Source organism: Micromonospora sp. CPCC 205539, assembly GCF_036906815.1.
GTDB lineage: Bacteria > Actinomycetota > Actinomycetes > Mycobacteriales > Micromonosporaceae > Micromonospora.
On sequence record NZ_JBAKHW010000022.1, the window covers coordinates 1 to 115,343 of the forward strand.

At 71.1% G+C, this 115,343-nt stretch carries 90 protein-coding genes, 2 tRNA genes and 1 pseudogene (1 of these 93 running past the window's edge); 47 read left to right on the forward strand and 46 right to left on the reverse strand.

From position 1 onward, the window contains the following. Positions 1-114: 114 nt before the first annotated feature. The 4 genes from V6V47_RS20150 to V6V47_RS20165 form a co-directional block, all read right to left on the reverse strand. Positions 115-1,164 (reverse strand): aldo/keto reductase, encoded by a 1,050-nt coding sequence (locus tag V6V47_RS20150; protein ID WP_334629843.1) that lies wholly within the window; start codon positions 1,162-1,164, stop codon positions 115-117. 128 nt (positions 1,165-1,292) lie between these two features. Further along, on the reverse strand, positions 1,293-2,801 hold the full coding sequence (locus V6V47_RS20155; RefSeq protein ID WP_334629844.1) for a phosphoesterase: 1,509 nt from the start codon (positions 2,799-2,801) through the stop codon (positions 1,293-1,295). Between the two features lie 114 nt (positions 2,802-2,915). Beyond that, a complete protein-coding gene (locus tag V6V47_RS20160) occupies positions 2,916-4,880 on the reverse strand; it encodes a Xaa-Pro dipeptidyl-peptidase (RefSeq protein WP_334629845.1) in 1,965 nt (654 codons plus the stop codon). Positions 4,881-4,965: 85 nt separating this feature from the next. Then, positions 4,966-5,628, reverse strand: a complete 663-nt coding sequence (locus V6V47_RS20165) for a hypothetical protein (protein ID WP_334629846.1) — start codon at positions 5,626-5,628, stop codon at positions 4,966-4,968. 400 nt (positions 5,629-6,028) lie between these two features. Between V6V47_RS20165 and V6V47_RS20170 the strand changes: the two genes are divergently transcribed. Then, complete coding sequence (locus V6V47_RS20170; protein ID WP_334629847.1) at positions 6,029-6,991, forward strand: helix-turn-helix transcriptional regulator; 963 nt, start codon at positions 6,029-6,031, stop codon at positions 6,989-6,991. A gap of 51 nt (positions 6,992-7,042) precedes the next feature. Next, the gene (locus tag V6V47_RS20175; protein WP_334629848.1) at positions 7,043-7,696 is read left to right on the forward strand and encodes a DUF6624 domain-containing protein; all 654 of its coding nucleotides are present in this window, start codon (positions 7,043-7,045) and stop codon (positions 7,694-7,696) included. A gap of 25 nt (positions 7,697-7,721) precedes the next feature. On the opposite strand, the gene V6V47_RS20180 is transcribed toward V6V47_RS20175, so the two are convergent. After that, positions 7,722-8,114 (reverse strand): winged helix-turn-helix transcriptional regulator, encoded by a 393-nt coding sequence (locus V6V47_RS20180; protein ID WP_334629946.1) that lies wholly within the window; start codon positions 8,112-8,114, stop codon positions 7,722-7,724. 96 nt (positions 8,115-8,210) lie between these two features. Between V6V47_RS20180 and V6V47_RS20185 the strand changes: the two genes are divergently transcribed. Continuing rightward, positions 8,211-9,068: an SDR family oxidoreductase gene (locus V6V47_RS20185; protein WP_334629849.1), complete on the forward strand. Its 858-nt coding sequence runs from the start codon at positions 8,211-8,213 to the stop codon at positions 9,066-9,068. A gap of 67 nt (positions 9,069-9,135) precedes the next feature. On the opposite strand, the gene V6V47_RS20190 is transcribed toward V6V47_RS20185, so the two are convergent. Both V6V47_RS20190 and V6V47_RS20195 read right to left on the reverse strand, forming a co-directional pair. Beyond that, positions 9,136-9,492: a hypothetical protein gene (locus tag V6V47_RS20190; protein WP_334629850.1), complete on the reverse strand. Its 357-nt coding sequence runs from the start codon at positions 9,490-9,492 to the stop codon at positions 9,136-9,138. An 82-nt stretch (positions 9,493-9,574) separates the two neighbouring features. Beyond that, entirely contained in the window at positions 9,575-10,273 is a 699-nt protein-coding gene (locus V6V47_RS20195) for a TetR/AcrR family transcriptional regulator (protein ID WP_334629851.1), read from the reverse strand. Positions 10,274-10,335: 62 nt separating this feature from the next. On the opposite strand from V6V47_RS20195, the gene V6V47_RS20200 reads away from it, so the two are divergent. From V6V47_RS20200 to V6V47_RS20220, 5 genes are all read left to right on the forward strand, one after another. Continuing rightward, positions 10,336-11,172 carry an alpha/beta fold hydrolase gene (locus tag V6V47_RS20200; RefSeq protein WP_334629852.1) on the forward strand — a complete coding sequence of 279 codons (837 nt, stop codon included), beginning with the start codon at positions 10,336-10,338 and terminating at the stop codon, positions 11,170-11,172. Positions 11,173-11,313: 141 nt separating this feature from the next. Further along, positions 11,314-12,201 carry an ion transporter gene (locus V6V47_RS20205; protein WP_334629853.1) on the forward strand — a complete coding sequence of 296 codons (888 nt, stop codon included), beginning with the start codon at positions 11,314-11,316 and terminating at the stop codon, positions 12,199-12,201. Between the two features lie 86 nt (positions 12,202-12,287). After that, positions 12,288-13,457, forward strand: coding sequence for an acyl-CoA dehydrogenase family protein (locus V6V47_RS20210; protein ID WP_334629854.1), 1,170 nt, complete (start codon positions 12,288-12,290; stop codon positions 13,455-13,457). Further along, the gene (locus V6V47_RS20215; RefSeq protein ID WP_334629855.1) at positions 13,457-14,302 is read left to right on the forward strand and encodes a phosphate/phosphite/phosphonate ABC transporter substrate-binding protein; all 846 of its coding nucleotides are present in this window, start codon (positions 13,457-13,459) and stop codon (positions 14,300-14,302) included. Before V6V47_RS20210 ends, V6V47_RS20215 begins: the two co-directional genes overlap by 1 nt. Next, positions 14,299-15,516 carry a ferritin-like domain-containing protein gene (locus tag V6V47_RS20220; RefSeq protein WP_334629856.1) on the forward strand — a complete coding sequence of 406 codons (1,218 nt, stop codon included), beginning with the start codon at positions 14,299-14,301 and terminating at the stop codon, positions 15,514-15,516. The genes V6V47_RS20215 and V6V47_RS20220 overlap by 4 nt, the downstream gene beginning before the upstream one ends. A gap of 22 nt (positions 15,517-15,538) precedes the next feature. Here V6V47_RS20220 and V6V47_RS20225 read toward each other — a convergent pair whose 3' ends face one another. Then, positions 15,539-16,036 carry a GNAT family N-acetyltransferase gene (locus tag V6V47_RS20225; RefSeq protein WP_334629857.1) on the reverse strand — a complete coding sequence of 166 codons (498 nt, stop codon included), beginning with the start codon at positions 16,034-16,036 and terminating at the stop codon, positions 15,539-15,541. Positions 16,037-16,152: 116 nt separating this feature from the next. Here V6V47_RS20225 and arsB point away from each other — a divergent pair, with 116 nt between their 5' ends. The 3 genes from arsB to V6V47_RS20240 all read left to right on the forward strand — a co-directional run bounded on the left by arsB (position 16,153) and on the right by V6V47_RS20240 (position 19,214). Then, entirely contained in the window at positions 16,153-17,241 is a 1,089-nt protein-coding gene (gene arsB / locus V6V47_RS20230) for an ACR3 family arsenite efflux transporter (RefSeq protein WP_334629858.1), read from the forward strand. Positions 17,242-17,252: 11 nt separating this feature from the next. Next, the gene (locus V6V47_RS20235; protein WP_334629859.1) at positions 17,253-17,651 is read left to right on the forward strand and encodes an arsenate reductase ArsC; all 399 of its coding nucleotides are present in this window, start codon (positions 17,253-17,255) and stop codon (positions 17,649-17,651) included. 102 nt (positions 17,652-17,753) lie between these two features. Then, positions 17,754-19,214, forward strand: a complete 1,461-nt coding sequence (locus tag V6V47_RS20240) for an SDR family NAD(P)-dependent oxidoreductase (RefSeq protein WP_334629861.1) — start codon at positions 17,754-17,756, stop codon at positions 19,212-19,214. Positions 19,215-19,229: 15 nt separating this feature from the next. Here V6V47_RS20240 and V6V47_RS20245 read toward each other — a convergent pair whose 3' ends face one another. Next, positions 19,230-20,018, reverse strand: coding sequence for an aminoglycoside adenylyltransferase domain-containing protein (locus V6V47_RS20245; RefSeq protein ID WP_334629863.1), 789 nt, complete (start codon positions 20,016-20,018; stop codon positions 19,230-19,232). Positions 20,019-20,020: 2 nt separating this feature from the next. Beyond that, entirely contained in the window at positions 20,021-20,206 is a 186-nt protein-coding gene (locus tag V6V47_RS20250) for a hypothetical protein (protein WP_334629864.1), read from the reverse strand. A 175-nt stretch (positions 20,207-20,381) separates the two neighbouring features. Here V6V47_RS20250 and V6V47_RS20255 point away from each other — a divergent pair, with 175 nt between their 5' ends. The 4 genes from V6V47_RS20255 to V6V47_RS20270 all read left to right on the forward strand — a co-directional run bounded on the left by V6V47_RS20255 (position 20,382) and on the right by V6V47_RS20270 (position 23,160). Next, positions 20,382-21,794, forward strand: a complete 1,413-nt coding sequence (locus tag V6V47_RS20255; protein WP_334629866.1) for a hypothetical protein — start codon at positions 20,382-20,384, stop codon at positions 21,792-21,794. Between the two features lie 19 nt (positions 21,795-21,813). Then, positions 21,814-21,888: transfer RNA gene (locus V6V47_RS20260), tRNA-Lys, on the forward strand. A gap of 9 nt (positions 21,889-21,897) precedes the next feature. Continuing rightward, positions 21,898-21,969, forward strand: a tRNA-Pro gene (locus tag V6V47_RS20265). A 240-nt stretch (positions 21,970-22,209) separates the two neighbouring features. Then, positions 22,210-23,160, forward strand: coding sequence for an alpha/beta fold hydrolase (locus tag V6V47_RS20270; protein WP_334629868.1), 951 nt, complete (start codon positions 22,210-22,212; stop codon positions 23,158-23,160). Here the strand turns inward: V6V47_RS20270 and fxsT are convergent. The 7 genes from fxsT to V6V47_RS20305 all read right to left on the reverse strand — a co-directional run bounded on the left by fxsT (position 23,154) and on the right by V6V47_RS20305 (position 33,616). Further along, entirely contained in the window at positions 23,154-27,062 is a 3,909-nt protein-coding gene (gene fxsT, locus V6V47_RS20275) for an FxSxx-COOH system tetratricopeptide repeat protein (protein ID WP_334629870.1), read from the reverse strand. The genes V6V47_RS20270 and fxsT overlap by 7 nt on opposite strands. After that, a complete protein-coding gene (locus V6V47_RS20280) occupies positions 27,059-28,225 on the reverse strand; it encodes a TIR-like protein FxsC (RefSeq protein ID WP_334629871.1) in 1,167 nt (388 codons plus the stop codon). The genes fxsT and V6V47_RS20280 overlap by 4 nt, the downstream gene beginning before the upstream one ends. Next, positions 28,212-28,892: a TIR-like protein FxsC gene (locus V6V47_RS20285; protein ID WP_334629872.1), complete on the reverse strand. Its 681-nt coding sequence runs from the start codon at positions 28,890-28,892 to the stop codon at positions 28,212-28,214. The genes V6V47_RS20280 and V6V47_RS20285 overlap by 14 nt, the downstream gene beginning before the upstream one ends. 74 nt (positions 28,893-28,966) lie before the next feature. Continuing rightward, positions 28,967-29,755, reverse strand: coding sequence for an aminoglycoside N(3)-acetyltransferase (locus V6V47_RS20290; protein ID WP_442934272.1), 789 nt, complete (start codon positions 29,753-29,755; stop codon positions 28,967-28,969). Further along, the gene (locus tag V6V47_RS20295; protein ID WP_334629874.1) at positions 29,752-32,058 is read right to left on the reverse strand and encodes an FxsB family cyclophane-forming radical SAM/SPASM peptide maturase; all 2,307 of its coding nucleotides are present in this window, start codon (positions 32,056-32,058) and stop codon (positions 29,752-29,754) included. Before V6V47_RS20295 ends, V6V47_RS20290 begins: the two co-directional genes overlap by 4 nt. Beyond that, positions 32,030-32,203: a hypothetical protein gene (locus V6V47_RS20300; RefSeq protein WP_334629875.1), complete on the reverse strand. Its 174-nt coding sequence runs from the start codon at positions 32,201-32,203 to the stop codon at positions 32,030-32,032. The genes V6V47_RS20295 and V6V47_RS20300 overlap by 29 nt, the downstream gene beginning before the upstream one ends. Positions 32,204-32,362: 159 nt before the next feature. Then, entirely contained in the window at positions 32,363-33,616 is a 1,254-nt protein-coding gene (locus V6V47_RS20305) for a YncE family protein (RefSeq protein ID WP_334629876.1), read from the reverse strand. Between the two features lie 202 nt (positions 33,617-33,818). On the opposite strand from V6V47_RS20305, the gene V6V47_RS20310 reads away from it, so the two are divergent. From V6V47_RS20310 to trxA, 6 genes are all read left to right on the forward strand, one after another. Next, positions 33,819-34,274 carry an RNA polymerase sigma factor gene (locus V6V47_RS20310; protein WP_334629877.1) on the forward strand — a complete coding sequence of 152 codons (456 nt, stop codon included), beginning with the start codon at positions 33,819-33,821 and terminating at the stop codon, positions 34,272-34,274. Continuing rightward, positions 34,267-34,986 (forward strand): hypothetical protein, encoded by a 720-nt coding sequence (locus V6V47_RS20315; RefSeq protein ID WP_334629878.1) that lies wholly within the window; start codon positions 34,267-34,269, stop codon positions 34,984-34,986. Before V6V47_RS20310 ends, V6V47_RS20315 begins: the two co-directional genes overlap by 8 nt. Before the next feature lie 82 nt (positions 34,987-35,068). Then, positions 35,069-36,394 carry an alpha/beta fold hydrolase gene (locus V6V47_RS20320; protein WP_334629879.1) on the forward strand — a complete coding sequence of 442 codons (1,326 nt, stop codon included), beginning with the start codon at positions 35,069-35,071 and terminating at the stop codon, positions 36,392-36,394. A gap of 526 nt (positions 36,395-36,920) precedes the next feature. Then, positions 36,921-37,481, forward strand: coding sequence for an NADAR family protein (locus tag V6V47_RS20325; RefSeq protein ID WP_334629880.1), 561 nt, complete (start codon positions 36,921-36,923; stop codon positions 37,479-37,481). 89 nt (positions 37,482-37,570) lie between these two features. Beyond that, positions 37,571-37,963: a MerR family transcriptional regulator gene (locus tag V6V47_RS20330; protein ID WP_334629881.1), complete on the forward strand. Its 393-nt coding sequence runs from the start codon at positions 37,571-37,573 to the stop codon at positions 37,961-37,963. After that, positions 37,933-38,280: a thioredoxin gene (gene trxA, locus V6V47_RS20335; RefSeq protein WP_334629882.1), complete on the forward strand. Its 348-nt coding sequence runs from the start codon at positions 37,933-37,935 to the stop codon at positions 38,278-38,280. Before V6V47_RS20330 ends, trxA begins: the two co-directional genes overlap by 31 nt. Before the next feature lie 118 nt (positions 38,281-38,398). Here the strand turns inward: trxA and V6V47_RS20340 are convergent, their stop codons facing one another. From V6V47_RS20340 to V6V47_RS20355, 4 genes are all read right to left on the reverse strand, one after another. Next, entirely contained in the window at positions 38,399-39,175 is a 777-nt protein-coding gene (locus V6V47_RS20340) for a SigB/SigF/SigG family RNA polymerase sigma factor (protein WP_334629883.1), read from the reverse strand. Between the two features lie 142 nt (positions 39,176-39,317). Further along, complete coding sequence (locus V6V47_RS20345) at positions 39,318-40,022, reverse strand: GAF and ANTAR domain-containing protein (protein ID WP_334629884.1); 705 nt, start codon at positions 40,020-40,022, stop codon at positions 39,318-39,320. 154 nt (positions 40,023-40,176) lie between these two features. Beyond that, complete coding sequence (locus tag V6V47_RS20350; RefSeq protein WP_334629885.1) at positions 40,177-40,566, reverse strand: hypothetical protein; 390 nt, start codon at positions 40,564-40,566, stop codon at positions 40,177-40,179. A 9-nt stretch (positions 40,567-40,575) separates the two neighbouring features. Then, a complete protein-coding gene (locus tag V6V47_RS20355) occupies positions 40,576-41,214 on the reverse strand; it encodes a hypothetical protein (protein WP_334629886.1) in 639 nt (212 codons plus the stop codon). Between the two features lie 342 nt (positions 41,215-41,556). Here V6V47_RS20355 and V6V47_RS20360 point away from each other — a divergent pair, with 342 nt between their 5' ends. Further along, on the forward strand, positions 41,557-42,633 hold the full coding sequence (locus V6V47_RS20360) for a hypothetical protein (protein ID WP_334629887.1): 1,077 nt from the start codon (positions 41,557-41,559) through the stop codon (positions 42,631-42,633). 68 nt (positions 42,634-42,701) lie between these two features. On the opposite strand, the gene V6V47_RS20365 is transcribed toward V6V47_RS20360, so the two are convergent. The 6 genes from V6V47_RS20365 to V6V47_RS20390 all read right to left on the reverse strand — a co-directional run bounded on the left by V6V47_RS20365 (position 42,702) and on the right by V6V47_RS20390 (position 47,969). Next, positions 42,702-43,058 (reverse strand): SH3 domain-containing protein, encoded by a 357-nt coding sequence (locus tag V6V47_RS20365; RefSeq protein ID WP_334629888.1) that lies wholly within the window; start codon positions 43,056-43,058, stop codon positions 42,702-42,704. A gap of 162 nt (positions 43,059-43,220) precedes the next feature. After that, the gene (locus V6V47_RS20370; protein WP_334629890.1) at positions 43,221-44,021 is read right to left on the reverse strand and encodes an ABC transporter ATP-binding protein; all 801 of its coding nucleotides are present in this window, start codon (positions 44,019-44,021) and stop codon (positions 43,221-43,223) included. Beyond that, positions 44,018-45,073 (reverse strand): FecCD family ABC transporter permease, encoded by a 1,056-nt coding sequence (locus tag V6V47_RS20375; RefSeq protein WP_334629891.1) that lies wholly within the window; start codon positions 45,071-45,073, stop codon positions 44,018-44,020. The genes V6V47_RS20370 and V6V47_RS20375 overlap by 4 nt, the downstream gene beginning before the upstream one ends. Next, a complete protein-coding gene (locus V6V47_RS20380; RefSeq protein ID WP_442934273.1) occupies positions 45,070-46,074 on the reverse strand; it encodes a FecCD family ABC transporter permease in 1,005 nt (334 codons plus the stop codon). The genes V6V47_RS20375 and V6V47_RS20380 overlap by 4 nt, the downstream gene beginning before the upstream one ends. 37 nt (positions 46,075-46,111) lie before the next feature. Further along, positions 46,112-46,927 carry a siderophore-interacting protein gene (locus V6V47_RS20385; protein WP_334629893.1) on the reverse strand — a complete coding sequence of 272 codons (816 nt, stop codon included), beginning with the start codon at positions 46,925-46,927 and terminating at the stop codon, positions 46,112-46,114. 1 nt (position 46,928) lies between these two features. After that, entirely contained in the window at positions 46,929-47,969 is a 1,041-nt protein-coding gene (locus tag V6V47_RS20390) for an ABC transporter substrate-binding protein (RefSeq protein ID WP_334629894.1), read from the reverse strand. A 285-nt stretch (positions 47,970-48,254) separates the two neighbouring features. Between V6V47_RS20390 and V6V47_RS20395 the strand changes: the two genes are divergently transcribed. Next, the gene (locus V6V47_RS20395) at positions 48,255-48,797 is read left to right on the forward strand and encodes a hypothetical protein (protein ID WP_334629895.1); all 543 of its coding nucleotides are present in this window, start codon (positions 48,255-48,257) and stop codon (positions 48,795-48,797) included. A gap of 7 nt (positions 48,798-48,804) precedes the next feature. On the opposite strand, the gene V6V47_RS20400 is transcribed toward V6V47_RS20395, so the two are convergent. From V6V47_RS20400 to V6V47_RS20420, 5 genes are all read right to left on the reverse strand, one after another. Beyond that, positions 48,805-49,491, reverse strand: a complete 687-nt coding sequence (locus tag V6V47_RS20400) for a hypothetical protein (protein ID WP_334629896.1) — start codon at positions 49,489-49,491, stop codon at positions 48,805-48,807. A 16-nt stretch (positions 49,492-49,507) separates the two neighbouring features. After that, complete coding sequence (locus V6V47_RS20405) at positions 49,508-61,114, reverse strand: DUF7927 domain-containing protein (protein ID WP_334629897.1); 11,607 nt, start codon at positions 61,112-61,114, stop codon at positions 49,508-49,510. 313 nt (positions 61,115-61,427) lie between these two features. Continuing rightward, on the reverse strand, positions 61,428-62,390 hold the full coding sequence (locus V6V47_RS20410; RefSeq protein ID WP_334629898.1) for a hypothetical protein: 963 nt from the start codon (positions 62,388-62,390) through the stop codon (positions 61,428-61,430). Between the two features lie 166 nt (positions 62,391-62,556). Beyond that, entirely contained in the window at positions 62,557-63,948 is a 1,392-nt protein-coding gene (locus V6V47_RS20415; protein WP_334629899.1) for a serine hydrolase domain-containing protein, read from the reverse strand. A gap of 12 nt (positions 63,949-63,960) precedes the next feature. After that, positions 63,961-65,463 carry a hypothetical protein gene (locus V6V47_RS20420; RefSeq protein ID WP_334629900.1) on the reverse strand — a complete coding sequence of 501 codons (1,503 nt, stop codon included), beginning with the start codon at positions 65,461-65,463 and terminating at the stop codon, positions 63,961-63,963. Positions 65,464-65,592: 129 nt separating this feature from the next. Between V6V47_RS20420 and V6V47_RS20425 the strand changes: the two genes are divergently transcribed. From V6V47_RS20425 to V6V47_RS20440, 4 genes are all read left to right on the forward strand, one after another. Next, positions 65,593-65,997 (forward strand): GNAT family N-acetyltransferase, encoded by a 405-nt coding sequence (locus V6V47_RS20425; protein ID WP_334629901.1) that lies wholly within the window; start codon positions 65,593-65,595, stop codon positions 65,995-65,997. A gap of 84 nt (positions 65,998-66,081) precedes the next feature. Then, complete coding sequence (locus tag V6V47_RS20430) at positions 66,082-66,390, forward strand: ArsR/SmtB family transcription factor (protein WP_334629902.1); 309 nt, start codon at positions 66,082-66,084, stop codon at positions 66,388-66,390. Next, a complete protein-coding gene (locus V6V47_RS20435; RefSeq protein ID WP_334629903.1) occupies positions 66,387-66,920 on the forward strand; it encodes an SRPBCC family protein in 534 nt (177 codons plus the stop codon). Before V6V47_RS20430 ends, V6V47_RS20435 begins: the two co-directional genes overlap by 4 nt. Positions 66,921-66,946: 26 nt before the next feature. Next, positions 66,947-67,477: a DUF6817 domain-containing protein gene (locus tag V6V47_RS20440; RefSeq protein WP_334629904.1), complete on the forward strand. Its 531-nt coding sequence runs from the start codon at positions 66,947-66,949 to the stop codon at positions 67,475-67,477. Here the strand turns inward: V6V47_RS20440 and V6V47_RS20445 are convergent. Next, a complete protein-coding gene (locus V6V47_RS20445) occupies positions 67,436-70,459 on the reverse strand; it encodes an MXAN_6230/SCO0854 family RING domain-containing protein (protein ID WP_334629905.1) in 3,024 nt (1,007 codons plus the stop codon). The genes V6V47_RS20440 and V6V47_RS20445 overlap by 42 nt on opposite strands. 206 nt (positions 70,460-70,665) lie before the next feature. Between V6V47_RS20445 and V6V47_RS20450 the strand changes: the two genes are divergently transcribed. The 5 genes and pseudogenes from V6V47_RS20450 (at position 70,666) to V6V47_RS20470 (ending at position 78,866) form a co-directional block, all read left to right on the forward strand. After that, a complete protein-coding gene (locus V6V47_RS20450) occupies positions 70,666-74,748 on the forward strand; it encodes a CHAT domain-containing protein (RefSeq protein WP_334629906.1) in 4,083 nt (1,360 codons plus the stop codon). A 287-nt stretch (positions 74,749-75,035) separates the two neighbouring features. Continuing rightward, positions 75,036-76,019, forward strand: coding sequence for an aliphatic sulfonate ABC transporter substrate-binding protein (locus V6V47_RS20455; RefSeq protein WP_334629908.1), 984 nt, complete (start codon positions 75,036-75,038; stop codon positions 76,017-76,019). Beyond that, entirely contained in the window at positions 76,016-76,852 is an 837-nt protein-coding gene (locus tag V6V47_RS20460; RefSeq protein ID WP_334629910.1) for an ABC transporter permease, read from the forward strand. Before V6V47_RS20455 ends, V6V47_RS20460 begins: the two co-directional genes overlap by 4 nt. Then, positions 76,825-77,554, forward strand: a pseudogene (locus tag V6V47_RS20465) (ABC transporter ATP-binding protein). Before V6V47_RS20460 ends, V6V47_RS20465 begins: the two are co-directional and overlap by 28 nt. Positions 77,555-77,720: 166 nt before the next feature. Further along, complete coding sequence (locus V6V47_RS20470; RefSeq protein WP_334629911.1) at positions 77,721-78,866, forward strand: sulfite oxidase; 1,146 nt, start codon at positions 77,721-77,723, stop codon at positions 78,864-78,866. 75 nt (positions 78,867-78,941) lie between these two features. On the opposite strand, the gene V6V47_RS20475 is transcribed toward V6V47_RS20470, so the two are convergent. Further along, positions 78,942-79,475, reverse strand: coding sequence for a flavin reductase family protein (locus V6V47_RS20475; protein WP_334629912.1), 534 nt, complete (start codon positions 79,473-79,475; stop codon positions 78,942-78,944). 129 nt (positions 79,476-79,604) lie between these two features. Next, on the reverse strand, positions 79,605-80,279 hold the full coding sequence (locus V6V47_RS20480; protein ID WP_334629913.1) for a TetR/AcrR family transcriptional regulator: 675 nt from the start codon (positions 80,277-80,279) through the stop codon (positions 79,605-79,607). Positions 80,280-80,386: 107 nt separating this feature from the next. On the opposite strand from V6V47_RS20480, the gene V6V47_RS20485 reads away from it, so the two are divergent. From V6V47_RS20485 to V6V47_RS20495, 3 genes are all read left to right on the forward strand, one after another. Further along, the gene (locus V6V47_RS20485; RefSeq protein WP_334629914.1) at positions 80,387-81,286 is read left to right on the forward strand and encodes a shikimate dehydrogenase; all 900 of its coding nucleotides are present in this window, start codon (positions 80,387-80,389) and stop codon (positions 81,284-81,286) included. After that, entirely contained in the window at positions 81,276-84,017 is a 2,742-nt protein-coding gene (locus V6V47_RS20490) for a TIM barrel protein (protein ID WP_334629915.1), read from the forward strand. The genes V6V47_RS20485 and V6V47_RS20490 overlap by 11 nt, the downstream gene beginning before the upstream one ends. 133 nt (positions 84,018-84,150) lie before the next feature. Next, positions 84,151-84,735 (forward strand): DUF4760 domain-containing protein, encoded by a 585-nt coding sequence (locus V6V47_RS20495; protein WP_334629916.1) that lies wholly within the window; start codon positions 84,151-84,153, stop codon positions 84,733-84,735. Between the two features lie 100 nt (positions 84,736-84,835). Here V6V47_RS20495 and V6V47_RS20500 read toward each other — a convergent pair whose 3' ends face one another. Both V6V47_RS20500 and V6V47_RS20505 read right to left on the reverse strand, forming a co-directional pair. After that, positions 84,836-85,777, reverse strand: a complete 942-nt coding sequence (locus V6V47_RS20500) for an expansin EXLX1 family cellulose-binding protein (RefSeq protein ID WP_334629917.1) — start codon at positions 85,775-85,777, stop codon at positions 84,836-84,838. A gap of 62 nt (positions 85,778-85,839) precedes the next feature. Beyond that, entirely contained in the window at positions 85,840-86,679 is an 840-nt protein-coding gene (locus tag V6V47_RS20505; protein WP_334629918.1) for an MOSC domain-containing protein, read from the reverse strand. A 147-nt stretch (positions 86,680-86,826) separates the two neighbouring features. Between V6V47_RS20505 and V6V47_RS20510 the strand changes: the two genes are divergently transcribed. Further along, on the forward strand, positions 86,827-91,155 hold the full coding sequence (locus V6V47_RS20510) for an nSTAND1 domain-containing NTPase (protein WP_334629919.1): 4,329 nt from the start codon (positions 86,827-86,829) through the stop codon (positions 91,153-91,155). 81 nt (positions 91,156-91,236) lie between these two features. Here V6V47_RS20510 and V6V47_RS20515 read toward each other — a convergent pair whose 3' ends face one another. Genes V6V47_RS20515 through V6V47_RS20545 form a run of 7 tightly spaced genes read right to left on the reverse strand, consistent with a single transcriptional unit; the run spans position 91,237 to position 101,294 of the window. Beyond that, a complete protein-coding gene (locus V6V47_RS20515) occupies positions 91,237-93,318 on the reverse strand; it encodes an outer membrane protein assembly factor BamB family protein (protein WP_334629920.1) in 2,082 nt (693 codons plus the stop codon). A gap of 55 nt (positions 93,319-93,373) precedes the next feature. Next, entirely contained in the window at positions 93,374-94,114 is a 741-nt protein-coding gene (locus V6V47_RS20520) for an ABC transporter ATP-binding protein (RefSeq protein ID WP_334629921.1), read from the reverse strand. Beyond that, a complete protein-coding gene (locus V6V47_RS20525; RefSeq protein ID WP_334629922.1) occupies positions 94,111-95,922 on the reverse strand; it encodes a branched-chain amino acid ABC transporter ATP-binding protein/permease in 1,812 nt (603 codons plus the stop codon). The genes V6V47_RS20520 and V6V47_RS20525 overlap by 4 nt, the downstream gene beginning before the upstream one ends. Beyond that, positions 95,919-96,788, reverse strand: coding sequence for a branched-chain amino acid ABC transporter permease (locus V6V47_RS20530; protein WP_334629923.1), 870 nt, complete (start codon positions 96,786-96,788; stop codon positions 95,919-95,921). Before V6V47_RS20530 ends, V6V47_RS20525 begins: the two co-directional genes overlap by 4 nt. A 59-nt stretch (positions 96,789-96,847) precedes the next feature. After that, entirely contained in the window at positions 96,848-98,002 is a 1,155-nt protein-coding gene (locus tag V6V47_RS20535) for an ABC transporter substrate-binding protein (protein ID WP_334629924.1), read from the reverse strand. A gap of 5 nt (positions 98,003-98,007) precedes the next feature. Then, complete coding sequence (locus V6V47_RS20540) at positions 98,008-99,810, reverse strand: thiamine pyrophosphate-binding protein (RefSeq protein ID WP_334629925.1); 1,803 nt, start codon at positions 99,808-99,810, stop codon at positions 98,008-98,010. Further along, positions 99,807-101,294, reverse strand: coding sequence for an aldehyde dehydrogenase family protein (locus tag V6V47_RS20545; protein ID WP_334629926.1), 1,488 nt, complete (start codon positions 101,292-101,294; stop codon positions 99,807-99,809). The genes V6V47_RS20540 and V6V47_RS20545 overlap by 4 nt, the downstream gene beginning before the upstream one ends. Positions 101,295-101,456: 162 nt before the next feature. Here V6V47_RS20545 and V6V47_RS20550 point away from each other — a divergent pair, with 162 nt between their 5' ends. From V6V47_RS20550 to V6V47_RS20565, 4 genes are read left to right on the forward strand one after another with little or no spacing between them, the layout of a single operon-like run. After that, the gene (locus V6V47_RS20550) at positions 101,457-102,254 is read left to right on the forward strand and encodes an IclR family transcriptional regulator (RefSeq protein WP_334629927.1); all 798 of its coding nucleotides are present in this window, start codon (positions 101,457-101,459) and stop codon (positions 102,252-102,254) included. A 51-nt stretch (positions 102,255-102,305) separates the two neighbouring features. Beyond that, positions 102,306-103,496 carry a CaiB/BaiF CoA transferase family protein gene (locus tag V6V47_RS20555; RefSeq protein WP_334629928.1) on the forward strand — a complete coding sequence of 397 codons (1,191 nt, stop codon included), beginning with the start codon at positions 102,306-102,308 and terminating at the stop codon, positions 103,494-103,496. Further along, positions 103,493-104,296, forward strand: coding sequence for a citryl-CoA lyase (locus tag V6V47_RS20560; RefSeq protein ID WP_334629930.1), 804 nt, complete (start codon positions 103,493-103,495; stop codon positions 104,294-104,296). The genes V6V47_RS20555 and V6V47_RS20560 overlap by 4 nt, the downstream gene beginning before the upstream one ends. A gap of 35 nt (positions 104,297-104,331) precedes the next feature. Continuing rightward, a complete protein-coding gene (locus V6V47_RS20565; protein ID WP_334629931.1) occupies positions 104,332-105,312 on the forward strand; it encodes a ThuA domain-containing protein in 981 nt (326 codons plus the stop codon). Between the two features lie 30 nt (positions 105,313-105,342). On the opposite strand, the gene V6V47_RS20570 is transcribed toward V6V47_RS20565, so the two are convergent. Beyond that, the gene (locus V6V47_RS20570; RefSeq protein WP_334629932.1) at positions 105,343-105,954 is read right to left on the reverse strand and encodes a hypothetical protein; all 612 of its coding nucleotides are present in this window, start codon (positions 105,952-105,954) and stop codon (positions 105,343-105,345) included. A 94-nt stretch (positions 105,955-106,048) separates the two neighbouring features. Here V6V47_RS20570 and V6V47_RS20575 point away from each other — a divergent pair, with 94 nt between their 5' ends. The 3 genes from V6V47_RS20575 (at position 106,049) to V6V47_RS20585 (ending at position 109,454) form a co-directional block, all read left to right on the forward strand. After that, complete coding sequence (locus V6V47_RS20575) at positions 106,049-106,498, forward strand: helix-turn-helix transcriptional regulator (RefSeq protein ID WP_334629933.1); 450 nt, start codon at positions 106,049-106,051, stop codon at positions 106,496-106,498. A 5-nt stretch (positions 106,499-106,503) separates the two neighbouring features. Continuing rightward, complete coding sequence (locus V6V47_RS20580; protein WP_334629934.1) at positions 106,504-106,914, forward strand: VOC family protein; 411 nt, start codon at positions 106,504-106,506, stop codon at positions 106,912-106,914. Positions 106,915-107,075: 161 nt separating this feature from the next. Then, complete coding sequence (locus tag V6V47_RS20585) at positions 107,076-109,454, forward strand: excinuclease ABC subunit UvrA (protein ID WP_334629935.1); 2,379 nt, start codon at positions 107,076-107,078, stop codon at positions 109,452-109,454. 148 nt (positions 109,455-109,602) lie between these two features. Here V6V47_RS20585 and V6V47_RS20590 read toward each other — a convergent pair whose 3' ends face one another. Further along, on the reverse strand, positions 109,603-110,643 hold the full coding sequence (locus V6V47_RS20590; protein WP_334629936.1) for an iron-siderophore ABC transporter substrate-binding protein: 1,041 nt from the start codon (positions 110,641-110,643) through the stop codon (positions 109,603-109,605). Between the two features lie 89 nt (positions 110,644-110,732). Here V6V47_RS20590 and V6V47_RS20595 point away from each other — a divergent pair, with 89 nt between their 5' ends. The 4 genes in view from V6V47_RS20595 to V6V47_RS20610 are tightly spaced (at most 47 nt apart) and all read left to right on the forward strand, a layout consistent with a single transcriptional unit that may run on beyond the window. After that, the gene (locus tag V6V47_RS20595) at positions 110,733-111,812 is read left to right on the forward strand and encodes a FecCD family ABC transporter permease (protein WP_442934271.1); all 1,080 of its coding nucleotides are present in this window, start codon (positions 110,733-110,735) and stop codon (positions 111,810-111,812) included. A gap of 47 nt (positions 111,813-111,859) precedes the next feature. Next, positions 111,860-112,885 carry a FecCD family ABC transporter permease gene (locus tag V6V47_RS20600; RefSeq protein ID WP_442934274.1) on the forward strand — a complete coding sequence of 342 codons (1,026 nt, stop codon included), beginning with the start codon at positions 111,860-111,862 and terminating at the stop codon, positions 112,883-112,885. Next, positions 112,882-113,739: an ABC transporter ATP-binding protein gene (locus tag V6V47_RS20605; protein ID WP_334629939.1), complete on the forward strand. Its 858-nt coding sequence runs from the start codon at positions 112,882-112,884 to the stop codon at positions 113,737-113,739. Before V6V47_RS20600 ends, V6V47_RS20605 begins: the two co-directional genes overlap by 4 nt. Then, on the forward strand, positions 113,736-115,343 hold the 5' portion of the coding sequence (locus V6V47_RS20610) for an ABC transporter ATP-binding protein (protein WP_334629940.1). Its footprint extends 75 nt past the window's final position; only the first 1,608 of its 1,683 coding nucleotides appear in the window; its start codon is at positions 113,736-113,738; its stop codon lies beyond the right edge, outside the window. The genes V6V47_RS20605 and V6V47_RS20610 overlap by 4 nt, the downstream gene beginning before the upstream one ends.

Here is a 115,343-nt window from a genome sequence, read left to right on the forward strand (position 1 = left end):
GGCCGGGGGCGGAGCGGGGGCGGGGCGGGGCGGGGCCGGGAGCGGGGGGCCGGGAGCGGGGGGCCGGGAGCGGGGGGCCGGGAGCGGGGGGCCGGGAGCGGGGCCGGGGCGGGTTTAGGCTGCTGCCCGCTCCGACAGTGGGCGTCGCCGCCGCGCCGGATCGGTGAGCGCCGGCGAGGACCAGGCCCCGTCGGGCTGGTACAGGTTCGTGCCGGGTGCGACGATCTCGTCGATCCGGTCCAGCACCTCGTCGCTGAGGGTGAGATCCGCGCCCGCCAGCAGTCCGTCGAGGTGGTCCATGGTGCGGGGGCCGATGATCGCCGAGGTGACGCCCGGGTGTGCGACCGTGAACGCCACGGCCAGCTCGGGCAGGGTGCAGCCCATCTCGTCGGCGAGCGCGAGGAGCTGATCGACCGCGGCGAACTTGGCCGCGTTCCCCGGCAGCTCGGGGTCGAACCGGGCCGGGGTGAGGGCGGGTCGACCGGTGCCGAGGTCGACCGGCTGGTCGGACCGGTACCGGCCGGAGAGGAACCCGGAGGCGAGCGGGCTCCAGACCAGCACCCCCATGCCGAGGCGCTCGCAGACCGGCAGCACCGACGTCTCGATCCCGCGGGCCACGATCGAGTACGGCGGCTGCTCGGTGCGGAACCGTCCCAACGCCCGTCGCTCCGCGACGTGGTACGCCTGCACGATCTCGTCCGCCGGGAACGTCGAGCAGCCGAACGCCCGGATCTTCCCAGCCCGGACCAGGTCGGTGAGCGCGCCCAGCGTCTCCTCCAGGTCGGTGGTGTGGTCCGGCCGGTGCACCTGGTAGAGGTCGATCCAGTCGGTGCCCAGCCGACGCAGGCTCTCCTCCACCTCCCGGACGATCCAGCGCCGGGAGTTGCCGCCGCGGTTGGGCCCCTCACCCATCGGGAAATGGACCTTGGTGGCGAGCACCACGTCGTCGCGCCGCCCGCGCAGGGCCTTACCGACGATCACCTCCGACTCGCCGGCGGAGTACATGTCGGCGGTGTCGACGAAGTTGATGCCCCGGTCCAGCGCGGTGTGCACGATGCGGGCGCAGTCGTCGTGGTCGGGGTTGCCGACCGCGCCGAACATCATCGTGCCGAGGCAGTGGACGCTGACCTGGATACCCGTACCGCCGAGGACGCGGTAGCGCATGAAAGTCCCCCGATAAGTCTGCGCCGCGCGGACGGGGGCGGCGATCCCCGTCGGGCCAACCTAGACATTCGAGCGCACTCGAGGTCAAGGTAGAACCGGCGCGGGTACGCCGCCCCCGTCGCAGTGCGTCAGCGCACGTGCACGAACACCGGGTTCGAGTAGAACCACAGGTCGTCCCACGGGCTCTCCAGCCCGTCGGCCAGCGGCTCGGCCTCATCCGTGCTGGTCCCCCGGACCCGGGCGTAGGTGTCGGCCTCGACATTGCGCAGCGTGTGCCGGATGACGTAGTCCGCGCCCTGGCGACGCCAGTCCCGCGGGCCGAACCGGGCCACCACCTTGGTGGTGGGGTTCGTGTCGGCGTCCAGGTTGGCGCTCGGACCGGTGATCTGGCCGACGATCAGGTCGACCCGGCGGACCTCGGGGTGGTCGCCGTTGCCGTTCAGGCCGCTCAGCGGGCGGAACGTGATCTCGATGTCGACGTCGGTACGGCTGCGCCGGCTGATCGTGATGGTCTCGCCCACGTCGGCCGTCCGACCCTGGGACTTGGCCGTGACGTCCAGGCTGCGGATCAGGTCACCGGTGGTCACCCAGATCCGGCCGTTGCGCAGGCCGTCCATGATGTCGCCGTAGTCCTGGCGGGCGTGCACGTAGGTCTTGCTGTACTCGCCCGGCCAGAAGTCGGAGCCACCACGGGTCCAGTGCACGTGCGAGTCCGAGGTCGCCGTGATCCACCAGCGCCGGCCCTCGCCGAGCAGTGCATCCCACAGGCCGCCGACCCGCGCGGTCATCTGGTCGAAGCCGCCGTACGTGGGGTGGTTGCCGTACCCCCCGCGCTTGCCGCCGTTGAGCGGGCCGGCCTGGTGGCCGGGCGCGCCCTCGAAGCCGATGTAGATCTCCGGGGCCGCGTTGTTGCCGTTGCGGAACTCGCGCGGGGTGTCCTGGCCGTAGACGCCGAGGCCGGGCGCGGACCGGGACGTGTGGTGGGCGATCACCAGCGGCTGGTGCGGCATCCCCCGGGCGACCTTGAGGAACTCCACCATCCTGGCCTCGGTGTCCCGAGCCGGGTCGGTGGGGAACGCGTCGTACTTGGCGAAGCGGCTCTCCAGCTCGAACAGCTGCTTCGCCTCGTCGTCGTGCCGGGGAATCATCAGCGTGTGGTGGTCCAGCGACGGCGCGTCGAACTCCATGCCCCAGAACTGCAGCACCTCGGGGACGAGCTTGCGCGAGCGCAGCAGGTCCGGGTACGCCTGCTCGATGTTCACCTTCGAGTGGGTCGGGCCACCGTGGTCGGTGCACATCGCCCAGGTCAGACCGAAGTTCTTCGCCATGATGGCGTTGGTGACGATCGGGTAGACCGCGTCCGCGCCCTTGTGGAAGACGATCGGGCTCTTCGTGGTGTCGAACTCACCGCTGTACTCCGAGTGGACGTGGTGGTCACCAGCGCGCCACGCCCGGTTCCGGGAGCTGCCCCGGTCACTGTGGTCGTCGCCCGGCCGGCGCTCCTCGTCGGCCCGCGCCGCGCCGCCGCCCACCAGCGGGCTCGCGGCGGCCAGCGTGGCGCCGACGCCCGCGTACTTGACCAACGTGCGGCGCGACAACTGCGCGCGCTCGGCCTCTTCGGGTTGCTTGTCCCTCACGTGGGAGCCTCTCCTCGATCAAGCCAATGCTCTTTCTCGGAGGAGCCTCGGAGAGGGTGGTGAACACCCGTTGTACGTGGTGCGGGCCCACGATGAACACCCCGATCGATCCGGTCAGGGCACCTGCCGCTTGTCGTGCGGGGTGGTCCGGGCCGGTGCCGGCTGCGCGGGTGGCACGGTGACGACCGGCGGTACGGCGGCGACCGGGGGTAGGCCGGCCCGACCGGCGAGCGGGAGCGTCAGCTCGCTACGACCGAGGTCGACGCGGACGGTGGCGTTCCGGTCGTCGGTCTCGGTGAACTCCGGGTCGCTCTGGCCGAGCACCAGGCCGAGCACGTGACCAGCGGGCAGTACCGCGTCGTAGGCGTTCAGCGGGACGGTCACCGTGTACCAACGGTCCGGCCGCAGCGGGGTGCTGAACCGCAGTGAGCGGTGGTGCGCCGCGTCCAGCCAGCCTCGGGTCAGCACCGCGTGGTCGGTGACCTCGGTGATCTCCTCGGTGTCCCGGTAGCAGGCGTCGTCGGCGGGCGTGGACGCTCCCCAGCAGGATTCGGTGCCCAGCGTCCGCACCCCTTCGGAGCTGCCGTAGTTGATCCGTTCGGCGGTGCCGTAGTCGACCAGCCGGGCGGTCAGCTCGGTGGTGGGCCGGTCCACCCGGACCCGCAACCGCACCGACGGGCTGCCGGAGATCCGTACCGGCGCGGTGAGCGCGCCGGAGAGGAAGACCAACCGGCCGGGGGTCGCGGTGCTCGGCTCGGCGACCAGCGCCGACTCGGTCAGCGACTCGTCGGCGTACGCCCGCTCGGTGCCCGGCCTGGCGCGGCGTCCGCCGAGGGTGCCGGTGACGCCGTCCCCGCCACCGAGGGCGACCCGGACCGCACGGGTGCCGGCCGCCGGCCAGTCCCGCTGCGTCGTCCACGTCCCCGGAGCGGTCTCCAGGTCGACCCGTGGCTCATTCATGACCCCGTTACGCAGCCCCTGCAACCAGTAGTCCAGCCAGCGGTGCAGGGCCGTCACCCACTCGGCGCGCCGGACATCGAACGGGTCCTCGTGGCCGGCCTGGTAGAGCCAGAGCTTGCGGGGTACGCCCTGCTCGGCCAGCTCCTGCCACCAGCGGGCGAACTGGTTGGTGGTGACGTTCAGGTCGTTGACGCCGTGCGCCACGAACACGCTGGCCCGGACCTTGCCGGCAGCGGGCCGGTAGTCGCGTTGCGCCCAGTAGCCGTTGTAGTCACCGGACTCTTCGGCGCTGTCCGCACGCAGCCGGGCCAGCTCGTCGGCGCAGGCCTCGTCGGTGCGCCCGTTGACGTACGAGTGCAGGTAGCCGGGGTAGTCGGCGGCCCGGAGCACGCCGTTGTAGCGCTGGTAGTCGTACCAGCTGGAGATCGCCGAGATCGGCACGATGGTTGCCAGCCCCGGCACACCGGTGGCGGCGACCCCGTTGGCGACCGAGCCGTCCCACGATTTGCCGATCATGCCGACCCGGCCGGTGCTCCAGGCCGCGTTGACCGGCCTGCCGTCGGCGGTGAAGGCGCGGCCCCGTCCGTTGAGCCACTCCACCACCGCCTTGGCACTGCCCACCTCGGCCGGACCGCCGACGTCCTCGCAGCCGGTGGAGCGGGCGGTGCCGGCGAGGTCCACTGCGGCGAACGCGTAGCCGCGCGGGACGAAGTAGTTGTCGTAGAACAGCGGCGCCTTGGCGATCACGCCGGCCGCGTCGTACGTCTTGCGCTCGCTCTCGTTGCCCCGCCCGCAGCAGAGGTAGTAGGGCGACGCGTCCATGAGAACCGGCACCCGGACCCCTGCCGCAGCGGCCTCCCAGGGCCGGACCAGGTCCACCGCCACCCGGTCCCGCACGCCATCGCCGTCACTGTCCGCCCGGGTCTCCACCCAGACGCTCTCCCGGATCGCGTCGGCGTAGGAGTACGCGGGGACCGTCTTCTCGCCGACGATGTGCGGCGGGACGGGACGGGATTGTGGGGTGGCGGGCGCGGCGGCCACCGGCGCGCTCGGCAGCGCCACGAGCAGCAGGCTGGCCAGGACCGCGGCGGTCAGGGCACGGGTGCGGGCAGTCGACATCGGTGGCCTCCCCAGGACACGACGCGTGGATCAATATTCCACCGCATCGATTCCCTCTTGCCTAGACCCCGGGTCGCTGTCCTCGTCAGATCCGGGCCCGGGGCAGCCAGCCGAGGAAGCGGAGCCGCGCTCGGGGCAGCGGCAGCGTCGGCAGGTCCTGGGCCGCGGCGACGAGGCAGGAGCCGAGGTACACGGCGAGGGCGGCTCGCGCGCCACCGAACTCGGCGAGGAGTTGACTCTGCTTGGTGGCGCAGGGCCACTCGCGACCGCAACCGGTGCAGGTCCAGCTCGGGGCACTTGGCAGGTGTTCCGGCAGCTTCGTCCGGCGGTAGCGGCCCACCACGCTGTTGTCCGAGCGGAGGTCACGTCGGCGGGGCACCGGGCGCGCGTTGGGCGTCGCGGGTGGACGGGCAGCGGGCAGGTAGCGCCGAACGGTGCTGAGGAGCACACCGACGCGGATCAGGGCGTCCGGTCCGACATGGTGGGCCAGCAGCGCCGTCAGCAGGTAGTGCCCCAGCAGGTCGATGTCGTCGCGGTTGAGGCCCAATTCGCGGCAGAGGTCGACGAATTGGGGCGTCGCCAGCGGCACCCGGTCCTCGAGTGCGCGGCGCAGCACCTCGCGCAGTGGGCCGCCGAGGCTCTCCAGCCCGGTCACCTCGCCCAGACCCCGGCTGCCCTGGTCCGCCACCCGCGCCAGCGTCTCGGCCACGATCAGCCGAACGACGCGGTCAGGATCGGTACTGTCCAACGGTCACCCCTCCCGCTGGCCGGTCACCCGGCGCGGCCCGTCCGTCCTCCGACGTCCGGGGAATGCGAACAGAATTCCGCTGCTGCGTCCGGAGTGACTAGGACAGCAGGCGCATGATCCGCGCCGGGATAGTCGGAAAGCGAAGTCGACCAGCCGACAGTCCCTGGTGGAGCGGCGGAGCGGCGGGCAACCTGATGACAATTGTCGTATGGTGAAAATCCCACCAGCAGACATTTGCCTGGCGGGGACCATCAGCGATCTGCTCAACCGCCACTGCCGCAACCCGGTCGCCGCCGTCCCGCTCGCGACGCTCCGCCCCGCTCCCCACGTCCGGCCCGACCGGACGCCCCGACCGTCGGTCGACCTCCCGGCGGCACCCCGTCCCCGACGGAGACAGCGGATGACGTCACCACTGCACGCCCAGGTATTCGAGAGCCGGGATCCAGCGGAGATCCACGAATTCCTGGCCGCGACGTACGACCCGGCTCTGCGCCTCGGTGGTGGAGAGGATGGGTACCGGCTCGTCCACCGTCGCGTCGACACCGGGCCCTTCGCCCTCGCCACCACCGGCCAGACGGCAGACCTCGACATCCGCGTCGACGACATCGGAGGGCTGGTCGTCTGTCGTACCCGCACCGCCCGCGTCGAACGCGCCTGCGACGGATCGGCCGACCGGTTCGACCCCGGCGACGTCTTCCTGGTCACCCGACCCCACCTGCCCGGCGCTCTGCGCTGGGAGCCCGGCGAGGTGGAGATCTGTGTGCTGGACCTGGCGGTGCTGGCGCAGGTCGCGACCACCGCGCCGGCCCGGCGACCCGGCCAGATCCGGTTCACCGACCTGGGCCCCGCCACGCCGGCCCTCGCCCGGCAGTGGCGGAACACCACCCGGTACATCACCGACGTCGTGCTGACCAACCCGATCACCAGCGCGCAGCCGCTGGTGATCGGTAACGCCGCCCGGATGCTCGCGGCGGCGGCCCTCACGGTCTTTCCCAACACGGCGGTCACCGACCCGACGACCAGCGACCAGCGAGACGCCAGCCCCGCCACAGTGCGCCGGGCGGTCGCCTTCATGGACGAACACGCCGACCAGGACATCACCGCGGCCGACATCGCCAGCGCCGCCGGCGTCTCCCTGCGGGCGGTGCAGCTCGCCTTCCGTCGGCATCTCGGCACCACCCCGATGGCGTACCTGCGTCGGATCCGGCTCGATCGCGCCCACCACGACCTGGTGCGGGCCGACCCCCGCCGGGACACCGTGTCGGCGATCGCGAGCCGGTGGGGATTCGCCAGCCACAGCAGGTTCACCGCCCGGTACCACGCCAGCTACGGCGTGCCACCCCGCGAGACCCTCAACACCTGACCGGTTGTGAGGCGGAGTGAGGCCAGCGACAATCGGCGCCGGGAGGATGACGTGAAGGTTGTGCCGCGGGTCCTGTCAGCACTTGCCGTGCTCGCGGCTCTCGCCGCGTGCGACCTTCCGCCCGAGCCGACTGACGACCCGCCACCCAGCACGCCAGCGGCCAGCACGTCGGCGCCGCCCACCACGCCCTCCCGACCCGCCCCCTCCCCCGCGCGCTTCAACAAGGCTCTGCACGACGAGCTGGTCGCGATGCTGAAACGCGACCAGGCCGATCGCGAGGGCAAGCCGCAGAGCGAGTCCGACCAGGCGCGTACCGCCCGGTTGAAGGAGATCATCCGAACGTACGGCTGGCCGACGCTCTCTCTCGTCGGCAAGGACGGCGAGGACGCCGCGTGGGCGATCGCCCAGCACTCCGACCTGGATCCCGCCTTCCAACAGGAGGCGCTGGAGTTGTTGCGCGCGGCCGTGGCGGCCCGCCAGGCGTCGCCGGGCAACCTCGCCTACCTGGAGGACCGGGTCGCGGCGGGCAAGGGCGAGCCCCAGGTGTACGGGACACAAGTCCGCTGCGGCCCGGACGGTCCCGTCCTGGCGACTCCGATCAAGGACGAGTCGGGCGTCGAACAGCGGCGAGCCCAGGCCGGCCTGCCCACCCTGGCCAGCTACCTGGCCGAGCTGACGGCGATCTGCGCCGAGGACGGCAACTGACGCCCCGACCGGCCTGACCGCCGAATCAGCGGTCGCGCTCGTGGGCGTCGCGGGCGGTCTGCAGCTCGGGCACCGAGGCCTCGAGCAGGTCGGCCAGGCCACGTAGCTGCTCGGCGACCCGGGTGCCGAGGGGGGTCAGCGAGTATTCGACGCGCGGCGGGATCGCCGTGAGGACCTCGCGGGTCAGCATGCCGTCGCGCTCAAGGGTCTGGAGGGTCTGGGAGAGCATCCGCTCACTCACCCCGTCGATGCGCCGACGCAGCGCGTTGAACCGGTACCGACCCTCGCCGAGCGCCAGCAGGGCCAGCGACGCCCATTTCGAGGTGACGTCCTCGAAGGCGGCACGGGAGGTGCAGCCCCGCGCGAAGACATCGCTCACGAGTTCCTGGGAAGGCCCCTCCGGGCCCGGTGTCGGCATGTCGCTCACCTCACCAGCCTAGCCCAGGCTTACGCATCAGCGAGTGCTGTAGATTCGTAAGTGCTTACTGATTCGCCGCCACTCTCGGAGGTTGTCATGCCCACGTATGCCGTCACTGGCGCCACCGGCCGGCTGGGCCGCCTGGTGATCGAGCGACTGCTCGACACCGGCGTACCCGCCGCCGACATCGCCGCCATCGTCCGCACCCCGCAGAAGGCGGCCGACCTCGCCGCGCGTGGTGTCGAGATCCGCCAGGCCAACTACGACGACCCGTCGACGCTGCCCGGGGCCGTGGCCGGCGTCCGCCGCCTGCTGCTGATCTCCGGCGACACCCCCGGCCAGCGGGTGGCCCAGCACACCGCGGTCATCGACGCGGCCAAGCTCGCCGGGGTCGAGCGGCTGGTCTACACCAGCATCCTGAAGGCCGACACCACCACGAACCCCCTGGCGCCGGAGCACAAGGCCACCGAGGAGGTCCTCGCCGCCTCGGGCCTGCCCTACACCGCGCTGCGGAACGGCTGGTACACCGAGAACTACACCGACCAGCTGCCGCAGTACCTGCAGACCGGCACGATCCTCGGTGCCACCGACGGCAGCGCGGTCTCCGCCGCGACCCGGGCCGACTACGCGGCGGCGGCCGCCGCGGCGTTGACCCGTACGGAGGACGGCAACGCCAGCTACGAGCTGGGCGGCACCGCCTTCACCTTCGACGAGTTGGCCACCGCCGTGACCGAGGTCACCGGCACGAAGGTCGTCCACCAGGACCTGTCGGCCGCCGAGCTGGCCTCGGCGCTGGAGAACGTCGGGCTCGACGCGGGCACCGCCGGCTTCGTCGCCGCGCTCGACCACTCGATCGCCATCGGCGAGCTGACCACCGACAGCGACGACCTCAGCCGGTTGATCGGCCGGCCGAGCACCCCGCTGCGCGACGCCATCCAGGCCGCGCACGCCTGACCGCCCTCGCGTCGAGGCGTGCGGTGACCGCACAAGCCCGCCGCCCGCCTCGACCGGCCAGGCCCGACTACTCCGGTTCGTCGGCCTGCTCGGTCAGTTCGGCAAGGACGTCGGCCGCGTCACGGTTGCCACCATCGGCGAGTCGGCGCAGCTCGGCGATATCCACCCGCTCGGCCGCCAGCTCGACGAGCTGATCGGCCGCGTCACGGTCACCGCCGTCGGCCAGCCGCCGCAGCTCGGCCATGTCACCGCGTTCGGTGGCCAGCTCGACGAGCTGCGCGGCCGCGTCGGTGTTACCCCCGTCGGCGAGGCGGCGCAGCTCCGCCAGGTCGCCCCGCTCACCGGCGAGCTCGACGAGCTGGTCGACCGCGTCCCGGTCACCGTTCGCGGCCCGTTCCCGCAGGTCCGCAAGATGGTCTGTCATGGTCGCACCTTTCACCTGGCTGACGCGCGACCGCGTTCTCCTGATCAGAACCTAGGCCACCCGTCGGAGGGTGGCGGGCCTTTCAGCCCTCCGTGGTCGGCTCGGCCATCAGCAGCCCGGTCAGCAGGCTGCGCAGGGTCCGCTCGAAGAGGTCCGTCTGCGGCGCGGGCGCGGAGGGCTGACTGAAGGCCGCGACCAGGTGCGGGTACGCCGTCAGGTCGGCGCCCGCGAGGTCGAGGGACCCGGCGGCGGCCTCGCTGCGGGCGAAGAGGGTCACGACACCGGTCACCATCGCGATCGCCTCGAACTTGGCGGTGACGGCGCTCCGGACCGGCTCCAGGATCCGCAGACAGGTGTCGAACCAGGCCAGGCTCTCCGGGCCGATGGCGGACGGCCGGTGGATGACCTCGACCAGCCACCGATGGCGCCGGTGCAACGCCAACTGCCGACGGGCCAGCAGCAGCATCGAGTCCAGCCACTCCCCCTGCGCCTGCGGATACGGCCGCAACTCTCCCACGACCCGATCGGTCATCAGGTCCAGCAGGTCGTCCCGGGACGACAGGTACCGGTAGAGCGATCCGGCACCGGTGCCCAGCGCGGCGGCGACGGCACGCATCGACACCGCGGTGAGACCTTCGGCGTCGGCCAACGCGATGGCGGCCACGACGATCTCGTCCCGACTGTGCGCCGGAGTCGGACCGCGGCTACCCCGTACGGGCCTGGTCCAGATCGGCTGCCGGTCGGCGTCACCGTCGCCGGGCTTCGTTGCTGCGTCGCTCACCGACCTACTGTAAACTGCAAACGTCGTTCGCAGTTTGGTCAACACGGAAGGGTGGGCCGGTCATGGAGCAGATCAGGGCACGAGACGGCGCGACGATCGTGCTGCACTCCACGGGAGCAGGGCCCGGGATCGTCGTGGTGCACGGCGGCGGGGTCACCATCGACATGTACCGTCGGCTGGCCGCAGCGCTCGCCGACCGGTTCACGGTGCACCTCTACAACCGGCGCGGCCGGGCGGACGCCCCGCCCCGGTCGGAGCCCTACACCTTCGACCAGGACATCGACGACCTGGCCGCGGTGCTCGAGCACACCGGCTGCGGCAACGTCATCGGCCACAGCTCCGGCGGCTTCATCGCCCTCGAGGCCGCGCTCCGGCTGCCGATCGAGCGGCTCGCCCTCTACGACGCCGCGATCTGCATCGACGGCGGCTTCCCCGCAGACTGGCTCGACTCCGCGCGGGCGGCGCTGCGCGCCGGTGACACCGCCAAGGGTCTCGCCATCACCGCTGCCGGCATCAACCCGCAGATGGCGGCGGCGAGGCTCCCGCTCCGCGTACGGATCGCCATCACCCGCGCCTTCCTGCGGACCCCGATCGGGCGCATGATGGGCGACCTGCTGCCGATGACGCTGGACGAGTCGGCCCTGATCCGGGCGCACGATGGCCCGGCCAGCCAGTGGGCAGGGGTCACCGCGGAGGTGCTGTTGGCCTACGGCGCCGACGGCCCGCCCTACTACGCCGGGCTCAACGACGCGCTGGCCGGCGCGCTGCCACGAGCCCGGACGGTGACGATCCCGCGCAGCGGCCACGACGCCATCAACCGGGCGTACCCGAGAATGGTCGACCCGCTGGTCGACTTCTTCGCGGCCCCGGTGTCACCCGAGCGGACCGGCCACGTCTGACGGGTCAGACCGCACGGTCCAGATGGGACGGTTACACCGGCGGACCACGGAGTGGACGGTCCGCCGGGAGGTGCGGCTCGCGGATAGTCTGTGGGTCATGCCCGCCCACCGCCACCACGAGACCATCGAGCTGGCCGACGGGTGAGTCTGGTCCACGGCTGCCGCCGGATCGCCCGGTCGCGCCCCTTCGAGATCGTCATCGTCGTCGTCATCCTCGCCAACGGGGTGGTGCTCGGTCTCGAGACCTACAAGGGCCTGAGCCCGGCGAACATGGCGCTGCACTGGCTGGAGCTGTTCTTCCGTACCGTCTTCGTCGTCGAGATCGGCATCAGGCTGACGGCGTACGGCCGCCGCCCACAGGACTTCTTCCGGCACGGCTGGAACGTCTTCGACTTCGCCGTGATCGCGGCGATCTTCATACCGGGGCTGCACGGCGACTCGGCGCTGCTGCGCGTGGTGCGGGTGGCCCGGATGGTCCGGCTGGTCCGCTTCTCACCAGGCCTGCGTACCATCGTCTCCGCCCTGTGGCGCAGCCTGCCGGGCGTCGGCGGCTTCCTCGCGTTGGCCGTGGTGACGCTCTACGTGTACGGCATGGCGGGCTGGTTGATCTTCGGCAGCAGGTATCCCGACGAGTACGGCGACATCGGCCGCTCCCTGCTGACGTTGTTCGTCCTGCTCTCCCTGGAGACGCTGCCGGACCTCATCGCCCAGGGCATGGCGATCTCGCCCTGGACGCTGCTCTACTACGTCAGCTACGTGCTCATCACCGTCAACCTGCTGCTCAACATCCTCATCGCCGTCATCGTCAACTCGATGGAGGAGGCCCGCCGCCTGGAGATGACCGAGGGTCTGGCCGGCGGGTACGACGCGGACGGCGACGGCGTGCCGGACGAGATCGACCGCATCGCGCTCACTCAGCGGCTGGACGACCTGCGGGCGGTCATCATCGAGCTGGAGCGGGAGCTGCGGATCGACCGGGACGACGGATCCGGCCGGGCGCACCGCGAGAACGCCGGCCGGGACCGCTGAGACGGGCCGTCACGGCTCGCGCGGCGATCTCGGCATCGGATAGTGTCGATGGCGGTCCCATTGATCAGACTGAAGGGACGGCTGACATGACAGCCAGTGTCGACAATGCCCACTCCCGAACCAACGGCCTGGAAACGCTCGGCGCGCTCATCGACGATGTGATCCGACCTCAGGCACCGACCGTCGATCGAGACGGAGCATTTCCACGGCAGAGCATCGACGCCCTCGCCGCAGCCGGTCTCCTCGGTCTGGCCTCCTCGACCGAGGTCGGGGGTGGCGGCCAGGGCATGCGCGCGGTCGCCGAGGTCATCGAACGGCTGGCCGCCGAGTGCGGGTCGACCGCGATGGTCGTCCTCATGCACTACGCGGCGGCGGCCGTCATCGAGGCCCACGGCCCGCGCGAGGTCCGCGAGGCCATCGCCGCCGGCGACCATCTGACCACCCTGGCCTTCTCGGAGTACGGCTCCCGCAGCCACTTCTGGTCGCCGACCGGCACCGCCACGGCGGCCGACGACGGCACGGTACGCCTCGACGCCAGGAAGAGCTGGGTCACCTCCGCCGGCGAGGCCAACAGTTACGTCTGGTCGAGCCTTCCGCTGACCTCGGGCGCGGGGCCGATGACGCTGTGGCTCGTCCCGGCCGGCAGTTCGGGCCTGAGTGTCACCGGCGACTTCGACGGGCTCGGCCTGCGCGGCAACGGCTCCCGGCCGATGACGGCCGACGGGCTCCGGGTCCCCGCCGACGCGCGCCTGGCCGCCGACGGCGCCGGCCTCGACACCGCGCTGGGCGCGGTCCTCCCCTGGTTCCTGGTGCTGAACGCCGCGTTCTGCCTCGGCCTCGCGGACAGCGCGGTCGCCGAGGCGGGCCGGCACCTCACCGCGACCACGCTCACGCACACCGGGGCGGCCCTCCGTGACGCGCCCGTCACCCGACGCAGCTTCGCTCAACTGAAGATCCGCACCGACGCCCTGCGCGCCTTTCTCGGCGACACCCTCACCGCGCTGGAGACCGGCCGCGCCGACGCGACGGTGCGGGTGTTGCAGGTCAAGGCACTCGCCGGCGAGACGGTCGCCGAGGTGACCGACGGCGCGATGCAGCTCTGCGGCGGCAGCGCCTTCCGCAAGGAGCTGGGCCTCGAACGCCGGTTCCGCGACTCCCGCGCGGCGCGGGTGATGGCGCCGACCACCGACGCCCTGCACGACTTCGTCGGCCGCATCGCCACCGGGCTGCCGCTGCTGGACGAGGCCAACCGCTGATGCCGGCACCAGCCGTCCTGATGGGCGCGGTCGCGTACGACCCCAAGGTGGTGACCATCTGGGAGGGGTTCCGCACCTGGCTGCGCGGTCGCGACCTGGACTTCGACTTCGTCCTCTACTCCAACTACGAGCGGCAGGTCGAGGACCTGGTCAGCGGGCGGATCGACGCGGCGTGGAACTCTCCGCTCGCCTGGCTGCGGGCCGAACGGCTGGCGGCGGCCCGCAGCAGCGCGGTGCACGCCCTCACGATGCGCGACACCGACCGGGATCTCACCTCGGTCGTGGTGGTGCGCGCCGACTCGCCGGTGCGTCAGATCGAGGACCTCGCCGGGCTGACGGTCGCCGTCGGTGCCGTGGACAGCCCGCAGGCGACGCTGATCCCGCTCGGCCACCTCGCGGCCGCCGGGGTCGAGGTCGACGTACGCCGGTTCGACGTCGGCGTCGGCCTGCACGGCGACCACATCGGCGGCGAACGCGACGCCGCCCGGGCCCTCGTGGCCAAGGAGGTGGACGCCGCCTGCATGATCGATGCCAACCACCTGGCCTTCGTCCAGGAGGGCACGCTGCCGCCCGAGGGCACCCGGATCGTCGCGCAGACCGCGCGGTTCGACCACTGCAACATGACGGTCCGCGACCCGACGTCCGCGGGGGTCCAGCTCTTCGGCACGCTGCTGCGCGGCATGTCGTACGCCGATCCCGAGGTCCGGCCGTTGCTCGACCTCGAAGGGTTGACGGCCTGGGAGGACGGCCGCACCACGGGGTACGACGCCCTCGCCCGTGCGGTCGACGCGAGCGGCTTCTACGCCACCGACGGGCGGGTGACGGCACTGGACTACCGGCCGTGAGCACCCCACCGGTCGCCGACGTCGAGATCCACCTCGGTGGTCTGGGCTTCGGCCGGGGCGCGCACCTGCTGGTGCAGCGCGCCCTGGCCAACCTGCCGCCCGGCGGCCGGGTGGCGGTCTCCGGCCGCGACCCTGCCCTACGGGTGCACCTGCCGGCCTGGTGCCGCGGGCGGGGGCATCGCGTCGACTGGCCGGATCCGGCCGACCGGAGCGAGTTGGTGGCGGTGGTCGTGCGCGGCACGGCGGATGACGACCGCTGGTTCGGCGCGGAACGGGCCGGCCCGGCCCTTCCGTCGGCGCTCAGCAGTCGACCGCCCTCCCGCTGGGGGCTCGGCGCCCGCGGTGCACTGCTCGAGGCCGGCGGCCCCGAGGCCCGCTTCGATCTGGACGACCGCGATCTGGTGTGGGCCGACATCGCCCCCAAGCTGTACGCGCAGGCAGCCGCCCGGCAGTGGGACCCGGAAGCCGCCGTTCCGTGGGACGACTCGTTCGCGCTGCCGGCCGACGTCGAGGCCGCGGTGGTGCAGGTGATGACCTACCTGGTCGAGAACGAGCAGGCCGCACTCGTGGTGCCGGCCCGGTTCGTCGGCCGAATCCATCCGCACTTCCGCGAGGTGACACAGCTGCTCGCCGTCCAGATGGCCGACGAGGCTCGGCACATGGAGGTGTTCAACCGGCGGGCACTGCTCCGGGGCACGGAGTTGGGCACCTCGTCGGCCGGTGGTCGTCAGTCCCTCTTCACGCTCGTCGCCGAATCGGATTTCGCACTGGCCTCGTTCCTGCTATCCGTGCTCGGCGAGGGCAGCTTCATCGACCTCCTCTCGTTCCTGGAACAACACGCACCGGACCCGGTGACCCGTCGGATCTGCTGGCTCGCGATGCAGGACGAACGCCGGCACGTCGTGTTCGGTATGGCGCACCTGGAGCACCAGGCATCGGTGGACCCGGGGCTGCGCGACCGTCTCCGCGCGGCCATCCACCGCCGCCACGACGCGCTCATGGACACCGCGGGTCTCAACGCGGACGTCTTCGACGCGCTCGTGGTGCTCGCGGCGGGCGGCTGGCACCCCGATGACGTGGCCGCAGGCTTCGACCGGGTGCAGGAGTTGCAGCACGCCATGGACCAGGGCCGTCAGCGCCGGCTCGTGCGGCTGGGCTTCCGGCCCGACGAGGCGGCCGCCCTCTCCGCCCTGCACACCCGCAACTTCATGTAGGGCCACGCGAGCCGGGTGAAGCTCAGGCGACGACGGGACTGCGACGCTCCAGCAGGACGACATCCCGCCAGCGGTCGTGGTGGCGACCGACCCGCTCGCGCACACCGATCACCCGGAACCCGGCCCGCTCGTGCAGGGTCAGGCTGGCGACGTTCTCCGGGAAGACCCCGGACTGGATGGTCCAGATGCCGGCGGCCTCGGTCGAGGCGATCACCGCGCCCAGCAGCAGCCGGGCGACCCCACGTCGCCGCGCGGCCGGGTCGACGTAGACGGAGTGTTCCACCACGCCCGCGTAGACCGCTCGGGTCGAGGTCGGCGAGACGGCGATCCAGCCCAGAATGTTGTCGTTGTCGTCGACGGCGACGAAGCGGTGCCCGGTCAGCCTGGCGGCGTCGAACGCCGCCCAGGTCGGCGCGGCGACCTCGAAGCTGGCGTCGCCACCGTCGAGCCCGGCCTGATAGATCGCCAGCACCCGGTCGGCGTCGCCAGCAACCATCGTGCGGACGGTGAGCTCGGCCATGAGCAGGTTCCCTTCGGGTGGGGGCGGATCCGCACGAGGAGGAGTCAACCTCGGCAGAGATTTGCATGCTGATTAGACAGGTGTCAACCTAGAGGCATGTCGAAGCAAGAGCGCCCGTGAGGACCAGCACCGCTCCCCGGACCAACCCGGCCGCAAGCGCCGTCGTCGGCCGACTCTCCCGCCTCGACCAACTCCTGCCGGCCTGGATCGGCCTGGCCATGGTCGCCGGGCTGCTTCTCGGGCGCCTGAGCCCCGGCCTGGACAGCGCCCTGGACGCGGTGCGGGTCGGCGGGATCTCCCTGCCGATCGCCATCGGCCTCCTGATCATGATGTACCCGGTGCTGGCGAAAGTCCGCTACGACCGGCTCGGCACCGTCACCGGCGACCGCCGACTCCTGACCTCCTCCCTGATCCTCAACTGGCTCGTCGGTCCCGCCGTGATGTTCGCCCTGGCCTGGTTCTTCCTGGCCGACCAGCCGGCGTACCGGACCGGCCTGATCATCGTCGGCCTGGCCCGCTGCATCGCCATGGTCGTCATCTGGAACGACCTCGCCTGCGGCGACCGGGAGGCCGCCGCCGTCCTGGTCGCACTCAACTCCGTCTTCCAGGTTCTCGCCTTCGGCCTGCTCGGCTGGTTCTACCTCGCCGTACTCCCCGACTGGCTGGGGTTGCCCGGCACCGAGCTGACCGCCTCGGCGTGGGAGATCGCGCGCAACGTACTCATCTTCCTCGGCATCCCCCTGCTCGCCGGCTACCTCACCCGCCGCCTCGGCGAACGCGCCAAGGGCCGCGACTGGTACGAAGCGCGCTTCCTGCCGAAGATCGGCCCCGCAGCCCTCTATGGACTGCTGTTCACGATCGTGATCCTGTTCGCCCTGCAGGGCGACGCCATCACCAGCCGACCCCTCGACGTCGTTCGCATCGCCCTGCCACTGCTGGTGTACTTCGCGCTGATGTGGGCCGGCTCCTACGCTCTCGGCCGCGCCATCGGTCTCGGCTACGCACGCACCACGACCCTGGCGTTCACCGCCGCCGGCAACAACTTCGAGCTCGCCATCGCCGTCGCGATCGGCACCTTCGGCGTCGCGTCGGGCCAAGCCCTGGCCGGGGTCGTCGGCCCGCTGATCGAGGTGCCCGTCCTGGTCGGGCTGGTCTATGTCTCCCTATGGGCGCGCGGCCGTTACTTCACCCCAGCTGACCGGTAAGGAGACCCACCATGACCGACAAGCCCAGTGTCCTGTTCGTCTGCGTCCACAACGCCGGCCGCTCCCAGATGGCCGCCGGCTGGCTGCGCCACCTCGCCGGCGACACCGTCGAGGTCCGCTCCGCCGGCTCCGCCCCCGCCGGGACGATCAACCCCGCCGCCGTCGCGGCCATGCACGAGGTCGGCATCGACATCACCGGCCAGACCCCCACGCTCCTGGAGTACGCCACCGCCGAGTCCTCCGACGTCATCGTGACGATGGGGTGCGGCGACGCCTGCCCGGTCTTCCCCGGCAAGCGCTACGAGGACTGGAAGCTCGACGATCCGGCCGGCCAGGGCGTCGAGGCCGTCCGCCCGATCCGCGACGAGATCCGTACCCGGGTCGAAAAGCTCCTCGCCGAGCTGCGCTAGCAGCGTGAGGTGCAGGCAAGCCCGGGTGGTGCGTACAGTTTCGGGTCGGACGTGGGGTGGGCCGGCTGGATCCGGCCCAGGGATGGGACGAGACAGCGACACATGACGGCGGACATCATGCCAGAAAACGGTCAAGACGGCATTGACCGGAGCCGGCTGGAGACCTGTCTCAGCGTCTTCGAGGCGTTGGAGACCCTGCCGCCCGATCACCCCGACGTGGTCCGGGTGCAGCGGGCCACCGCGAAGCTCTACAAGGTGATCAAGCAGCGGCGCCGCGAGGAGCGGCGGGACGCCATCGCCGCGGCCGACCGCGCGGTGACGGCCGCCACCGCCACCGGCGCTCCGGGCCGGATCGACGATGAGACCCAGGGCATTCCGCTCGCCTGTCCCACCGCCGGCACCACCGCCGGCTTCCTGCACAATCCGCGCGGTTGCTACGTCTGCAAGCAGCGCTACCACCAGGTGGACTCTTTCTACCACCAGCTCTGTCCGACCTGCGCGGCGCTCAACCGGGAGCGCCGGGACGCGCGCACCGACCTGACCGGGCGGCGCGCGCTGCTCACCGGGGGCCGGGCGAAGATCGGCATGTACATCGCGCTGCGGTTGCTGCGCGACGGCGCGCACACCACGGTGACCACCCGGTTCCCGCACGACGCGGTCCGCCGGTTCGCCGCGATGCCGGACAGTGCGGACTGGCTGCACCGCCTGCGGATCGTCGGCATCGACCTGCGCGACCCGGCGCAGGTGATCGCCCTCGCCGACTCGGTCAGCAGCGCCGGGCCACTGGACATCCTGATCAACAACGCGGCGCAGACCGTCCGCCGCACGCCCGGGGCGTACGCGCAGCTCGTCGCCGCGGAGGCGGCGGCCCTACCGGAGGGCCCGCTGCCGGAGCTGATCACGTTCGCCAAACCGGACAGCCAGGCCGCGCTGGCGGGCAGCCTGACCGCCTCGCCGCAGTCGGCCGCGCTCACCCCGCAGGCGCTCACCGCGCTGGCGCTGACCAGTGGCTCCGCCTCACCGGAACGGATCGCGGCGGCCACGGCCATCGACGCCGGCGGTCTGGTGCCCGACCTCGATTCGAGCAACAGCTGGGTCCAACGGGTGCACGAGGTGGACCCGGTCGAGCTGCTCGAAGTGCAGTTGTGCAACGTGACCGCGCCGTTCGTGCTGATCAGCCGGCTACGGCCGGTGATGGCCGCAGCGAGCGCCCGCCGCAAGTACGTGGTGAACGTGTCGGCGATGGAGGGTCAGTTCGGCCGCGGCTACAAGGGGCCGGGGCACCCGCACACCAACATGGCCAAGGCCGCGCTGAACATGCTGACCCGCACCAGCGCCCAGGAGATGCTGACCGACGGCATCCTGATGACCAGCGTCGACACCGGTTGGATCACCGACGAGCGGCCCCACCCGACAAAGATGCGGCTGGCCGACGAAGGCTTCCACGCCCCCCTGGATCTGGTCGACGGCGCGGCCCGGGTGTACGACCCGATCGTCCGCGGCGAGCTGGGCGAAGACCTCTACGGGATCTTCCTGAAGGACTACGCGCCCTGCGCCTGGTGATCGACGCACCAACCGTCAGGGTCCGAAGCGACGCCAAGCGTCGTCGGCGACCGCGTTGACGCTGCCGGCCGCGGCGACGAGGTCGGTCGCGGTGAACCGTTCTGCCGCGCCGGACCGCCAGCGGACCGCGCGGCGCGCGAGTTCGGCGTACTCGGGGAACATCTGCGCGAGGTGTTCGCCCGCGGCGGCCTTCGAGAGGATGTCGCCGTGGCCCAGCGTGTAGTGCAGCCGGGCAGGCCCGAGGACGAACCAGGCCACCGTCTCGGCGCTCATGGCCGTGTCCGGGGCCACGTCGGCCAGCGCTGACGGAAGCGGCGCGACGGTCGGCTGCCAGTACTCGCGAAGGTTGTCGAGGTTGTAGCGGCGTAGCTGCTCCGGGTCGACCTGCACCCCCAAGTCCGCGACGGCCGGGCCGCGAACCGGAACGCCGTACCGCTGCAAGGTCAGCCACAGCACGGGCGTGAGCTCGCCACAGGGCTTGCCGCGGGTGAACTTTCCGTTGACCGCGTGCGGCACGCTCCGCCCGTCACTCGGCCAGGACCGCGCCAGGGCGGGGTCGAGGTAGACCCCGTCGAAATGGGGTGACCGAGGCATCTCCCCATGGAGCATCGCGAGCCGGTCCAGGTCCCCGTCGGTCGCCGGACGGGCCGTCATGATCACCGTGTCGACATCACTGACGCCGGGCTGCCAGGCACCGAGCGCGGCAGACCCGACGACATAGAGACCCCGGACGTAGCCGGGCAACGCCTGATCAACCGCCTGGAGATACCCACGCGTCAGCTCGGCGAGCACGGAAGCGGCCATGGTCAGCCGTAGCGGCGGGCGACCAGCCAGCCGGCCACCGCCAGCGCGGCCCCGGTCGCCACCAGCAGCACCGAGTCGACAACTACCAGTCCCAACAGGACCAGCACCGCCCCCGCGATCGAGAGGGCGTAGGCCTTCGGATTACGGGCGCCCGTTAGCCGACCACTCCGCTTCACCGCTCGTGTCATCTCGTCTCCATCTCCTGCCCGGCCTGATCAACGACGCAACTGTATGGCTCGACCGCTACGGTCCGGCCGCCGCAAATCGACGGACAAACTGGCCGCTGCCGCATCATCCCCACCGAACGGGATACGAGCGCGAAAGTGATTGCCGCACACGTTGACCGGTGTCAGGATCGCGGGCATGTCTGTTGCCGGGATGTCCGCCGAGGACGCGCTGACCGCGCTGCACGCGTCACTCGATGAGCGGCGGCGGCCCGAGGAGGTCGCGCATCTGGTGTTTCGGGTCGTCGGCGACCAGCTCGGCCAGCGCGAGCGGACGACGCTGGGCCGAGCGGCCCGGGCCGCGGCGCAGTGGAACGGCTGGAGCTCGATGCCGACGGACTTCGCCCGCCCGGTTGGTGGTGGACGCCAGGTCGACGCCGCACTCCGGCTGTTCGAGTTGCCCGACAGTGATGTCGACGCGGACGATCCGGCGTCGCTGTTGGACTTCAGCCTGCAACTCAGCGATGCCCTTGGCGTGCTCGACGTGCGGCGACTGGACTTCGTGCGCGACCGGTTGAACCGGGAGGCCCGGGCCGCCGCAGGCATCGACCTGTCGAAGCGGCAGTACAACCGGCGCTTCCGCGTGACGCAGCGGGTGGCGGCGAAGGCAGGGCGGCTGGAGGCGGAACGGACGAAGCGCCAGTTGACGATCGTCGCGCGGGCCGGATTCGCGGCGGGCATCGACCGGGACACCTTCGTTGCCGACCCCTGGGCGGGCTGCTTCGTCGCCTACCTCACGGCCAAGCGCAAGCTACGTCGGGAGTTCACCCTGGCCGGCCGGGAGAATCCCTACGACGAGATCGCCGACCTGCTGTTCCGCCACTGCGCCGAGAGTCCGGGCACCGACTGGTGGATGATCGCGCAGGTGTGGCCGAGCCGGCAGGTGCTCGCCGAGCTGACCGAGGCCCAGCGTGGTGAGCTGCTCGGCCGGTGGTGGGCGACGATGCGTCAGGTCGCGGGACTGTTGAAGCGGCTCTGGTCGGCCAGCGAGTTCGACCGCGCCACGATGATCGTCCGTCGGGGCAACGACTCGTCGACGTGGAACCTCTTGTGCGGCGCCTACAACACCGCCCGAGCGGCCTGGATCACCACCGTGGCGGCGTCGGACAGTATCGGCCTGCTGGAGGTGTCCTGCCCCGGTAAGGCGATGATGCTGATCGCCGCGGATCTCGCCGCCTGGCATCGCTCCACCGGTGGCGGGCTGCACCCCGACATGGGTGTCTGGGTGCGGCTGCCGCTGCCCTGGGACGTGCTCGACGCGGGGGTGGCGTGCACCCGCGCGGACGTGGAGGCGGCGTGCGCCGCAGCCGGCGTCGACGCGTACGCAGCCGGTTGGGTCGGGCCACGGCGGGTCGGTGCCGTTGGGGTGTTCCGGCCGACGCCGGAATTGGTGCACGGCGTGTCGGTCGCCGACCCCATGTGGGCGGCCGTGCTGCGCGCCGAGGGTGTGTTCTCCGGCAAGGCGGTCAAGGACGGTTGGGCGCGCCCTGGGCTACCGGCCGGTGTCGTGATCAGCGAGCTGCCGGAACGCGATGGACAGACCCCGACGTGATTCGGCAAAATCGGCGGCAGCCCGCCGTAGCTCAGTGGTAGAGCGCCCGGCTCTTAACCGGGTGGACGCTGGTTCGAGCCCAGCCGACCGGGCCGCGCGGAGATCCGTTGTAGCTCAGTGGTAGAGCGGCCGGCTAGGGTCCGGTTGGACGCCGGTTCGAGCCCGGTCGACGGATCTCCGCCCACCCGCCGCTGCCGTGGGCCGGGTATCGACCGGTGGCGGCTGGAAGTTCCGCGCCCGCGGGACCGATGGCTGTCCTTTCCGACAGATCTGGCCGTTTGTTCGGGGTCTCCATAGCGGTGCGCCCACCCCGAAGGTTAGGCTCAAATGCTGAGTGAGGTCGTTCGTACCATCGCCTTCGCTCGATGCCCGGTTTCGAGTATCGGCTGGTTATGGCACCGGAAGGCAGGCTGGAGTGACCCAAGACGGTGAGCCAGGGGGCCGATTCGCCTACCGCGCGGACAACAAGCGGGTGGCGTATGAGGTGACCGGTGATCCCAAAGGGTTTCCCATCTTCCTGATGCACGGCACGCCCGGCAGCCTGCGGGGGCCGAAACCGCGCAGCATCGTGCTGTATCGGATGGGCATCCGCCTCATCGCGTACGACCGTCCGGGTTACGGCGACTCCGAACGCTTCGAGGGCCGGGACGTGGCGGACGCCGCCCGGGACGTGGAGGCGATCGCCGACCAGTTGGAGTTGGAGCGGTTCGCCGTGGTGGGCCGGTCGGGCGGCGGGCCGCACGCCCTCGCCTGCGCGGCCGACGAGCTGCTGCGAGGGCGGGTCACCCGGGTCGCGGTGCTGGTCAGTCTCGCCCCGTCCGATGCCATCGAGCTCAGCTGGTTCGACGGCATGAACAGCGACAACGTTCGCGCCTTCGGTGCTGGCAGCTTCGACACCGACGAGGTGGTCGAGGAGATCCGCCAGCGGGCCGCCCGAGCCGCCGAGGACCCCCGGTTCCTCCTTCAGGACCTGATGACGCATATGGGCCCTCCGGACCGCCGAGCCATCAACGACGCCGCCATCCGCGGGCTGATCTTCGACACCTACCAGGAGGCGCTGCGGGCCGGGCCGTACGGGTGGATCGACGACGTGCTGGCCCTGCGACGCAGCTGGAAGTTCGACCTTGGCGCGATCGATACCCAGGCGACGCCGGTCCGTCTCTGGCACGGCGCGGATGACACGTTCGCGCCGGCGAGCCACGGCGAGTGGCTCGCCGGCCAGATCCCCGGCGCCGAGATCGAGGTGCAGCCCGACGCGGCGCACTTCGACGCCGTGCGGGAGCTGCCGCGCATCCTCAAGTGGCTCTCCGACGAGCTGGCGCCAGTGACCAGGGACGTGCTGATCGGCGCCCAGCCCGGTCAGTAGGGGTGACAGTCGAGCACCCGCCGCACGTACCGCCCGGCGCGGAGCAGGACGACGCTCGGGTGTTCCTGCCCGACCTGGTCGGCGAGGCGGTCGGCGATCCTCACCCGGCCGATGCTGACCACTCCCCCGGACGCCGCCTGGCTGGCGATCTCCAGGTTGCCGATGCTGCGCAGCGTGTCCGGGTGGTCGGGGCCGAACACGGCGAGCAACCTGTCCACGACACTCTGCAGCTGTTGCCGCCCCTCGTCGGGGCTCCCACGGAGACTGGTGAAGACGGCGACGTTGTTGTCGGCGGCCAGGGTGAAGGGATGCCGGCTGCCCAGGGCCGCACCGAGGGCCGTCGCGGTGGCCGTGGTGATCGCCTGGGCCGTGTCGGTCTCGTCGGCGTCCCAGGCCGCCACGCCCATGTTGATCCGGCAGACCAGCGTGTACGGGTGGTCGGGGCCGAACACCTGAGCGAACATCCGCTCGACCTCGGTGAGATCCGTACGAGCCTGCTCCCGCTTGCCCTGCAGCATGAGGTTGGCGGTGCGGCTCAGCCGACTGAAGAGGGTGTCGGGGTTGGCCTGGCCGGCGCTGGCGCGCAGCCGTTCGTACGCCTCGTCGAGCAGCCGGGCCGCCTCCTCGACGCGGCCGAGGCTGCGCAGGGACACGGCGAGGTTCGCCTGGACTGGCAGGACGGCACGGGACTGCTCACCGAAGAGGCGACGGTTCCTCTCGACCGCGTCCTCCAGCAGCTCCACTGAGCGCGTGTACTCGCCGATCTCGCGCAGGTCCCGGGCGAGGTTGTTCTCGGACTGCAGGGTACGGGGGTGGTCCGGACCGAGGACGACCCGCAGGAGGTCGTAGGTGGGTTCGTCTCCGTCGAGCGCCTTGTCGAACTGGCCCATGAGGCGGTACGAGGTGGCGAGGTTGTTGGCTGCCGTCAGGGTCCGGCGGTGGTCGTCGCCGAAAACCTCGCGCGACGCGGCGTGGGTGCGCAGGTCCCGGTCCAGCGCCTCCTGGTAGCGGCCGAGGGCGCGCAGGTCAGCGGCGTACCCGCCAGCGGTCATCAGTGTGTAGGGGTGGTTCTCGCCGATGAGCGTCTCCTGCTCACGCAGGGTCGCCTCGTCCAGGCGCAGGGCCGCATCGAATCGACCCAGGCTGCGCAGCAGGTTCGCCCGGTTGAAGCGCAGGTACAGCAGTTGCACCTGCAGGGCGCGGTGTGCGGGGGTGTCCGGAGAGAGACCCTCGAGGACCGACGACCAGATCTTCTCAGCGTCGCGCGCGTACTGTTCGCCCTGCTCGTAGCCGCCGCTGAGGAAGATGTAGCGGACCCGGTCGATGACGAGCTGACGGACGATGTCGTCGGAGCTGGAGACGGCGTCCGAGCTGTCCAGGTGCGGCCAGAGGTTGCGGAAGCGGTCGGTGAGGGCGGGATCGTCGACCTCGCCGGAGGGGCGGGAGCCGGCGAGGATGCGGTGGCTGTCGTGCTTGATCTCGGCCAGTTCGCTCTCGGACATCCGCGCGCGCAGGGCCGCCTGGAGGAGTCGGTGGACCTGGACCCGCTGCGCGTGCAGGTCCACTTTGATCAACGCGAGCCGGTTGATCCGTTGCACGAGCGCCGCGGCGATGTCGCGTTCGGAGAGCCGGTCGGCGACCTGCGCGGCGACGACCGGGTCGTGGGGTGCGATGACCCTCGCCACCTGCTCCCCGTAGAGCAGCTCGAGGGCGATGTCCGGAGCGAGCACGGAGGCCAACTGGAGCAGGCGGTAGGCACCCGGGGACTGCTCCTGCAGACGTTCCAGGGACTGCTTCCACACGTCACGCTCGGGCCCGGTGCGCTCCAGCGCGGCGAGGTAGCTGACGACGGAGTCCGGGCTGTCCGCAAGCCACGCGCCGGCCAGAGCGACGAGGATCGGCACGTCCTCCACCGCCTCGGCCACCCGCTCGGCCTCCGCCACGCTCATCGCCCGCTGCCGGGTCCGGCCCAGCAGGTGGACGACGCTCTCGGACCGCTGGAAGGCCTCCACGTCGACCGCCCGCGCGAGGTCACCCCACTCGGGGTTGCGGGTGGTGACGAGCACGTGCCCGTCACCCTGGGGCAGGAACTCCTTGACCTGCTCGTACTGGTCGACGTTGTCGAAGATGATGAGCCAGCGCAGCAACGGCTCGTCGTCGGCCCGCCCGCCCCCGCGGCTGAGCCACTGCCGCACGGCGCGGGTGTTCTCCGGGACGGTCGGCTGTTCGGGGAGCCCGAGGCGCCGCCCGAGGTCGGCGAAGCGGACGTCGACGAACTGGGGCGGGTCGGCGTCCACCCACCAGACGGCGTCGTAGGCACCTCGGAACCGGTAGGCGTACTCCGCGGCCAACTGGGTCTTGCCGATGCCGGCGCCGCCGCGCAGCGCGACGGGCACCCGCTCGCGCGCCGCGGCCTTCAGCTCGTCGCGCAGGGCCAGGAGCAGTCGCTCCCGGCCGGTGAACCGGACGTTGCGCGCGGGCGCGTAGAAGACCAGCGGCTCGGCGGCCGGGTAGCGGGTCGTGGGCGCCGCCCGGTTGGGGCCGCTGGCCGGCCGGCCCACGAGCTCCCACACCTGTTCGGCGGCGGCGACCGCGCCCCGCTCGTGGACGGTGGCCCAAGTGCCCGGGGGCGTGTCGACCGATGGCGTGGTGTCGTCGAGGTGCAGGGCGAGCGCGGGCGAACCGGCCTGCCGGCCGGTCGTCGAGCCGCGCTGACGTCGGGCCGCCAGGAAGGCACGGGAGACCAGGTGCAGCTCCCGGGAGGCCGTGCCGGCGGGCACGGAGGCCGGGGCGTCCAGGGGTACGGCCGTGACCCGCAGGTCGGCGGCGTTGAGCGCCGCCTGGACCCACTCCGCCCAGGCCTGATCCTCGGGGACGTATCGGAGCACGATCAACTCGTCGACGACCACCGGACGGCGCTCGAACCGCTGGACGGTCTGCCGGCGAAGCCCCTCGTCCATGCGGGGCAGCGCGGAGACCTGGCCCCCGGTGACGTGCCGGGTCAACGACTCGTACGCGGAGAGCAGGCCGCGGCTGCCCGGCACGTCACCGAACGTCGCCAGGGTCTCCTCGTACGCGTAGTACGCCCGGTAGGGCACCTCGACCGTGAGCCAGTAGTCCTGCCGTTCGGTGTCGGTCATGCCGCTGGGCAGCCCGGCGAAGCGCTGCATCGCCAGCGCCCGACCGGCGTCGGTCTTGCTCTTCTCCCCCTCGTCCACCCGCATCGGCACGGGCAGCACCCGCCGCGCGCGGCGGCCCTCGTAGCCGCGTACCCGGGCGGCGACCGAGGCGGCGCCGTCGATGCCCTGGTCGCTGAGGGTGAAGCAGTCGACGAGGACGTCCGGAAGGTGGATGGTGCAGATCTCGGCGACGTCGCTGATGCCGGTACGGCTGTCGATGAGGGTGTAGTCGTAGTGCCGTTTCATGTCCTCGCGCAGCGCGTCGAAGAACTGCGCCCCGCCGAGACGGTTGTAGAAGTTGTCCCAGTTGAGGCCGGTGACGCTGGTGGCGTAGTCGGGGTTGTGCCGCCCGGCGAGCAGCAGGTCCAGGCTGCCGCCACCCTGGAACTCCCAGCTCACGGAGAAGGCGTACTTGTGCACGCGGGCGTACTCGCGGTGCCAGTCCCCGGAGCGGGCCGCGCCGGTCTGCCCGCGGCGGACATTTTCCCACTCGTATTCGAGGATCAGGTCCATCACACCGCCGGTGGAGGCGACCTGGTCGGGGTCGAGGAACGGCGCGAAGAACCGGTGCAGGCCCGGGGACTCCAGGTCCCAGTCGGCGACGAGCACGCGCTGACCGTTCGTCGCGAGGATCCACGCGGTGTTGGCCAACGCCATGGTGCGCCCGGTGCCACCCTTGTATGAGTAGAAGGTGACGACCTGACCGTTGCGGGGTGGCGTCATGGTGTTTCCTTCCCTCGCGGTGCATTGAAGGCAGCAGTCGGGCCGAGTCTGGGTCTGCGGTCGTGCGGCCCGTCCGGTGGGCTGACCGGGCCGTGTCTGAGGAACTGTTTGCGCGCCTCGGTCACCAGCAACGGCGCGCAGCGCTCGAACTCCTCGATCGTGCGCACCGGTAGCACCTGTGGGAACTCCGCGTCCTGCAACGTAGCGGCGATCGCCTCGGGTGTCGGGTCGCCACGCGGGTGATCGGGCGCGATGACGAGGGGCACCACCCATTGCGGCAGGCCGTCGAGCGCGTCGCCCACGAGGTGGGCGCCGACACCCGCGTCCACCAGCACGACCATGGGGCTGCTCGGCGCTCGGCCCCGGGCCTCCACCAGGTCGACGACCCGGGTGGGCAGGCCCAGTCGCTCGGCGGTGGCGGCGACATAGTCGGCGACGGCCAACTCGTGCTGGTGACCGTAGGGACGCCAGGGGGCGGCGGCCTCGGTGAGGGTGGTGAGCACGAGCGCCGGGTCGTCGTCGTCGACGACGGGACTGGTGGTCAGGGTCGCCGCTCTCGACGGGGCGAGCGGCTCGGCCTCCGCCACCGTGACGATCCGGTCCGCGAGCGAGGTGAGGACGGTGTCGTACTGCCGGCGGTAGGCGCTGAGCTTGCACAGCGCGCGCAGCCCGTTCTCGGCGTAGTCGGCCCGCGTGTCCTCGTCGGGCACCACCTGCAGCGCCAGCGTCGCCGCCTGCTGGTCACCCCGGGAGGGCAGGGGCATCCACAGCACCGGCAGCACGTGCCGGGCGGCCCGGGCGGCCGTCAGCCGGGCCAGTCGACTGAGGAACGAGTCGCGCTCACCCAGCGCCCAGGCGTTGCGGAAGTAGTTGGGTGAGTAGAGCGGCACGAAGACGTGGGCGACGCTGAGGGCGTCGGTGAGCGCCTGCTTCAGGTCGGCGCCGAGGCTGACCTGACCGTCGAAGAACCCGACCTCGATCTCGCCGGCGCGGGTGGCACGACGGCGGACGGCGACGGCCAGTTCCTGGAAGAAGCGGCTCACCCAGTAGTCGGTGTCGGGCCGGGCGGCGTCGGACAACGGCACGGAGTGGGCGTAGCTGAGGAAGAAATACGTCTCAGGCCCGCCGGCCCCGTGCGTGGAGGGGATGTCAGTCCACGTCATGCGGGCCCTCCTCGAAGGTGTCGCGTAGCTGACGCATGTCCGTGGGCACCCAGGGCTCGACCCAGTGCGTCCGGTACGCGCGGGCGATGCGCTGCGCGAGCCGCCAGACCACCGCGTCGTACGCGTCCTTGCCGTTCTTGCCGAGGCTGAGCAGACCGTAGATGCCTTCGTCGTGGTATTGAGGAGCGATGTCCGAGGGTAGTCGGGTGGGGCTGAACATCTGCCGCCGCGAGACGACGTCGGGCACCTCGCGTCGCTCCACCACCGACCAGTTGACCGGGATGACCGGTGTCTCCCCCGCCGACGAGTCGACACCGGGGCGCGTCAGCACCCGGCGCCGGGTGAAGACGTCCCACTCGCGGGCGCACCACTCGCTGCGCAGATACTGCGGAGAGATCAGCGGGATGAACACCTGGGCGTGGCCGGAGGCGAAGGCGAGGTCGTCGGTCCACAACTGCCCCCCGTCGAGCAACTCGTCCACGAAGCCAGCGGTGCGACCCGGGCCCAGGCCGAGCAGCTCGACGACATGGTCGGACAGGTCGATGAAGAGCTGACGGACGTTCTTGTTGGTGTCCCGCGACGGTGCTGCCACCTGGTTGCGGGTGCGGGCATAGCTGAGGAAGAACACGGGGGCGCTCTCGTCCACCCGGAACTCGTCCTCCGCCACCTAACGCTCCCGCCCGGCACTGCCACTCGGAACTACCCACAGTATCGACAGCCGCCACCCCGGTGCTGTCCCGCTTACGGCCGGCGATGGTCATCCATCCATCCACGTGCGACCTCGACGGCGGTGCGCAGCCGCACCAGCCGGCAGTCGGCAGACCCGACCCGGCCGACGCGCACCGCCCCGGTCCTCTCCAATGCGGCACCGATCAGGGCGAAGTCGCCGTCGTCGAGGCGCGGGGCGGAGAAGTTCCGCGCTGTCCGTCGACCGTCGTCGTCGCGGACGTAGCAGCGGTACGCCTGCCGCTGGGCGGGCCGGCTCAGCCGGTACTCGGCGAGGTGGAACGCGGTGCAGACCGACCAGCCGACACCGAGCAGCAGCACCAACGCGTCGGCGGCGTACAGGGCGCCGAGCGGTGAGCGTTCGCCGAGCTGACAGTCGAGGTCGTGCACGGCGGTCAGCGTCGCCGCGTGCGGTCCGAGTGCCGCGAACGAGGCCTGCGGGTGGTGGCTGCGCCGGGCGCCGTCGCGCTGGCGGACGCACTCGGCGAACACGCCCATTCCCTCCGACGGGCTGTGCTGCGGGTCGAAGGGCGGTATCGCCGCCTCGGCGGCGGCCACCTCGGCCGGCGTCATGCCGGCCGTCGCCGCCTGGAACGCCCGGGAGGTGATGGAGTTGCCGAACGTGCCGGCCGGGACGACGACGGTGCCGGCGTCGCCGAGCACGGCCCGCAGTGCCGCCAGCAGGGTGGCCGGCGAACGATCGTCGGGTCGCACCTGGGACAGGGAGCAGTGGGCGAGCACGACCGCCCCTGCGGGCACCCCGAGCGCCCGCAGGTCGGCCGCGAGAACACCCAAGGTGGTCACGGCCACAGATCGACGGTGGCACGCATGTGGCGGACGAAGCGGTCACCGGCCGGGGTCAGGGTCTCGAGGTCGAGCAGGGCGTCGATCGCGCCGTCGGTCCAGTCGCGATATTGGCGATAGTGGCCCTGCGCGGTCGGGTCGGATCGGCGGCGCCACACATCGGCCACGGCGAGGTGGGCGTAGACGCCGTGCAGCGCGCCTTCGACGGGGCGCGGATCCGTCCGCCAGGGCACCCGCAGCGTCCGGGGGTCGGCCCGGTCGAACAGGTCGCAGACGTCGAGGATCGCGTCCAGTTTGAGGTGCTGCACCTCGTGCACGAGCAGGACCGCGAGCGCCTCCGCGTCGGCCGCCGGGGTGACGGCCACCGCGCCGAACGCGGTCCGGGCGGCGGCGCTGCGGGACCGACCGGTCGGGTCGGGCCGGAGCGGCACCACGGCGCGCAGCAACGTACGCAGGCCAGGGGCGTAGTCGGGGGCGTGGTCGTCGACCCGTCGCAGGGCCAGCCGCAGTTGGTCGCGCCACCGGGTGGTCTCCTGGGGCGTGAGCCGCGGCGCCACCGGCAGGTCGAAGCAGTCCCGGTACGGGTCGGTGTCCTCGAGGAGGACCGCCCCGTCGACCGACCGCACCGGCCGCCACTCGACGGGACCGTCCGGGGCGGTCGGGCGGACCCGGACGCGTCGGCCGCCGGCCCGGACCTCGATCGACCCGCGGGCGACGGACAGATCGGCGGCCTCGACGTCGACGCCGAGGGTGATGGCGCCGAGGGTCGGCAGGTGGATCACGCCGTCGCGGGCCGCGACGGCGAGCTGGGCGTCGACGCCGGCGTGGACGGCGGCGGCCGCCGCGACGTTGGCGAGGTAGGTCAGGTCGGCGCTCGCGCCGGTGCGGCACCGCTGCGCCCAGTGGCGGACGAAGGGGTGCCCGAGCACCGTGCGGACCGCGTCGGGGGCGTCGACGTCGAGGTCGACGAGGAGGGCCCAGCCGGCCGCCGCGAGCGGGTCCTCGGCTGCCGTGGGGCTGAGCGCGACGACCAGTGCGCGGACGACGCCGAGGTGGACCGAGGCGAGGTGCCGGACCGACTCTTCGGCGCCGGCGCCGACGCCCAGGTCGTCCAGGACGGTGCGGCTGAGCGTGTCGGCCGGCCCGGACGGCACCCGCGCGGACGTCGTCGCCGTCGACCGGACCAGCTGGGCCAGGTCGGCGCAGTAGACCGAGGGGTTGTCGAAGCCGCTGCCGGAGCGGTACCGGTGGGCGAACAGGCCGCCTCCGCAGCGGCCGACCACCGGGCACGACTGGCAGGTGGCGGAGAGGCCGGCCAGGCCGATCTGCCGTACGGCGATGCCCGGGTGGGCCGCCGCGTCGTCCACCTCGTGCCGGAACACGTCGAGGCCGGTGGCGGCCGCACCATGGAAGGCCGACTTGAGCGAATCGACCTGCTCGAAGCTGCCGTCGGTCTCGATGACGACCAGGTCGGCGGGGCCGAGCCCGACCGCCTCCGTCGCGGTGGCGCCGTCGAGCAGGGACTCCAGCAACCGGATCGGGACGGGTCGCCCATCGGCCAGCCAGCGCCGGTGGATCGTCAACAACCAGTCCGCGTACGGGGTGGGCACGCCCTCCGGGCGGACGGGTGGCCGGTCCCAGTTGGCGTGCGGCAGGAGGAAGTCGATGCGCGGCGGCTCCTCGGCCAGCAGCGCCTCGTACACCCCGATGGGATCGTTGGCGAGGTCGACGGTGCACAGGATGCCGGCGTAGACGCTCCGGTAGGCGGGGCGGCGCAGCAGGGTCAGGGCCCGGAGCACCTGGGCGTGGCTGCTCGTGCCGTTGACGTGCCGGCGGTGCAGGTCGTTGGCGGCCCGGTCGCCGTCGAGGGAGATCCCCACCTTGACGTCGTGGGCCACCAGCACGTCGCCCATGGCCGGGGTGAGCAGCAGGCCGTTGGACTGCATGCGCAGGTCGAGCCGGGCAACCGGCTCGATGACGCGCCGCAGGGTGCCGGCCGTGGCGGCGACCCGGGCGACGCCGGCGAGCAGGGGCTCACCGCCGTGCAGGACAACCCGGACCGCGTCGAGCCGGTGCGCGACGGCATGCTCGGCGATGCGCCGCGCGGCGGTCTCCACCGTCGCGGGCGTCATCACCCGGGGCTGACCACGCCACGACTGGTCGGGGTGTTCGTAGACGTAGCAGTGGTCGCAGGCGAGATCACAGCGGCTGGTCAGCTTGAGCACGTACTGCGTCAGTGGCGTGACCGGCGCGACGCGGACCGGCCCGACGGGATCAGATCGCAGAGGAGAAGGCTGCGACATCGACCCGGGTCGGGTGGTCCGCTCTGCGGTCGTCGACACGGGCGACCGCGCGGGCCCGGTCGAGCGGGATGCGGCCGAGCGGCGTGTGCCGGACGTCGCCGAGTGGCGCCGGCGTCGGATCGGTCTGGCGTACGAGGTTTTTCACGTCGAGTCCCCCACTTGTGGAGAGGATGGACGAACGTCCATTGAGGTCACAATCGTCGGTGACTATCGACGATGCTATATGGAACAGCCAGTGATGTCACTGCCGCACTGCGCAATCGTCCGCCCGGATATCTTTGCGCGGCTCACCACCGGGCGATCGTCACACCCGTCCGGCCAGGCGGTGCAGGGCCACCAGACCGGGCACCGCGACGCGGCCAAGCTCGGCGCCGGTAGCGGTGTCGTGCCAGCTCACGGCACCGACCTGACCCACGTAGAGGCGTTCGCCGCCGGGGCTGAGCACGAGCCCGGCGACGGGCTCGCGGACCGGCCATTCGGTGGCGCGGCCGAGGTCGGCGAGATGCGCCGTCCGCACGATCCGGCCGGCGCCGACGAAGAGGCGGCCGTCGTCCGCTGCGGCGTGTCCGTTGCCGGCACCGCCGGCCAGCGCAGCCGTACGGCGTACCGTCAGATCCTCGGTGTTGATCTCCGCGACGGTGCCGGACGTGACGTCGGTGACGAGGAGCCGGTCTCCACCCGGAGTGATCGCCATGGCGTGACCGCTCGCGGGCGCCTCCCCGAACGGGTGTGGCAGGTCGACGCAGTACGCCCAGCGCTCGGTGAGGTGCAACGTGTGCACGAACGCGTGCACGTTGCCCGGCCGTCCGCTGATCAGGTCGCGGGTGTGCTGGTGGTCGGGCTGATGGGTGTAGAGCGTGTAGAGCGTCGTGCGATCGGGCCGGAGCACCGCCTGACGGCCGTCGCCGCGCATCTCCTCCTCGGCGCCGGGCGGGACCGGCGTCTTGGTGCGGGTGGAGAGCGGCCCGGGCACCCTCGTGCCGAGGTCGACCACGCGAACCCGGTAACGGTCCGGCGCGGTCGGCGGGAGCCATTCGAGGACGAACAGTCCCGCGAGGTCGTCGGTGAACGTCTCCGGCACGAAGTTGCCCCGCAGCTCCAGCCGGTGCCGTACCCCGCGCAGGTCGGCGATCAGCACCGGAGTCACGTCCCGGCCAGCCGGGCGTCCCGTGGTGACGTTCGCCGCGGTCGGCGTCAGCGCCACCGTCGTACCGGCGGCCGAGACGGCCTGCGGCACCCAGCGGCCCGGCAGCACCACCCGCGTCGAGGTGTGGCCCGTGGTCGTGTCGATCCGCCAGAACGCGGTGTCGGCACCCTGGGGTGCGGTCGCGTAGATCGCCATCCCGTCGGCAGTGGCGATGGAGTGCGCGACCGTCTGCCGGTCGGCGCCCCGCAGGACGCCGAGCCCGTCGTCGACCTCCACGAGCAGCGCGTCGGGGAGGTCGGTGGCCGGGGCCCCGCGCGGGGTCGGGGTGGGGTCGCAGCCGACCAGCGTGGCGGCGCCGGCACCGGCGAGCACGCTCAGGACGGTGCGCCGCGAGATCGCTGTCGTTGCCATCATGTCCGGGTGACACCGCCGGATCCGCCCCGGTTCCGTTCCGCCGCCTGGAACCTGGACGGCCGCAGCGGTGTCATGAGTGTGACCCAACCGGAGGTTTCCCCTGGACGACGGAGAGCTCGTCACCCGCGCTCGGGCAGGTGACCTGGAGGCGTACGACCTCCTGGTCGCCCGGCACACCGCGTCCGCGTACCGGACGGCGGTGCTGCTCGGCGCGGGCTCGGATGCGGAGGACGTCGTCCAGGAGGCGTTTGTGAAGGGTTACCGGAGCATCTCCCGCTACCGGGGCGAGTCGTCCTTCCGCTCGTGGCTCCTCGCCATCGTCGCCAACGAGACCCGCAACCTGTACCGGTCGCGCAATCGGCGGGACGCGCTCGTCCTGCGCGCCGCGGCGGCGAACCCGGGATCCGAGATCGCCGAGGACGCCGCGGTGGGCACCGTCCTCGCCGCGGAACGCCGCACGAAGCTGGTGCAGGCCCTGCGCCTCCTGCCGGTGAAGGACCGCGAGGTGATCGTCTGCCGGTTCTTCCTCGATCTCAGCGAGGACGAGACCGTCGCGATGCTGGGTTGGCCCCGGGGCACCGTCAAGTCACGCACCTCGCGGGCACTGACGAAGCTCCGCAACCTGCTCGACCGCGAGGAGGTCCGCCATGGATGACCTCGAACGGGAACTGCGCGACCTGTCCACCTGGCTGACGACACCGGCCGCGCCGGACGTGACCGCCCGCGTACGCGCGCAGCTCGAAACACCCGTACGCCGAGGACGCCGCTGGCGCTACTACCTCGCCGCGGCGCTCGTCGCCCTGCTCGTCGCCGTCCTGCCGCCGGGGCGGGCCGCCCTCGCGGATGCCGTGTCGGGCCTGCTGCGCTTCGCCGGCATCACCGTCGCCACGTCGCACGGACCGGCGCTCCCCACCAGCACCGCACCGTCGTTGCCGGCGCAGCGGCCCACCGACCTCGCCGAGGCGCAGCGGCAGGTGCGGTTCCCGATCCGCCTGCCGGCGACGCTGGGTCCGCCCGAGCAGGTCCTGATCGCCGACCCCGATGCCGCCGGTCTCTGTCGGGTCGCGACGCTGCTCTATCGCGCGGGCGCGCTGCGAATCGACACCTTCGACGGTGAGATCGACCCGGCGTTCCAGAAGCAGGCTCGCGGGCCGGGTCTCGAGTGGGTCCAGGTCAAAGGTGACTTCGCCCTCTGGGTCGGCGGTCCACACGCGGTGACGTACGTGGACCGCGCGAGCACGGTCCGCGTGGAGACCGCGCGACTCGCCGCCTCGACCCTGATCTGGCAGGCGGCCGGCGTCAGCTACCGGATCGAGGGTGATCTCACCAAGTCCGAGGCGATCGAGATCGCGAACTCGCTGACCTAGCGGGTGGACCGCCGGCTGCGACACTGACACGATAATTGCGCTCCCAGTGCAATAACTTTGTCTCTGCCCCTCTGGAGGATCGATGCCCACCTCTCGCCGAAGGCTGCTCTCCCTGCTGGCCGGGGTCGCGCTCACGGCCGGCCTGTCCGTCGCCGCCGTACCGAGCGCCGCCGACGCCGCCACCCCCACGTACCGTCCGGTCATCTTCGTGCACGGCAGCGCCGGATCGGCGGCGCAGTTCGAGACCCAGGCCAAGCGCCTGGCCAGCAACGGCTACCCGATCGACATCATCGAGGCACACGAGTACGACTCGCCGAACATCGCGACGATCCTGCCCCAGGTGTACGCCGGGCTCGACGCGCGCATCTCCCGACTGCTGGCGGCGACCGGCGCGGACAAGGTGGACCTGCTCGCGCACTCCCTGGGCACCTTCGTGATGCAGGGCTACCTCTCCAGCTCACCCGCACGCGCCGCTCGGGTCGCTCACTATGTCAACCTCGACGGGCGCGTCGCGGCCGCACCACCGGGCGGCGTGCCCACCCTGGCCATCTGGGGCGAGGGCGATCCGGCCCGCGCGATCGTGGGCGCGACCAACGTGCACTTCCCGGACCAGTCCCACACGCAGACGGTGTCGTCGCAGGAGTCGTTCCGCGAGTTCTTCCGGTTCTTCCGGGGCCACGCACCGCAGACGACGCGCATCGTGCCGCAACTCTTCGGCACCGCCCGGGTCTCCGGCCGCGCGGTGCTCTTTCCGAGCAACGTCGGCGTCACCAACGCGACGCTGGAGGTCTACCCCGTCAACGCCCTCACGGGCAGCCGGCTGACGAGCCAGCCCACGCGACGGATGGCACTGACCGGTGACGGCTCGTTCGGACCGATCCCCGTCCTCGCCACCGCCCGGTACGAGTTCGCGATCGTCCGGCCCGGGGCCGCGACCCATCACTTCTACGCGCAGCCGTTCCTGCGCTCCGACTCGTTCGTACGCCTCGCCACCAGCCTGCCCGGCGAGGGCCTCGGCGCGCTGGTCGACACCAGTGACCGGCACACCGCCTTGACCATCCAGCGCCAGAAGGAGTGGTGGGGTGACCAGGGCGACGCCGGCGACAAACTGTGGATCAACGGCCGGGACGTCCTGAACGCCGCGAACACGCCGCGGGTCAAGAGGACGATCGGCATCTTCGCGTTCGACAACGACAGCGACGGCGTCACCGACCTGACCGCGCCGCTGCCGGAGTTCTTCAGCCAGACCTTCATCTCCGGCATGGACGTGTTCATCCCGGCGACCCCGGCGCACCTCGGCCTCGTCTCGATCGTGGTGGGCCAACGCGGCGGAGGGTTCGACGTGATCAACGTGCCGAACTGGAAGTCCAGCCAGCACCGCGTCACGGTGAGCGTCAACGACCACTGATCGCGCGGACCGCCGGCCCCCACCACCGCCAGTGCGTCTCCTCCGCCGAGACCGGTGCGGAACGTCCGCCCTGATCACGGATCGCTGCAAAACAGGCAAACGCGTCGCCCTCGGCGCCGGCGCCTGGCCGAAGCGCACGGTCGGCCCGCAATCTTGGACAGTTTCCGTTACGCGCTAACGGAAACTGTCCAAGATTTGCTCCCAGGTGGCCGCCGCAGGCGGAATCATCGCGCACGCCGCCGTACCCCTGGGTCTTGAGCCGCGACCCGTCACCCACTTGGAGGCACGAGTGTCCGCCAACCAACCTCGCCGCCGCCGCTGATCCGGCTCGGCGGTCCAGTACTCCGCCCTTTGCTCTGCTTCAACGGGCGCAACGACTGGGCGCTGTCCGTGTTGCGCCGAGTGAAGCAGAGCAAAGGGCGCGAACCAGTAACCCGGGACACGAGACGAACCGCAACAGCGGTCGACGGACGTACGGCGACCCGGCCGAGCACCTTGGTACAGCTGGTGCCGCACACTGGCCGGCATGACCGCACCTTTCACCAGCGTCGCCGACCTGACCACCGCGCTGAGCGGCGGCCGTCGGGTGAAGTTCTTGTTCTTCTGGGGCCACCAGCCGCAACGCGACGGCAGCGTCGGGCCCGGTTGCCTGAGCCAGTGGTGGCTGGCACCCTTCCTGGTCGACGACGTGCGGTTCGCGACGGCGGAGCACTACATGATGTGGCGGAAGGCGACCCTGTTCGACGATCAGGCGACGGCCACCAAGGTGCTGAGCGCGCCACACCCGCACGCGGCGAAGACGCTCGGCCGGGAGGTGGGCGGCTTCGACCAGCAGACGTGGGAGGAGCAGCGGTACGCGATCGTGGTCGCCGGCAACCTCGCCAAGTTCAGTCAGCACCCCGAGCTGAGCCAGTTTCTGCTCACCACCGGCGAACGGGTCCTGGTGGAGGCGAGCCCTCTCGACCGGGTCTGGGGCATCGGTCTCAGCGGCGACGACCCACGGGCGGAGGACCCCGCCCGGTGGCAGGGCCTCAATCTGCTCGGCTTCGCCCTGATGGAGGTCCGGCGGCTGCTGCGGGAGGGGTGAGCAGGGGCGAATCCGAGCGGGTCGCAGCTTGCCTTGACGCCAGCGGCAAGGTTTAGCGTGGTCGCGAACGGGCTGGTGGAGGGGGTCAGATGTTGATCGGAGAGCTGGCTGAGCGGGCTGGCACGAGCACTCGCACCCTGCGCTACTACGAGGCGCACGGGTTGGTGCACGCCGAGCGCTCGGCCAACGGCTACCGCGTCTACGACGAGGCCGAGCTGAGGGTCGTCCGTGAGATCCGGGCGCTGCTCGACGTTGGCTTCGGCCTCGACGACGTACGCCCGTTCGTCGCCTGTCTCCGGGCCGGCAACACGTCCGGCGACGTCTGCCCGGACTCCGTCCAGGTGCTGCGCCGCAAACTCGCCGAGGTCGACGCCTACCTCGACCGGCTCGGCGCGGTACGCGAACAGCTCCACACTCAGCTCACGCACGCCATCGCCCACCGGGAGAGAACATGCCCCAAGAGACGGCAACTGCCTCGCTAGTCACGGTAACCGACGACACGTTCGCCACGATCGTGCTGGCCGCCGACCGGCCGGTGCTGGTCGACTTCTGGGCGGAGTGGTGCCCACCCTGCCGGATGATCGAGAAGAGCCTCGCCGAGCTGGCCCAGGAGTTCGGCGACCGGATGGTCGTGGCGAAGCTCAACACCGACGAGAACCCGGCGGCCACCCGCCGGTACGCGGTCATGTCCCTGCCGACCCTGCTGGTGTTCCGCCAGGGCGAGGTGGTGGCCTCGATCGTGGGAGCCAGGCCGAAGACCTACCTGCGGCAGGCTCTGACCGCCCAGACCGAGGGGTGACGCGGCCGCGCAGGTCAGCGCTCACCGAGGATGACAGTGAGCAGCAGGGGCAGGAGCAGTGCGAACACCAGCAGGAACATCCTCAGCCGGAAGGCACGTAGTTTCGGACTGGTAGCCATCAGGCGACCATGCCGGACCTGAGCCGGGCCAGGGACTGCTTCAACAGCCGCGACACGTGCATCTGCGACAGCCCGACTTCGTCGGCGATCCCCTTCTGGGTCATGTCGCCGTTGAACCGCAGGCTGAGGATCCGGCGCTCGCGCGAGGGCAGAGCGGCGAGGAGCGGGCGGAGCGCGAGGCGGTTGTCCACCGCGGCGAAGCCCGAGTCGACGGCTCCGATGAGCGCGAACGTGTCGAAGTCCTCGGTGCCGTGGTGCGGCGCGTCGAGCGACACCAGTCGGTACGCCTGCGCGGCGGTGACCGCGGCGCGGATCTCGTCGACGCCCACCTCCAGGTGGGTGGCGAGCTCGGTGTCGCTCGGGTGGTGGCCGTGGCGGTGCGTCAACTCCCCCACGGCGACCCGCATCTTGCCGTTGAGCTCCTGGGCTTGGCGCGGCACCCGCATGGCCCAGGCGGTGTCGCGGAAGTGTCGGCGGAGGGCGCCGAGGATGGTCGGGACCGCGTAGGCGGCGAACGGCACGCCCCGATCGGCGTCGAACCCGTCCACGGCCCGGACCAGGGCCAGCGCGGCGACCTGCGCGAGGTCGTCGTATGACTCGCCGCGTCCCGCGTACCGGCCCGCGAGGCGGCGGGACATCGGCAGGTTGCCCTCGATGACCTGATCCCGGAGTTTCGGGCGGGCGGGATCGTCACAGGCCAGGGTGGACAGCCGACGCAAGGACTGCTCGCGGGTCTCGGAGGAGTTGAGCAGCAATGGAGGACGGGTAATGACCATCGTTGAACGCCCCTCACGGGCCGGTGGCGGCTGACTGACAGCCACCGGGGGCCTGGGCGACATCCCCACCGTACGCCCCTTTTCCGGGCGAGCCCCGCCGCCAGCCCTCTGAGCCGGCAATCAGCGTGATTGTCGTTTTCGCCTACGGCATGAGCTGCTCGGACCCGTCGACGATCGCCCGCGCCACATCGGACAATCGTCGGTTGTGCCGGCGCGCGCCCTCGCGCAGCATCGTGAAGGCCACCCCCACGTCCACGTTGAGGCGTTCGGCGAGGACACCCTTGGCCTGCTCGATCAGGACCCGGCTGGTGAGCGCGGTCTGCAGTTGCTCGGTGAGGGTGTCGCCGCGCTGAATGGCGCGTTGCTGCAGCAACCCGATGGTGGCCACGTCGGCCAAACCCTGACCGGTACGGAGCTTGCCCTCGTCGAGCGCGCCCGGCTGGATGTCGAAGAGGTTCAGCGCGCCGATCACCTCGGACCGCAGGCGCATCGGCAGGGCGTGGACCGCGGCGAACCCCACCTCGGCCGCGGCGGCCGCGAACCGGGGCCACCGGCCGACGGTGGTCAGGTCGGCTACCGAGACCGCTCGACCGGTACGGAAACAGTCCAGGCACGGGCCCTGGTCGGTCTGCAACTGGAACAGCTCGAGCAGACGGGTGCGTTCGGAGCTGGCGGCCACCACCTGCAGGGCGCCCTGCTGATCGGTCAACAGCAGCCCCGCGGCCGAGACGCCCAGCACCTCGACGCACCGCTCGGTCAGGACGTGCAGGAACTCGAGCATGTCGAAGTCGGCCACAAGCGTATCGGCCAGCTCCACGAACACGTCGGACAGCTGGATCTCGGCCATGTCACTCACCCTCGTCGCGATGGGCTGCGGCCCTGCCGGCTCCGGAGGCCGCCTACTGGCGGTCCGGGCGACGCTCAAACCGTACTCCTGTGCCCTGCCCCTGCCGGTGCGCTGACCGCGCAGGCCACCGGGTTGCCGCCCGGCGGCCTGCGGGTCACGCGGCCGGCACCGCGGTGCCCAGCCCGACCGCCAGCTCACGGCCGTAGTGGCCGTCGTAGCCGGTGACGAGACTGGGCGGCGGTCCGTTGATCTCGCGGAGCCGGTCCGCAGCTCGGCGGGCGGCGATCGCGGTCACCCAGGTGACGCCATCGACCTGACGGGAGGCGGCCAGCGGCGCGAGCCGCCACACCTCGACGAAGACCGCCCGGGTCACCGCCACGGAGGGCGCGCAGCTGCCGAGGACCTCACCCACCTGGGCGAAGACGACGGGGACGAGGCGGCGGTAGAAGCGGCCGAATGCCGCGTGGTCCCGGTCGGCGATCCGTGTCACGAGGTCGTCGACGGATTCCGGGCCCGGCACGACGTAGGTCAGTGACATCGACATCCGCCGTACCTACCTCAGCCAGGCGAAGCGTCGCACGATCGGCACCCGGGCCCAGGCGGCGCCGAGTCCGAGCGTGCCGCCCGCGCCCAACAAGGCCAGCACGATCAGCACCGCTGCGTAGATGAGGTGGTCATCCATGAACGGATTGCTGGCCGGGGGCAGGACCGCGGTCCACATCATCACCATGAGCACCGCTCCGGCCCCTGCCGCCAACCGCATCGCGACACCGAGGAGCAACGCGACGCCGATGGCGAGCAGAGCCGCCATGAAGAGCACATCGGTCAGGGCCGCACCAGCGATCGAGTGGTAGAAGCCGGTGAACGGACCCGTGGCCGCGCCTCCCAGGAAGCCCTGCGTCGGGCTGCCGCCGTTGATCCAGGATTTCGCGGCGACAGTCGAGTGGCCCAGACCGAACAGCTTGTCCAGGAACGCCCACAGGAAGATCCAACCCAATGCGAGCCGGATGCCAGCGAGCAGATAACGGGTTGCAGTGCTCAGGGGCGGACCGATCGACACTGGCCCGGGGTCGCGCGGCACCACCGGGGCCAGCCCGGCACTCGGCACGGCGGAGTGGACGACATTGTTGAGCTCCTTGGCGATGTAGGCCATCGCGCTCACATTCCTTCGATGCTCGTCGAGCACGTCCACGACCCGAACGGCCGTGGTTGTGTGGCGTGGGTGGGCCTGGCGAGACGACGCCAACCAACGGTCGGCCGCCCGCTCGAAGGACGGTGCGGCAGCGACAGGGTCTGGGCCAGCTCGTGGGCGTATCGGCGGCGGCAGGCGGTCAGCCACCGGGGGCCCGAGCGACACCCCCAGCATACGCGTCAGCGCCCGAAAAGGTCACATCAGACATCGCGCGACCGTTATGACCACTACCCCAGTAGTCGAGGTTCATCTATTTACTGGTCGCCGAACGGCCATCCTCCGGGCGTCCAGGTCCACAATGATCCGTTGCGATCCATCGGTTTCGGACCCCAGGAGCACACCATGCTCGACAGGAGCAACCAGACCCGGCCATCCCGGGTGGCACGGACGTTGTTGGCAGTGGGTGCCGTCGCGGCGTTGGCCGCGGCACAGCTCGCGGTGCCGTCAGCGCCCGCGATCGCCGCCGTCAGCCGAGCCGACCTCGCCCTCCGCTGGGCACCCATCCATTACCAGGACGTCGACGCCACCGGCAGCCACGCGCTGGGGGGTAGGTCGGACTACATCACCAGAGTCGACTTCGACGGCGACCTGAACGGGCGCAACAACTGGGATCGGGCCGGCCAGGCGGGGACGTCGCTCGACGCGCACGCGTACTACTCGGTCGTCGAGACCAGCACCCACTGGTACATCACCTACCTGTTCTTCCACCCCCGGGACTGGACGGATCACCCGTTCTTCGAGACCGAGCACGAGAACGACGGCGAGGGCGTCCTGTTCGCGATCGAGCGCGACGGGTCCGCGTATGGGGTGCTGCGCGGAGCGGTCACCGTGGCACACACCGACTTCTACTCGTACACGCCGACCGGCAGCACCTGGAGCAGCGGCAACGAGAGCGTCGACGGCACCCTGCAACTTCAGGCGTCACCGCACGACACGTTCCAGCACCCGGTGACGGCGCAGGAGGCGAAGGGCCACGGCCTGAAGGCGTACCCGCAGTACACCATCGACGGCGACGGCCTCGTCTACTACCCGTCGACGGTCGCCGAGACGCCGAGCAGCGGCAACGACCGCGACGTGCGGTACCGGCTGATCGACATCTTCGCCAGCGGGGGCCTGTGGGCGCAGCGGGCCAACGCGAGCCTCTTCGCCGGCCTCGGCACCTTCGCGGGCGACACCAGCGGCGACTGCGGCTCCGGCACCTGGAGCTGCTCGACCAACTCGGCCAACGCCCCCTGGGGCTGGGACGACGGCAACGACATCCCTGCCCGCGGGGAGCTGGCGAGCGACCCGGCGAAGGTGTCCGCCGAGTACTTCAACGTCCCGGCCGGTCTGGCCAGGACCTACAGCTACAACCCGTACGCCGGCGCCGCTGCGGCGCTCAAGGAGGCGGCCAGGACCGCACCGCCCGTCGTGGACTGACCGATGACCGGCGCGCGGCCGACTCCCCCCCCGGAGTCGGCCGCGACGCGGTCCCTCACGCTCGATTCTCACCAACCGTCACAGGGTTGGTAGGAGCCGTCCTCGACCAGGAAATCGGCCCAGACCCAGCCGTACTTCGTCGTCGCCGTACGCAGGTAGACCCATTTGACGTTGTTCACGTTGACGTAGCAGTGGTAGTCGACGAGGTTGTTGTACGTCGCGGTGCCCGTGACCTTGCAGGTCCAGTCCGGCCCGGTACGCAGGCTGACGTTCTGCAGGAAGTTCTGCCCGTACGGCGACTGGTCGGTGTCCGCGGCGGTGACGCCACAGGGCGCCGCGGACGCGGGTGCCGCCTGCCCCACCAGCGTCAGACCCGCCATCACGGCCACCAGGACCAACGCCCGGGCGATCATCCTCTGTGCCATTCACTACCCCTCTCTCCGGCCCACCCTCACGCGTCCCAGCGTGTCGACGCTCACCGTAGGAACGCGAAACAGCCGGCCGCAACGGTCGACGGCTGTTCCGCACAGCCCGCGCCTGTCCGAGCTGTTCAGAGGGTTGTTCGGCCTTGTTCGGAACGGGGGGGATCAGTCGGCGGGAACGGCTTCCCGCGGCAGCGGCACCACCAACGGGGTGCCCGTCGCCGGATCGGGCACCACCAGCGCGCGCAGACCGAAGACCTCGGCCAGCAGCTGCGGCGTCAGCACCTCCTCCGGTGCCCCGGTGGCCACGACCCTGCCGTCCTTTATAGCGATGAGGATGTCGGCGTACCGGGCCGCGAGGCTCAGGTCGTGCAGCACCATGACGACGGTGCGCTCGCGTTCCCGGTGCAGCCGGGCGGCCAGGTCGAGCACGTCGATCTGGTGCGCGAGGTCGAGGTAGGTGGTGGGCTCGTCGAGGAGCAGCAGGTCGGTGCCCTGCGCGAGGGCCATCGAGATCCAGGCCCGCTGACGTTGCCCGCCGGACAGCGCGTCGACGGGCCGGTCGGCGAGGTCGAGCAGGTCGGTCCAGCGCAGCGCCTCGGCGACGATGTCCTCGTCGGCGCGCGACCACTGACTGAACCAGCTCTGGTGCGGGTGCCGGCCGCGCATCACCAGGTCGGCGACGGTGAGCCCATCGGGTGCGACCGGCGACTGCGGCAGCACGCCGACGATCTTCGCCACCTCGCGGGTGGGCAGCCGGTCGATCTGCTTACCGTCCAACAGCACCTGACCGGAGGCCGGCCGCAGCAGCCGGCCGAGCGCCCGTAGCAGCGTCGACTTGCCGCAGCCGTTGGGGCCGATGACGGCGGTGATCCGGCCGTCGACGATGTCGAGGTCCAGGTGCTCGACGACGGTCGTGTCGCCGTACGCCAGGTGGAGATCCCGAGCGCGAAGTCGCGCGGTCATGCGGTGGTCCTCCTCGTTCTGCCCAGCAGCAGCCACAGCAGGTACGGTGCGCCGATCATCGCGGTGAGCAGGCCGACCGGCAGCTCGCGGGGTGCGATGACGAGCCGGGCGGCCAGGTCGGCGCCGACGACGAGCAGGGCGCCCAGGATCGCCGAGACGATGACCGGCGGTCTGCTGCCCCCGCAGAGGCGCAACGCGACCTGCGGCACGAGGAACGCCACGAACTCGACCGGTCCGGCCGCCGACACCGCGACCGCGGCGAGCGCGACCGCGACCGCCACCACGGCGAGCTGGGCGGTCTGCAGGCGCAGGCCGAGCGCGCGGGCGGTGTCGTCACCGAACTGGAGGACCCGCAGCGCGGTCGCCGCGGCGACCGCCAGCGGCGCGAGGACGACCAGGGCGAGGGCCAGGGGACGTACGTTGTTCCACTCGCGTCCCGCGAGCGAACCGGTGAGCCAGATCGTGGCCCGGCTGACGTCCACCAGGTCGGCTCGCACCAGCAGCCACGAGGTGAGCCCGCCGAGGACCTCGCCCACGCCGAGGCCGACGAGCACGAGGCGGAAGCCGTTCATGCCACGTTTGTAGGCCAGCAGGTAGATGAGGGTGGCGCTGATCGTCGCACCGATCAGCGCGGCGACCGGGACGCCGACCATCCCGCCCGACACGCCGCCGAGGACGATGGCCGCGACCGCGCCGGCCGCCGCGCCACCGGTCACGCCGAGCACGTCGGGACTGGCCAGGGGGTTCCGGGCGAACGTCTGGGTCAGCGCACCGGACATGGCCAGGGCCGCGCCGACGAGCAGGGCGCAGAGCACCCGGGGCAGGCGTAGCTGCAACAGGATGTGCCGCTGCGCGCGGGTGCCCTCCCCGCCGAGCACGTCGAGGACGGCGCTGGGCGGGATCGGGAACTCCCCCCGCCCGAGGCTGAGAACGGCGAGGGTGAGCGCGGCGGCGAGGGCGACGGCGCCGACGACGATCGCGCGGACCGGCACCGCGCCGGAGACCGGGCCGATCCGCAGCACGACCCGCCCCGGCAGCGGCAGTGCGCTCACAGCGACACCAGCCGGACGCGGCGGACGAGGTAGACGAAGAAGGGCGCGCCGAGAACGGCGAGGACGATGCCGGTCTGAAGCTCCGCGGGGCGGGCGATGAGCCGGCCGGCGACGTCGGCGAGCAGCACCACACAGACACCCACGAACGCCGAGTACGGCAGCAGCCAGCGATGGTCCGGTCCGGTGAGGGCGCGGGCGAGGTGCGGCACGGCGAGCCCGACGAAACCGATCGGTCCGCAGGCCGCAGTAGCCGCGCCGGTGAGCAGCATGATCGCGGTGATACCGACGGTGCGGGCGAGCCCGATGTGCTGACCCAGCGCGCGGGCCACGTCCTCGCCGAGGCCGAGCGCGTTGAGCGCGGGCGCGTTGATCGCCGCCAGGACCAGCCCCACCACGATGAACGGCGCCACCTGCCCGGCGACGTCCAGCTCACGCCCGGACAACGACCCGACCACCCAGAAGCGGAAGCTGTTCAACGATGCCGAGTCGGCGAGCAGCAGGGATGAGGTGAACGACGACAGCAGCGCGCTGATCGCCATACCGGCCAGCGCGAGGGTGACCGGGGTCGGGCCGCCGCGCTGGGTCGCGCCGAGCCCGAAGACGACGAGACTGGCGGCGAGGGCGCCGGCGAACGCGAACCAGATGTAGCCGGTCAGCGAGCCGACGCCGAAGACGGCCATGCCGAGGACGACGGCGAACGACGCCCCGGCGGAGACCCCGAGCAGGCCGGGGTCCGCGATCGGGTTGCGGGTGTGGCCCTGGATCAACGCGCCGGCCACGCCGAGTGCGAGGCCGACGAGGACCCCGAGGACGGTACGCGGCAGCCGCAGTTCCCGTACGACGGCCGTGGCGTCACCGCCGTCGGGTGCCACGAGCGCGGACCAGACCTCGCCCGGGTGCAGCGACTGCGCGCCCAAACCGAGGCTGAGCAGCACCGCGACACCGGTGAGCGCGACCAGTCCGGCGAGCCCGGCGACGCGCACCGGCCAGGTGGTGCGCATCGCCGTGGCCTTCGTCGGTCGCCCGGTCGACGCCTCGTCAGTCGTCGTCATCGTCGTGGTGGTCGAGATTGACCACGCCACGCTTCCAGTACCCGTCCACCTCGACCCAATCGCGGGACAAGCCGAGCGTCCGCAGGTAGCGGCGGATCGGCTTGAGCGACGTCGCCTCCCCCGCGACCCAGCAGTACCCGTCCCCCGGTGGCAGTTCGAGCCCGCGGATCGCCTGCTCCAACTGCCCGCCGTCGACACCACGGTCGCGGTGCAGCCAGACGAGTGTGGTGTCGGCGGTGATGGCGAGCTGTTGCTCCTCGGCCGCGTCGGCCACGTCGAGGAACGCGAAGACCGGCACGCCGGCGGGCACCCGCTCGAGCCAGACGGCGACCGCCGGCAGCGCCGTCTCGTCGCCGGCGAACAGGTACCAGTCGAAGGTGAACGGGTTGATGGTCGAACCACGAGGGCCGAGGACGCCGAGGACCTGCCCGGGTGTTGCCTGCGCGGCCCAACTCCCCGCCGGCCCGTGGCCGTGCAGGACGAAGTCGAGGTCCAACTCCCGCTGCTCCGGTCGGTGGTGCCGCACCGTGTAGTCACGGAACGTGGGTTTCGGGGCGCCCGGCGGGGGCGACTCGAGACCGTCCGGTCCGAGGGTCGGCATGACCGGCAGCGCCGCACCGGGCTCCGGGAAGAACACCTTCACGTGGTCGTCGGGCGCGGCGTAGCAGAAACCGTCGAGCGCCGCACCGGTGAGCGTGACGCGGACGGTCCGGGGGGTGACCCGTACGACCCGGGCCACCTCGAGCAGCCGTGGGGTGAGGTCGTGCCAGACGAGTTCGATCTCGCGGTTCGGTGTCGTCATGTCACTTGCCGCCGGCCGTCGCCGCCTTGGCGATGGTGGGGACCACGTTGTCGATGAAGTACGGGATGGTCAGCGGCGTCGGGTTCCGCAGCGCCGAGAACTGCTCCCGGGTGAGCGGCACATAGCCGCCCTTCTTGACGGCGTTGAGGTTCTTGAACAGCGTGTTGCTCTCCAGCGCCGTCTTCAGGCCCGGCTCGACGCAGTAGACGATGACGACGTCGGCGTCGACGGTGGCGAGCTTCTCGAGGCTCAAGGTCACCGCGAAGTCCGTACCCTGGAGCTTCGCGACCTCCGGGGCGAGCGTCATACCGAACTCGTTGATCGACTTGACGCCGGTGTCCTCGGCCGAGCGCAGCACGCCGATGGTGCCGGCCTCGAACGCCTGCGACAGCGAGAAGGTCTTGCCGACCAACTCGGGGTGGTCCGCCTTGACCTTGGCGACCTTCGCCTCGACGTCCTTGATGATCGTCTCGCCCTGCTCGACCTTGCCGACCAGCTTGGCGACCTGGCGCAGCGTCACCTGCCACGGGTCCTCGAACGGCCCGCTCTCGTACGCCGTGGTCGGCACCAGCGGCGACAGCTTCGCGTACTCCTGGTCGATGTAGTAGTCACCACCGGCCAGGACGAGGTCCGGGTTGAGCTTGGCGATCTCCTCGGGGTTGACGCCCGCGTCGCCAGCCGAGAGCAGGGCCGGCTTGCCGGTGATCTTCGGCTTGGCCCAGGCGGTGATACCGCCCTCGTCCAGCGACGCGGCGATACCGACGGGCTGGACACCCAGCAGCAGGAGGGCGTCCAGGTCGGCGTCGGACAGCGCGACGACGCGCTCCGGGGCCTTGTCGAGGGTGACCTTGCCGAGCTTGTGCGTGACGGTCACGGGGTAGGCGACGGCCGCCGAGCCCACACCGGACGAGTTCGCGGCCGGTGCGTCCGCGTCGTCGCCGCAGGCGGCCAGGGCGCCGGATGCGGCGACCAGCAGGCCCAGCAGGCCCACGCTCACGCGGCCCCGGGTCCGGAGTCGGGTGCCGACTGCGTTCATCACCATGGTTGCCACTTTCACGAGGAGATGCCGAAATTAGGCGAGGCTAAGCTAAATTACAGACGCGCTGGTCCGCAAGTTGCGGGTTCGACCGGGCGGCGGCAGCGTCCGACGGAGGACGCGCGGCGGCCTGCGCTGGGCGTCGCTGGCGCGGCGCTCGTGGTGCTCTGGCTCCGCCTGGGTCGCCGATCGCGCCGGTGAGCGTGCACTATTTGTCCACTTGGCAGCTACGGAACGTACGGAATCGTTACGCTCAGTGCGATAAATAGGAACGCGATGACAGGATCGGCAATGCAGAGGTTCGGATTGACCGTGGTGATCGGCACGGCCTGCCTGGTGTCCGTCCCCGCACCCGCCTGGGCGGACAGCACCGGCGACGTCACGGCCACGGTCATCGTGACCGGGGGTGAGCTCTCGATCATCACGCCCGCGACGGCCGATCTCGGCGAGGGATCACCCGACGAGGGCATCACCGGTCAGCTCGGCACGGTCACCGTGATCGACGACCGCGCGCAACTCGCGGCGACCTGGGTGGTGACGGTGACCGCCAGTGACTTCACCACCGGCGGCGCGACGCCGGCCGAGACGATCCCGGCCAGCGCGATCGACTACTGGTCGGGGCCGGCCACGCAGAATGTCGGAACCGGTGTGCTCGTGCCGGGTCAACCCACCGCCGCCGACGCGGTACCGATCGTGTCGACGCCGACCGCGTTCACCAGGTCCACCGGCGACGGCCTCAACCGGGCGAGCTGGAACCCGACCCTCACCTTCCAACTCGGACCGGAGACGGTGACCGGCGTCTACACCGGAACGGTGACCCACTCGGTTGCCTGAGCGGCGCTCAGTCCGCGCTGACCGCCCCGGCCATCCGGTCGGGGCTGTCGGCCCGCTCGGTCGCCGACCGCGCGTGCGCGGGTACGACCCGACGCTGGCGGTACCGGCGAACCAGGACGAACGCGGCCGCGCCGAGTACGAGCAGCGCCACCGCGGCGCCGGCGTACCAGAGCCAGGAGGTGCCGGCACCCTTGGTGGCCGGTACGACGGCACCGGCCGGCAGCAGATCGGAGTGGGTCGCGCAGACGAGCGGCTTCACACCGTCCTTGGCGCTGGCACAGGCCACCGTGGCGAGTCGCAGCAAATCCTTCGGAGTCTCACCGACGCGGGCCTTCGTGGTGAAGGTGGACTCCTCACCCACCTTGAGGTCGACCGCCCAGTTGACCGCGCCGTCCCGGGCCTTGCCGCCGCGGTCGGCGGAGATGAGCGCGAGCCCGGACGGCAGGCTCTGCGAAACCTTGATGCCCGCCACCTTGGCCGTGCCGAGATTGCGGACGGTGACCCGGTAGGTCAGCTCATCGCCGGCGGCCACGGCGGTCCTGCCGTCGTCCACCGTGATGCTGAGCAGCGGCCCGGACGGCGAGGCGGCGCCGGACGGCTTCGGCGTCGGGGCCACCGCCTGCGCGGGGGCGACAACCGGCCCGGCCAGCGTCCACGCGGCCAGCACGGTCGCCAGGACAGGGATCCTTCGCATGATGCTCCTCAGGCTGTTACTCGGTGATCGCCACATATTCCAACGTCGCGGAGTACTCATCGGCTACGACCGCGGGGATGGTCACCTGGTAGTCGTTGCTGATCGCGTCGCCGCCGGGTGCCGATGGCCCGGCCTGACGGTGCACGACCACCGCCGTCACATCGGAGAGTTCCCGGTAGACGGTGGTGCCGCTCTCGCGTACCCGCAGGTTTTCGATCGGGATGGTGTAAGGGTTCGCGGGATTGGCCCCGACCAGTTCCGGCTGCAGCCCTCGTACGCTGACCGAATACCCGGTGGGACTGTTGGTGGTGACGGTCATGGTGACCGCCTCGGATCGGCCGACCACCTGCTCCGGACGGCCCGTCAGCGTGAACCCGTCCGGCAACCCGGACAACGTGATCGACTGCGCGGTCACGGTGACGGTGGCGGTGCATCCGGCGCCGCCCACACCCGCCGGGCAGGTGTTGCCGATGGTGGTGGAGGCGACCGTGTTGACCAGCGTTCCGTCGCCGGACACGGGCTGATTGACGGCGACGCTGTAGGTGAACGTGGCGGTGGCGTTGACCGGCAGGTCACCGGTCCAGGTGAGGACCGGCGCCGTGTAGGAGAGGACGCCCGTGGTCGTGACGGCGTCGCCGACGTACACGGCGTCGTCGAGGACGTCGACGAGCGAGTCGGTGACCGTGGCGCCGCTGTAGGGCGCCTCCCCATTGTTGGTGATCAGGACCGAGTAGCGCACCACCCCGCCCGCGACGACAGTCGCGGTGTCGGCGGTCTTGGTGATGGTCAGTGCCGGGATCCGGACGGCGACCGTGGTGGTGCAGGCCGGCGAGCCCGGACAGTCGGCGCCCACGGTGCTGGAGCTGACGGCGTTGACGAGGTTCCGGTCACCGGTGTCCGGGACGTTGACGGTGACCGAGTAGCTGATCACCGCGACCGCCGCGACCGCGAGATCACCGGTCCAGGTCAGCACCGGCGCCGCGTACGAGACCACGCCGGAACTCGCGGTGGCGTCCGCGTTGTAGACCGCGTCGTCGAGCACTCCGGTCAGCGTGTCCGCGACGGTCGCACCCGTGTACGGCGACTGTCCGGTGTTGGTGACCGTGATCGTGTACGTGACCGTGCCGCCGGCGGTGACGGTGGCGGTGTCCGCCGTCTTGGTGATGGCCAGCCCGGGGATCAGGATGGCGACTTGGACACTGCACCTCGGGTCGGTGCTGCCCACCGCGCAGTTGTTGGCCGGCGCGTCGGAGCTGACCGTGTTGACGAGGGTCCGCCCGCCGACCTGGCTGTTGTTGACCGTCACCGTGTAGACGATGGTCACGGCGGAACCGATCGGCAGGTCGCCGCGCCAGGTCAGCACCGGCGCCGCGTAGGTGACCACCCCGGAGCTGGCGGTGGCATCGGCGTTGTAGACCGCGTCACCGAGCAGGCCGGCGAGCGAGTCGCTGATCGTGGTGTCGACGTACCCCGTCTCGCCGGTGTTCGTGGCGGTGATGGTGTAGGTGACGGTGTCGCCTGGCGTGCTGGTCGGGTTGTCGGCGGTCTTGGCGATGGCGAGGCCGGGCAGCAGTACGGCGACCGTCACGGTGCAGGCGGGGCCGGGCGCCGCCGTCGAGCAGTTGCTGCCGGGTGCGTCGGTGGTGATGGTGCTGGCGATGGTCCGGTTGCCGGTGTCCGGGTTGTTGACCGTGACCGTGCCGGTGATGACGATGACGCCGCCAACCGGGATGTCCCCGGTCCACGTGACGTCGGCGCCCACCACGGTCAGCGTGCCGGAGCTGGCGACCTGGTCCCCGTTGGGCCGGGCGTCGTCGAAGACGTTCGTGGCGTCGGTGACCACCTGGATGCCCACGTAGGCGGTGGGTCCGGTGTTGGTGAAGGTGGCGGTGAACCGGACGACGCTGCCCGGCGTGGTCGTGGCCACGTCGGCGACGTTGGTGATGCTGAGCGCCGGGATGAGCACGGTGACGGTGACGGTGCAGGCCGGATCAGTCCCTCCAACCGGACAGTTGCTGCCCGGCGTGGTGGACGTGATGCCGTTGGTCATGCTCCGGTCCCCGGTGGAGGGGTTGTGCACCGCGACCGAGTAGCTGATGACGGCGGTGCCACCGATGGCGAGGTCACCGGTCCACGTCAGGGTCGGCGCCGCGTACGACACCACGCCGGCCGTGGCGACCGCGTCGTCGTTGAAGGTGGCGTCGTCGAGTACAGCGGCGAGGCTGTCGCTCAGGGTGGCACCGGTGTACGCGGTCTGGCCGCTGTTCGTGACGGTGATGGTGTAGCCCACCGTGCCACCCGGTGTGGTGGTGCCGACGTTGGCGTTCTTGCTGATGCTCAGGGCCGGCAGCAGCACCTGGACGGTCGTCGTGCAGGCCGGATCGGCGCCGGCGGGCGGGCAGTTGGTGCCGGCGTCGGTGGAGCTGACCGTGTTGACCAGGACCCGCCCGCCGGTCTGCGGGTCGTTGGCGGTGACCGTGTAAGTGATGGTGACCGCGCCGCCGACGGCGAGGTCACCGGTCCAGGTCAGGGTCGGCGCGCTGTAGGAGACGACGCCCGAGCTGGCGCTGGCGTCGCCGTTGTAGGTGGCGTCGGCGAGCAGGCCGGCCAGGCTGTCGGCGACGGCGGCGCCGGTGTACGGGGTCTCGCCGGTGTTGGTGACGGTGATCGTGTAACCGACGGGGCCGCCGGGGACGGTGGTGGCCCGGTCCGCCGTCTTGAGCACCGTCAACGCCGGGATGAGGATCGTGACCGTCGCCGTGCACGCCGGGTCGGTGCCGCCCGACGGGCAGTTGTTGCCGGGGGCGGTGGAGCTGGCCACCGAGGTCATGACCCGGTTGCCCGGGTCCGGGTCGCGCACCGTGAACGAGCGGGTGATGGTGAGCACCGCGCCCGGCGGCAGGTCACCGGTCCACCGGATCGACGACGTGCCGGGCACCAACTCCAGCGTGCCGGTCGAGGCCGCGGCGTCGCCGTTGTACGCGGCGTCGTCGACCGAGCCGGCGAAGTTGGTCGTGATCTGGATGCCGATCAGAGGGGTCGTCCCCGTGTTGGTGGCGGTGGTGGTGAACTGGACCGTGCCGCCGGGGACCGAGGTGGGCGCACCCGCCGTGTTGACGATGCTGAGCACCGAAATCGTCACGGTGGCCGTACAGGCCGGGTTGGTGCTGCCGACGACGCAGCTGCTACCGGCGGCCGCTGAGCTGACCCGGCTGGTGAGGAGCCGGTCGCCGGTGTCCGGGGCGGCGACCGTCACCGAGTAGGTGATGGTGGCCGTCGCCCCCGGGGCGAGGGTGCCCGTCCAGAGCAGATTCGGGCTGGCGAAGGTGACCGCGCCGGTGGTCGCCACGGCGTCGTTGTTGTAGGCCGCGTCATCCAGCAGCCCGGCCAGCGCGTTGGTCACCGTGACGCCCGTCTGCGCGGTCTGCCCGGTGTTGACGATGGAGATGGTGTAGCCCACCTGCGCGCCGGGAGTCGTGCTGGCCGTACCGGCGGTGATGGTGATGCCCAGGCCGGGCGTGAGCACGGGCACCAGGATCGAGCAGTCCGGGTTGGAGCTGGCCGGCGGGCAGGTGCTGCCGGCCTCCGTCGAGGAGACGACGTTCACCATCGTCTTGTCGCCCGGGTCGGGGCTGCGCACCGTCATGGTGTAGGTGACGACCGCGCTCTGCCCCGCCGGGAGGTCACCGGTCCAGGTCAGCGTGGGCGCCGCGTACGACACGCTGCCCACGGTGGTGGTGGCGTCGTTGCCGAAGGTCGCGTCGTCGAGCGCGCCGGTCATGTCGTCGGTGACCACCGCTCCCAGGTACGGGGCGGTGCCGGTGTTGCTGATGGTGAGGGTGTAGCCGACCGTGCTGCCGGGCGTCGTGACCGGTGTGTTGGCGACCTTGACGATGGTCAGCGCCGGCACCAGCACGTCGACCCGGACGGTGCAGCGCGGATCGGTGCCGCCGACCGGGCAGTTGTTCCCTTGGATCGCCGAGCTGGCCGTACTTGAGATGACTTTGTCGCCTGGATCGGGGTTACGCACCTGGAAGGTGCTGGCGATGGTGACCACGCCGCCGACCGGCAGGTCGCCGGTCCAGCTGAGACCGTCCGGGCCGACCACGAGGGCGCCGGAGGTGACGGTGTCACCGATCGGCACGGCGTCGTCGAGCAGGCCGGCGCCGCCCAGGTTGACGGTCGCGCCGAAGTAGGCGGTGCCACCGTCGTTGGTGATGGTGGTGGTGAGGACGACCGTACCGCCGGGCAGCACGGTGGCCCTGTCGGCGGTGTTCAGGATGGTCACCTGCGACACGGTGACCTGGGCGGTGCACCGCGGGTCGACGCTGCCGACGGCGCAGTTCCCGCCGTCGGAGTCGGAGACCAGCGTATTGACCATCAGGTTGTCACCGGTGACCGGCTGCACCGTCACGGTGTAGGTGATGGTCACCGAGCCGGCCGCCGGCACGTCGCCGGTCCAGGTGAGCACCGGGGCGGTGTAGCTGATGGTGCCCACCCCGCCGGCCGAGGCGTCGTTGTTGTAGACGGCGTTGCCGAGCACGTCGGCCAGCGAGTCGTCGAAGGTCGCGGCGAGGTACGGGGTCAGCGCGGAGTTCGACACCACCACCGTGTACGTGACCACCGAACCGACAGCCGCGGAGCGCGCACTCGCGGTCTTGGCGAACGTCAGTTGAGTTTCGTCGGCGACCGCGACGGTGACCGTGCACGCCGGGTCGGCGCTGCCCACTAGGCAGTTGGCCCCTGCCGCGGCGGAGCTGGCGACGTTGACCAGCGAGTTGTTCCCGGTGGCCGGGTTGTCGACGGTCACCGTGTAGGTGACCGTCACGGTGGCGCCGACGGCCAGGTCGCCACTCCAGGTGAGCACCGGTGCGGTGTAGGAGACCGTTCCGGCCGTGGCGCTCGCGTCCCCGTTGTAGGCCGCGTCATCGAGGACGCCGGTCAGGTCGTCGTTCACGCTTGTCGCGGCGTACGGGATCTGTCCACTGTTGGTGATGGTCAGCGTGTAGGCGACCGTGCTGCCCGGCGACGTCGCCACGGCGCTCGCCGACTTTCCGATGGTCAGCGCCGGAGTGAGAACCAGCACGGTGGAGGTGCACCCGGGCGCCTGGGCCGTCGCGGAGCAGGAACTGCCGACGGCGCTCGACTGGAGAACGTTGACCATGATCTTGTTGCCCGGGTCGGGTGAAAGCACCACCACCGAGTAGGTGATGGTGACGACTGCACCGACCGCGAGGTCGCCGCTCCAGGTGAGGGTGGTGCCGGCGAAGGTCAGGGTGCCGGCGCTGGCCACCGCGTCGCCGCTGTACGTCGCGTCACTCAGCACCGCCGCCAGCGAGTTGGCCACACTGATCGCGGTGTATGGCGAGGTACCCGAGTTGGTGATCGTCACGGTGTAATTCACGGTCTGCCCCGGCACGGCGGTCGCCGTGTCCGCGACGACGTTCAGCGCGAGACCCGGTATCAGCACGGTCACGCTGAGCGAGCAACGCGGATCGGTGCTACCCACCGGACAGTTGTTGCCAGGGGCTGCCGACACCATCGTCGCGGGGAGCGACGGATCGCCCTGGAAAGGGTTGAGCACCGTGACGCTGCCGCTCAGCGTGATGGTCGCGCCGACGGGAATGTCACCCGACCAGACCGAGCCGGTCGGAGTGAGGATCAGCGTGCCGGAGGACGCGGTCTGGTCGCCGTTGCCGATGACGTCGGTGCCGAAGTCGGTCGAGTCGAGGCTGACACTGATGCCCTGGTAAGGGACCTGACCGGTGTTGGTGTAGGTGCTGTTGATCCGGACCACCCCACCCGGCGTGGTGGTGGCGACGTCGGTGGTGGCCACCAGCAGCAGTCGGGCCACCGGCACACTGACCGCGCATCGGGCGTCGCTGCCGCCGACGGTCGGACAGTTGCTGCCCGCTGCCGTCGAGCTGACCCGGTTGGAGAGGATCAGGTCACCGGCGACCGGGTCGTTCACCGTCACCGAGTAGGTGATCGTCACCGTGGCGCCGAGGGCCAAGGCTCCACTCCACGTCAGATTGGGGCTGACGAAGCCGATCGTGCCGGCTGATGCCACCGCATCGTTGTTGTAAGCCGCGTCGTCGAGCACGCCGGCCAGCGCGTCGGTGACGGTCACCGTCGGGTACGCGGTCTGCCCCGTGTTGCTGATGGTGAGGGTGTAACCGACGGTCGCGCCCGGCGCGGTGGTTGGCACGCTGGGCACCTTGGTGATGGTGAGGGCCGGCACCCGCACCAGCACGGTGGCGACGCATCGCGCGTCGCTGCTGCCCGTCGGGCAGTTGCTGCCCGGGGTGCTGGAGACCACCCGGTTGACCAGCGACTGATCGCCTGGGTCGGGGTCGAGGATCGTCATCGAGTACGTGATGGTGGCGACGGCGCCGAGGCCCAACGCGCCTACCCAGTTCACGTTGGGGGCGGTGTAGCTGACCGTTCCGGACGTGGCGGTCGCGTCGCCGTTGTAGGTGGCGTCGTTCAAGGGGTTGGCCAGCGAGTCGATGAAGGCCGCCGCCGCGTACGTCGTCTCGCCGGTGTTCGTCACGGTGATCGTGTAGGTCACCACGCCGCCGGGGACGGTGGAGGCGGTGTTGGCGGTCTTGACGATGGTCAGACCAGGCAGCAGCACGGTGACGGTCGCCGTGCAGGACGCGGCGGGCGTACCGGGCGGGCAGTTGTTGCCGACCGCCGTCGAGCTGAGCGTCGAAGTCAGCGCCCGGTTTCCGGTGTCGGGGTTCTGCACCGTCACGGAGAACCGAACGGTGACGGTGGCCCCCACCGCGAGCGCGCCCGTCCAGGTCAGCACCGACCCGGTTACGCCGACGGTTCCGCTGTCGGCCGTGGCATCGGAGTTGTAGACGGCATCGTCGAGCACGCCGGCCAGCGGGTTGGTGACACTGGTCGTCGCCGGGTACGGCGTCTCCCCGGTGTTGGCGATGGTGATCGTGTAGACAACGATGTCGCCGGGTGTGGCGGTGGCCGCGCTCGGGCTGTTGGTGAGAGTCAGCCCAGGCAGCAGGACAGGGACCGTGGCCGAGCAGCGGGCGTCCGCGCTGCCGGAGGCGCAGTTGGCGCCCGGCGTCGGCGAGACGAGCTGGTTGACCATCGACCGGTCACCGGTGGCGGGGTCGCTGACGGTCACCGAATAGGTCACCGTGGCGGACGCGCCGATGGCGAGGTCACCGGTCCAGGAGATGGTCGGGCTGCTGTAGCTGACCACGCCGGAGGTGGCGGTGGCGTTGCCGTTGTAGGCGGCATCGTCGAGCACACCGGCCAGCGAGTCAGTGAAGCTCGCCCCGAGATAGGCAGATTGGCCAGTGTTGGTCACCACGATCTGGTAGGCCACCACCGAACCCGGCGTCGCACTCGGCACAGTCGCCGTCTTGAGCAGCGTCAGCCCGGGAATCAGGATGGTCACTGACGCGGTACACCGCGAGTCGACGCTGCCGGGGGCGCAGTTGTTGCCCACCGCCGACGACGACACCACGCTGGTCAGCACCGGGTTGCCGGTGGTCGCCGAGCCGACCGTCACGCTGAACGTCACGGTCACCATCGCGCCGACGGCCAGGTTGCCGCTCCAGGTCAGGGTGGGGCTGGTGTAGGAGAGCGCACCGGCGGTGGTGGTCGCGTCGTTGTTGTACGTGGCCCGGCCGAGCACCCCGGCCAGCGAGGTGGTGACACTGATGCCGGTGTACGCGGTCTGCCCGCTGTTGGTGATGGTGACCGTGTAGCCGACAGTGGAGTTGGGCGTCGTGCTCGCCGTACTCGCGATGTTGGTCAGGACCAGGCCCGGCACCAGCACGGTGACGGTCACGGCGCAGCGGGCGTCGTTGGTGGCGGCCGGGCAGTTGCTGCCCAGGCTGCCGGAGCTGACCGTGTTGGTCATGACCTTGTCGCCGGGGTCCGGGGCACGCACGGTCATCGTGTAGGTGATGGTGGCGCTGGCACCGGCCGCCAATGCGCCGGTCCAGGTCAGGTTCGGGGAGCTGAAGGTGACCGACCCCGTCGTCGCTGCCGCATCGCCGTTGTAGGCCGCGTCGTCGAGCGCGGCGCCCATCGCGTCGGTGAGGGTGGCGGCCGGGTAGGCCGCTTGACCGGTGTTGGTGACCGCGATGGTGTAGCTGACCACGTCGCCGGGTGTCGCGGTGGTCCTGTCCGCCGTCTTGACGATGGTGAGCGCGGCGACCGGCACAGTGGCCGCGCACCGGGTGTCCAGGCTGCCGGCGCCGCAGTTGGTGCCGAGCGTCGGCGAGGTGACTGTGTTGGTCAGCACCAGGTCACCGGTTGGTGGGCTGGCCACGGTGACCGAGTAGGTGATGGTCGCGGCCGCACCGGCGGCCAGGTTGCCGGTCCAGCTCAGGGTCGGGCTGACGAACGTGACGGTGCCGGAGGTGGCGGTCGCGTCGGCGTTGTAGACCGCGTCGTCGAGCACCCCGCCCAGCGGGTCGTTGATCGTGACGCCGTTGAGGGCGACCGAGGCGGTGTTGGTGACGCTGATCGTGTAACGCACCGTCCCACCGGCCGCCACGGTGGACACGTCCGAGGTCTTCACCACCACCAGCGGTCCGGTGGTGATCAGCACGGTGACCGGTTGTGTCGCCTGCTGACCGGCGGCGTCGACCACCCGCACGGTGAAGCTGGAACTGCCGGCGGTGGTCGGGGTGCCGGAGAGCAGACCGGTGCTCGCGTCCAGGGTCAGACCCGGCGGCAGTGTGCCCGCGCTGACCGACCAGACGAACGGCGCCGTACCACCGTTCACCGTGAGCTGGGTGCTGTAGGGAACGCCGACCTGGCCGGACGGCGGCGGCGGGAAGTTCAGCGTCGGTGACGCCGTGATGCCGAGGGACACCGTCCTGGTAGCGGCCTGCCCGAAGGCGTCGACCACCCGGACGGTGAAGGAGAAGGCGCCGCCGGCGGTGGGGGTGCCGGAGAGCAGACCGGTGCTCGGGTTCAGGGTCACGCCGGGCGGCAGGCTGCCCGCGCTCACCGACCAGACGAACGGGCCGGTGCCCCCGTTGACCGTGAGCTGGTTGCTGTAGGCGATACCGACCTGCCCCTGCGGGGGCGGCGGGAAGGCCAGCGTGGGCAGCGGCGCGATGACGATGCTCAGGGCCTGGGTTGCGGCTTGGCTGCTGGCGTCGACCAGCCGGACGGTGAAGTCGAAGGTCCCAGCGGCGGTGGGTGTGCCGGAGAGCAGACCGGTGCTCGCGTTGATGGTCACCCCGGGCGGCAGACTGCCCGCGCTGATCGACCAGGCGAACGGCGCGGTACCACCGGTCACCGTGAGCTGGTTGCTGTAGGGGACGCTGACCTCGCCAGCGGGTGGCGGCGGGTTGGCGAGACTGGGCGAGGCGTTCGGCGTGACCGGCGCGGACTGCGCCGAGGGCGGCCCGGCGCCGCCCGCGTTGCGGGCCGTCACCGTGAAGGTGTACGCGGTGCCCGGCGTCAGCCCGGTCACCGTCTGGGTGGTCGCCGCGCTGGCGAAGGTCTGCGGGGTCTGCGCCACCCCGCCGATGTACGGCGTGACCACGTAGGAGGTGATCGGGCTGCTGTTGGCGTTGGGTGCGGTCCAGGTCAGGGTGGCCGACGAGTCACCGGCGCTGGCCGCCGTGATGGTCGGGGCGCCGGGCACCGCGTACGGCACCACCGCGGTGGACGCCGGACTTGTCGCGCTGGTGCCGATCGAGTTGACCGCCGCGACGGTGAACGTGTAGCTCGCGCCGACCGTCAGCCCGGAGATCACCCGGCTGGTGGTGGACGCGTCGTACGTGATCGGGGTCTGCGCGACCCCGTTGCGGATCGGGGTCACGATGTAGCTGGTGATCGGGCTGCCGTTGCTCGCTGGCGCCGTCCAGGTGACCGTGGCGCTGGCCAGGCCGGCGGTCGCCGTTGGGGCGACCGGGGTGGCGGGCACGTCGGTGTAGACGTAGCTGGCCGCGGCGGCGACACCCCGGGTGACCACGGTGACGTTCACGGTGGCGGCGCTGCTGCGGGCGGGCATGGACGAGATGCTCAACGTCCCGTTGGCGTTCACCGTGAAGCAGCCCGCCGCCGGGCCGGACGCGCAGGGCAGCAGGACGACCGGCGTACCGGCCTGCTGCTGCGCAGTGGTGCCGATCTCGATGGCGGTCGCTCCGGCGATGTTCGTCCCGCCGACCGTGACCGCGACGCCGCCGGCGATCGTGCTCGTCGCCGGTGAGACGGTGATCCCGCTGGGCGTCGTCGGCGGCGTGCCCACGACCGTGGTGGTGGAGATTCCGGGATTGGCGTCGATGGACGACGCGGTGACGGTCGACTGGGTCTGGATGATCGCGGGCGTCACGCTGGACCCGGTGACGATGGCGACGACCGAGATCGGTGGCAGCGACGTTCCGTTGGCGAACGGACCGTTGCTGTTGGTGCACGTGATGGTCTGCCCGGACGGCGCCGCGCAGACCCAGCCGCTGCCGAAGGCGCCCACCGGCACCACACCGGTCGGCGTGGTCGCGGTCACCGATATCGGGGCGGTCTCGTTGGAGCCCACCGCGACCGAGGGGACGACCGTGTAGTTGACCGGGTCACCGGGCTGCGGGTTCGGGCCGGTGTAACTGGTCTGCGTCACGTTGAGGTCGGGCACCGGGTTGAAGGTCACCACGTTGGTGTTGTCGACCTCGTGGTTGTCCACCACGGAGCCGGTGGAGGCCACCCAGCCGAAGGCGAGCTGGCGCGGGATGCCGTTGCTGTTCAACATGGTCGGCGAGGCGTAGAGGCCGGCCGGGACCACAGGCAGCGCGCCCTCCAGGACCCGCGAGACGCTCGCGCCGACCGGCCTGAAGGACACCATGTAGCGGCCAGCCGCGACCACCAGACCGGAGGCGGTGGTGAACGCCGAGCCGGTCGGGTTGATCACCACTTCGACAGGGACGACCGAGGCGGCGCGAGTGGTCGCCCGAAGCGGGACCACCGGCGACGTGGCGTTGGTGGCGGTGCTGTTCAGGCCGCAGTAGCCGACCGTGCCCCGGCCGGGCCCTCGGACCACCACCTGACCGGGAATCCTGGCCGCGGTGATGAAGGACGGGTCGGTACAGCCGCTGCCCTCGTAGTTGGTGGTGCTGTAGTTGCCGTAGACGTCGAAGCCTATGCCCAGATACCCGTTGGCCAGACCGGGCAGGTTCCTGGTGCCGGCGTAGCCGAGCCCGCCGCCGGACTGGCCGATGGTGGCGGGCGCAGTCGGGCTGGCGGGATCGACCGCCGCGAGGACCAGGGTCATGCCGTCCGCACCGAAGGTTCCGGTGCCGTACTGGTAGAGGTTGAAGGTCATGTCCAGGCCGGACGCGGTGGGCACGCTGGTCGCGCCGAAGAGTCCGCCGGCCTTGCTGGTGGTCGCGTCGGTGAGGCGCAGCTTGCCGCTGCCGGGGGCGTCGGTCTGCGAGGCGCAACTGCGCGGAGCTCCGGTGCTGGTGTTGCCGGAGGCGGTCAGGCAGGCGACGTTCGTGCCGAGGGCCCCGGCGGGGAGGGCAGGAAGGACGACGCTGCCGAGGCCGTCCGGGGTGTTGTTGTGGAAGGGCTGGTTGAACAGGACGGTGCCCGCCGCCTCCGCGACGACCGGGTTGAGCACGGCGAGCAGAGTGGCCAACAACGTACTGACGAGGCCGAAGGCGGTACGGCGACGGAGCTCTTCACGGGCGAATACGCGCCTCCGCCGCCTGTGTGTGCCAGCGTTCACCGGAGCACACCCAGGCCGCGGACGGACGCAGACGTCAGGGCAGTACGCACACCGGCCGTTCCGCCTGCGCCTCCCCGACAGCGCCGCGCCGTAAAGCCATTCACCATGACCATGTCTGAACCCCCCGTGAGACGGAGTAAGGGTATGACAGGCATTAGAGGTGATTAGGGCATAATCGGAACAAAGTGGTCAAATACCGACAGGTCAATGAGCTTCGACGGAGCTATCTGTCCCGGTCGTCGGGGAACCACGCCGCCAGGGCGTGCCGGTCCCCGGCGTCAGCCGGCGATTCCCCCTCCGCTGGCACGCCGGCCTGGCTCCGGCGACGCCGGAGCACCCAGGCGAGCAGAAGCAGCAGCAGGACACCTCCGAGCCCCGGCCCGATCAGGTGCATCGGCAGGATGACGACGGTCGCCATCGCGCTACCCGGTGAGCCATCCGGATTCGACACTGCCACGGTCACCCGGCAGACGCAGGCCAGGGGCGGGTCGTCCCAGCGGGCGCTGACCTGCCGACTGGCGTCGCGTAGCAGCGTGAAGTCGCCAAACGTCACGTCCTCCCCCGCCACCTGGGCCCGCAGCCGATCCGCCGCGACGAAGTCCCGGTGCAGGGTGCCGACATTGCGTACCGTCGCGGTGAGCGCCAGCGGTCCGCGCGTCGCGAAACCGGGTACGCCGAGCTTGGCCACCTGCACCGAGTCCACCGCCTCGCCCGGCACCGTGACGTAGACCGGCGCTCCGACACTGCGGCGCACGCTCAACCCGGGCGCGCCGGCCGGCGGTGAGGTCGAGAAGATCACCGCGACCTGGTGCTCGCCGGGCTCGGCGGTCGACGGCACCGCGATCCGGACGTCCACCGGCGTGGCCGACTGGGCGGCGAGCCGGAGGCGCTCCGGACGCACCGTGACCCAGTCGATGGCCGTGTGCGGCGCGTCCGACTGGAAGATCAGATCTCCCTTGGTGTCCACCAGGAAGCTCGCGGTTCGCATCGACACGTCGATCGCGGTGCGGCCTCGGTTGGTCACGGTGAACCGCCGTGGATGCCCGATCTCGTCGGCCGGCACGACCATTCGGCTGGGGGTGACGGTCAGCGAGAAGTCCGATTGGTCCGGTGGAGCGGGGCTCATCGGCACGCTCGGTGTCAGTGCCAGCAGCAGCGGCAGCACTCCGGCTGAAATGTGAAGCAAGGTCTGCACCTGTCCGGGGTGGATTAGGGCAATATGGCAGCTTTCATCCTAACTGGAGCTGCCGCTGAGGCGGCCGACCTCGCATGATCGACACGGTGCCGGCGATGTCGCGGTGACCCGCCGTCGACGAAACCCCGATGTCGGCGACCTCGGGGCCGCCGTTCCGTCAACGCTGGCGGATCGGCGGGGTCGGCGGTCTGCCTGACCCTGGGCGACCGGGCCGGTTCGGCGCGGCCGGCGGGGCGAACGAGCGGGCCACGACATTGGCGGTGGCGACGCGTACCGGGTCGGGGTTGGCCCAGCTCCAGTTGGGGTGGGCCCGGTTGGTGAGCAGGACGAGGACGAGCTTGTGGGCGGGGTCGACCACCAGCGAGGTGCCGGTGAAGCCGGTGTGCCCGAAGGTGGCCGGGCGGCTGAGCTCGCCCATGAACCAGGGCTGGTTGAGCACCACGCCGAGCCCGTGATCGGCGGTGCGGTGGGGTCGGTCCGGGTCGATGGCGGGCAACCCGGCGTTGGCATTGGTCACCATCCGACGCACGGTGCTCTCGGCGAGGATCCGGCGTCCGGCGTAGATCCCGCCGTCGAGCAGGAGTTGACCGATGACGGCGACCTCCTGTGCCGTGCTGAAGATGCCGGCGTGCCCGGCGATACCACCGAGATGGTTGGCGACGTCGTCGTGCACGACCCCGCGCAGCAGGCCGCGCGAGGAGCGGGCGTCGGTGGCGACCATGCGGGCGGCCTGTTCCGTGCCGCTGACCCAGGTCTTCGGGGTGAAGCCGGTCCATTTCAGGCCGAGAGGGTCGGTCAGTCCGCTCTTCAGGGCCTGGTCCAGGCGTTGGCCGGTGACCTTCTCGACGAGCTTGCCGGCGACCATCAGGCCGACGCTGGAGTAGCGGAACACCCGACCGGGTTTGGCGCCGCTGACCAGCGGAGTGGCCAGGACCGCCTTCCACTTCTCGGCGAGGGTGGGGTAACCGGTCACGCTGGCCCCGACGGGCAGACCACTGGTGTGCGCCAGGAGCATCGCCACGGTGACCGTCGACTTGCCGGTGCCGGTGAACTCGGGCAGATAGCTCACCACCGGCGCGTCGAGATCGAGGCGCCCCTTCTCCACCTGCTGTAGGACGAGGATGGCGGTGTAGACCTTCGTGAGCGATGCCAGGTCGAAGATGGAGTCGGGACGCATCCGGACACGCTGCGCCGCCGGCAGAAGCGTCGGCCCGGCACCGAACCGAAGCGCCTCACCGACGGTCGCCTGCGCGCTCGTCTGCCCGCCGGTCAGGGTGAGCGCCACCGCTCCCGCGTACGCCGGGTGCAACGGATTCTGGCTGGTGGGTTGCAGGTGGACGCCGAGGAGGGTCGTCAGCCGCTGGCCGACCGTTGGCGCCTTCCGGACCACGGGACCGGTGGCCGCCGCGGCGCCCTGCCCACCGGCCGACGCCACCGGTGTCTGCCACGAGCCGGCCTGCTCCGCCGAAGGCTTCGCCTGGCAGCCGGTGAGCGCCGCAGCGGCGGCGGAGAGCCCGAGGCCGAGCATCGAGCGGCGATCGATAAACACGGCAGGATCATGTCATCCCGGAACGAGGATCTGCCTCATCTGTTCGACGGAGAGGGCGGGGTTGGCCGCGGCGGCCTCGGCCAGTTCGGGGTCGTCGAGGAGCGCGGCGATCCGTGGTGCCGGCAGGCGTGGGCAACTCGCCATGGCCTGACGGACTGCGGCGTCGGGATCGGCCGTGAGTCGGTCGATGAGCGTCGGGTCGGCGTACGGATCGAGGGCGGCGAGCTTCCGCACCGCGGGGTCGGCGTCCTCGGCGAAGCGGGCCAGCCCGTTGACGGGGAACTGCGGCAGCTCGGCGAGCCGGTCCCGGCCGCAGTTCTCGTACTCCCGGTAGCAGCGCAGCAGCAGCGCGGGCGGGGCGGCCGGGTGATGCTGGGCAAGCAGCACCCGTACGCCGAGGTCGGGGTCGTCGGCGAGGATCGTGACAAGCTCCACCGGCAGTCGGTCGTCGCGGGCCGCTCGGCGCCGCAGCAGCGGGTTGACCGAACGGGCCCAGCGCAGCGAGTCGGCGACCTCCGGCACCGTCGCGTCGCGGTACGGGCTTGAGCAGCGCACGTCCGGGTGGCCGAAGTGGCCGTCACCGGGCACCGTGGTCACGTCGATGTCGATGGCGGCCCGCTGCTGCTCGGTGAGGCCGGGATGGATCGACACCTCGGTACGGACCTGGATCGCCGGGTCGGCGGCGAGCCGGGCGATCTGCTCACGGGTCAGATCCGGGCGTGTCGCGAGCCCCTGACGTACCGCCGGCTCCGGATGCCGCAGCAGCGCCTCGACCACGTCCGCCGGGGTGCTCGGATTGGCGGCCACCACACTGATCGCCATCGCGTCGTCGCTGCTCACCACCTGGTCCACCAGCGCCCGGGACAGCCGGCGACGCAGCACCTGCCACAGCGCGTGGCAGTGCTGTGCCGGCAGATCGGCCGGCTCCATCACCTGCTCCCGATGGGCGACGTGCCGGGTGGCGGCCTCGCGGACCTCCGTCGCCTCGTCGGTCAGCAGCGCCTGCCGCGCCGGCTCGTCGAGCACGTCCAGGAAGCCGGCCACCTGCCGGCGCACTCCCGGCCGGGGGTGCGCGGCGGCCAGCCGGATCAGTCGCCGGCCGTACCGCATGATCATGAACAGTTCGCCGATCAGCTCCGCCCGGGTCATCGGCGTGTCCGGCGGCGGTTCGCCATCGAGTTCGGCCAACAGCCACACCAGCACCTCGTCGGAGAGCGGTCGCTGCCCGGGACGGCCGAACGCCCGCAGCCTCACCCGCCAGGCCGGGTCCGCCAGGAGCGTGGCCCTGATCTGCGGATCGACCTGCGCGTGGCTCGCCAGCGCGCCTCGGATCAGGGGCGAAGGGTGGCGCAGCATGGCGTCCTGCACCAGCGGTGGGAGTTCGCGGCGATCCACCAGCCCCGCGGCAGCCTCGTCCGGCCACGCCTCGATCAGCCGGAGCAGGACGCCGACCGGTGCCGCGGGATTGCGCGCCAGCCCCCGCGGTGACCGAGCCGGCCGACGTTCATTGATCATCGACAAGACACTAGCCCGCGGATCTGGACGCACGGCTCCGGATTTGCCGCCGCGGGCGGTGTGATCGGATGCCACGCGGGGCTTGGCGTTGAGCCGATCAGCTCCACGGGACCAGGGGTGAGGAGACCGGTGGTGGTACGCATTCGCCAGTTCGGGTGGGACGACTACGACGCCGTCACGGCGGTGTGGGCCGCGGCGGGCCGTGACGTCGTACCCCGCGCCGAGCTGGAGGCCAAGCTCGCCAGGGATCCGGAGCTGTTCCTGGTCGCCGAAGCGCACGGCGCGGTTGTCGCCGTGGTGCTGGGCACCTACGACGGGCGACGCGGGTGGATCCTCCGACTCGCGGTCCACCCAACCCACCGCCGGCGCGGGATAGCCAGTCGGTTGGTGGACGAGTTGGAGCACCGCTTCAGGCTCCTGGGCTGCCCCAGGATCAACCTGCTCGTCCTGCCGGACAACGCGGCCGGGCTGCGGTTCTGGCAGGCACTCGGCTACCTGCCCGCGCCCGATGTGCTGTGCTCGAAGCCGTTGTAGAACGCCGCACGCTAGCAGCCGACCGCCGCCGCCTCGCCATCACATGCTTTGACATTCATATGAACGTGAAGGCATGGTTGCGGGGTGGACGGATTCACCCTGATCGCGGATCCCACACGCCGTCGGATCCTCGACCACCTCCGCGTCGAGGAGTGTGATGTCGGAGGCCTCATCCAGGTCCTCGGGCTGCCGCAACCGCTGGTGTCCAAACACCTGCGAGTGCTGCGCGACGCCGGCGCGGTCACGGCGGTGGTCAGTGGCCGGCGTCGGGTCTACCGGCTGGGCGTCGACCCGTTACCCGACGTGCTCGCCTGGATGACGCCCTACCACCGGATGTGGGCCACCCGGCTCGACCGGCTGGCCCGAGCACTCGACGAAGAGGAGACATCATGACCGACTCGACCGATCCCATCAGCGCCGAAATCGCCGGGCAGGCCCCGGACGCGACCGTGAGCGACGTTGCCGGCCGCTGGGTACTGACCATGACGCGTGACCTACCGCACCCGGTCGACCGCGTGTGGCCGAAGCTCACCGAACCCGACCAACTCAAACTGTGGTCGCCCGTGGTACCGGACCGGCCCCTCACCTCGGTCGGGCCCGCCACGTCGCGCGAAACCCCACAGGACCAGAGCATCGACGCGGAGGTCCTGGTCAGCGAGCCACCGCATGAGCTCGTGCATCGCTGGGGCGGTCATCTTCTCCGATGGACCCTCACACCGACGCCGACCGGATGCCGACTGACACTCGCGCACACCTTCGACGAGCGCGCCGAGCGAGGGATGTACGCCGCCGGCTGGCACATCTGCCTCGCTGTGCTCACGGCAGTCGTCGACGGTCACGATGTCGACCGCGTCGTGGGCAGCCGCGCCAACGACTACGGCTGGTCAGCGCTTCGAGACCGGTACGACGCGACCCTCGGCTGAGCCCGCGCCGGGCTAAGGTGCACGGCGTGGGTAATGAGGTCGACGTACGGGCGTGGTTGCGGGACCGCGGTGCCGAGACGATCGAGCACCCGGGCGGGACCCTGTTCGCCCACCTCTGCCGGGTGCAGGCCCGCCTCGCCGAGCTGGGGCACGACGCCGATGTGCAGTCGGCTGGCCTGGCCCACGCCGCGTACGGCACCGACGGCTTCGACCTGGCCCTGCTCGACTGGAAGGACCGGTCCACGCTGCGGGAGCTCATCGGTGCCGACGCCGAGGCGCTGGTCTACCTGTACGGCGCCTGCGACCGTGGCCGGAGCTGGCAGCGGCTCGCGACGACCCGCGAGGTCGCCGACCGCTTCACCGGCCAGGTCGTCCGACTCGACCCCGCGCAGCTGACTCCCTTCATCGAGCTGAGCATTGCCAACGAGCTGGACGTGATCGAACAGGACCACACCCTCGCGGACAAGCACGGGGAGTACTTCCGCAACCTGTTCGCCGCCTGGGCGACGGCCACCTCAGCGCCACTCGCCCAGCACATCCATCGCCTGCTCGGCTGACCCCGTGCGGCCGGCGGCGTCCAGCTCGGCCAGCAGGTCACCGGCGCGTAACACGGTCCACCGGTCGTCGGGCGTGCCGGTCACCGTGACCACGGTCGAACCCGGCCCGACCGGGACGCTCGAACCGACGGAGGGGACCAGCCGGTCGAGCGCCTCGCGATCGACGGCGCCGACCAGCACCGTACGGTCGGTGAGGTCGGGCAGTTCGCGGATCTCGCCGGTGCCGGCCGACGCCGCCGCGCGCACGGCGGCCACGTCGGCCGGCACCTCGGTGTACGTGCGGTCCGGGTGACCGACGAGGATCCGGTCGGCGCGCCCGGCCGCGTGCCACGCCAGCAGGTCGAGGACCGTGGCGCGGTGACCACCGAGGAAGTGCTCCCACTGGTCGGCGGCGGCCCGGGCGAGCTGGTCACCGTGCCGGGCGACGCTGTGGCCGTACCCGCGGCCGGTCAGGGTCAGGTCGGTCCAGAGCAGCCGCCGGGAGGGCAGGTCCAGGACCATCGGCATCAGCATGCGGGCGTTACCCCGCAGGTCGAACCGCTGCGCGACCCGGGCCCCGTCGAACTGCTCCCCGTCACCGAGGGGCAGCATGAGCCCGGCGATCGCCTCGGTGAGGGCCTCGAACGGCACGGCGTTGTAGCTGAGCACGCTCGGCACGACGTAGTGGACGCCGTGCTCGGCGAGACCGGCCAGTCGGAGATCCAGGAACTCGGTGGCCCCGAGCGGGGCCGGGGCCGAGGTGAGGTCGCCGGAGTGGACCGCGCCGTCCTCAGCGAAGCGCAGGTGGGTGTAGTCGCAGTGCCCGACGCGCTGCCAGTCCCGGTCGAAGAACACGCAGGAGAGGTCGAGGTCGACGTCCGTGCCGCGGGGTTCCTCCCAGTGCAGGAAGAGCCGCAGCACCTCGACGTCGGGCAGCACCCGCGCACTGCCTCGGGGCCAACCGGCCAACTGGGCGGAGGCGGCCCGCTCCCGCATCGGCGCCGGCACCTCGCCGAGAGCCGCGTCGAGCACCGCCACATCGAACCGGTCGAGCCGTGCGGCCCGGGTGGTCAGCTCGCCGTCGACCACCTCGCGTGCCGTGGCGATCGCCGTGGCGGGCAGCGGCGGACGCCGCTCGGGCTCGGTCCAGGTGGTCACGACACTGCCACCGGGGAAGAAGACCCGCCGGGGCATGCCCGGCCCGGGCCGGCCACCCACGATCCCGTCCGGCGACGCCGTCGCGACGGTCGGCACGTCGTCGGTCGGCACGTCGTCGGTCGGCACGTCGTCGGTCGGTGCGGGCGCCTCCGGCGGGACGACCGAGGTGTCACCGCGTAGGCGCTGCGCGGCGACACGGAGTGCCGCGCCCAGGCTGCTGGCGAGCGCCGTCGCGCCGATGTCCTGCTCGGACTTGCGGGCCTGCGCCGCCGCCCGCGCCCGTGCGGTCGCCGCCAGTTGGGCGGCCGTCGCCCGTACCGTGTCGGCGCGGCCGGCCAACTGGGCCGCCGCCGCGGCGAGCACACCGGGCGCCACCCGGGCCGCGGTCCGGCGCAGGGCCGTCTCGATCGCCGCGTGTGCGGCCGGGTCGTCGCCAGCGGCCCGCAGCAGGTGGTCGAGCCGACGCCACAGCTCACCCGGGCGTTCGGTGAGCAGGCGAACGGCCCCGGCCACGTCACCGGCGGCCAGGGCCGCCTCCACCAGCGACGCGTGGGACCGCAGGCGGACCGTGACCGTGTCGTCGGAGTGCACGGTCAGGACGAGGTGGCGAGGCTCCCGGGCGCAGGCCGCCTCGATGGCCGCGCCGAGGGCACTGGCGCGGGCCGTGCGGGTGCCCCGCAGCGCGGCGAAGGCGACGGCCGCCGCCGGGTGCGCGGCGACCTTCTCGTACGGGTGCAGCCGTTCGCCGAGGCGCTTCCAGATGGTCGGGTGCCGGTGCAGGTCCTCCGCAGCGATCGCGGCGCCGCAGGCGTCGAAGTGCGCGAGAGCCGCGCGCCGCAGCGGCCTGGGCAGGGCCCGCACCCGGCTGACCGGCACGGTCACGACGGGATGATGGCTCGGTCGCCAGCTCGCACCCGGAGCGTGCGACTCGTCGACCTGCCGAGGCAGGATCAATCCCGGATCCCCACCGGAGTACGCCCACAGCGTCCGCGCCACGTCCGTCGTGGTCGACCACCGCGCTCGGGCCGCCGCGACGAGGTCGCGGTAGCCGGGGGTGAGCGCCGTGGCGTGCAGCGCCCCGGCGATGACCACCGCGAGGGTCTCCCGCGCGGGCACCACCTCGGGCAGCCAGTCGAGGCGGCCCGGCGCGGTGGCCGTGACCACCACCTCCAGGTCGGCCCGGTCGGCCTCGCTCAGCGCGGCGGCGCGGGCGACGAGCTGATCCCGGAGCCGGACCGCGGCGCCGACCGGGTCGGCCTCGAGCCCGGCGAGACGCATCGGCAGCGTCGGCGTCGTCTCGATCGGCGCGATGGTGCGCCACCGCCCCAGCCGTCTCGGAGCGGGGGGTTCGACGATGGCGAGGTAGGTGTTGTCCGCCGCGAGGCGGCGGCCGCAGATGGGGCACGCGCTGACCTGCTCCGGCGGGAAACAGGACGGACAGACGAGGTGGCCGCAGGGGTCGAGCGGTGCGCCGCCGTCCTCGCGGCCGCACAGCACGCAGGGCGCCCCCGGCACGGCGAACAGGTGGGTGAGCAGCCGCCGCACGTAGACCGCTTCGACGTCGCGCGGAGTGTCGGGGAACGAGCGGTAGAGCGGAATCATCCGCCGATCGGCGCCGACCAACTCGTCGACGCTCGCCAGCAGCCAGTCGGCCCACCGGACCCGTACCGCTGGCGGTAGCCCGGCCGCCGCGGTGCGCAGGTCGTCGCGCAGCAGCCAGCCGCGCTCGGCAAGGTCGGCCTCCAGCGCGGCGACCCAAGCGGCGCCGTCGGCGGGTGCGGCGCCCGTGCCCACCACGGCGACCCGACTGGTACGCCGCAGCAGCACCACGGCCAGCGGATCCATGCTCGCGACCTCCCCAGAACGAAGCGGTGGGCGGAGGGTCGCGACGCTAGATTTCCAGGAGTTGAGAAGGAAGCACCGCGGGGAGCCGCCCACCGCGGCCAAGATCCTACGTGCCGATCCCCTTGTGCCTCAACGGAATTCCGGGGCATGGCACGCGGTCACCAGCCCACCATGGGCCGTCTATTCCGCCTGGCATGCTGTGGCGCATGACAGGCGGAATCGATCGGATTCTCATCTCCTACGCACCTGATGACGCGGTGCACGTCGACGCCGTTCGGGATCTCTGGATCCTGCTCCGGGCCCGGGGTCTGGACGCTCAGCTGCTCTCCGCGTCCGCGGAACTCGCACCCGCCGAGCTGGCCTCGGCCGGGGCCGTCGTGCTCATCGGATCGCCGCTCTACCGCGAGGTCGCCGCGGCCGACGACCCGGGCGGATTCGATCCGGACCTGTGGCAGGCCGCCCACGCGATCAGGGACATCGTCGACGGTGACGAGAAGTCCGGCGCGGCCGTGCTGCCGGTGCTGCTGCCCGGCGCCACCGAGGCCGACCTGCCGGCCTTCCTGCCCGGGCACGCCGGCCCACTGCACCACGTACGCGCGATGAACGAACGTGGGGCCGCCGACCTGGTCGAGAAACTGCGCCAGCGGTGCGGGACGATGGGTGCCGCGCCGCGCCACGAGCTGAGCGTGTCGGTAAGTGTCGAGGATGGCCGCCTGCGCAGCACCGCCACGCTCGCCGGCACCGTCCTCTGCGTACGGAACGAGCCGCTGCCGTTCGGCCGCGACGAGGTCTGGACGCTGTTGGACCTGCCGGACGCCGAGGCGCGGTTGGCGCGGTTGGGGCAGCGGCTCTCGGCGGCACTGTTCGACGCCGACTCCCTCGACCAGCTCACCACGCTCGTCACGACGGCCGACGAGGGCACGGTGGTCGATGTCGCGATCAGCGGCGACGGTCCGGCCCACGAGCTCCCGTTCGAGATGATCCGGCTCACCGACCAGCGGGTGCTGGCCACGGCCAGCGGGGTGCGCTTCACCCGGTCGGTCACGGGTGTCCCCGCGCCGGCCAACCCGCCCACCCCCGGTCCGCTGAAGATCCTCGTCGCGGTGGGCGCGCCCACCCAGACCGAGAACCCCGCGCTGGACGTCGAGGCCGAGATGCAGGCCATCGTCAGCGTGATCGGTGAGCTCGGCCGGGTCGAGGTCACGATCCTCGAGGTGGCCGGGCCGGAGGAGATCGCCGAGGCGCTGCGGCGCGACGCGTACCAGGTGTTGCACCTGTCCGCGCACGGCTCCCCGTACGGGGTCGAGCTGGAGGACCGGGAGGGCAACGCGGTCGACGTCCGGGCCGAGGACCTGGTCCGCGTCCTGCGCCGCGGCGGCCGTCCCCTTCCGTTGATCGTGCTGTCCAGCTGTGGCGGCGCGGCCGACGCCGACACCGGGCTCGCGACGACCCTGCTGCGACACGGCGCGGACCGGGTCATCGCGATGCAGACCACGGTGACCGACACCTACGCGACCCGACTGCTCACCAGCGTCTACCGGACGCTCGCCGAGGAGAACACCTCGGTGGCCACGGCACTGGCCAAGGCCCGGGCGGAGCTGTTCGACGAGGCGGTGCGCGCGGAGACGCCCAGCCGGCCCGAGTACGGGGTGCCGACCCTGTTCGCCGCCTCGGACGGCCCGTTGCTGGACCGCACGGCGCGGTCCGTGCCGCTGTCCAACCCGACCGAGTTGCCAACCGGCGTCGGGGTACGGGAACTGCTCCTGGGTGAGCTGGTCGGCCGGCGAGCGGAACTGCGGATCGTGACGCAGCTCCTACGCGACGACATCGCGTCCGGCGGGCAACCCGCGCTGGTCAACGGGGTCATGTTGACCGGAGCCGCCGGGATCGGCAAGACGGCGCTCGCCGGCCGGACGGTCAACCGCCTGCGGGACGACCTCGACGATCCGTGGTCCATCGTCGTGCAGGGCGGCAGTTGGAACCCGCCGGAGCTGATCGCGGCCGTCGCCGCCACCCCGGCCGGGGCGGCCATCCGCGACCTCGATGACGAGACGGCCGCCTTGGCGGCGATCACCGAGGCCCTGCGGACGGAACGTCTGCTGCTCGTCTTCGACGACTTCGAGCAGAACCTCACGCTGGGCGGCGACGACTTCCTGGACCCGGTCTTCGCGGCGGTCTTCGCCGACCTGTGTCGGGCGGCCGAGCGTGGCAAGATCCTGCTGACCAGCCGCTACCCCGTGCCGGGTGACGTGCCGCTGGCACGGGTCGAGGTGCCGCCGCTGAGCGACGCGGAGCTGCGCCGGATGCTGCTGCGCCTGCCGGGTCTGCGGGAGCTCGCGTCCGACGATCGCGAGTCGGTGGTACGCGCCGTCGGTGGCCATCCCCGCCTGGTGGAGTTCGCCGACGCACTGCTTAAGGGCAGGGATGGTCAGGCACGGTTGCCCGAGGTGACAGAGCGCCTGCACCGGCTCGCCGAGCAGGAGCAGGAGCAGGAGCAGGTCGATCTCATCCGGCCCGGAGCGGGCACCTCCGATGCGGCCGAGGCGGCCCGCACGGCGATCGTCCTCGGCACCCGGGACATGCTGCTCGGTGAACTGCTCGAGCTGCTGAGCCCGGCCGAACACGAGGCGTTGTTGCAGGCAGCGGTGCTGCGGGTGCCGCTGTCCGGGGAGGACCTCGCGTTCGCCGTCCACGTACGGGAGCCCACCGCGGACGAGGTGGCCGCGATGGACGCGTGCCTCTTCCGGCTGCAGGGCCTCACCCTGGTCGTTGGAAGCGGCGAGGGGCTGCTCGTGGAACCCTGGCTGCGGGAGGCCCTAACGCCCTTGCAGGGCGAGTCACGCATCGAGCGGCACGAGCGGGCCGCGCTGCTGTGCCAGCACCTGGTCGAGGCCGAACGCGCCGGCTTCGAGACCCTCACCGAGGGTGTCTACCACCTCCGGGTCGCCGGCCGGTTCGACGAGCTGGCCACGTTCGCGCAGACGCTGCTGCCGAGTCTCGCCGGTGAGCTGACCGTCGCGGCGTTCCTCGGCGAGGTGACCCTGGACTTCCCCGTCGCGCATCCCGCGTACCTCGACCTCACCGGTCGCGAGCGGGACGCGTTGGAGGCCATCGGCAGCACCGCCGCCGCCGCGGCCAAGGGGCAGGACGTGCTCGACCTGCTGTCCAGCGTGGCCGGACGCGACCCGCAGGCGCAGCTCGACCTCAGCGCAGCGCTGGACAGCCAGGGTCGGCTGACACGCCGACTCGGCCAGCTCGACGAGGCGCGTCGCCACTACGAGCAGGCGCTCGCCATCGACCTGCGACTGGGCCGGTCGGATCCGGACGACCTGCAGTACCAGCGCAACGTGGGCCTGAGCTACCAGAAGGTCGCGCAGGTGGCCCTCGACATGGCGGACCTCGACCAGGCCCGTACGGCGGCGCAGGAGTCGCTGGGTATCCACCAGCAGCTGGTGGAGGCGAATCCCGAGCACCCGATCCTCCGCCGCGACCTGGGTGTCAGTCTGGGCACGCTCGCCGCCGTGTTCCGCACCGACGACGCGGCAGCGGCTCGGCAACTGCTCGAAGACGCTCTGGGGATCTGGCGCGACCTGGTCGAGTCTGCCCCGGAGGACCCGGATCTGCAGGACAACCTCTTCGACACCGTGAGCGCCCTGGCGGACATCGTCGGCGAGGCCGACGACGACGCGGAACGGTTCCAGCAGCTCACCGTCGAAGCCGCCGCGATCGTGGAGAAGCTGGCCGCCGCGGCGCCGGACACTGTCGCCTTCCAGCGCAAGCTGCTCGCCGCGTACTGGCGCCTCGGCGACATGGACCTCGGCGTCGACGACGTCACGTGCGCGAAACAGCATTTCGTGGGCGCGCTGGCCCTGGCCCAGCGCCTGGCCGACACCGACCCGGACAGCGTCGACGCCCAGCGTGACCTGGCCACCGCCTTCCGCCGGATGGCCGACTTCGCGGTCGCGAACGGCCGGCCCGAGGAGGTGCGCGGCAACCTCGAGCGGTCGCAGGATGTCGCGCAGGGCCTCGTACACCGCAACCCGCGCAACAGCGGGTTCCACCGCGACCTGGCCATGGCCTGCCAGATCCTGGGCGACTGGGTCCGCGACACCGACGACCCGGCACTGGCCCGCACGCTGTTCAAGCAGGCGCTGGCGAGCTGCCGGCGGTGGGCGACGCTCGACCCCGACGACCTCGAGGTCCAGCTGGCGCAGGCCGCCCTACACGACCGGTTGGCGGAGCTCGATCGGGCGGCCGGGCACCTGGGCCGGGCGCGCAAGCTCGGCTGACCGGCCCGCCGTTCCGATTGGTGTGAACCGGCCGTGCTCCTCGAAGGCGCGCCTGCCCGGCCGCACGTGTCTCGTTGAGCGGTATACCTCTGGGTCATAGATATGGGTCTGAGGTATACCGCCGGCCGGACTTTGGCCGACCCGACGGAACTCGCCACGCCCTCCTGAGGGGTGGGATGATCCCGCCGACGGCCTACCCACAAAACCTATCGGCTTGGTAGGTTAACCCGCACTCGCCGACCGCCGTCGATGCGATCCGATCCGCGTGTCCACCCCGAGGAGCTGCCATGCCCACTCCCCCGAAGACGCGTCCCGCACGGCGAGGGCGACTGGTGACCGCCGTGCTCACCGCCGTGGCGCTCGTCGCCGTCACCGGCCTCACCGCCTGCGCCGACGAGTCCGCCGCAGGCGATGGCGGCAAGGGTCCACTGCGGATCGGCTACCAGCGCTTCGGCGGGTTGAGCCTGGTCAAGGCCCGAGGTGCCGCCCCGGGTGTGGAGTGGTCGCTGTTCGAGAGTGGCCCGGCGTTGACCGAGGCCCTCAAGGCCGGCTCCATCGACATCGGCCAGGTCGGCGAGGCGCCCCCGGTCTTCGCGGCTGCGGCGAAGATCCCGTTCTCCATCATCGGCACCTCGGTGCCGATCCCGCAGGGTGAGGCCGTGCTGGTCAAGGCCGACAGCCCCTACCGCAGCTTCGCCGACCTCAAGGGCAGGACGATCGCCCTCAACAAGGGCTCCAACGTGCACTGGCTGCTGGTGCGCCTGCTGGAGGCGAACGAGCTGACGTTGAAGGATGTCAACGTCAAATACCTCAAGCCCGCCGAGGGGCGGCCCGCGTTCGACAACGGCCAGGTCGACGCCTGGGTGATCTGGGACCCGTACTTTGCCCTGGCCGAGCAGCCCGGGGTCCGGGTCCTCGCCGACGCCACCGGCCTCGCCAGCAACCGGGAGTACGTCCTGGCCGCCCCGGGCGCGGTCAAGAACCGGACGGACGACATCCGTGCGTTCCTCCAGCAGTACCGCACCGTGACCGACTGGGGCATCGCCAACCCCGAGGAGCGCGCCAGCACGCTCGCACCGGAGTTGAAGATCCCCGAGGACGTCACCAGCCGCGCCCTGGCGCGCAGTGCCAAGCCGCTCGCGCCGGTCACCCCGGCCATCGGTGACGAGTTGCAGGCGATCACGGACAGCTTCGTCACGCTGGAACTCATCCCCGGCCCGGTCGACATCAGGTCCCGCATCGACGACCGGTTCAGCGCGGTCCTCCAGTGAGCCGTACGACCCTGGTCGAGGCTCCCTCCGACGTCGCCGCGAGCGCGCCGGTGACCGCCCGGCATACGACGCGGCCGGCCCGACGGTGGCGACGGCTGGTCAGCCCGGTCGTGTTGGTGCTGGGCTGGGAGCTGGCCTCCCGGGTCGGGCTGCTGTCGCCGGAGAAGCTGCCCGCGCCGAGCGACGTGCTGGCAACCGGTTGGCGTCTGACCCGCGACGGGACCCTCGGCGTCCACCTGCTCGACTCGCTCACCCGCGCCGGCGCCGGCCTGCTCATCGGTGGCGGCCTCGCCCTGCTCCTCGGCACCGTGGCCGGGCTGCTGCGGCTCGGCGACGACCTCGTCGACCCACCGGTGCAGATGGCCCGCATGCTGCCCCACCTGGGTCTGGTGCCGCTGCTGATCATCTGGGTCGGCATCGGCGAGTCCCTCAAGATCAGCCTGGTCGCCCTGGGGGCGTTCTTCCCGATCTACTTCAACACGTACGCCGGCATCCGGGACATCGACGAGCGCCTCGTCGAGGTGGCCCGCACCTGCGGTCTGGGGCAGCTGGCCCGGCTGCGGCACGTGGTGCTGCCCGGCGCGCTGCCCGCGCTCTTTCTCGGGCTACGCCTGGCGATCGGGGCGGCGTGGCTCAGCCTGGTCGTCGGCGAGCAGGTCAACGCCCAGACCGGGGTGGGCTTCCTGATGATGGAGGCCCGCGAGTTCAGCCAGACCGACGTCGTCGTACTCGGCCTGCTCATCTACGCGCTGCTCGGGCTGCTCTCCGACCTCGCGCTACGCGTCGCGGAGAGGAGGTTGTTGACATGGCGTCGCGGACTGCGAGCGACCTGACCGGCACCGCCCCGGTGCTGACCGCCCGTGACGTGCGACGGGCCTTCGGCCCGACCGTCGTGTTGGCCGGGGTCGACCTCACCATCGCCCGTGGCGAGGTGGTGGCACTGCTCGGCGGCAGCGGCTCCGGCAAGAGCACCCTGCTGCGGATCCTCGCCGGGCTGGACGGCGAGGCGACCGGCGTGACGACCCTGCACGGCACCGCCGCGGTGGTCTTTCAGGAACACCGGCTGCTGCCCTGGAAACGGGTCGCGCAGAACGTCGGGCTCGGCCTGGCCGGTCCGGGCGTCGACGCGCGGGTCCACCGAGCCCTCACCGAGGTCGCGCTGGCCGACCGGCACCGGGCGTGGCCCGGCGAACTCTCCGGCGGGCAGGCACAGCGGGTGGCTGTCGCCCGGGCGCTGGTCCGCGAACCGGACCTGCTGCTGCTCGACGAGCCCTTCGGCGCGTTGGACGCGCTGACCCGGCTACGGATGCAGGGGTTGCTGCGTCGGCTGCGCGCCGAGCACGGCTTCGCCGCCCTGCTCGTCCCACGACGTGGAGGAGGCTCTGCTGCTCGCGGACCGGATCCTGCTCCTCGACGAGGGCGTCATCGCCGAGGACCTCGCCGTCGACCTCGGGCCCACCCGTACGCCGGATGATCCCGCCTTCGGCGCGCTGCGCCGCCACCTGCTCGACCGCCTCGGGGTGACCACCACCTGACAGTTCGTTAGGCTGACTCGACGGCAACTCCTACTGTGTCGGTAGGGATACCAGCCGTCGAGCCCGAGGGGGATTCCACGTGCCACCATCCCTTTCGTGGGACGAAGCCGAGCATGACACCCGCCGCGCGCGGCAATGGTTGACGGGCCGCGCCCGAGCCGAAGGCGTGGACCGCGGGCAGCTCATCGAGCTGGGCACCGCGATGGGGGCGCTCGCCGCCACGACACCGATCGCCAAGCCGCTGCCACCGGCCCTGCTCACCCGCCGCGACAGCAACGCTGAGATGCGCTGGGAGGCGATGGCAGGGCAGGGGTACGTGGTTCCGCGCGACCGGTTCTTCGTCCGTAACCACACCCAGAGCCCCCTGGTAGCCGCCGACACGTGGCGGTTGCGCCTGTTCGGCACCGGCCTGCGGGGCGCACCGTCCCGCGCCGACCCGGTCGAGTTCGACCTCGGTGACCTGCGGGCGATGCCCGCCGAGGAGACCACCGCCCTGCTGGAGTGCGCGGGCAACGGCCGTCGCTTCTTCGCCTCCCAGCAGGCTCACCCCGCGCCGGGCGTGCCGTGGGGCCTCGGCGCGGTGGGCGTGGCACGGTGGCGGGGCGTACGCCTGTCGACCGTGCTCCGGCACGCCGGCCTGACCGACGCGGCCGTCGACGTGCAGCCCGAGGGCCTGGACCCGGACTACGTCACCGGCGGTGTGAACCTCGGCCGGGTCCGCCGCCCGCTGCCGATCGGCAAGGCCCTCGACGACGTGCTGCTGGCGTACGAGATGAATGGCCGGCCGCTGCCGACGGACCACGGCTTCCCGGTGCGGCTCGTGGTGCCGGGCTGGATCGGCGTCTCCTCGATCAAGTGGGTCGGCCCGGTGGAGGTCTCCGCCACCGCCCTCTTCTCGCCGTGGAACACCCAGTTCTACCGGATGTTCGGTCCCGGTCATCCCGTCGACGGCAGGTTCGTGACCACCACGACGGTCAAGAGCGCCTTCGAGCTGCCGTGGGACGCCCGCATCCCGGCCGGTGCGGAGGTGCTGCTGCGCGGCCGATCGTGGTCGGGCAACGGCCCGATCCGTGCGGTCGAGACCAGCACCGACGACGGCACGACCTGGCACCCCGCCGACCTCGACCCCGCCGACGAGGGCGGGGTCTGGCAGCGCTGGACGACCGTCTGGCGCCCACCGGGGCCCGGCCGGTGGACGCTGCGCGCCCGGGCCACCGACGTCACCGGCACCCGGCAGCCGGACCAGGCCCGCCCCAACGCCCTCGGCTACCTGTTCGACGGCATCGTCCGGCACCCGGTCACGGTCGGCTGACCCGGTCGGCGTGCGCGTGGTAGGCCACAGCTCACGCATGCCAAATCCCGATTGCTGTCCCCGTGGCCCGAGTCGTCAGGCGGCCGGGCGACGGGCCGCCCCGTCCGGGCCGCCGGCCAGGCCGGCATAGCGGCCCCGATGGTAGAGCAGCGGTGAGCCGACGTCGCCGTGCCGGAGCAGCTCCGGCTCGGCCAGCACCACGACGTGGTCGCCGACGGTCACCCGGTCGACGATCCGGCAGAGCAGCAGAGCCAGGGTGTCGTCGAGGATCGGCACCCCCTCGGGGCCGGTACGCCAGCGGGTCGGTGCGGCGAACCGGTCGATGCCGCTGGTGGCGAAGGTGCGGGCCAACTCCTGCTGGTGGTGGGCGAGCAGGTGCACCCCCACATGCCGGGCCCGGCCGACCGTGGGCCAGCTCGACGAGCCGAGGTTCAGGCAGAACGAGACGATCGGCGGCACCAGCGACACCGAGGTGAACGACGTGGCCGTGAAGCCAACGGCCGGAGAACCCGGCGCGGTGACCACCGTGACGGTGCTGGCCTGGTGGCGCAGCAACGTCCGCAGCGCGTCGGTGTCGGCGTCGACCGGGTCATCGGTGGACGAGGTCATGGCGATCCTCCCGAAGGGTGGGTCCGGCCGGGCTACCGACGACGGGAGGTGAAGATCTGAACGGCCGACACGAATCGATTTTCCTACTACTTAGATAGGATTTCAAGCCCCGTCGGGCCGGCGTTGCGTTCAGCGCGCGGTGAGGTACTGCAGGACGACGTCGCCGAGCATCGTGCGGTAATGCGTACGACGTGCGGGGTCGAGCATGTCCCGCTGGAAGATGGCGTTGAAGGTGTACCGGTTGGCGGTCCGGAAGACGCAGAACCCGCTGATCAGGATGTGGACGTCGACGGGGTCGACGTCCGCGCGGAACCGACCCTCGGCGCGACCACGGTCGAGGATGCGGGTCAGGACGTCCAGTGCCGGATTGGCCAGGCCGGCCAGGAGCTCCGAGCGGGCGAGGTGCTCCGCGCGGTGGATGTTCTCGATGCTGACCAGGCGGATGAAGTCCGGGTGCGCCTCGTGGTGGTCGAACGTCACCGCTGCCAGCCGCCGGATGGCCTGGGCGGGGTCGAGGTGCTCGACGTCGAGCTGCTGCTCCAGCGCGCGGATGCCCGTGTACGCGTGCTCCAGGACCGCGACGTAGAGCTGCTCCTTGCTGCCGAAGTAGTAGTAGATCATCCGTTTCGTCGTACGGGTCTTCGCGGCGATCTCGTCCACCCGGGCACCCGCGTACCCCTTGTCGGCGAACTCGTGGCTCGCGACCGCGAGGATCTCCGACCTGGTGCGGTCGGCGTTGCGGCCGGTAGGGCTGGCCGCGACTGCACCAGAGACCTGTGCGCCCAATTGACCGCTCCCTTCCATCGACGGCCACTGTAGCGAGGCCACGAATTCTGCCCCTTCCCACCAACGTCCGCACCGCGTATAAGTAACTATCTAGTACGTTCACCCCTGACCATCGGGAGGGGTCCATGGCCCCACACAACGGTGACCGCCCCTTCCTCGTGGGCCTGATCGGCGCGGGCATCCAGACCTCACTGAGCCCCGCCCTGCACGAGCGGGAGGCGGAGCAGCTCGGGCTCCGGTGCCGGTATCGCCTGCTCGACCTCGCCGAACAGGGCCGACCCCCGGACGCGGTCGGCGAGATCCTCACCGCGACCCGGCTCGCCGGCTTCGACGGCGTCAACATCACCCACCCCGTCAAACAACTCGTGCTCCAGCACCTCGACGCGGTCGCACCCGACGCCGCAGCCCTCGGCGCGGTCAACACGGTCGTGTTCACCGACGGGCGAGCCGAAGGGCACAACACGGACATGCCCGGCTTCGCTCGCAGCCTCCGCACCGGCCTCCCCGACGCGGCACTGGACCGCGTGGTGCTGCTCGGCGCCGGTGGCGCCGGGGCCGCCGTGGCGCACGCGCTCCTCAACCTGGGCGCGGGTTCGGTGCACATCCTCGACACCGACGCCGGGCGCAGCAGCACCCTGGCCCGCTCCGCGACCGACCGGTTCGGCCCCGGGCGGGCCGTCGCCGTGCCCCTCAGCGCCCTGGCCGACGAGCTGCGCGAGGCGGACGGACTCGTCCACGCGACACCGACCGGCATGGAGGGGCATCCCGGGCTGCCCGTCGCCGCGGAGCTGCTCCGCCCCGAGCTGTGGGTGGCGGATGTGGTGTACCGGCCGCTGGCGACGGACCTGGTGAACACCGCGCGGGTGCGCGGGTGTCGGGTGCTCGACGGCGGTCGGATGGCGGTCTTCCAGGCCGCGTACGCGTTCGAGCTGTTCACCGGCGTCGAGCCGGACACCGGGCGGATGCTGCGGCACTTCGACGACCTCGTACATCCACAGGGGAGGCGGGACGCCCATGCGCAGTGACCGTACGCGCGCGGCCATCTCCACGGGCTGCCTCTCCGGCACCCTCGAAGACAAGCTGGCCGCTGCGGCAGCGGCCCGCTTCGACGGAGTCGAGATCTTCGAGAGCGATCTCATCGCATCGTCGTGGTCGCCCGACCGGGTGCGGCAGGAATGCGCCCGCCGGGGCCTGTCCATCGACCTCTACCAGCCGCTCCGGGACGTGGAGGCCGTCCCGCCCGACGTGTTCGCGGCCAACCTACGGCGCGCCGAACGGACGTTCGACGTGGTCGAGCAGCTCGGTGCCACCACGTTGCTGGTCTGCTCGACCACATCGACGGACGCGGTCGACGACGACGACCTCGCCGCCGAGCAGCTCCATGTCCTGGCCGACCGGGCCGAACGGCGCGGCCTGCGCATCGCGTACGAGGCCCCGGCATGGGGTCGGTTCGTCAACACCTACGCGCACAGTTGGCGGATCGTCCGGCGCGCCGGTCACCCTGCGCTCGGCCTGTGCCTCGACAGCTTCCACGTGCTCTCCCGCGGAGACGACCCGGCCGGGATCAGGGTGATACCGGGGTCGAAGGTGTTCCACGTGCAGGTGGCCGACGCGCCACGGCTCAGCATGGATGTCGTCGAGTGGAGCTGGCATCATCGACTGTTCCCCGGGCTCGGCTCGTTCGACCTGGCCGGCTTCGTCGGCCACGTCCTGAGCACCGGCTACGACGGACCCCTGTCGCTCGAGGTGTTCAACGACGTCTACCGACAGGCCGACCCCCGGCACGCCGCCATCGACGGCATGCGTGCGCTGGTCGCCCTGCGGGAGACGGTCAGCCTCTCCGGCCCGCCAGCGGCTCGGGAGCGCCTCCGGATCACCGGCCTGCCGCCGGCGCCCCCGCTCGGCGGACACGTGTTTACCGAGCTCGCCGTCGACAACCTCTCCGGCCCGGTCGTGGCCCGTACGCTGACGGCGCTGGGCTTCGTGCACACCGGCCAGCACCACTCCAAGCCGGTGCAGCTGTGGGAGCAGGGCACAGCACGGATCCTGCTGAACTTCGCACCGCACCGCACCGTCCCGCCGGTGACGGCAGCGGTCTGCGCCCTGGGCCTGGAGAGCGCCGACCCGGCCGGGTCGGCCCAGCGGGCGCAACGACTTCTCGCCCCGGTGCTACCGCGCCTACGCGAGCCGGAGGAGGCGGACCTCACCTCCGTCGCGGCCCCCGACGGTACGGCCGTGTTCCTCGTCCGGAGCGCGGCCAGTGGCAGCTGGCTCGAGGACTTCTCCCCGACCGGCGCGTCGCCCCGCACCGACGGCCTGCTGACCGGCACCGACCACGTCTCGCTCACCGAGTCGGTCGACGACTTCGACGAAGCGGCGATCTTCTACCGGACGGTGCTGGGTCTGCACGCCGGGGAGGCCACCGAGATCGCCGCGCCGTTCGGGCTGATCCGCAGCCGGGCCGCAACCGATCACCGACAGCGGGTCCGGATCACCCTCAATACGGCGCCGCTGCGTCGCGGCGACTGGGCACCCGCCGTGCCGAGTCCGCAACATGTCGCGTTCAGCTCCGACGACGTGATCGCCAGCGCCCGGGCGATGCGCGCGCTGAGCGCACCGATCCTGCGGATCCCGGAGAACTACTACGTCGACCTCGACGCCCGGCTCGATCCGCCACCGGAACTCCTCGCGGCCATGCGGGAGCACTCGATCCTCTACGACCGCGACGAGCATGGCGAATACCTGCACTTCTACACCGAGATTCTCGGCTCACGGGTCTTCTTCGAGGTGGTGCAGCGCGTCGAGGGCTATCTCGGGTACGGCGCCCCGGCCAGCGTCCCGGTACGCATGGCCGCCCATCGGGAGCGTCGACTGATCACGCTGCGCGACACACCCGCGCCCGACGAACGCCACGACTACTCGCTGGCCCACCTGACGGCGTTGAGCCTGTCCCCACCGGAGCTGGTCGACGCCGCGGCGGACGCCGGCTACCGGTACGTCGGTCTGCGTTTGACCCGGGTCACCCCGCAGGAACCGCACTACCCGCTCGCCACCGACCCGGCCCTCATGCGCACCACCAAGGTCCGACTCGCCGCCACCGGAGTCGAGGTGCTCGACATCGAGCTGGCCCGGATCAGCCCCGACGAGGACCCGCGCGACTTCCTCCGATTCCTGGAGGCCGGCGCCGACCTGGGTGCCCGACACGTCATCGCGCAGCTACCCGATCCCGACCGCGCCCGGAAGATCGACCGGTACGCGCAACTCTGCGAGCTGGCCCGACCGCTCGGCCTGACCGTGGACCTGGAGTTCCCCTCCTGGACGGAGACACCCGACCTCGGCGAGGCGGTGCGGGTCCTACGGGCGGCGGGCCAGCCCAACGCCGGCATCCTGATCGATCTGCTGCACTTCGCGCGTTCGGGGTCGAGCGTGGCGGACCTGCGCCAACTTCCCGCCGCCTGGTTCCACTTCGCCCATGTCTGCGACGCGCCACCGGGGGTGCCCACGACCAACGAGGGCCTCATCCACACCGCCCGGTTCGAGCGTCTCTTTCCGGGTGAGGGCGGCATCGACGTCCACGGCATCCTCGACGCCCTGCCGCCCGGGCTCCCGTACGCCCTGGAGATCCCGCGCGCGACCCTGGTGGCGCAGGTGGGGGCGAAGGAGCACGCCCGCCTGGCGATCACGGCGGCCCGCGACTACCTCGACCGCCCCGCGGCGACCCGCCGATCCGGCAACGTCCCCGCCGTCACCGGTTAGGCCCGCACACCCAGCCAGCCATGACCCACCATCGACCGGCCACATGCACGCAGCCGGAACCGCGCATTCCCATTGACATTGAATGCCACTGTTATCATCAAATTCGGATCGAAAACGACGCCGGAGGTTGGCATTGAGCCTTGCCTTGAACATCGCCGCCATAACAATTTCTCTCGCCGCCGTCGCCCTGTCCGCATTCTTCGGCCTGCGCCAGCTGCGCTCGATGCAGAAGAGCAACAGCACAATGGTGACCATCGAGTTGCTCACCCGAGAGTGCCGCAGCAATGATTTTCTGGAGAGCGAAGAGTTCGTCCTCTACGAACTGTCGAGCAGCCCTCCCGAAGATGGCCTCAGCGGCTTGCCGCCAAAGCATCGTCGACACGTCACCCGCATCGGCCTATTCTTCAGCAGCCTCGGCGCCTTGTCAGCACTCGGCGGGGTGGAGACCAGGATGATTACTGCGATGGTGCCCAGCCGTGCTCGTCGCGCATGGCTAGCGCTCGAGCCCTACATCATTCTTGAGCGGAAATTGAGGTCCCCGACCTACCTCTCATTCTTTGAGCATCTCGTCTGCCTCATTAACGACACCGACCCGGCCAAGCACCACGAGAGCCTCGGTCTCCGCAAGTTAGAATCGATATCGGTGCAGCCAAGAACCGATAGCGGCGCCGTTGGCCCACCGACGCGTCCCGCAAAGGAGAGGGACGCAGCTCACTGATCGGCGGGTTGCCACCCACTCAAATCAGCCAGGCCCGCCTGCCTGCCCTTTACGCCGTGAGTCCGCGTCACTCCAGCACCTCCATACGACGCGGTGTCGGTCAGCAGCGGGAGCCGTCGAGCCGGGCGGCACCGGCGAGTGCTTCGAGGGTCGCCGGCGCGATCGACTCCCCCGGGGTCGGCGAGGGCCCGGTGGTGGCGGTCGGGGCGGGGCTCGCCGTGGAGGTCGGCGGGGCCGAGGGCAGACCGGCGGCATCGGGGTCGGCCAGGGAGACTGTGCTGCGTTGGAGCTGCTTCGCGACCATCCGGATGTTGGTCGCGGTTGCCTGACGCCCGTACACGTCGGTGACCCGGACGCTGTACGGTCCCGGGCCGAGCCCGCCCTCGATGACCCAGTAGTTGTAGTCCTGGCGGGCCGCCGCGCGGAAGCCGCCGGTCGGCCCCTTCACCGCGACCGAGCGGAGCGGGTTGCCGTGGTTGCCCACCTGCACCGCGAGCCACCACTGCGAGGCGCCCTCCTTCATCCGGAAGGTGAGCCCTCCGTCGAGCGGCGGGCTCACCACCGCGCGGTACGTCACCGGCACCATGCCCTTCGCCCGGTCGGCGATCCGGGCGAACGCCTCGTCGGAGAGGTCGATATGCCCGGGCGCGCACCCGGCGCACTGGTCCATGACCACGACCCGGACGGTGCCCTTCGGGCCGCTGACGTCCAGGTATCCGCCGCAGGCCGCCGCCTTGGCGTACTCCGAGGGGCCGAGTGCCGCGTAGAGCCGGTTCGCCGGAGGGCTCGGGAAGGAGCAGTTGCCACCCGAGCGCCCCGCGTCGTAGTAACTGGCCTCTCCCTTGTGCACGGTGTTACCCGTTGGTGGCGCGGCACAGGCCGGGGAGGCGCCGGAGCGGACGGCCAGGGTGAGGCCGAGAACGGCGGCCAGGGCGGTGACACCGGCACCGGCCAACCAGTGTCTGAGCCGCCGATTCGACCGGTGCGGAACGCCGTCGCCGGCTGGGATGTCGGTCTCGGGGTCCGTGCCTGGTGCCGTCACGGCGCCTCATGTTGCCGCACCGCCCGCAGCGGGGCAACCGCGTCCCAGCAGGACCGGCCCGATCAGTCCAGCACCTCGACGGTGTCCCCGACGCTGACCGTCCTGCCCGGCAGACCGCCCGAATCCGCCTGCACGGTCATCTGTAGACCGAAGAGGAGCTTCTGGTCGATGTTCCGCCGTGCGGCGAGCATCCACAGCGGTTCCCGCCCCCGCTCCCCGGTCTCCTGGTCGATGGTGGCCACCACGCAGCGACCGCACTCGTTGGTGCCGTGGAACAACGCTCCGCCGATCCTGATCCGCCGACCGACCCACCCGCCCTCGGCCCACGGCGCGGCACCGCTCACCACCAGGTTGGGCCGGAACCGGGTCATCGGCAGCGGTCCCTCGCTGCTGCCCGACTCCCGCAGCCAGTCGTTGAACGCGTCCAGCGACGCGGTGTTGGTCAACAGCAGCGGGGTGCCGTCGGCGAAGCTCAGCTCGGCGCTGGAGCCGGCCGCCACCGGCCAGGGCACGCGGTTGCCGGTGGGGTCACCGAGCCAGACCAGCCGGACGCTGCGCCCCAACAGCCGTCTGAGCCAGTCGTCCGCCTCCGGGCCGGCGGGGCGTACCAGTGCGGGCGGGCGCCCCCGGAACACCCGGACCTCGATCGCCTCGCCGCCGGTCGGCTCGGCCACATCGAGCGGGGCCAGCCCCGGCGCGACCAGGGTCAGCCCGCCCGGCCGGGACAGCGCCCGCATCGTCACCAGCCCCCGGTGCTGGCGTTGGGTCAGGCCGATGCCGTGCTCGTCGACGACCAGCCAACGCCGGTCGCCGTCCAGACCCCACGGCTCGACCCGCGCCGAGTCGCGGTCCATCCTGCGACACCCCTTCACCGGGTACGTGTGCATCGAGGCGACTCGCATCCGGCCAGGATGACACGAGACAGCGTCGCCCCGGTGCCCTCGCTGCGGCCTGCGCCGCCGTCGCCAGGTCATGACGGCAGTACTCGGATGCGGCGTGATGGTCACCGAAGGCCGTGTTGCCTTGCAGCGTTGGTGATAGTGGTAAGCGTGGACGAGTTCGGGCGAGATCTTGAGCAGCGTAGCCGGATGCAGGCGGGCGTTCGGAGAGTTGTGTCGAAGGTCGGAGGGCTGCGAGGGGCGTCACGAGGTGCGGTGTTGGCCACGTTGTGTGCTTCGGCTTTGGCACCGGTGGTCCCCGCAGTAGTGGGCAGCGGTGTGGTGGTGGTTGCTGGGGTAGGTGTATTGGGTGCGGTGGGGGCAAATATCCTCACCGATCTCATAGCCAGTGCGGTAAACAAGCTTCGTGCCAAGAGCGACATACCGGTAACCACAGAGGCTGTCGTGGCGGAGTTGTCGGAACGGATGGAGGCTCTTCTAACGGCGGGTGGTCCGGACGGTGCCGCGCTACGCAAGGAGATCGCGGCAGTGTTGTCTGAGACTGGCGCCGCCCGTGTGGCGATCGAGGCGGCGGTCGCGTCGGGAGACGAGGAGCTACAGCGGACGCTGATCTCCGGGCTGGGCTGGTTGGGTGACGAACTCGCCGAGGTTGGGGGGCTGCTGGCGCAGGTGCACGAAACCGTCGACGAGTTGCAGGTCAGCATGCGGGTGCAGAACGCCGAGCAGCGGGCGGATCGCGAGTTGTCCTTGCGTCAGTCGGTCCAGGTGCGGCTGATCCGTGAGCAACTGCGGACGGTCGAGACGTTCGCTCGGGTGTCCGTCGGCCGCGAGCAGGCTGACGCCGGCGATGAGATTTCTGCCGCCACGTTGGGCCAGGTGCCATATCGGGGGTTGTGGCCGTTCCAGCAGAACGAGGGGCACATGTTCTACGGCCGGGAGCGGGTGTGTGCGCACCTGGTCGAGGTCGTGGAGCAAAGCCTGTCGGATCTGTCGATGGTGGTGGTGACGGGCGCTTCAGGCGCGGGTAAGTCGTCCTTGTTGCGGGCGGGGCTGCTGCCCGCGATCGGGGCAGGGCAGATCGCGGTGGCCGGATCGGCGGATTGGCCGACGGTGGTGCTGACCCCGACAGGGAATCCGGTGCGGGAGCTGGCCGTCCATCTCGCCGCTGGAGCGGGAGTCGACGTAGCGTCGGTGATCCGGGAGCTGACCGGGGACCCTGCTGCCGCCGGTGCTTTCGCACGTCAGGTCGTCCTGGCGCATGCGGCGCGGTTGCCCCGCGGAGCGGCCGGACAGGTACGCGAGCACGGGCGCCTGGTGTTGGTGGTTGATCAGTTTGAAGACCTCTTCACGTTCGTCGCGGACGCCGACGAGCATCGGGCGTTTCTGACCGCTCTCACGGCGATAGCCACCGGGCCGGCTGGCGGCCGAGCACCGGGGGTGGTGATCATCGGTGTCCGCGGGGACTTCGTGGACCGGTGCGCCGAGCACCCGCAATTGGTCCGGGTACTGCAGCGACAGCAGTTCATAGTCGGGCCCATGGCCGAAGCTGACCTGCGACTCACGATCACCGGTCCCGCCCATGCCTGCGGGCTGGAGGTGGAGAACGGTTTGACCGACGACATTCTGGCTGACCTGCGTACCCGGGATGCCCCGTTCGGGGTGGGGACGCTGCCACTGTTGTCGCAGGCGATGCTCAGAATCTGGGAGCACCGAGAGGGCCGACGGTTGACCCGTCGGAGTTTCGCCGCCAGCGGAGGAGTCACCGATGCGGTCCGCGCCAGCGCCGAGGACAGTTACGCCAGCCTCACCGCCGTTCAGCAGGACGTCGCCCGTGAGCTATTCCGGCAACTGACCACGGTGTCGCGAGATGGGCAACTTTCGCGACGCCCGATACCCAACAATGCGGTGGGTAAGGCCACGGACGACGCGGCTCTGGTCATCGAAGCCTTCATCGCTTCCAGGCTCATCGTCCGGGGTGACCACGGCATCGATATGGCCCACGACACGCTCCTGACAGCATGGCCACGGCTACGCACGTGGATGGAGGACCACCTCGCCGATCGAGTCCTCTACAGCCAACTGCTGGAGGACGCCACCGAATGGGACACCCGCGGCCGTGACCCGTCGTTCCTCTACCGGGGAGCGCGCCTGAACATCATCGCCACCGCCACGGCAGCCTGGCACCGCCGCTGGGTGGATGCTCCCATCCTGAGCGACATCGAATCCGACTTCCTGGCCCAAGCCCACCAGGTCGCGAAACGGACCACCTGGATACGCCGCGCCGCCGCGAGCACACTGGCCCTCCTGGCAGTAGGCGCGTCGCTCGCCGCGGTCGTGGCCTCCAACGCCACTCGCGACGCCAACGACCAACGCGAACTTGCGGTCGCACGGCAACTCGCCGCTCAGAGCCAGCTTGTCGGTGACCAGGACCCCCGAACGTCCCGGGTCATGGCTGCTCTTGGCTGGCGGCTTGCTAACAATGCCGAAACTCAGGCAGCCATGGCCGCGACCCAAACCCGACCAGGTCGGCAAATTCTTACCGGTCACACCGGCCGCGTGGACTCGGTTGTGTATAGCCCGGACGGTGAAACCATTGCTACCGCCAGCATCGATGGGACGGCCCGGACCTGGGATGCGGTCACGGGTCGCCCGATCTTCACCCTCACCGGCCACAGCGGGCTTGTGTTGTCAGTGGTATTCAGTCCGGACGGCCGGACGATCGCCACCGCCAGCGTGGACACGACGGTTCGGACCTGGGATGCGCGCACGGGTCGCTCGATCCTCACCCTCACCGGCCACAGCGCGGCTGTGTCGTCAGTGGTATTCAGCCCAGACGGCCGGACGATCGCCACCGGCAGCCAGGACGGGACGGCGCGGACCTGGGATGCGGCCACCGGTCACCCGATCTTCACCCTCGACGGCGCCGAGGACTCGGTCGTGTTCAGCCCGGACGGCCAGACGATCGCCACCGCCGGGACAGCGGGGAAGGCCCAGATCTGGAATACGCGCACGGGCCGCCCGATCTTCACCCTCGACGGCGACATCAACTCGATAGCGTTCAGCTCGAACGGCCGGACGATCGCCGGCGGGGGCGGGACGCCTGGGGTCTGGGATGCGCGCACGGGCCGCCCGATCTTCACCCTCGTCGACGCCATGGGCCCGGCGGTGTTCAGCCCTGACGGCCGGACGATCGCCACCGCCGGCGGGTATGGAACGGCCCGGACCTGGGATGCGACCACCGGTCGCCCGATCGCCACCCTCACCGGCCACAGCGGCCTCGTGGACTCGTTGGTGTTCAGTCCGGACGGGCGAACCGTTGCCACCGCGAGCCTGGATGGGACGGCCCGGACCTGGGATGCGACCACCGGTCGCCCAAGCACGACCCTAGCCGGTCACACCAGTCGGGTGAATGTGGTGGTGTTCAGCCCGGACGGTCGGACCGTTGCCACCGCCAGCACCGATGGGACGGCGCGAACCTGGGACGTGGTCACCGGTCATCCGGTCGCCGCTCTCACCGGCCACGCCGCGCCGGTGAACGAGGTGGTGTTCAGTCCGGACGGCGCGACCGTCGCCACCGCCAGCCACGATGGGACAGCCCGGACCTGGGATGCGAGCACCGGTCACCCGATCGCCACCCTCACCGGCCACACTGACGCCGTGAACTCGGTGGCCATGAGTCCAGATGCCAAGACCATTGCTACCGCCAGTCACGATGGGACAGCCCGGACCTGGGATGCGGCCACCGGTCACCCGATCCTGACGCTAGCTGGTCACGCCGGCCCCGTCTGGGAGGTCGTGTTCAGTCCGGATGGTGGAACCGTCGCCACCGCCAACGACGATGGCGCGGCCCGGACCTGGGATGCGACCACCGGTCACCCGATCGCCACCCTCACCGGCCACACCGGCCTCGTGATCTCGGTGGCCATGAGTCCAGATGCCAAGACCATTGCTACCGCCAGCACGGATGGGACGGCCCGGACCTGGCATGCGGCCTCGGGTCGTCCGATCGCCACCCTCACCGGCCACAGCAAGTCCGTCTCTTCGGTGGTGTTCAGCCCGGATGGCAGGACTATCGCTACTGGCAGCAGGGACGGGTCGGCTCGAACCTGGGATGCGATCACGGGCCGTCCGATAGCCATTCTCACCGGCCACACCGCCGAGGTGAACAAGGCGGTGTTCAGTCCGGACGGCCGGACCATCGCCACCGCCAGCCAGGATGGAACGGCCCGAACGTGGGATGCGGTCACCGGTCACCCGACCACGACCCTCGCCGGCCACACTGGCGCACTGTTCTCGGTGGCGTTCAGCCCGGACGGCAGGACCATCGCCACCGCCAGCCAAGACCGGACTGCCCGAATCTGGGACGCCACATCGTTTGTGATGTTGTACAGCCAGGTGTGTGAGCAGAACGGCGGGCCGATCACGTCCGCTGATTGGGCGCATTACGCTGGAGGCATTGATCCACTTCCGACCTGTTAGGGCGTGGCGGCCCTACGCAGCGGTGACGCCGCCGGGTGACAAACTGCTGCTGGACGACACCGCCACTGATTCGCCGCCCCGTCAGTAGACCTCGATCTTTCCGGTCGAGCGCGGGCTCCCTGGGTCGTTGTAGAAGTACTCGCCGACGCGGGTGAACGTGTACTGGTACGACTCGCCGGGCGCGAGCCGTACGTCGAAGAGCCCTTCGAAGAACTGCGTCACGCCTCGCACACCGGCATTGCCGGGATGGTTGATGAACGTCACGGTCGTGCCGACCGGAACCCGCAGGTGTGTGGGCGCCATGCCGGCGACCGCGAACGACTCGGTGGCGCCGACCTCGCCGGTGGCGGGGTTGTACGTCCGCCCGATGGTGACCGTGTTCGCCACCGCCGCGCCCTCGATCGGGCCACCGGAGACCGGTCGACGGATCACCGGGGGTGGCGGTGTCAGTGCCGGGCCGAGGTCACCGCCGATCTCGAACGCCCAGAGGAAGTCACCGCGTGGCGCGGAGTTTCCGTACGGGATGCTGGTTCCCCCGGCGTAGACCGCCAGGTACTCCTTGCCGCCGGCGCGATACATGATCGGGCTGGAGCTGATGGCCGCGCCGGTCTGGAACCGCCACAGCTCACGGCCGTTGCGGGCGTCCAGGGCCAGGAGGTTGCCGTCGGGCTGGCCGATGAACATCAGGTCGCTGGCGGTGGTGAGGATGCCGTTGCCGTGTGCCAGGGAGTACGGCATCCGCCGCTTCCACTCCACCCGGTTGGTGCGGACGTCGACGGCGACGATGCCCCCGGTCTGGTACTCGCCGGGCGGGCGGAGCCCGTTGCTGCTCTCGGTGAGCGAGTGCGCGGCGGCGACGTACCCGAAGCCGTTGTAGACCAGGCCGGTGCGGTGGCTGAACGACAGGTGTGACCAGTCCCCGCCGCCACCGTGGCCCGGGATGGTGAGGATGGGCGTCTCCCAGTGCGGGTCGTAGAGCGCGCCCTGCACGTAGTTGGGCACCGCACGGTTGGGGTCGCCGGGGACGGTGGTGCCGAGTGGCTGGTCGACGACCCGCTGCTCGGTCCAGCCGCCCTGTACGGGGAACGGCTGCGTCGGCCACGTCTTCTGGCGCGGCTCCTGCGGCACCGGCCGTTCGACGATGCCGAGCGGGGCCGTGCCGGTGCTGCGGTCGAGGATGAAGAACATGCCGGACTTGCTGCCGTAGATGACGACCTTGCGCTTGCGGCCGCGAATGGTGACGTCGGCGAGGACCGGCGACATCACGTTGTCCATGTCCCAGATGTCGTGGTGGATCGACTGGAAGTGCCACCGGTAGGCGCCGGTCCGCAGATCCAGCGCGACGAGCGAGTTGGCGAACAGGTTCTGCCCGCCCCGGGCCGATCCGTCCTGCGACGAGTTGTTGCCGCGTGCGTTGCCGAACGTCCAGTAGGTCAGGCCGAGCTCGGGGTCGACGGCCGGGTGGATCCACGGTGTGGCGCCGCCCTCCATCCAGGAGTCGCCCTCCCAGGTCTCGTTGCCGAGCTCGCCGGGGCCGGGTGTGCCCCAGAAGTGCCACAGCACCTCGCCGTTGGAGGCGTCGAGCGCGATGGCGGCGCCCCGGGGCCCGTCGTTGGTGCCGCAGAAGAGCAGGCCGTCGTGGTAGACGACGGCGACCTTCTCGATGTTGCCGAAGCCGTTGACCTGGTGCTCCCAGGCGACCTGGCCGGTCTCCTGGTCGAGCGCGATGACGTAGTTCTCGTTCGACTTGGTGAAGACGTGGCCGCCACCGACCGCCACGCCGCGCCGGGTCAGCGCGCCGCGGGTCTGGTCGTACCGCCACTTGGTGAGCCCGGTAGCCCCGTCGACCGCGATGACGTTGCCGAGCGCGGACTCGATGTAGAGCACCCCGTCGACGGCGACTGCCGTGCTCTGGCTGTTGCCGGTGGCGAGACCGCCCTCGATCCGGTTGACCCAGCCCCCGCGCAGACGGCGGATGTTGCCGCGATCGATACGGCGCAGCGCGGTGTAGTTCTGGTTGCCCAGATTGCCGCCGACCTTCGGAAAGTCCTGGTCGCCGGGGGTGTCGAAGCGGGCGAGGTCGGCGGCGGAGGGTGGGCGGTGACCAGTGGCCCCGGCGGGATCGGCCGGGCCGACCGTGGCGGCCACGGCCGTCGCGGCCATCCCTTTGAGTACGTTTCTTCGATCGATGTGTGGCATCGGCAGACACCTCTCCTCTTCAGAGGCCGAGATAGATCTTGCGTACCTGGGGGTTCTGGCGGAGGGCCGCCGACGTGTCCGTCATGGCGACGACACCGTTCTCCATGACGAGACACTCGGTCGTCACCTCGAACGTCAACTGCGCGTTCTGTTCGACGAGCAGGATGCTCAGGCCGCGTTCGTTGAGCTGCTTGAGCACGGCGACGATCTCGCTGACCAGCTTCGGTGAGAGGCCCATCGACGGCTCGTCGAGCAGCATGAGCTGCGGCGCCGACATCAGCGCCCGCCCGATGGCGAGCATCTGCTGCTGCCCGCCGGACAACGCGCCGGCGAGCCGGCCGCGCATCTCGCGCAGGACCGGAAAGAGCTCGTAGACCTCGCCGAGGGTGTCCAGCGTCGGGCCCTTCCAGCGACGGGTGTACGCCCCGAGCAGGAGGTTCTTCTCCACCGGGAGGCCGGGGAAGACGTGCCGGCCCTCCGGCACGTACCCGATACCGTGGCGGACCATGGCGCGGCCCGGCACCCGGGTGAGGTCGGCGTCGCCGAAGCGGATCGACCGTACGGTGCGGGGCACCAGGCCCATCAGCGCCTTGAGCGTGGAGGTCTTGCCGGCGCCGTTCGCGCCGATGATGCCGACCGACTGCCCCGGTTGCACGGTGAACGACACGTCGTGGGCGGCCGTCACTCCGCCGTACCGGACCGAGAGGCCATCGACGACGAGCCGACGCCCGATGCCCGACTGGTCGGGGGTGGCGGTCATCGCTGGGCCTCCGACGCGACCGGTGCCGGCATGGCCATGGTCTCCCCGAGGTACGCCTCGATCACCTCGGGTGAGACGGCCACCTCCTCCGGCGGTCCGTCGGCGATGATCGCGCCGTGGGCGAAGACGGTGACGTGGTCGCACAAGGACATGACCATCCCCATGTTGTGTTCGATCACCACGACGGTGACGCCGGTGTCGCGGATCGAGCGGACGATGTCGCACAGTTGCCGGACCTCGTCACCGTTGAGGCCGGCGGCCGGCTCGTCGAGCAGCACGAGCCGCGGTCGGGCGGCCATGGCGCGGGCGATCTCGACCCGACGCTGGGTGCCGTACGGCAACGCCGTCGGCTGGCTGTCCGCGAAGGCGCGCAGGCCGAACCGGTCGAGCAGGGCGTCGGCCTCCCGGCGCAGGGCCCGGTCGCGCCGCCATACGCCGAGCGGGAGCACGAGGTACCGCCAGGTGCCCCGGGCCCGGGTCGGGTCGAGGGCGACCAGGACGTTGTCCCGTACGGTCAGCGCCGCGAAGAGCCGCAGGTTCTGGAAGGTCCGCGCGATGCCGGCGTGAGCCAGGGCGTGTGGTCGAGCCGCGGTGACGTCGCGACCGTCGAGGATCACCCGTCCGGCGGTCGGCCGGTAGAGCCCGCTGATCACGTTGAAGAGAGTCGTCTTGCCGGAGCCGTTCGGGCCGACGATGCCCCTGATCTGCCCGGCCGGCACCGCGATGGAGACGTCGTTGACCGCCTTGACGCCCTTGAAGTGCATGCTGAGGTCGCGGATCTCGAGGATGGGTGCCGCGTCCTCGACCCTCGCGGGCCCGGCCTCGTACGGCTGGAAGGGGCTCAGTGACGCGGCCTGCCGGACGGTCCGCCGCCAGCCCAGGCGTCCCGCCGCCGAGCGCAGACGCTGTGGAAGGCCGGCCAACCCGGTCGGCGCGAACACGACGGTGAGGACCACGACGCTTCCGTACGCGACCTGCGCGTAGGTCGGATAGTCGATCAGCACCTCACGGACGAGGGCGAGGGCGATCGCGCCGACCACGCACCCCACCAGGCTCTGCCGCCCTCCGATGATCACCATGGCGAGGAGCAGGAACATGTTGGCGATGCTGAACGTCTCCGGCGCGACGTAGCCGATCAGCCCGGAATAGAGCACGCCCGCGACGCCACCGTAGACGCTGGCGAGCAGGAAGGCCGTCATCCGCAGCGCCGGCACCTCGACGCCGACCGCGCCGGCGGCGAGGGAGTCGTCGCGCATGGCGCGCATCCGCCGGCCCAGCGACGTGTGCACGACGAAGAGGCCGAAGGCCAGCGTCACCGCGAACAGCAGCAGCTCGACGTAGTAGTAGAGGTAGGCGCTGGACAGGTCGATGCCGGGCAGGCCCGGACGTGGGATGCCGGAGATGCCCTCGGCGCCGCCGGCGAGCTCGGAGTTGGTCACCCAGTTGGTGAAGGCCAACGCGAGCCCGAGCGTCACGATCCCCAGGTAGTGGGACTGCACGCGGAGTGCCGGCGTACCCACGACCAGGCCGACCGCCGCGGTGGCGAGGACCGCGAGCAGGGCGGCCACCCAGAATCCCAGGCCGGCCCGGACCGTGAGGACGGCCGTGGCGTAGGCCCCCACGCCGAAGAACGCCACCTGCGCCAGGTTGATCTGCCCGGCGACGCCCATGGCCAGGCCGAGGCCGACCGCGAGGATCGCGTAGAGCAGCATGACGTTGACCACGTGCATGGTGTACGAGTTGAGCTGGTACGGCAGCAGCCACGCGAAGACCGCCAGCACAGCCAGCACGCCGAGCCGGAATCTCATGCCCGGTTCACCGTCCTCTCGCCGAAGATTCCGGTCGGCCGGATCATGATGATCATGGTGAAGATCAGGAACGTGACCAGCTCCGAGTAGCCCTGGAAGTGCCCGGCCGCGAACGAGTCGATCACCCCGATGCTGAGCCCACCGAGAATCGCGCCCGGGACGCTGCCGAAGCCGCCGAGGATCGCCCCGGCGAAGCCCTTGATACCGAGCAACCCACCCATGGCCGGGCTCACGTACAGCAACGGACCGACCAGGCCGCCGGCCAGGGTGGCGAGGCCGGCCCCGATCATGAACGCCATCGAGTTGCTCCGACCGACATGGATGCCGACGGCCGTCGCCGCCTGGTGGTCCATGGCCACCGCCTGCATCGCGACGCCCCGCTTCGTCCGTTGCAGGAAGAAGACCAGCAGGATCGTCGCGGCGGCCGCGATGGCGAGCACGACGAGGTCGTACGTCCGGATGCGGAGCCCGAAGACGTCCAGCGGTGCCGCCGGCACGGGCGATGGCACCGCGCGGCCGGTCGCTCCCCAGATGACGATCGCCAGCGCCTCCAGCACGATCCCGAAGCCGATCGTGCCGATCAACATCAGGTCGAAGTCCTTGTTCTCCAAGGGCCGCAGCACCCGCTCGATGATGACGCCGATGAGGCCGGTGACCCCGATCGCCACCACCATGGCCAGCGCGAAGGGCAGTCGCACCGTGAGGTAGAACGTCGACGCCAGATAGGCGCCGATCATCACGACACTGCCGTGGGCGAAGTTGACCAGGCCCATGGTGCGGTAGACGAGGGAGAAACCCAACGCGACGAGAGCGTAGATCGCGCCGAGGCTCATCCCGCCGATGAACGTCTGCAGAAAGACTTGCATTCTTCTCTGACCCTCTCCCGACGATCAGGGGCGGCCCGGCGAGGGCCGCCCCGTTACGGTCAGCCTTCGGCCGGGACCAACTTGCCGGCGGTGATGGTGCCGATCGAGGTCGCGAAGATGCCCACGCCCGTCTCGTCGTACGCGAAGTCGCCCAGCAGACCCTTGTGCTTGACCGCCCGGATCGCGTCGGCGAGTTCCTTGCCCGTGGCCCCGTTGCTGTTCTTGAGGGCGGTCAGCAGGATCTGCGCGCCGTCGTACGCCTTCGCGCCGTGCATCTCGGCCGGCTCGCCGTGCGCGGCCAGGTAGGCGGCGGCGAAGGCACGGGAGGCGTCACTCACCTCGTTGCTGAGGTACGGCGTGCTCACGATCGTGCCCTCGGTGTTCGCCGCGCCGGCGGTGTCGAGGAACACGGGCGTGCCCTGCGGTGCGGCTCCGGCGAACGGAACGGTGATGCCGAGGTCGCGGGCCTGCTTGACGATCAGGCCGGACTGCACCTCCTCCGCGCCGACGAAGATCAGCTGAGGGCCCTTCTGACGGATGTTCGTGAGGGCCGCGCTGAAGTCCTTCTGGTCGGTGGTGACGACCTGGTCGGCCACCGGCGTCACGCTGCGGCTGCTCAGCGCCTTGGTGAACGCGTCGTGTTCGCCCTTGCCGTAGGAGCCGTTGTTGGTGATGAGAGCGATCTTCTTGATCCCCCGCTTGTCCACGAGGTGCTTGGCCAGCGTCTCGTCGTAGGTCACGCTCGTCGGGCCGTTGAGGAACAGGAACGGGCTCTTGACGGCGACCAGACCCGGCGACTGGCCGGAGGTGATGTTGGGGATCTCCTCCTGGCGGAGAATCGGCGCCATGGCGATCGTGACCGCGCTCTCGGCGGTGCCGAGCATCGCGATGTAACCCTCGCTCGCGATCTTGCGGGCGACGTTGGTGCCGACCGTCGGGTCACCCTGACTGTCGAAGACGCCGATCTCGATCTGGCGGCCGTCGATGCCGCCCTTCTTGTTCCACTCGTCGATGGCGAGTTTGGCACCCTTGAGCTCCCAGGCGCCGAGTGAGCTCAGTTGGCCGCTCTGCGCGTTGGCGATGGCGATCTTGATGGGGCCGCTCTTCCCGTCCCCATTGCCGGCCTCCTCTCCCGGGGCGGAGCAGGCGGCGGCGAAGACCACTCCGGTGGCGAGGAGCGCGGCGGTGAGGGTACGCCGATAACGTCGGGTCATGAGGGTCACCTCGAGTCGTCGTGGGTGGTGAGGTCGAAGACACCTCGGTAGATGTCCTTGATGTTCCAGTGGCCGGGGGTCGGAACGGGCTCGTTGATCATGGGCACGTCCAGCACCGCCGGGCGGCGGGCCGCGATGGCGGCACGCAGCGAGGTGCCGAGCTCGTCGGCGGTCTCGATGCGGTAGCCGTCGGCGCCACAGGCCCGGCCGTAGGCGGCGAAGTCCGGGCTGTACGGCGAGCCGTCCGGCCCGACGAAGTCGCAGCCGTAGCTGCGCCCGAAGTTGGCCGCTTGAAGGTCGGAGATCGTGCCGTGGGAGCGGTTGTTCATCACCACGAAGATGACCGGGGCGCCCTGTTCGACCGCCATGGGCACCGCGGGCAGCTGCGCGCCCATGCCGCCGTCGCCGATCAGGGCCACGACGGTACGGTCGGGCTGGGCGATCTGGACGCCGACGGCCGCCGCCGGGCCGAAGCCCATCGTGGAGGCGCCACCCGGCGTGATGAACCGACCCTCGTCGGGCAGTTCGTAGCACTGGGCGACGCCGTTCTTGTTCCATCCGACGTCGGTGACGAGGATGGCGTCCGGCGGGAGGATCGCCCGCAGGTCGGTGAGGATCCGCTCGGGCCGCAGCGGGAACTGGGCGCTGGTGCCGCGCTCCCGGCTCTCGGTGAAGAGGGCACGGCGGGTCGTGGAGATGGCGTCGCGCAGCCCGGGCCGCTGGCGCGGCGTGGGCTGTCGTTCACGGACGGCGACGTCGATGGCCCGCACGGCGTCGGTGACGTCGGCGACGGCGCCCACCGTGACCGGGAAGTTGCGGCCGATCTCCGCCGGGTCGATGTCGATCTGGATCAGTTGAGCGGGCGGGAACTGCCAGGTGTAGCGAGGGTCCCAGGAGCTGGTGTCGGTCTCGGCGAAGCGGGTGGCCAGCGCCAGCACGACATCGGCCTCCCGGGTGTGCCGGTTGGTCATCTCGAGGCCCCAGAAGCCCGGCATCCCGAGCACGAGCGGGTGACTGTCGGGCAGCGTGCCCTTGGCCATCAGCGAATGCGCGACGGGGACGTCGAGGTGCTCGATGAGCGAGCGCAACGCGTCGAGCCCCGGCCCGCGGCGCAGACCGCCGCCCAGGTAGACCAGCGGCCGCTCGGCGGCCACGAGCAGGTCGGCGATCCGGTCGGCGACCTCGGCGGTCAGGCCCGGCCGCTCCGTCGGCACGAGCGGGAACCCGGCGGCGCTCCCCCGCGGGACCGGCCGGGAGAAGTGGTCCATCGGCACGCTGAGCAGCACCGCGCCCGGACGCCCTCCGGTCGCGGTCGAGAACGCGCGCTCGGTGAACCGGGCCAGGTCAGCGGCGCGGTGCACCTGCCAGGCCCGCTTGACGAAGGGCCGGTAGATCGCGGCCTGATCCGCGTCGGCGTGGAGGTTGACCTCCTGGTGCGGATGCCGGCCGTAGTAGTAGGACGGGATGTCACCGGTGATCGCCACCAGCGGCACCGAGTCCATCGCGGCGGTGAGCACGCCGGTGACCGCGTTCGTCATGCCGGGGCCCACGTGCAGCAGCAGGACCCCGGGCTTGCCGGTGGCGCGGGCGTAGCCGTCGGCCGCGTGCGCCGCCGCCTGTTCGTGCCGTGCGATCACGAAACGGATGCTGCTGCGCCCCATGGCGTCCAGCAGCGCGATGTTGGTGTGTCCACAGACGCCGAAGACGTACTCCACGCCGTACGACTCGAGCTGGGCCACCATGGCCTCGGCCGCGGGGACCGTGTCGTCGCGTCGCGCGTCGGCGTCCACGAGTTGGTCGAGAGTCATCGCATGCCTTCCTGGTCACCGAACAGGGACATGCCACGCAGCAACAACGTCTTCACCACGGTGTAGTCGTCGATCATCCAGCGCGGCGATTCACGCCCGAACCCGGAGTCCTTGACCCCACCGAACGGGACGTGGTCGAGCCGGAAGTTCGATGAGCCGTTGACGACGAGGCCACCGACCTCGAGCTCGCGCCACGCGCTCACGATCCGCCGGACGTCGTTGGTGAACAGCCCCGCCTGCAGCCCGTACCGACTGTCGTTGCAGGCGGCGACGACCTCGTCGAAGCTGTCGTAGGGCAACACGCTGACCGCCGCGCCGAACACCTCGTCACGGACCAGCCGCGCGTCGGTGGGCGGCGCTGCCACCACGGTCGGCAGCACGGTCGCGCCGTCCCGACGGCCGCCGGTGGTGATCTGCGCACCGGCGGCCCGCGCCTCGGCGGCCCAGGCCACGACCCGCTCGGCCGCGTCGTCGTCGACCATCGACCCGACGTCGGTGCCCGGGTCGAGCGGGTCGGCGACCGACAGCTTCTCCACCTCGGCGGTGAAGGCCGCCAGGAAGTCGTCGTAGCGACCACGCTGGACGTAGACGCGCTGGACCGAGATGCAACTCTGCCCCGAGTTGCTGTAGCCGGTCGCGGCGCAGATCCGGGCGGCCGCCTCGATGTCCGCGTCCTCGCACACGATGGTGGCGGCGTTACCGCCGAGCTCCAGCACGAGTCGTTTGGCGCCGGCCGCGCGGGCGACCGCCGCACCCGTGGCGACGCTGCCGGTGAAGCTGATGGCGCCGACCTCCGGGGCCCCACACAGGGCGGCACCCAACTGACCCCCGCCGTGCAGGAGTTGGACGGCCTCCGGCGGCATCCCGCAGTCGAGCAGCAGCGCGACGAGCGCCGCGGACACCGCTGGCGCCTGCGGCGGGGGCTTGACGATCGTCGTGTTGCCCGCCGCGAACGCGGCGGCCAGCTTGTGCGCCAGCAGGTTGGCCGGCGCGTTGAAGGGCGTGATGGCCAGCGCCACGCCGACCGGTGCGCGATGGGTGAACGCGGTGTTGCCCACGCCCCGCGCCCAGCCGGCGACCGGCAGGACCTCACCGCCGATCTGCCGGGCCTCGGCGGCGGCGACGGCGAACGTGTCGGCGACCCGGTCGATCTCGCCCAGCCCGTCCTTGACCGGTTTGCCGAGCTCCAGCGCCAGCAGCCTCGCCAGACGGTCCCGCTGATCGGTGGCCGCGACGGCGGCGCGTTCCAGCACCGCGGCCCGTGCCGCCGGTGACAGGCGGGCGACCGTCTTCGCGCCACGGCGGGCGTACTCGAGAGCCGCGCCGACGTCGCCCTCGTCCGCCTGGCGGGCGGCGCTGACGCCGACCCGCACCCAGGGCCCGACACGTTCGAGTCGCGGTCCCGTGGTGACCCACTCGCCAGCGATGAGGCATCCGACCTCGGCAATCTCGATCGATGCGGTACGGATGGGCTTGTCGAGCATCGCCGCTCCCTCGAGAGTGGACCGCGTAGTGGCACTCCTGGACCGTCCTGCGGACTAGGTGTAACGTACGGGCGTCGATGTCCCCTGGCAATAGTTGGTTCCAAAACCGTTACGGCGATGTGAAACCGTATCGATGGACGCGAGAGAGAGACCATGGCGACCATGGCCGAACGAAACTCATCGACGCAGGGCCCGACCCCCGTCGACACCCCCGACGCGGGCGGCGTCCGCAGCGTCCAGCGCGCAATGGAGATCATGTCCCTGCTGACGGAGAGTCGGCCGTCGGTGACCATCCGGGAGATCGTGGACAGCACGGGCCTCGCGAAGACGACCGTCATCCGACTGGTCCAGACGCTCGAGCAGAACGGTCTGCTGTGGGCGACGAGCCACGGTTACACCGCGGGCCCCGGTCTGTGGCGGTGGGCCCACCTCGCCAACCGCAGCTGGGAGGTGCCACCCGAGACCCGTTCTCTGATGCGCGACCTCGCGGCGACGCACCGCGAGACGGTCAACCTCTACATGACCCGGGACATCAACCGCGTCTGCGTCGCTCAGGAGGAGAGCCCGCAGGCCCTGCGCCACGTGGTCCGGGTCGGTGACGAGCTGCCCATGTGGGCCGGCGCGTCATCCAAGGTCCTGCTCCGCGACGCGACGCCCGCCCTGCTCACGCGGGTCGCGACGTCATCGCCGTGGGGCGGATCGCACGTCGAGACGCTGCGGTCGTGGATCGACGACGCCGCGGTCACCGGATTCGCGACCAGCGCCGGTGAACGCGAACCGGGCCTGTCCGCCGTTGCGGTGCCGGTCACCGGGAGATCGGTGCCGGTCGTGGCAGCGCTCTGCCTGAGCGGACCGACGATGCGGTTCACCCCCGAACGAGTCGCCGAGTTCGTCGAGTCGCTCAAGGTCGCCGCGGCTCGCATGTCCGAGGCAGGCTTCGACCACCCACTCGCCCGGTAGGCCGACGCCAGACCGGCTGCGGTCGCCACCATCCACCCGAGGGGCACACGCATGGACAACCGACCGCTGCGCGGCGTACGGGTCCTGGACCTGACCAACGTACTGGCCGGACCTTACTGCAGCTACCAACTCATGCTGCTCGGGGCCGAGGTCGTGAAGATCGAGAAGCCGGGTCACGGCGATCTGGCCCGCCGGCTCGGCCCGGAAGCCGCGCTCAACCACGCGGGGATGGGCACCTCGTTCCTCGCGCAGAACGCCGGTAAGAAGTCGATCGAGCTCGACCTCAAGGACGCCGACGACCGCGCTGCCTTCGAGGAGCTCCTACGCGGCGCGGACGTCCTGCTCGAGAACTTCCGCGCCGGGGTCCTGGCACGACTCGGGTACGACTGGGACGTCCTCCGTCAGGCGAACCCACGGCTGATCTACTGCGCCATCTCCGGCTTCGGGCAGGGCGGCCCGATGAGCCAGGCGCCCGCGTACGACCAGATCATTCAGGGCCTCGCCGGCATGATGAGCGTCACCGGCACCCCGGAGACGGCACCCTTGCGGGTCGGTTTTCCGGTCTCCGACTCGGTCGGCGGGCTCGTGGCCGCGATGGCGATCTGTGCGGCGCTCGCCGGGCGGTCCCGCACCGACGAGGGCACCTTCCTCGACGTGTCCATGCTGGAGGCGTCGCTGTCGGTGATGGGCTGGGCGACCTCCAACTACCTCGTGAGCGGTGTCCCGCCGGAGCCGATGGGCGACCAGAACGCGACCGCCGCACCGTCGGGGACCTTCGACACCGCGGACGGCCCACTCAACATCGCGGCGAACCGCCAGCGGCAGTTCGAGGTGCTGTGCGGGCTCGTCGAGCGCGACGATCTCGTCACCGACGAACGTTTCGCCGACCGCGAGGCGCGCAAGGCCAACCGCGCGGCCCTGAACCACGAGATCAACATGGCTCTCCGCCATCGTCCGGCGATCGAGTGGGAGCGGCTGCTCTCGGCGGCCGGCGTACCGGCGGCGCGCATCCTGACCGTTCCGCAGGCCGTCGAGCTCGACCAGCTGGGAGCACGTGGTTTCTTCACCGACCTGCCGTTTCCCGGCGATGCCGACCGCACGCTGCGGGTCAGCGGTAACGGCGTACTCGTCAATGGCGCGCCGCTGCGACCCGGCACGCCTCCACCGCTCCTGGGTGAACACAACGGCGAGTTGACCCGGGACGCCGAGCTCGGCGTCGTCGACGAGGTCGCGGCGCCGTGAGTGACGAGCCGACCGTGCGGGACGTGTCGGACTGGTGGGCCACCGCGGTCTCCCGCATCGAGCCTGATGTGATCGAGCTGCGCGGCCGGCCGATCCAGGACCTCATCGCAGACACCAGCTTCGTCGGCGTGATCTGGTTGCTGCTGCGGGGCCACCCGCCGACGGAGGGCCAGGAGCGGCTGCTCGAGGCCGCCTTGGTCTCCGGTGTGGACCACGGGCCGCATGCGCCGTCGATCGCGGTGGCCCGGATCGCCGCCACCTGCGGTGTCGGGCTGAACAACGCCGTGGCCACCGGTGTGAATCTGCTGGGCGACGTGCACGGCGGCGCCGGCGAACAGTGCATGCAGATGCTTGCCGAGGTCACGGCCCGCACCGACGCCGGCGGCACGCTCGAGCACGCGGCGGCCTCGGTCGTCGCCGACTGGCGGGCTCGTTCCAAGTACCTGCCCGGCTTCGGCCACCGCTTCCACACCGTCGATCCGCGCCGAGAGCCACTGCTGGGCCTGGTCGAGGCCGCGGTCGCCGAGGGCGTGGTCGACGGTGCATACCTGCGGGCGGCGACCGCGGTCGAACGCATCCTGGCCCAGGGCCGTCAGCGGCCCGTACCGATCAACATCGACGGTTGCACGGCCGTCGTCTACGGCGAGTTGGGCTTCGCGCCACCACTGGCCCGCGGTCTGTTCGTGCTGAGCCGCAGCGTCGGAATCCTCGCGCACGCGTGGGAGGAGACGGGCCAGGGCCGGCGCAACAAGGGCCCGATGCCGCCGTCCATCCTGCCCACCCACCTCCCGACCGCCTGACCCCCGCACCACCACCACATCGAGAAGGAGCAGCCATGCCCCTCCGGCGCAACACGATCATCAGCGCAGCCCTCGGTGCCACCGTCGCCGCGGCTGTCCTGTTGCTGGGCACGTCCATCCCCAGCACGGCGGACAAGGCCGCCACCAGGTCGAAGGACGGCGGCGCCGAGAACCTCGGCCGGCCCAACTACGGGGTCTGTCGCGGCACCGACTCCGCCTGCTACCACGACTGGGGCAACTTCGACCCCGCCGCCGACGGCTACCGCGTCCTGGTCTACAGCCGTACGGCCGGACCACGGCACGCGCACCTCGGGCCCGCCCTGCCACCGGGCCTCAACCCGCCGCTCACCGCCGCGCACGCCGCGCAGAGCGCCCTCGTCAAGCTGGGTACGGAGCACAACTTCGCCGTCGACTGGACCGAGGACGTCACCCAGCTCTCGTCGCCGTCGCGCCTGTTCGCCTACAACGCGGTCATCTTCATGAGCACCACCCGGGACACGCTCGACGACTCGGCGCAGACCGCACTACGCCAGTACATCCGTGGTGGTGGCGGCTTCGTCGGCATCCACAACGCCTTCGGCACCGAGTACAACTGGGACTGGTACGAGGGTCTGCTCGGCGGCACCAACTACTACGACCACGGCCGCAACCAGCCCGGCACCGTCACGACGACGAGTCGCCGGGACGCCTCGACCTCCGGGCTCCCGGCCCGCTGGGCCTTCGCCGACGAGTGGTACAACCTGGTGCCGTTCCCGAGCGAGGTGCGGGTCCTCGCCAAGGTGGACGAGGCGACGCTGCCCGAGGGGCCGACCGGTGGCAGCGGACACCCCGGCCACGGCCGTAACCATCCGGTGTCGTGGTGCCAGTACTACGACGGCGGGCGCTCCTGGCTCACCACGCTCGGGCACGCCGTCGAGGCCTGGACGGACACGCCGATGGCCGGCGACCAGTACTTCCTCGACCACGTCCTCGGCGGCATCGAATCCGCCATGGGTCGCAGCCCGTTCTGCCGCTGAGGCGGCGGGCATCCGGTCCTCCGCCAGTGGTCAACCGTGCTGCGCGTCGGTGCGCTGCTGGCGGAGGCGGGCCCGGTGCAGGAAGCGTCGAACCGCCACGACGAATGCCAGCAGCAGGCCGGTGAGCATGCCGACGCCGGCCAGACCGGCCGCCGCCAGGGTGCCGAGGGCGGTGTCGCGGGCACCGTAGAACTTCGGCGGGTCACCGATCGAGAGGGTCGGTGCGGCGGTCCCGGCGGTCGTGCAGGTCACCTCGTACGGACCGGTCGGTCCGGCACCCAGCGTGAGGAGGCCGAGCCACCGCTGGCCGTCGACCGTGAGCTCGACATTCTCCGGAAGCAGATAGCGCTCGCGAGACTCGACGATCTCCTGACCGTCCGCGCGTGTCGTCGCACAGGTGACGTCCGGGATGCTCTGGCCGGTCTCCTTGATCCACACCATCTTGTCGTTCGACAACGACAGGTGCACCGTGACCGGCTGACCGGGCGTCAGGGGCTGCCCCAGAGCACCCCCGGAACGCAGGAGGAGCAGCAGCACCGCGGCCGCCGCCAGGACGCCACCGACGGCGGTCAGTGCCGCGACGAGGAACCATCGACGACGTGGCCGCACGTCCACCGGATCGACGCCCGGAGCGAGACTCATGACGAGATCATCCGGGACGAGCGCGCCGGTGTCAGTCCCGAGCGTGTCGGTGATCCCTGGCCGACTGTCCGCCGGATCTGGCACCATTGCGCGGGTGACCAGCAATTCCGCCCCGGAGCAACACCTGCGCGACCTCGCGCGGCTACGCCGCGTCCGCGACCGGATCGACCGGGAGTACGCGCGGCCGCTGGACGTGGAGGCGCTGGCCCTCGGTGTGAACATGTCAGCCGGGCACCTCAGCCGACAGTTCCGACTCGCCTACGGCGAGTCACCGTACTCCTATCTGATGACCCGGCGGATCGAGCGCGCCATGGCGTTGCTCCGTCGCGGCGACCTCAGTGTCACCGAGGTCTGTTTTGCGGTCGGCTGTGGCTCGCTGGGCACCTTCAGCACCCGCTTCACCGAGTTGGTCGGCGTGCCGCCCAGCGTCTATCGGGCCCAGAGGGCTCCCGCGCCGGCGGGGATGCCGTCGTGCGTGACGAAGCAGGTGACCAGACCGATCAGGAATCGAGAAGCGCAGGTCACGGCATCACAACTAGCGTGACTGCCATGACCGTCACCATTCACTCGAGTTTCCTTCCGCACACCGACCCGGACGCCTCGCTGGTCTTCTACCGCGACATCCTTGGCTTCGAGGTCCGCAACGACGTCGGATACCAGGGCATGCGCTGGATCACGGTCGGCCCCGCCGATCAGCCCGACACGTCCATCGTCCTGCACCCGCCGGCCGCCAACCCCGGCATCACCGACGACGAGCGCCGCACCATCCTCGAGCTGATGGCCAAGGGCAGCTACTTCGGTGCCAACCTGGCCACCGCCGACCTCGACGGCACCTTCGCCACGTTGGAGGCCAGCGGCGCCGAGGTCGTGCAGGAGCCGACCGAGCAGCCGTACGGCATCCGGGACTGCGCGTTCCGCGACCCCGCGGGCAATCTGCTCCGCATCCAGGAACTCCGCTGACCCGTCCGGCCCGACACGCCGCTGTGGCCGAGGCCACCGGGGCGGCGTGAGTCGAGGCTGCGTGGATACCGTGGGTCCAGCGCCGAGCGCGACACCTCTCCAGCGTCAGCGGACGGGTGTCGCGCCGCACAGGCGGCCCCCGCCCGACAGATGGAGACACGATGAGCAAGGCCACGCCGTCGCCTGCGCCGCACGCCGCCGACAGCCATGACCTGATCCGCGTGCAGGGTGCGCGCGTGAACAACCTCAAGGACGTCAGCGTCGAGCTCCCGAAGCGGCGTCTGACGGTGTTCACCGGCGTCTCCGGTTCCGGCAAGAGTTCGCTGGTGTTCGGCACCATCGCCGCCGAGTCGCAGCGGATGATCAACGAGACGTACAGCGCCTTCGTGCAGGGCTTCATGCCGACGCAGGCGCGGCCGGACGTCGACGTCCTCGACGGGCTCACCACCGCGATCATCATCGACCAGGAGCGGATGGGTTCCAACGCCCGCTCGACCGTCGGCACCGCGACCGACGCCAACGCGATGTTGCGCATCCTGTTCAGCCGACTCGGCAAGCCGCACATCGGCTCGCCGCAGGCGTACTCGTTCAATGTCGCCTCGATCAGCGGCGCGGGTGCGGTCTCCATCGAGCGCGGCGGCCAGACCGTCAAGGAACGTCGGAGCTTCAGCATCACCGGCGGCATGTGCCCACGCTGCGAGGGCCGGGGTTCCGTCACCGACATCGACCTCACGGCGCTCTACGACGACAGCAAGTCCCTCAACGAGGGCGCGATCACCATCCCCGGTTACAGCATGGACGGCTGGTTCGGCCGCATCTTCAACGGCTGCGGCTTCTTCGACGCGGACAAGCCGATCCGCACGTTCACCAAGCGGCAGCTGCACGACCTGCTGCACAAGGAGCCAACCAAGATCAAGGTCGACGGCATCAACCTGACGTACGAGGGGCTGATCCCGAAGATCCAGAAGTCGATGCTCTCCAAGGATGTCGACTCGTTGCAGCCGCACATCCGCGCCTTCGTGGAGCGGGCGGTGACCTTCACGACGTGCCCGGAGTGCGGCGGCACCCGACTGTCCGAGGCGGCCCGGTCCTCGAAGATCGAGGGAATCAGCATCGCCGACGCCTGCGCGATGCAGATCAGCGATCTCGCCGAGTGGCTGCGCGATCTGGACGAGCCGTCCGTCGCGCCGCTGATCGGCGCGCTGCGGCACACCCTCGACTCGTTCGTGGAGATCGGGCTGGGCTACCTCTCGCTCGACCGGCCGTCGGGCACGCTGTCGGGCGGCGAGGCACAGCGCACCAAGATGATCCGCCACCTCGGCTCCTCGCTCACCGACGTGACCTACGTCTTCGACGAGCCCACCATCGGCCTGCACCCGCACGACATCCAGCGGATGAACGACCTGCTGCTGCGGCTGCGGGACAAGGGCAACACGGTGCTCGTCGTCGAACACAAGCCGGAGGCGATCGCCATCGCCGACCACGTCGTCGACCTCGGTCCCGGCGCCGGCACGGCGGGCGGCACCGTCCGCTACGAGGGGACGGTCGAGGGTCTACGGGCCAGCGGCACCCTCACCGGCCGCCACTTCGACGACCGTGCCGCCCTCAAGGAGACGGTCCGCAAGCCCACCGGCGCTCTGGAGATCCGCGGCGCCACGGCGCACAACCTGCGCGACGTGGACGTCGACATTCCGCTCGGGGTGCTCACCGTCGTCACCGGGGTCGCCGGCTCGGGCAAGAGTTCGCTGATCCACGGGTCGATCCCCGCCGGCGCCGGTGTGGTGTCGGTCGACCAGACCGCGATCCGCGGCTCCCGCCGCAGCAACCCGGCGACGTACACCGGCCTGCTCGACCCGATCCGCAAGGCGTTCGCGAAGGCCAATGGCGTGAAGCCGGCCCTGTTCAGCGCCAACTCCGAGGGTGCCTGCCCGGCCTGCAACGGTGCCGGTGTCATCTACACCGACCTGGCGATGATGGCCGGCGTCGCCACCACCTGCGAGGAGTGCGAGGGGAAGCGGTTCCAGGCGGCGGTGCTGGAATACCACCTCGGCGGCCGCGACATCAGCGAGGTGCTCGCGATGTCGGTGACCGAGGCCGAGGAGTTCTTTGGCGACGGCGAGGCGCGTACGCCGGCAGCGCATGCCATCCTCCACCGGCTCGCCGACGTCGGGCTCGGCTACCTCAGCCTCGGCCAGCCGCTCACGACTCTGTCCGGTGGCGAGCGGCAGCGGCTCAAGCTGGCCACCCACATGGCCGAGAAGGGCGGCGTCTACGTCCTCGACGAGCCGACCAGCGGCCTGCACCTCGCGGACGTCGAGCACCTGCTCGGCCTGCTCGACCGGCTCGTCGACTCCGGCAAGTCGGTCATCGTCATCGAGCACCACCAGGCGGTCATGGCGCACGCCGACTGGATCGTCGACCTCGGCCCAGGTGCCGGCCACGACGGTGGCCAGATCGTCTTCGAGGGCACACCCGCCGACCTGGTGGCGAAACGCTCCACCCTCACCGGCGAACACCTGGCGGCCTACGTCGGCGCCTAGGTCCCGTCTCGCGTCCTTTGCTCTGCTTCACCCGACGCAACACCGGGCAGCACTTACCGTTGCGCCCGTTGAAGCAGAGCAAAGGACGACCAACCGGGTCCGGCTGAGCGGGGGAATGGTCCTCCTCGGACCGCTCCCCCGCCGACCGTCAGACGGCTCGCTGCACCGCGGTCGCCGGGTTGCCGTCCACCGCCGCGACCAGCTGCGGGACGAGCTTCTCCAGCAGGAACGGCAGGCTCAGCGGCGTGATGAACGAGGTCGCCGCCCCCACCAGCTCCTCGTTCTCCAGGTAGATGTCGCGGCCCTCGCTCTTGACCTTGAGCTTGGTGTAGAGCGGGTCGGACTGCACCTTCGCCCGGTCCGCGTCGTACTTCTCGACCAGCCAGATCAGTACGTTGGTGTCGAGCATGTCGGTGCGCTCACGGCTCAGGTTCGCACCGAACTCCTTGCCGGTGACCTCGGCCAACCCGGCCGGCAGCGTGAAGCCCAGGTCGGTGAGGAACCGGCCGCGAGGGTCCTGCGGGCCGTACACCCAGTAGCCCTCGTAGGTCGTGGCCATCAGGCCGGTCGCGCCCGCGAAGCTCGGGTTCGCGGTGCGGACCGCGGCGATCTTGCCCTCCACGTCGGCGACGACCTTGTCGGCCTGCGCCTTGCGGCCCACCGCGGTGCCCACCGTGCGGGTGAGATCCTGCCAGGACACCCCATAGTCGACGGTGTCCTTCGGCTGCGCCACGGTCGGCGCGATCTTCGCCAACGTGGCGTAGGTCTCGCTGGTCAGGCCGGAGTAGAGGCCGAGGATCAGATCGGGCCGCAGGGCGGCCACCTTCTCGAACTGGATGCCGTCGGCGTCGGTGAGCACCTGTGGCTTGGCCGCACCGCCCAACGCGGCCTCGGCCCACGGCCAGACGGCGCCGGGCTTCTTGCCGAACCACTCGGTGGTCGCCACCGGCACGACGCCGAGCGACAGCAGCGCGTCCTGCTCGACGAGGCCGACCACGACGATCCGCTTGGGCTCGGCCGCGATGGTGGTGGTGCCGAACTTGTGCTCGATCGACACCGGGAAGGCGTCGGAGGCGGTCGCGCTGGACGAGGTGGCCGGCGCCTCCGATTCGCCCCCGCACGCCGCGAGAAGAAGCAGGAGCCCGGTCGCCGCCACCGTGGCGGTCCGCCGGATTGAAGGTAGCCGCACGGCTGGTCCTTTCTGCGAGCGAGGCCCCGGGGCGGTGACCTCGGCTGGGAGTGTAGGTTAGCCTCACCTAATTCCACGAATGCGAGCAGATGGAGCACGCGTTGAGTACAGCCAGCGGCGTACGCCCCGCGCCGCGGCCCGCCCCACCGGCTGAGGTCCCGCGTGAGTCGTTGTCCCGCACCGGCCGCCGCTGGGCCGGTCTCGTCGCCGGGGTCGTGGCCCTGCTCGCCGCCGTGGCGCTGAGCATCGCGGTCGGCAGTCGATCCGTCGGCCTGAGCACGGTGTGGCAGGTGCTCTGGCACGACGACGGCTCCCCGTCCGCGGTGATCGTGCACCAGTTGCGGCTCCCCCGGACGCTGCTCGGCATCGGTGTGGGCGCCGCCCTGGGTCTGGCCGGCACGGTGATGCAGTCCCTCACGCGCAATCCGCTGGCCGAGCCAGGTCTGCTCGGGGTCACCCTCGGCGCGTCCACCGGCGTGGTCCTGGCCGTCGCGTTCCTCGGCGTCGGAAGCGCCACCGGGTACGTCTGGTTCGCCATCGTCGGCGCCGGCCTCACCTCGGTCGCCGTCTTCGCGCTCGGCGGCTCCGGCCGCGCGCCCACCCCGGAGCGGCAGGTGCTCGCCGGGATCTCCATCACCGCGGTGCTCGGCGCCCTGGTCTGGGCGATCCTGGTGACCCACCGGGAGGCGTTCAACCGCTACCGACACTGGGACGTCGGATCGCTCGCCGACCGGGAGACCGGCACGATCATGCAGGTGACACCGTTCCTGGTGGCCGGCATCGTGCTGGCGCTGGCGCTGGGCCGCCAGCTGAACGCGCTGAGCATGGGAGACGACCAGGCGGCCTCGCTCGGCGCGCACCCGGGACGCATCCGCTTCCTGGGCATGATCACGGTCACCCTGCTGTGCGGTGCCGCGACCGCCGCCGCCGGCCCGATCTGGTTCGTCGGCCTGGCCGTGCCCTACGTCGCCCGGATGATCGTCGGCTCGGACCACCGGTGGATCCTGGCCTACTCCCTGGTGCTCGGCCCCACCCTGCTGCTCGTCTCGGACGTGATCGCACGCGTCCTGGTCGCCCCGGCCGAACTGCCGGTCGGGGTGGTCACCGCGTTCCTCGGCGCGCCGCTGTTCATCGCGCTGTGCCGCCGACGCCGGCTGAGCGTCCTGTGAGCGCCCCGGGCCTGCACCTGCGCCGTTCCGGCGGCGCGACCCGACTGGTGATCCGCGGTGGCCGGGCCGGCCATCTCTCGGTGCGCGTACACCTGCGCGCGCTGCTCGTCGGGGCCGGGCTGCTGCTGACGGCGCTGGTCGTCTCGCTGGTCAACCTCTCCAGCGGCGACTTCCCGATCCCCGTCGCCGACGTGCTGCGCAGCCTCACCGGGCAGGGCGACCCGGGCACCGACTTCATCGTGCACGAGCTGCGGCTCCCCCGTGTCCTGGTCACCGTGCTGGTCGGGATCGCGCTGGGCGCGAGCGGCACGATCTTCCAGGGGTTGACCCGCAACCCGTTGGGCAGCCCCGACTTCGTCGGCCTGACCGTGGGTGCGGCCACCGGCGCGCTGGTCGTGCTGCTGCTGCTCAACGGAGGAGGGCTCCAGGTCGCGGCCGGTGCGATCCTCGGCTGCCTGGCCACCTCGGTCGCCATCTACCTGCTCGCGTTCCGCCGTGGTGTACAGCCGTTCCGGCTGGTCCTCATGGGTGTCGGAGTGTCCGCGCTGCTCGACGCGTTCAACTCGTACCTGATCTACCGAAGCCGACTGGACGAGGCGTTGTCCGCGCAGGTCTGGCTCATCGGCAGCGTCAACGGCCGGGGGTGGACCGAGGTGGCGCTGATCGGCGGCACCGTGGCCGTGCTGCTGCCGGTGGTGCTCTACCTCAGCCGGCACCTCGACATGCTGGCCCTGGGTGACGAGTCCGCGATGCTGAACGGCGTCCCGGTCGAGCGCAGCCGGGCGGTGCTCGCGCTGGCCGGGGTCGGGCTCGCCGCCGGTGCCACCGCGGCGGCCGGGCCGATCGCGTTCGTCGCGCTCGCCGCGCCGCCGTTGGCCGCCCGCCTGACCCGGTCACCGCACGCCGGCGTCCTGCCTGCCGCGCTGATGGGCGCCGCGCTGCTGAGCGCCGGCGACTGGGCGGCCCAGCACGCCCTCCCCGACAACGACCTCCCGGTCGGTGTCGTCACCGCCGCCCTCGGCGGCATCTACTTGACCTGGTTGCTCTTCCACGAGCGACGGAGCGGCAGATGAGGAGCACGGCGATGACCAAGGCGCGGCTGCGGGCCGACGCGCTGACCCTGGCGTACGACCGGCGGGTGGTCGTCCGGGATCTCGACGTGCAGATCACCGACGGGTCGTTCACCGTCATCGTCGGTCCCAACGCCTGTGGCAAGTCGACTCTGCTGCGGTCGCTCGCCCGGGTGCTGAAGCCGCAGTCCGGCGCGGTCCACCTGGACGGTCAGGCCATCGCGTCGTACCCGTCCCGGCACGTCGCCAAGCAGCTCGGCATGCTGCCGCAGTCGCCGGTCGTACCCGGCGGGATCGTGGTGGAGGAGCTGGTCGCCCGCGGCCGGTTCGCCCACCAGCGGCTGCTGCGGCAGTGGTCGGCGCAGGACGAGGCCGCCGTGGCCGACGCGATGCGCCAGACCGAGGTGACCGAGCTGGCCGACCGGTTCGTCGACGAGCTGTCCGGCGGCCAGCGCCAGCGGGTCTGGTTGGCGATGGCACTCGCCCAGCAGACGCCGATCCTGCTGCTGGACGAGCCGACCACCTTCCTCGACCTCTCGCACCAGTTCGAGGTGCTGGACCTCTGCGCCGACCTGCACGAACAGGGCCGGACCATCGTGGCCGTCCTGCACGACCTCAACCACGCCTGCCGGTACGCCACCGAGCTGATCGTGATGCGCGACGGCGCGGTCCTCGCCCAGGGCCCGCCCGCCGAGGTGATGACGGCGGAGCTGGTGGAGACGGTCTTCGGGATGCCCTGCCGGGTGATGACCGACCCGGAGACGGACACCCCCATGGTGGTGCCGGCCGGGCGGCAACGGCGGCGGCTGGCCCGCAACGGGTTTGCTGCGGCCGCGGCGGACGGAGCCTCCGCGTGAGCGACGGACGGGGTGTCCTCGCCGAGGCGCTCGGCGGGCAGCGACGGACCATCGCCCTGAGCACACTGCTGGCCACCTGCCATCAGGCCGGCGAGGCCGCGGTGCCGTTCCTGATCGGTGTGATCATCGACCGGGCGGTGGCAGGTGGCCTCGGCGACCTCGCCCTCTGGCTCGGCGTGCTGGCCGCCGTCTACCTCGGCCTGAGCTACAGCTTCCGGTACGGCGCCCGCGCCGCCGAGCGCGCCGCCGAACAGGCAGCCCACGGCCTGCGGCTGCGGGTGACCCGGCGGGTGCTGCACGAGCGCGGCGGCGCCGAGACCGATCGACTGCCCGGCGCCCTGGTCTCGATCGCCACCAGCGACGCGTCCCGGGTCGGCGCGGTCGCCATCGCGGTCACCTTCGGCGTGGCCGCCGTCGTCAGCCTGATCTTCGCGGCGATCCTGCTGCTCTCCGTCTCGGTGCCACTCGGGCTCCTGGTGCTCCTGGGCACCCCGCCGCTGATGCTGCTCACCCGCCTACTCGGCAAGCCGCTCGAGGAACGCAGCGAGACCGAGCAGGAGCACGGCGCACACGCCTCCGGCATCGCCGCGGACCTGGTCAGCGGGCTGCGCGTGATCAAGGGCCTGCGGGCCGAGACCTCGGCGGTCGCCCGCTACTCCGAACGCAGTCGCGGCGCGCTCGCCGCGACCGTACGAGCGGCACGGGCCGAGGCCGCGTACCAGGGTGTGGTGCTCACGCTCAGCGGGACGTTCCTGGCGGTCATCGCGGTCGCCGGCGGTCTGCTCGCGGTCCGTGGCCAGATCAGCGTCGGTCAACTCATCTCCTCGCTCGGTCTGGCGCAGTTCCTGGTCGGCCCGATGTCGACGTTCGGCTGGGTGGGCGCGGACCTCGCGCAGGGCCGCGCCTCGGCCCGCCGTGTCGCCGCCGTGCTGGACGCGCCCGTCGCGGTGACCGGCGGCGAGGCGAGCCCGGTCGCGCCGGCCCGGGGCGCCCTCGCGCTGCGCGGGCTGGACAGCCCGCCGTTGCGCGGGCTCGACCTGGACATCGCGCCGGGTGAGCTGGTCGGTATCGTGGCCACCGACCCGGCCGAGGCCGCCACGCTGGTCCGCCTGCTCGGGCGGATGGGCGATCCCGACGCCGGCGTGATCGAGCTGGACGGCGTCCCGCTCGCCGGGCTCGCGCCGCAGGACCTGCGGGCCGTGGTGCTGGCCGTCGAACATCACAGCGACCTGTTCGACGGCACGATCCGGGACGGTGTCTCGCTGGCCGGGCGTGCCCGGCCGGACACCGTCGAGGCCGCGGTGGCCACGGCCGACGCGGACGAGGTGGCCCGTAACCTGCCGGACGGTCTGGACACGGTGCTCGACGACCGGGCCCACTCGCTCTCCGGAGGGCAGCGGCAGCGCATCGCGCTGGCCCGGGCGCTGGCCGGCGATCCGCCGGTCCTGGTGGTCCACGACCCCACCACCGCGGTCGACGCGGTGACCGAAGCCCGGATCGCCGGGCGGCTGCGGTCGATGCGCGACGGGCGCACCACCATTCTGATCACCACCAGCCCGGCCCTGCTGGCGGTGACCGACCGGGTGATCGTCGTGCACGACGGG

Bases quoted from the DNA above. Each gene is read 5' to 3' on its own strand.
- V6V47_RS20150 (WP_334629843.1), bottom strand. From the start codon at position 1,164: ATGCGCTACCGCGTCCTCGGCGGTACGGGTATCCAGGTCAGCGTCCAC.
- V6V47_RS20160 (WP_334629845.1), bottom strand. From the start codon at position 4,880: ATGTCGACTGCCCGCACCCGTGCCCTGACCGCCGCGGTCCTGGCCAGC.
- V6V47_RS20170 (WP_334629847.1), top strand. From the start codon at position 6,029: ATGACGTCACCACTGCACGCCCAGGTATTCGAGAGCCGGGATCCAGCG.
- V6V47_RS20180 (WP_334629946.1), bottom strand. From the start codon at position 8,114: ATGCCGACACCGGGCCCGGAGGGGCCTTCCCAGGAACTCGTGAGCGAT.
- V6V47_RS20185 (WP_334629849.1), top strand. From the start codon at position 8,211: ATGCCCACGTATGCCGTCACTGGCGCCACCGGCCGGCTGGGCCGCCTG.
- V6V47_RS20190 (WP_334629850.1), bottom strand. From the start codon at position 9,492: ATGACAGACCATCTTGCGGACCTGCGGGAACGGGCCGCGAACGGTGAC.
- V6V47_RS20200 (WP_334629852.1), top strand. From the start codon at position 10,336: ATGGAGCAGATCAGGGCACGAGACGGCGCGACGATCGTGCTGCACTCC.
- V6V47_RS20210 (WP_334629854.1), top strand. From the start codon at position 12,288: ATGACAGCCAGTGTCGACAATGCCCACTCCCGAACCAACGGCCTGGAA.
- V6V47_RS20215 (WP_334629855.1), top strand. From the start codon at position 13,457: ATGCCGGCACCAGCCGTCCTGATGGGCGCGGTCGCGTACGACCCCAAG.
- V6V47_RS20225 (WP_334629857.1), bottom strand. From the start codon at position 16,036: ATGGCCGAGCTCACCGTCCGCACGATGGTTGCTGGCGACGCCGACCGG.
- V6V47_RS20235 (WP_334629859.1), top strand. From the start codon at position 17,253: ATGACCGACAAGCCCAGTGTCCTGTTCGTCTGCGTCCACAACGCCGGC.
- V6V47_RS20240 (WP_334629861.1), top strand. From the start codon at position 17,754: ATGACGGCGGACATCATGCCAGAAAACGGTCAAGACGGCATTGACCGG.
- V6V47_RS20245 (WP_334629863.1), bottom strand. From the start codon at position 20,018: ATGGCCGCTTCCGTGCTCGCCGAGCTGACGCGTGGGTATCTCCAGGCG.
- V6V47_RS20250 (WP_334629864.1), bottom strand. From the start codon at position 20,206: ATGACACGAGCGGTGAAGCGGAGTGGTCGGCTAACGGGCGCCCGTAAT.
- V6V47_RS20255 (WP_334629866.1), top strand. From the start codon at position 20,382: ATGTCTGTTGCCGGGATGTCCGCCGAGGACGCGCTGACCGCGCTGCAC.
- fxsT (WP_334629870.1), bottom strand. From the start codon at position 27,062: ATGACGCCACCCCGCAACGGTCAGGTCGTCACCTTCTACTCATACAAG.
- V6V47_RS20280 (WP_334629871.1), bottom strand. From the start codon at position 28,225: ATGACGTGGACTGACATCCCCTCCACGCACGGGGCCGGCGGGCCTGAG.
- V6V47_RS20295 (WP_334629874.1), bottom strand. From the start codon at position 32,058: ATGTCGCAGCCTTCTCCTCTGCGATCTGATCCCGTCGGGCCGGTCCGC.
- V6V47_RS20305 (WP_334629876.1), bottom strand. From the start codon at position 33,616: ATGGCAACGACAGCGATCTCGCGGCGCACCGTCCTGAGCGTGCTCGCC.
- V6V47_RS20315 (WP_334629878.1), top strand. From the start codon at position 34,267: ATGGATGACCTCGAACGGGAACTGCGCGACCTGTCCACCTGGCTGACG.
- V6V47_RS20320 (WP_334629879.1), top strand. From the start codon at position 35,069: ATGCCCACCTCTCGCCGAAGGCTGCTCTCCCTGCTGGCCGGGGTCGCG.
- V6V47_RS20325 (WP_334629880.1), top strand. From the start codon at position 36,921: ATGACCGCACCTTTCACCAGCGTCGCCGACCTGACCACCGCGCTGAGC.
- V6V47_RS20330 (WP_334629881.1), top strand. From the start codon at position 37,571: ATGTTGATCGGAGAGCTGGCTGAGCGGGCTGGCACGAGCACTCGCACC.
- trxA (WP_334629882.1), top strand. From the start codon at position 37,933: ATGCCCCAAGAGACGGCAACTGCCTCGCTAGTCACGGTAACCGACGAC.
- V6V47_RS20340 (WP_334629883.1), bottom strand. From the start codon at position 39,175: ATGGTCATTACCCGTCCTCCATTGCTGCTCAACTCCTCCGAGACCCGC.
- V6V47_RS20345 (WP_334629884.1), bottom strand. From the start codon at position 40,022: ATGGCCGAGATCCAGCTGTCCGACGTGTTCGTGGAGCTGGCCGATACG.
- V6V47_RS20350 (WP_334629885.1), bottom strand. From the start codon at position 40,566: ATGTCGATGTCACTGACCTACGTCGTGCCGGGCCCGGAATCCGTCGAC.
- V6V47_RS20360 (WP_334629887.1), top strand. From the start codon at position 41,557: ATGCTCGACAGGAGCAACCAGACCCGGCCATCCCGGGTGGCACGGACG.
- V6V47_RS20365 (WP_334629888.1), bottom strand. From the start codon at position 43,058: ATGGCACAGAGGATGATCGCCCGGGCGTTGGTCCTGGTGGCCGTGATG.
- V6V47_RS20370 (WP_334629890.1), bottom strand. From the start codon at position 44,021: ATGACCGCGCGACTTCGCGCTCGGGATCTCCACCTGGCGTACGGCGAC.
- V6V47_RS20380 (WP_442934273.1), bottom strand. From the start codon at position 46,074: ATGCGCACCACCTGGCCGGTGCGCGTCGCCGGGCTCGCCGGACTGGTC.
- V6V47_RS20385 (WP_334629893.1), bottom strand. From the start codon at position 46,927: ATGACGACACCGAACCGCGAGATCGAACTCGTCTGGCACGACCTCACC.
- V6V47_RS20390 (WP_334629894.1), bottom strand. From the start codon at position 47,969: ATGGTGATGAACGCAGTCGGCACCCGACTCCGGACCCGGGGCCGCGTG.
- V6V47_RS20395 (WP_334629895.1), top strand. From the start codon at position 48,255: ATGCAGAGGTTCGGATTGACCGTGGTGATCGGCACGGCCTGCCTGGTG.
- V6V47_RS20400 (WP_334629896.1), bottom strand. From the start codon at position 49,491: ATGCGAAGGATCCCTGTCCTGGCGACCGTGCTGGCCGCGTGGACGCTG.
- V6V47_RS20420 (WP_334629900.1), bottom strand. From the start codon at position 65,463: ATGATCAATGAACGTCGGCCGGCTCGGTCACCGCGGGGGCTGGCGCGC.
- V6V47_RS20435 (WP_334629903.1), top strand. From the start codon at position 66,387: ATGACCGACTCGACCGATCCCATCAGCGCCGAAATCGCCGGGCAGGCC.
- V6V47_RS20445 (WP_334629905.1), bottom strand. From the start codon at position 70,459: ATGGATCCGCTGGCCGTGGTGCTGCTGCGGCGTACCAGTCGGGTCGCC.
- V6V47_RS20450 (WP_334629906.1), top strand. From the start codon at position 70,666: ATGACAGGCGGAATCGATCGGATTCTCATCTCCTACGCACCTGATGAC.
- V6V47_RS20455 (WP_334629908.1), top strand. From the start codon at position 75,036: ATGCCCACTCCCCCGAAGACGCGTCCCGCACGGCGAGGGCGACTGGTG.
- V6V47_RS20475 (WP_334629912.1), bottom strand. From the start codon at position 79,475: ATGACCTCGTCCACCGATGACCCGGTCGACGCCGACACCGACGCGCTG.
- V6V47_RS20480 (WP_334629913.1), bottom strand. From the start codon at position 80,279: ATGGAAGGGAGCGGTCAATTGGGCGCACAGGTCTCTGGTGCAGTCGCG.
- V6V47_RS20485 (WP_334629914.1), top strand. From the start codon at position 80,387: ATGGCCCCACACAACGGTGACCGCCCCTTCCTCGTGGGCCTGATCGGC.
- V6V47_RS20490 (WP_334629915.1), top strand. From the start codon at position 81,276: ATGCGCAGTGACCGTACGCGCGCGGCCATCTCCACGGGCTGCCTCTCC.
- V6V47_RS20505 (WP_334629918.1), bottom strand. From the start codon at position 86,679: ATGCGAGTCGCCTCGATGCACACGTACCCGGTGAAGGGGTGTCGCAGG.
- V6V47_RS20515 (WP_334629920.1), bottom strand. From the start codon at position 93,318: ATGGCCGCGACGGCCGTGGCCGCCACGGTCGGCCCGGCCGATCCCGCC.
- V6V47_RS20520 (WP_334629921.1), bottom strand. From the start codon at position 94,114: ATGACCGCCACCCCCGACCAGTCGGGCATCGGGCGTCGGCTCGTCGTC.
- V6V47_RS20525 (WP_334629922.1), bottom strand. From the start codon at position 95,922: ATGAGATTCCGGCTCGGCGTGCTGGCTGTGCTGGCGGTCTTCGCGTGG.
- V6V47_RS20530 (WP_334629923.1), bottom strand. From the start codon at position 96,788: ATGCAAGTCTTTCTGCAGACGTTCATCGGCGGGATGAGCCTCGGCGCG.
- V6V47_RS20535 (WP_334629924.1), bottom strand. From the start codon at position 98,002: ATGACCCGACGTTATCGGCGTACCCTCACCGCCGCGCTCCTCGCCACC.
- V6V47_RS20540 (WP_334629925.1), bottom strand. From the start codon at position 99,810: ATGACTCTCGACCAACTCGTGGACGCCGACGCGCGACGCGACGACACG.
- V6V47_RS20545 (WP_334629926.1), bottom strand. From the start codon at position 101,294: ATGCTCGACAAGCCCATCCGTACCGCATCGATCGAGATTGCCGAGGTC.
- V6V47_RS20550 (WP_334629927.1), top strand. From the start codon at position 101,457: ATGGCCGAACGAAACTCATCGACGCAGGGCCCGACCCCCGTCGACACC.
- V6V47_RS20555 (WP_334629928.1), top strand. From the start codon at position 102,306: ATGGACAACCGACCGCTGCGCGGCGTACGGGTCCTGGACCTGACCAAC.
- V6V47_RS20565 (WP_334629931.1), top strand. From the start codon at position 104,332: ATGCCCCTCCGGCGCAACACGATCATCAGCGCAGCCCTCGGTGCCACC.
- V6V47_RS20570 (WP_334629932.1), bottom strand. From the start codon at position 105,954: ATGAGTCTCGCTCCGGGCGTCGATCCGGTGGACGTGCGGCCACGTCGT.
- V6V47_RS20580 (WP_334629934.1), top strand. From the start codon at position 106,504: ATGACCGTCACCATTCACTCGAGTTTCCTTCCGCACACCGACCCGGAC.
- V6V47_RS20585 (WP_334629935.1), top strand. From the start codon at position 107,076: ATGAGCAAGGCCACGCCGTCGCCTGCGCCGCACGCCGCCGACAGCCAT.
- V6V47_RS20595 (WP_442934271.1), top strand. From the start codon at position 110,733: ATGGAGCACGCGTTGAGTACAGCCAGCGGCGTACGCCCCGCGCCGCGG.
- V6V47_RS20605 (WP_334629939.1), top strand. From the start codon at position 112,882: ATGAGGAGCACGGCGATGACCAAGGCGCGGCTGCGGGCCGACGCGCTG.